This window comes from Sideroxydans lithotrophicus ES-1 (genome assembly GCF_000025705.1).
Taxonomy (GTDB): domain Bacteria; phylum Pseudomonadota; class Gammaproteobacteria; order Burkholderiales; family Gallionellaceae; genus Sideroxyarcus; species Sideroxyarcus lithotrophicus.
Genome location: NC_013959.1, coordinates 2,611,293 through 2,724,467 on the forward strand (window position 1 = coordinate 2,611,293; position 113,175 = coordinate 2,724,467).

At 56.0% G+C, this 113,175-nt stretch carries 120 protein-coding genes, 1 other RNA gene, 1 pseudogene and 1 riboswitch (2 of these 123 running past the window's edge); of the genes and pseudogenes, 26 read left to right on the forward strand and 96 right to left on the reverse strand.

Features of this window, described 5'->3' with window-relative positions:
* Positions 1-439: the 3' end of a membrane-bound lytic murein transglycosylase MltF gene (gene mltF / locus SLIT_RS12835; RefSeq protein WP_013030692.1), read on the forward strand. It extends 944 nt beyond the left edge of the window; only the last 439 of its 1,383 coding nucleotides appear in the window; its start codon lies beyond the left edge, outside the window; the stop codon is at positions 437-439.
* Here mltF and SLIT_RS12840 read toward each other — a convergent pair.
* From SLIT_RS12840 to bioB, 20 genes are all read right to left on the reverse strand, one after another.
* Complete coding sequence (locus SLIT_RS12840) at positions 436-1,224, reverse strand: SDR family NAD(P)-dependent oxidoreductase (protein ID WP_013030693.1); 789 nt, start codon at positions 1,222-1,224, stop codon at positions 436-438. The two genes, mltF and SLIT_RS12840, sit on opposite strands and share 4 nt — an antisense overlap.
* 16 nt (positions 1,225-1,240) lie before the next feature.
* Entirely contained in the window at positions 1,241-2,467 is a 1,227-nt protein-coding gene (locus SLIT_RS12845; protein WP_013030694.1) for a hypothetical protein, read from the reverse strand.
* The gene (locus tag SLIT_RS12850; protein WP_013030695.1) at positions 2,439-3,095 is read right to left on the reverse strand and encodes a metal-dependent hydrolase; all 657 of its coding nucleotides are present in this window, start codon (positions 3,093-3,095) and stop codon (positions 2,439-2,441) included. Before SLIT_RS12850 ends, SLIT_RS12845 begins: the two co-directional genes overlap by 29 nt.
* On the reverse strand, positions 3,095-3,832 hold the full coding sequence (locus tag SLIT_RS12855; protein ID WP_013030696.1) for an outer membrane lipoprotein-sorting protein: 738 nt from the start codon (positions 3,830-3,832) through the stop codon (positions 3,095-3,097). The genes SLIT_RS12850 and SLIT_RS12855 overlap by 1 nt, the downstream gene beginning before the upstream one ends.
* A 124-nt stretch (positions 3,833-3,956) precedes the next feature.
* The gene (locus tag SLIT_RS12860; protein ID WP_013030697.1) at positions 3,957-5,219 is read right to left on the reverse strand and encodes an ABC transporter permease; all 1,263 of its coding nucleotides are present in this window, start codon (positions 5,217-5,219) and stop codon (positions 3,957-3,959) included.
* Positions 5,216-5,923 (reverse strand): ABC transporter ATP-binding protein, encoded by a 708-nt coding sequence (locus tag SLIT_RS12865; RefSeq protein WP_013030698.1) that lies wholly within the window; start codon positions 5,921-5,923, stop codon positions 5,216-5,218. Before SLIT_RS12865 ends, SLIT_RS12860 begins: the two co-directional genes overlap by 4 nt.
* A 75-nt stretch (positions 5,924-5,998) precedes the next feature.
* Positions 5,999-7,336, reverse strand: a complete 1,338-nt coding sequence (serS, locus tag SLIT_RS12870) for a serine--tRNA ligase (protein ID WP_013030699.1) — start codon at positions 7,334-7,336, stop codon at positions 5,999-6,001.
* 46 nt (positions 7,337-7,382) lie between these two features.
* Positions 7,383-7,748, reverse strand: coding sequence for a GxxExxY protein (locus SLIT_RS12875; RefSeq protein WP_013030700.1), 366 nt, complete (start codon positions 7,746-7,748; stop codon positions 7,383-7,385).
* 32 nt (positions 7,749-7,780) lie between these two features.
* Positions 7,781-9,094 carry a replication-associated recombination protein A gene (locus tag SLIT_RS12880; protein WP_013030701.1) on the reverse strand — a complete coding sequence of 438 codons (1,314 nt, stop codon included), beginning with the start codon at positions 9,092-9,094 and terminating at the stop codon, positions 7,781-7,783.
* On the reverse strand, positions 9,094-9,708 hold the full coding sequence (gene lolA / locus SLIT_RS12885) for an outer membrane lipoprotein periplasmic chaperone LolA (protein ID WP_013030702.1): 615 nt from the start codon (positions 9,706-9,708) through the stop codon (positions 9,094-9,096). The genes SLIT_RS12880 and lolA overlap by 1 nt, the downstream gene beginning before the upstream one ends.
* 93 nt (positions 9,709-9,801) lie before the next feature.
* Complete coding sequence (locus tag SLIT_RS12890) at positions 9,802-12,075, reverse strand: DNA translocase FtsK (protein ID WP_013030703.1); 2,274 nt, start codon at positions 12,073-12,075, stop codon at positions 9,802-9,804.
* Positions 12,075-12,761: a response regulator gene (locus SLIT_RS12895; RefSeq protein WP_013030704.1), complete on the reverse strand. Its 687-nt coding sequence runs from the start codon at positions 12,759-12,761 to the stop codon at positions 12,075-12,077. The genes SLIT_RS12890 and SLIT_RS12895 overlap by 1 nt, the downstream gene beginning before the upstream one ends.
* A gap of 55 nt (positions 12,762-12,816) precedes the next feature.
* Positions 12,817-14,637, reverse strand: coding sequence for an ATP-binding response regulator (locus SLIT_RS12900; protein ID WP_013030705.1), 1,821 nt, complete (start codon positions 14,635-14,637; stop codon positions 12,817-12,819).
* Entirely contained in the window at positions 14,634-15,221 is a 588-nt protein-coding gene (locus SLIT_RS12905) for an SCO family protein (RefSeq protein WP_013030706.1), read from the reverse strand. Before SLIT_RS12905 ends, SLIT_RS12900 begins: the two co-directional genes overlap by 4 nt.
* Positions 15,208-15,918 carry a sulfite exporter TauE/SafE family protein gene (locus tag SLIT_RS12910; RefSeq protein WP_013030707.1) on the reverse strand — a complete coding sequence of 237 codons (711 nt, stop codon included), beginning with the start codon at positions 15,916-15,918 and terminating at the stop codon, positions 15,208-15,210. The genes SLIT_RS12905 and SLIT_RS12910 overlap by 14 nt, the downstream gene beginning before the upstream one ends.
* Positions 15,911-16,591 carry a dethiobiotin synthase gene (gene bioD, locus SLIT_RS12915; RefSeq protein ID WP_013030708.1) on the reverse strand — a complete coding sequence of 227 codons (681 nt, stop codon included), beginning with the start codon at positions 16,589-16,591 and terminating at the stop codon, positions 15,911-15,913. Before bioD ends, SLIT_RS12910 begins: the two co-directional genes overlap by 8 nt.
* A complete protein-coding gene (gene bioC, locus SLIT_RS12920; protein ID WP_013030709.1) occupies positions 16,588-17,457 on the reverse strand; it encodes a malonyl-ACP O-methyltransferase BioC in 870 nt (289 codons plus the stop codon). Before bioC ends, bioD begins: the two co-directional genes overlap by 4 nt.
* Positions 17,444-18,214, reverse strand: a complete 771-nt coding sequence (gene bioH / locus SLIT_RS12925; RefSeq protein ID WP_041420880.1) for a pimeloyl-ACP methyl ester esterase BioH — start codon at positions 18,212-18,214, stop codon at positions 17,444-17,446. The genes bioC and bioH overlap by 14 nt, the downstream gene beginning before the upstream one ends.
* The gene (bioF, locus tag SLIT_RS12930; protein WP_013030711.1) at positions 18,195-19,352 is read right to left on the reverse strand and encodes an 8-amino-7-oxononanoate synthase; all 1,158 of its coding nucleotides are present in this window, start codon (positions 19,350-19,352) and stop codon (positions 18,195-18,197) included. The genes bioH and bioF overlap by 20 nt, the downstream gene beginning before the upstream one ends.
* Positions 19,353-19,433: 81 nt before the next feature.
* Positions 19,434-20,432 carry a biotin synthase BioB gene (gene bioB, locus SLIT_RS12935; RefSeq protein ID WP_013030712.1) on the reverse strand — a complete coding sequence of 333 codons (999 nt, stop codon included), beginning with the start codon at positions 20,430-20,432 and terminating at the stop codon, positions 19,434-19,436.
* 72 nt (positions 20,433-20,504) lie between these two features.
* Between bioB and SLIT_RS12940 the strand changes: the two genes are divergently transcribed.
* The gene (locus SLIT_RS12940; protein ID WP_013030713.1) at positions 20,505-21,221 is read left to right on the forward strand and encodes a ComFC family protein; all 717 of its coding nucleotides are present in this window, start codon (positions 20,505-20,507) and stop codon (positions 21,219-21,221) included.
* 2 nt (positions 21,222-21,223) lie between these two features.
* On the opposite strand, the gene SLIT_RS15395 is transcribed toward SLIT_RS12940, so the two are convergent.
* The 18 genes from SLIT_RS15395 to SLIT_RS13030 form a co-directional block, all read right to left on the reverse strand.
* Positions 21,224-22,279 (reverse strand): tetratricopeptide repeat protein, encoded by a 1,056-nt coding sequence (locus SLIT_RS15395; protein ID WP_013030714.1) that lies wholly within the window; start codon positions 22,277-22,279, stop codon positions 21,224-21,226.
* On the reverse strand, positions 22,276-23,232 hold the full coding sequence (locus SLIT_RS12950) for an ExeA family protein (RefSeq protein ID WP_013030715.1): 957 nt from the start codon (positions 23,230-23,232) through the stop codon (positions 22,276-22,278). The genes SLIT_RS15395 and SLIT_RS12950 overlap by 4 nt, the downstream gene beginning before the upstream one ends.
* A 5-nt stretch (positions 23,233-23,237) precedes the next feature.
* Entirely contained in the window at positions 23,238-24,920 is a 1,683-nt protein-coding gene (locus SLIT_RS12955; RefSeq protein WP_013030716.1) for a secretin GspD/PilQ domain-containing protein, read from the reverse strand.
* Positions 24,917-25,330: a hypothetical protein gene (locus SLIT_RS15400; RefSeq protein ID WP_013030717.1), complete on the reverse strand. Its 414-nt coding sequence runs from the start codon at positions 25,328-25,330 to the stop codon at positions 24,917-24,919. Before SLIT_RS15400 ends, SLIT_RS12955 begins: the two co-directional genes overlap by 4 nt.
* 11 nt (positions 25,331-25,341) lie before the next feature.
* Positions 25,342-26,019 (reverse strand): type II secretion system protein GspM, encoded by a 678-nt coding sequence (locus SLIT_RS12965; RefSeq protein WP_013030718.1) that lies wholly within the window; start codon positions 26,017-26,019, stop codon positions 25,342-25,344.
* Entirely contained in the window at positions 26,016-26,645 is a 630-nt protein-coding gene (locus SLIT_RS12970; protein ID WP_013030719.1) for a PilN domain-containing protein, read from the reverse strand. The genes SLIT_RS12965 and SLIT_RS12970 overlap by 4 nt, the downstream gene beginning before the upstream one ends.
* Positions 26,642-27,580 carry a type IV pilus biogenesis protein PilM gene (locus SLIT_RS12975; RefSeq protein WP_223293802.1) on the reverse strand — a complete coding sequence of 313 codons (939 nt, stop codon included), beginning with the start codon at positions 27,578-27,580 and terminating at the stop codon, positions 26,642-26,644. Before SLIT_RS12975 ends, SLIT_RS12970 begins: the two co-directional genes overlap by 4 nt.
* Before the next feature lie 31 nt (positions 27,581-27,611).
* Positions 27,612-27,761 (reverse strand): hypothetical protein, encoded by a 150-nt coding sequence (locus SLIT_RS16140; RefSeq protein ID WP_013030721.1) that lies wholly within the window; start codon positions 27,759-27,761, stop codon positions 27,612-27,614.
* Positions 27,761-31,366 carry a DUF6701 domain-containing protein gene (locus SLIT_RS16145; protein WP_013030722.1) on the reverse strand — a complete coding sequence of 1,202 codons (3,606 nt, stop codon included), beginning with the start codon at positions 31,364-31,366 and terminating at the stop codon, positions 27,761-27,763. The genes SLIT_RS16140 and SLIT_RS16145 overlap by 1 nt, the downstream gene beginning before the upstream one ends.
* A 12-nt stretch (positions 31,367-31,378) precedes the next feature.
* Complete coding sequence (locus SLIT_RS12985; protein WP_013030723.1) at positions 31,379-31,822, reverse strand: hypothetical protein; 444 nt, start codon at positions 31,820-31,822, stop codon at positions 31,379-31,381.
* A gap of 7 nt (positions 31,823-31,829) precedes the next feature.
* Entirely contained in the window at positions 31,830-32,708 is an 879-nt protein-coding gene (locus tag SLIT_RS15405) for a PulJ/GspJ family protein (protein WP_013030724.1), read from the reverse strand.
* Positions 32,708-33,199 carry a type IV pilus modification PilV family protein gene (locus tag SLIT_RS13000; protein ID WP_013030725.1) on the reverse strand — a complete coding sequence of 164 codons (492 nt, stop codon included), beginning with the start codon at positions 33,197-33,199 and terminating at the stop codon, positions 32,708-32,710. The genes SLIT_RS15405 and SLIT_RS13000 overlap by 1 nt, the downstream gene beginning before the upstream one ends.
* Positions 33,189-33,680 carry a pilus assembly FimT family protein gene (locus SLIT_RS15410; protein ID WP_013030726.1) on the reverse strand — a complete coding sequence of 164 codons (492 nt, stop codon included), beginning with the start codon at positions 33,678-33,680 and terminating at the stop codon, positions 33,189-33,191. The genes SLIT_RS13000 and SLIT_RS15410 overlap by 11 nt, the downstream gene beginning before the upstream one ends.
* Before the next feature lie 218 nt (positions 33,681-33,898).
* On the reverse strand, positions 33,899-34,273 hold the full coding sequence (locus tag SLIT_RS16355) for a type II secretion system protein (protein ID WP_013030727.1): 375 nt from the start codon (positions 34,271-34,273) through the stop codon (positions 33,899-33,901).
* 195 nt (positions 34,274-34,468) lie between these two features.
* Entirely contained in the window at positions 34,469-35,086 is a 618-nt protein-coding gene (locus tag SLIT_RS13015; RefSeq protein ID WP_013030728.1) for a hypothetical protein, read from the reverse strand.
* Positions 35,087-35,177: 91 nt separating this feature from the next.
* Positions 35,178-35,771 (reverse strand): type II secretion system protein, encoded by a 594-nt coding sequence (locus SLIT_RS15420; RefSeq protein ID WP_013030729.1) that lies wholly within the window; start codon positions 35,769-35,771, stop codon positions 35,178-35,180.
* Positions 35,768-37,009 carry a type II secretion system F family protein gene (locus SLIT_RS13025; RefSeq protein WP_013030730.1) on the reverse strand — a complete coding sequence of 414 codons (1,242 nt, stop codon included), beginning with the start codon at positions 37,007-37,009 and terminating at the stop codon, positions 35,768-35,770. The genes SLIT_RS15420 and SLIT_RS13025 overlap by 4 nt, the downstream gene beginning before the upstream one ends.
* Positions 37,009-38,712 (reverse strand): GspE/PulE family protein, encoded by a 1,704-nt coding sequence (locus SLIT_RS13030; protein ID WP_013030731.1) that lies wholly within the window; start codon positions 38,710-38,712, stop codon positions 37,009-37,011. The genes SLIT_RS13025 and SLIT_RS13030 overlap by 1 nt, the downstream gene beginning before the upstream one ends.
* Before the next feature lie 92 nt (positions 38,713-38,804).
* On the opposite strand from SLIT_RS13030, the gene SLIT_RS13035 reads away from it, so the two are divergent.
* A complete protein-coding gene (locus tag SLIT_RS13035) occupies positions 38,805-39,365 on the forward strand; it encodes a tRNA (cytidine(34)-2'-O)-methyltransferase (protein ID WP_013030732.1) in 561 nt (186 codons plus the stop codon).
* Here the strand turns inward: SLIT_RS13035 and SLIT_RS13040 are convergent.
* From SLIT_RS13040 to SLIT_RS13085, 10 genes are all read right to left on the reverse strand, one after another.
* Positions 39,341-40,330: an NAD(P)H-dependent glycerol-3-phosphate dehydrogenase gene (locus tag SLIT_RS13040; protein ID WP_013030733.1), complete on the reverse strand. Its 990-nt coding sequence runs from the start codon at positions 40,328-40,330 to the stop codon at positions 39,341-39,343. The two genes, SLIT_RS13035 and SLIT_RS13040, sit on opposite strands and share 25 nt — an antisense overlap.
* Positions 40,330-40,764, reverse strand: coding sequence for an SH3 domain-containing protein (locus SLIT_RS13045; protein ID WP_013030734.1), 435 nt, complete (start codon positions 40,762-40,764; stop codon positions 40,330-40,332). The genes SLIT_RS13040 and SLIT_RS13045 overlap by 1 nt, the downstream gene beginning before the upstream one ends.
* A complete protein-coding gene (gene secB / locus SLIT_RS13050; protein ID WP_013030735.1) occupies positions 40,764-41,231 on the reverse strand; it encodes a protein-export chaperone SecB in 468 nt (155 codons plus the stop codon). The genes SLIT_RS13045 and secB overlap by 1 nt, the downstream gene beginning before the upstream one ends.
* Positions 41,232-41,240: 9 nt before the next feature.
* On the reverse strand, positions 41,241-41,504 hold the full coding sequence (grxC, locus tag SLIT_RS13055) for a glutaredoxin 3 (RefSeq protein ID WP_013030736.1): 264 nt from the start codon (positions 41,502-41,504) through the stop codon (positions 41,241-41,243).
* Positions 41,504-41,917, reverse strand: a complete 414-nt coding sequence (locus tag SLIT_RS13060) for a rhodanese-like domain-containing protein (RefSeq protein WP_013030737.1) — start codon at positions 41,915-41,917, stop codon at positions 41,504-41,506. The genes grxC and SLIT_RS13060 overlap by 1 nt, the downstream gene beginning before the upstream one ends.
* Positions 41,895-43,400, reverse strand: coding sequence for a PglL family O-oligosaccharyltransferase (locus SLIT_RS13065; protein ID WP_190272136.1), 1,506 nt, complete (start codon positions 43,398-43,400; stop codon positions 41,895-41,897). Before SLIT_RS13065 ends, SLIT_RS13060 begins: the two co-directional genes overlap by 23 nt.
* Positions 43,401-43,681: 281 nt before the next feature.
* Positions 43,682-43,891, reverse strand: a complete 210-nt coding sequence (locus SLIT_RS13070; RefSeq protein WP_013030739.1) for a YgaP family membrane protein — start codon at positions 43,889-43,891, stop codon at positions 43,682-43,684.
* Between the two features lie 27 nt (positions 43,892-43,918).
* Entirely contained in the window at positions 43,919-47,116 is a 3,198-nt protein-coding gene (locus SLIT_RS13075) for an efflux RND transporter permease subunit (RefSeq protein WP_041421371.1), read from the reverse strand.
* A 2-nt stretch (positions 47,117-47,118) separates the two neighbouring features.
* Positions 47,119-48,156: an efflux RND transporter periplasmic adaptor subunit gene (locus tag SLIT_RS13080; protein WP_013030741.1), complete on the reverse strand. Its 1,038-nt coding sequence runs from the start codon at positions 48,154-48,156 to the stop codon at positions 47,119-47,121.
* An 84-nt stretch (positions 48,157-48,240) separates the two neighbouring features.
* Positions 48,241-48,543: an ArsR/SmtB family transcription factor gene (locus SLIT_RS13085; protein WP_013030742.1), complete on the reverse strand. Its 303-nt coding sequence runs from the start codon at positions 48,541-48,543 to the stop codon at positions 48,241-48,243.
* A gap of 135 nt (positions 48,544-48,678) precedes the next feature.
* Here SLIT_RS13085 and gpmI point away from each other — a divergent pair, with 135 nt between their 5' ends.
* Genes gpmI through SLIT_RS13105 form a run of 4 tightly spaced genes read left to right on the forward strand, consistent with a single transcriptional unit; the run spans position 48,679 to position 53,164 of the window.
* The gene (gene gpmI / locus SLIT_RS13090) at positions 48,679-50,229 is read left to right on the forward strand and encodes a 2,3-bisphosphoglycerate-independent phosphoglycerate mutase (protein ID WP_013030743.1); all 1,551 of its coding nucleotides are present in this window, start codon (positions 48,679-48,681) and stop codon (positions 50,227-50,229) included.
* A complete protein-coding gene (locus SLIT_RS13095) occupies positions 50,226-51,350 on the forward strand; it encodes a murein hydrolase activator EnvC family protein (RefSeq protein ID WP_013030744.1) in 1,125 nt (374 codons plus the stop codon). Before gpmI ends, SLIT_RS13095 begins: the two co-directional genes overlap by 4 nt.
* 13 nt (positions 51,351-51,363) lie before the next feature.
* Entirely contained in the window at positions 51,364-52,758 is a 1,395-nt protein-coding gene (locus tag SLIT_RS13100; protein ID WP_013030745.1) for a S41 family peptidase, read from the forward strand.
* A 4-nt stretch (positions 52,759-52,762) separates the two neighbouring features.
* Positions 52,763-53,164 (forward strand): hypothetical protein, encoded by a 402-nt coding sequence (locus SLIT_RS13105; RefSeq protein ID WP_013030746.1) that lies wholly within the window; start codon positions 52,763-52,765, stop codon positions 53,162-53,164.
* A 35-nt stretch (positions 53,165-53,199) separates the two neighbouring features.
* Here SLIT_RS13105 and SLIT_RS15425 read toward each other — a convergent pair whose 3' ends face one another.
* The 3 genes from SLIT_RS15425 to SLIT_RS13120 form a co-directional block, all read right to left on the reverse strand.
* Positions 53,200-54,267 (reverse strand): GGDEF domain-containing protein, encoded by a 1,068-nt coding sequence (locus SLIT_RS15425; RefSeq protein ID WP_013030747.1) that lies wholly within the window; start codon positions 54,265-54,267, stop codon positions 53,200-53,202.
* A gap of 90 nt (positions 54,268-54,357) precedes the next feature.
* Positions 54,358-55,032, reverse strand: a complete 675-nt coding sequence (locus SLIT_RS13115) for a hypothetical protein (RefSeq protein ID WP_013030748.1) — start codon at positions 55,030-55,032, stop codon at positions 54,358-54,360.
* Positions 55,029-56,723: a serine hydrolase domain-containing protein gene (locus SLIT_RS13120; protein ID WP_049871013.1), complete on the reverse strand. Its 1,695-nt coding sequence runs from the start codon at positions 56,721-56,723 to the stop codon at positions 55,029-55,031. Before SLIT_RS13120 ends, SLIT_RS13115 begins: the two co-directional genes overlap by 4 nt.
* A gap of 163 nt (positions 56,724-56,886) precedes the next feature.
* On the opposite strand from SLIT_RS13120, the gene SLIT_RS13125 reads away from it, so the two are divergent.
* A complete protein-coding gene (locus tag SLIT_RS13125) occupies positions 56,887-57,696 on the forward strand; it encodes a polysaccharide deacetylase family protein (RefSeq protein ID WP_013030750.1) in 810 nt (269 codons plus the stop codon).
* Positions 57,693-58,403, forward strand: coding sequence for a class I SAM-dependent methyltransferase (locus tag SLIT_RS13130; RefSeq protein ID WP_013030751.1), 711 nt, complete (start codon positions 57,693-57,695; stop codon positions 58,401-58,403). The genes SLIT_RS13125 and SLIT_RS13130 overlap by 4 nt, the downstream gene beginning before the upstream one ends.
* A gap of 350 nt (positions 58,404-58,753) precedes the next feature.
* On the opposite strand, the gene SLIT_RS15695 is transcribed toward SLIT_RS13130, so the two are convergent.
* The 9 genes from SLIT_RS15695 to SLIT_RS13170 form a co-directional block, all read right to left on the reverse strand.
* The gene (locus SLIT_RS15695; protein WP_013030752.1) at positions 58,754-59,368 is read right to left on the reverse strand and encodes a histone H1-like DNA-binding protein; all 615 of its coding nucleotides are present in this window, start codon (positions 59,366-59,368) and stop codon (positions 58,754-58,756) included.
* A gap of 49 nt (positions 59,369-59,417) precedes the next feature.
* The gene (locus SLIT_RS15995; RefSeq protein ID WP_150103013.1) at positions 59,418-59,687 is read right to left on the reverse strand and encodes a hypothetical protein; all 270 of its coding nucleotides are present in this window, start codon (positions 59,685-59,687) and stop codon (positions 59,418-59,420) included.
* Between the two features lie 841 nt (positions 59,688-60,528).
* Positions 60,529-61,677, reverse strand: coding sequence for a ribonucleotide-diphosphate reductase subunit beta (locus SLIT_RS13140; protein ID WP_013030753.1), 1,149 nt, complete (start codon positions 61,675-61,677; stop codon positions 60,529-60,531).
* 132 nt (positions 61,678-61,809) lie between these two features.
* On the reverse strand, positions 61,810-64,650 hold the full coding sequence (locus tag SLIT_RS13145) for a ribonucleoside-diphosphate reductase subunit alpha (RefSeq protein ID WP_013030754.1): 2,841 nt from the start codon (positions 64,648-64,650) through the stop codon (positions 61,810-61,812).
* 259 nt (positions 64,651-64,909) lie between these two features.
* Positions 64,910-65,446, reverse strand: coding sequence for a 1,6-anhydro-N-acetylmuramyl-L-alanine amidase AmpD (ampD, locus tag SLIT_RS13150; protein ID WP_013030755.1), 537 nt, complete (start codon positions 65,444-65,446; stop codon positions 64,910-64,912).
* On the reverse strand, positions 65,443-66,804 hold the full coding sequence (locus SLIT_RS13155) for a sigma-54-dependent transcriptional regulator (protein ID WP_013030756.1): 1,362 nt from the start codon (positions 66,802-66,804) through the stop codon (positions 65,443-65,445). Before SLIT_RS13155 ends, ampD begins: the two co-directional genes overlap by 4 nt.
* Complete coding sequence (locus SLIT_RS13160) at positions 66,794-68,380, reverse strand: two-component system sensor histidine kinase NtrB (RefSeq protein ID WP_041421377.1); 1,587 nt, start codon at positions 68,378-68,380, stop codon at positions 66,794-66,796. Before SLIT_RS13160 ends, SLIT_RS13155 begins: the two co-directional genes overlap by 11 nt.
* Before the next feature lie 44 nt (positions 68,381-68,424).
* Positions 68,425-68,643 carry a PP0621 family protein gene (locus SLIT_RS13165; RefSeq protein ID WP_013030758.1) on the reverse strand — a complete coding sequence of 73 codons (219 nt, stop codon included), beginning with the start codon at positions 68,641-68,643 and terminating at the stop codon, positions 68,425-68,427.
* Between the two features lie 203 nt (positions 68,644-68,846).
* Positions 68,847-69,065: a hypothetical protein gene (locus SLIT_RS13170; protein WP_013030759.1), complete on the reverse strand. Its 219-nt coding sequence runs from the start codon at positions 69,063-69,065 to the stop codon at positions 68,847-68,849.
* Positions 69,066-69,414: 349 nt separating this feature from the next.
* On the opposite strand from SLIT_RS13170, the gene SLIT_RS13175 reads away from it, so the two are divergent.
* From SLIT_RS13175 to SLIT_RS13185, 3 genes are all read left to right on the forward strand, one after another.
* Positions 69,415-70,872 carry a hypothetical protein gene (locus SLIT_RS13175; RefSeq protein WP_013030760.1) on the forward strand — a complete coding sequence of 486 codons (1,458 nt, stop codon included), beginning with the start codon at positions 69,415-69,417 and terminating at the stop codon, positions 70,870-70,872.
* Positions 70,865-71,062, forward strand: coding sequence for a hypothetical protein (locus SLIT_RS13180; protein ID WP_013030761.1), 198 nt, complete (start codon positions 70,865-70,867; stop codon positions 71,060-71,062). The genes SLIT_RS13175 and SLIT_RS13180 overlap by 8 nt, the downstream gene beginning before the upstream one ends.
* Before the next feature lie 509 nt (positions 71,063-71,571).
* A complete protein-coding gene (locus SLIT_RS13185; RefSeq protein ID WP_013030763.1) occupies positions 71,572-72,099 on the forward strand; it encodes a cbb3-type cytochrome c oxidase subunit I in 528 nt (175 codons plus the stop codon).
* 422 nt (positions 72,100-72,521) lie between these two features.
* Here the strand turns inward: SLIT_RS13185 and SLIT_RS13195 are convergent, their stop codons facing one another.
* From SLIT_RS13195 to SLIT_RS13260, 13 genes are all read right to left on the reverse strand, one after another.
* Positions 72,522-72,950 (reverse strand): hypothetical protein, encoded by a 429-nt coding sequence (locus SLIT_RS13195; RefSeq protein WP_013030765.1) that lies wholly within the window; start codon positions 72,948-72,950, stop codon positions 72,522-72,524.
* Between the two features lie 9 nt (positions 72,951-72,959).
* Complete coding sequence (locus tag SLIT_RS13200) at positions 72,960-74,276, reverse strand: 4Fe-4S binding protein (RefSeq protein WP_013030766.1); 1,317 nt, start codon at positions 74,274-74,276, stop codon at positions 72,960-72,962.
* A 29-nt stretch (positions 74,277-74,305) separates the two neighbouring features.
* Entirely contained in the window at positions 74,306-76,822 is a 2,517-nt protein-coding gene (locus SLIT_RS13205) for a fused MFS/spermidine synthase (RefSeq protein ID WP_150103015.1), read from the reverse strand.
* Positions 76,823-77,043: 221 nt separating this feature from the next.
* A complete protein-coding gene (locus tag SLIT_RS13210; protein WP_013030768.1) occupies positions 77,044-77,424 on the reverse strand; it encodes a hypothetical protein in 381 nt (126 codons plus the stop codon).
* 286 nt (positions 77,425-77,710) lie between these two features.
* Positions 77,711-78,760, reverse strand: a complete 1,050-nt coding sequence (locus SLIT_RS13220; protein ID WP_041420889.1) for a formylglycine-generating enzyme family protein — start codon at positions 78,758-78,760, stop codon at positions 77,711-77,713.
* Between the two features lie 8 nt (positions 78,761-78,768).
* A complete protein-coding gene (locus SLIT_RS13225) occupies positions 78,769-79,215 on the reverse strand; it encodes a hypothetical protein (RefSeq protein WP_013030771.1) in 447 nt (148 codons plus the stop codon).
* On the reverse strand, positions 79,212-79,694 hold the full coding sequence (locus tag SLIT_RS13230; protein WP_013030772.1) for a c-type cytochrome: 483 nt from the start codon (positions 79,692-79,694) through the stop codon (positions 79,212-79,214). The genes SLIT_RS13225 and SLIT_RS13230 overlap by 4 nt, the downstream gene beginning before the upstream one ends.
* On the reverse strand, positions 79,691-79,969 hold the full coding sequence (locus SLIT_RS13235; RefSeq protein ID WP_013030773.1) for a hypothetical protein: 279 nt from the start codon (positions 79,967-79,969) through the stop codon (positions 79,691-79,693). Before SLIT_RS13235 ends, SLIT_RS13230 begins: the two co-directional genes overlap by 4 nt.
* Before the next feature lie 22 nt (positions 79,970-79,991).
* Positions 79,992-80,204, reverse strand: a complete 213-nt coding sequence (locus tag SLIT_RS13240; protein ID WP_013030774.1) for a hypothetical protein — start codon at positions 80,202-80,204, stop codon at positions 79,992-79,994.
* Between the two features lie 497 nt (positions 80,205-80,701).
* On the reverse strand, positions 80,702-81,316 hold the full coding sequence (locus tag SLIT_RS13245) for a hypothetical protein (RefSeq protein WP_013030776.1): 615 nt from the start codon (positions 81,314-81,316) through the stop codon (positions 80,702-80,704).
* A gap of 14 nt (positions 81,317-81,330) precedes the next feature.
* A complete protein-coding gene (locus SLIT_RS13250) occupies positions 81,331-82,287 on the reverse strand; it encodes a cbb3-type cytochrome c oxidase subunit II (RefSeq protein ID WP_013030777.1) in 957 nt (318 codons plus the stop codon).
* Positions 82,288-82,320: 33 nt separating this feature from the next.
* Positions 82,321-83,727: a cbb3-type cytochrome c oxidase subunit I gene (locus tag SLIT_RS13255; RefSeq protein WP_013030778.1), complete on the reverse strand. Its 1,407-nt coding sequence runs from the start codon at positions 83,725-83,727 to the stop codon at positions 82,321-82,323.
* A 205-nt stretch (positions 83,728-83,932) separates the two neighbouring features.
* Complete coding sequence (locus tag SLIT_RS13260) at positions 83,933-84,214, reverse strand: hypothetical protein (RefSeq protein ID WP_013030779.1); 282 nt, start codon at positions 84,212-84,214, stop codon at positions 83,933-83,935.
* Positions 84,215-84,813: 599 nt separating this feature from the next.
* Between SLIT_RS13260 and SLIT_RS13265 the strand changes: the two genes are divergently transcribed.
* The 5 genes from SLIT_RS13265 (at position 84,814) to SLIT_RS13285 (ending at position 87,822) form a co-directional block, all read left to right on the forward strand.
* Positions 84,814-85,593: a c-type cytochrome gene (locus SLIT_RS13265; protein WP_083775047.1), complete on the forward strand. Its 780-nt coding sequence runs from the start codon at positions 84,814-84,816 to the stop codon at positions 85,591-85,593.
* Between the two features lie 154 nt (positions 85,594-85,747).
* Positions 85,748-86,335, forward strand: a complete 588-nt coding sequence (locus SLIT_RS13270) for a c-type cytochrome (RefSeq protein ID WP_013030781.1) — start codon at positions 85,748-85,750, stop codon at positions 86,333-86,335.
* Complete coding sequence (locus tag SLIT_RS13275; RefSeq protein WP_013030782.1) at positions 86,319-86,837, forward strand: cbb3-type cytochrome c oxidase subunit I; 519 nt, start codon at positions 86,319-86,321, stop codon at positions 86,835-86,837. Before SLIT_RS13270 ends, SLIT_RS13275 begins: the two co-directional genes overlap by 17 nt.
* Positions 86,838-87,046: 209 nt before the next feature.
* Positions 87,047-87,322, forward strand: coding sequence for a TlpA family protein disulfide reductase (locus tag SLIT_RS16250; RefSeq protein ID WP_223293803.1), 276 nt, complete (start codon positions 87,047-87,049; stop codon positions 87,320-87,322).
* Between the two features lie 38 nt (positions 87,323-87,360).
* Positions 87,361-87,822, forward strand: coding sequence for a hypothetical protein (locus SLIT_RS13285; protein ID WP_013030784.1), 462 nt, complete (start codon positions 87,361-87,363; stop codon positions 87,820-87,822).
* A gap of 59 nt (positions 87,823-87,881) precedes the next feature.
* Here the strand turns inward: SLIT_RS13285 and mog are convergent, their stop codons facing one another.
* The 11 genes and pseudogenes from mog to apbC all read right to left on the reverse strand — a co-directional run.
* A complete protein-coding gene (mog, locus tag SLIT_RS13290; protein WP_013030785.1) occupies positions 87,882-88,424 on the reverse strand; it encodes a molybdopterin adenylyltransferase in 543 nt (180 codons plus the stop codon).
* Positions 88,424-89,662, reverse strand: coding sequence for a molybdopterin molybdotransferase MoeA (locus SLIT_RS13295; RefSeq protein ID WP_013030786.1), 1,239 nt, complete (start codon positions 89,660-89,662; stop codon positions 88,424-88,426). The genes mog and SLIT_RS13295 overlap by 1 nt, the downstream gene beginning before the upstream one ends.
* Before the next feature lie 178 nt (positions 89,663-89,840).
* Positions 89,841-90,416, reverse strand: a complete 576-nt coding sequence (gene mobA / locus SLIT_RS13300) for a molybdenum cofactor guanylyltransferase (protein ID WP_013030787.1) — start codon at positions 90,414-90,416, stop codon at positions 89,841-89,843.
* A complete protein-coding gene (mobB, locus tag SLIT_RS13305; RefSeq protein ID WP_013030788.1) occupies positions 90,413-90,928 on the reverse strand; it encodes a molybdopterin-guanine dinucleotide biosynthesis protein B in 516 nt (171 codons plus the stop codon). Before mobB ends, mobA begins: the two co-directional genes overlap by 4 nt.
* Entirely contained in the window at positions 90,925-91,350 is a 426-nt protein-coding gene (locus SLIT_RS13310) for a molybdenum cofactor biosynthesis protein MoaE (RefSeq protein WP_013030789.1), read from the reverse strand. The genes mobB and SLIT_RS13310 overlap by 4 nt, the downstream gene beginning before the upstream one ends.
* A gap of 3 nt (positions 91,351-91,353) precedes the next feature.
* The gene (locus SLIT_RS13315) at positions 91,354-91,593 is read right to left on the reverse strand and encodes a MoaD/ThiS family protein (RefSeq protein WP_013030790.1); all 240 of its coding nucleotides are present in this window, start codon (positions 91,591-91,593) and stop codon (positions 91,354-91,356) included.
* Positions 91,590-92,093, reverse strand: a complete 504-nt coding sequence (moaC, locus tag SLIT_RS13320) for a cyclic pyranopterin monophosphate synthase MoaC (RefSeq protein ID WP_013030791.1) — start codon at positions 92,091-92,093, stop codon at positions 91,590-91,592. Before moaC ends, SLIT_RS13315 begins: the two co-directional genes overlap by 4 nt.
* Positions 92,090-92,863, reverse strand: coding sequence for a HesA/MoeB/ThiF family protein (locus tag SLIT_RS13325; RefSeq protein WP_013030792.1), 774 nt, complete (start codon positions 92,861-92,863; stop codon positions 92,090-92,092). Before SLIT_RS13325 ends, moaC begins: the two co-directional genes overlap by 4 nt.
* 12 nt (positions 92,864-92,875) lie before the next feature.
* Entirely contained in the window at positions 92,876-93,985 is a 1,110-nt protein-coding gene (moaA, locus tag SLIT_RS13330; protein WP_013030793.1) for a GTP 3',8-cyclase MoaA, read from the reverse strand.
* A 67-nt stretch (positions 93,986-94,052) separates the two neighbouring features.
* A complete protein-coding gene (gene tatA / locus SLIT_RS13335; protein WP_013030794.1) occupies positions 94,053-94,220 on the reverse strand; it encodes a Sec-independent protein translocase subunit TatA in 168 nt (55 codons plus the stop codon).
* Between the two features lie 54 nt (positions 94,221-94,274).
* Positions 94,275-95,375, reverse strand: a pseudogene (gene apbC, locus SLIT_RS13340) (iron-sulfur cluster carrier protein ApbC); the annotation flags it as partial.
* Positions 95,376-95,565: 190 nt separating this feature from the next.
* On the opposite strand from apbC, the gene SLIT_RS13345 reads away from it, so the two are divergent.
* On the forward strand, positions 95,566-96,027 hold the full coding sequence (locus tag SLIT_RS13345; RefSeq protein WP_013030796.1) for a C40 family peptidase: 462 nt from the start codon (positions 95,566-95,568) through the stop codon (positions 96,025-96,027).
* Positions 96,028-96,036: 9 nt separating this feature from the next.
* Here SLIT_RS13345 and mltB read toward each other — a convergent pair whose 3' ends face one another.
* Entirely contained in the window at positions 96,037-96,987 is a 951-nt protein-coding gene (mltB, locus tag SLIT_RS13350) for a lytic murein transglycosylase B (RefSeq protein WP_013030797.1), read from the reverse strand.
* A 101-nt stretch (positions 96,988-97,088) separates the two neighbouring features.
* Between mltB and trxB the strand changes: the two genes are divergently transcribed.
* Entirely contained in the window at positions 97,089-98,045 is a 957-nt protein-coding gene (trxB, locus tag SLIT_RS13355; RefSeq protein WP_013030798.1) for a thioredoxin-disulfide reductase, read from the forward strand.
* Between the two features lie 3 nt (positions 98,046-98,048).
* Positions 98,049-98,564: a Smr/MutS family protein gene (locus SLIT_RS13360; RefSeq protein WP_013030799.1), complete on the forward strand. Its 516-nt coding sequence runs from the start codon at positions 98,049-98,051 to the stop codon at positions 98,562-98,564.
* Positions 98,565-98,632: 68 nt separating this feature from the next.
* Here the strand turns inward: SLIT_RS13360 and SLIT_RS13365 are convergent, their stop codons facing one another.
* Positions 98,633-99,235 (reverse strand): peroxiredoxin, encoded by a 603-nt coding sequence (locus SLIT_RS13365; RefSeq protein ID WP_013030800.1) that lies wholly within the window; start codon positions 99,233-99,235, stop codon positions 98,633-98,635.
* A 335-nt stretch (positions 99,236-99,570) separates the two neighbouring features.
* Here SLIT_RS13365 and SLIT_RS13370 point away from each other — a divergent pair, with 335 nt between their 5' ends.
* Positions 99,571-100,074 (forward strand): bacteriohemerythrin, encoded by a 504-nt coding sequence (locus SLIT_RS13370; protein ID WP_013030801.1) that lies wholly within the window; start codon positions 99,571-99,573, stop codon positions 100,072-100,074.
* On the opposite strand, the gene msbA is transcribed toward SLIT_RS13370, so the two are convergent.
* The 3 genes from msbA to SLIT_RS13385 all read right to left on the reverse strand — a co-directional run bounded on the left by msbA (position 100,075) and on the right by SLIT_RS13385 (position 104,580).
* A complete protein-coding gene (msbA, locus tag SLIT_RS13375; protein WP_013030802.1) occupies positions 100,075-101,826 on the reverse strand; it encodes a lipid A export permease/ATP-binding protein MsbA in 1,752 nt (583 codons plus the stop codon). It lies immediately after the preceding gene.
* Between the two features lie 37 nt (positions 101,827-101,863).
* Positions 101,864-102,448 carry a hypothetical protein gene (locus SLIT_RS13380; RefSeq protein ID WP_013030803.1) on the reverse strand — a complete coding sequence of 195 codons (585 nt, stop codon included), beginning with the start codon at positions 102,446-102,448 and terminating at the stop codon, positions 101,864-101,866.
* Positions 102,449-102,567: 119 nt separating this feature from the next.
* Positions 102,568-104,580, reverse strand: a complete 2,013-nt coding sequence (locus SLIT_RS13385; protein WP_013030804.1) for a TonB-dependent receptor — start codon at positions 104,578-104,580, stop codon at positions 102,568-102,570.
* 117 nt (positions 104,581-104,697) lie between these two features.
* A riboswitch (cobalamin riboswitch) is annotated at positions 104,698-104,902 on the reverse strand.
* 103 nt (positions 104,903-105,005) lie between these two features.
* Between SLIT_RS13385 and SLIT_RS13395 the strand changes: the two genes are divergently transcribed.
* From SLIT_RS13395 to SLIT_RS13410, 5 genes are all read left to right on the forward strand, one after another.
* Entirely contained in the window at positions 105,006-105,206 is a 201-nt protein-coding gene (locus tag SLIT_RS13395) for a hypothetical protein (protein ID WP_013030805.1), read from the forward strand.
* Complete coding sequence (locus SLIT_RS13400) at positions 105,203-105,511, forward strand: cell division protein ZapA (RefSeq protein WP_013030806.1); 309 nt, start codon at positions 105,203-105,205, stop codon at positions 105,509-105,511. Before SLIT_RS13395 ends, SLIT_RS13400 begins: the two co-directional genes overlap by 4 nt.
* A 2-nt stretch (positions 105,512-105,513) precedes the next feature.
* A non-coding RNA gene (gene ssrS / locus SLIT_RS15700) (6S RNA) lies at positions 105,514-105,692 on the forward strand.
* Positions 105,693-105,739: 47 nt separating this feature from the next.
* Positions 105,740-106,204 (forward strand): EVE domain-containing protein, encoded by a 465-nt coding sequence (locus tag SLIT_RS13405; RefSeq protein WP_041421388.1) that lies wholly within the window; start codon positions 105,740-105,742, stop codon positions 106,202-106,204.
* Entirely contained in the window at positions 106,204-107,001 is a 798-nt protein-coding gene (locus SLIT_RS13410) for a sulfite exporter TauE/SafE family protein (protein ID WP_013030808.1), read from the forward strand. The genes SLIT_RS13405 and SLIT_RS13410 overlap by 1 nt, the downstream gene beginning before the upstream one ends.
* Before the next feature lie 76 nt (positions 107,002-107,077).
* On the opposite strand, the gene SLIT_RS13415 is transcribed toward SLIT_RS13410, so the two are convergent.
* The 7 genes from SLIT_RS13415 to SLIT_RS13445 form a co-directional block, all read right to left on the reverse strand.
* Positions 107,078-108,289 (reverse strand): 4Fe-4S binding protein, encoded by a 1,212-nt coding sequence (locus SLIT_RS13415; RefSeq protein WP_013030809.1) that lies wholly within the window; start codon positions 108,287-108,289, stop codon positions 107,078-107,080.
* A gap of 51 nt (positions 108,290-108,340) precedes the next feature.
* Positions 108,341-109,051, reverse strand: a complete 711-nt coding sequence (locus SLIT_RS13420; RefSeq protein WP_013030810.1) for an ABC transporter ATP-binding protein — start codon at positions 109,049-109,051, stop codon at positions 108,341-108,343.
* A complete protein-coding gene (locus tag SLIT_RS16150; RefSeq protein ID WP_013030811.1) occupies positions 109,048-109,296 on the reverse strand; it encodes a hypothetical protein in 249 nt (82 codons plus the stop codon). The genes SLIT_RS13420 and SLIT_RS16150 overlap by 4 nt, the downstream gene beginning before the upstream one ends.
* Positions 109,293-110,075 carry an ABC transporter ATP-binding protein gene (locus SLIT_RS13430; RefSeq protein ID WP_013030812.1) on the reverse strand — a complete coding sequence of 261 codons (783 nt, stop codon included), beginning with the start codon at positions 110,073-110,075 and terminating at the stop codon, positions 109,293-109,295. The genes SLIT_RS16150 and SLIT_RS13430 overlap by 4 nt, the downstream gene beginning before the upstream one ends.
* Positions 110,059-111,156 carry an ABC transporter permease subunit gene (locus SLIT_RS13435; RefSeq protein WP_013030813.1) on the reverse strand — a complete coding sequence of 366 codons (1,098 nt, stop codon included), beginning with the start codon at positions 111,154-111,156 and terminating at the stop codon, positions 110,059-110,061. Before SLIT_RS13435 ends, SLIT_RS13430 begins: the two co-directional genes overlap by 17 nt.
* Positions 111,153-112,076: a branched-chain amino acid ABC transporter permease gene (locus SLIT_RS13440; RefSeq protein WP_041421390.1), complete on the reverse strand. Its 924-nt coding sequence runs from the start codon at positions 112,074-112,076 to the stop codon at positions 111,153-111,155. Before SLIT_RS13440 ends, SLIT_RS13435 begins: the two co-directional genes overlap by 4 nt.
* Positions 112,077-112,146: 70 nt before the next feature.
* Positions 112,147-113,175: the 3' portion of a branched-chain amino acid ABC transporter substrate-binding protein gene (locus SLIT_RS13445; protein ID WP_013030815.1), read on the reverse strand. 153 nt of this gene lie beyond the right edge of the window; the window shows 1,029 of its 1,182 coding nt (coding positions 154-1,182); the start codon falls outside the window, past its right edge — the gene reads right to left on this strand; it ends in the stop codon at positions 112,147-112,149.

The window sequence follows — 113,175 nt, forward strand, 5'->3', positions numbered from 1 at the left end:
CGAGGAGACCGCCGACCGCATGAATGTGGAGAATCGCCTCGATGCGCATTCCAGCATCCTGGCCGGGGCACGTTATCTGCAACTGCTCAAGGAACAATTGCCGCTGCGCATGAACGAGGATGACCGGCTATGGATGGCGCTTGCGGCCTACAACCAGGGCATGGGCCATCTGGAGGATGCGCGCATCCTGGCCAGCCAATCCGGACTGGATCCGGATGTATGGTCGGACGTCAAGCGCATGCTGCCGTTGCTCTCGCGCCCGTCTTTCTACAAAAAGGCCAAACGCGGCAAGGCGCGCGGAGGGGAAGCCGTAATCCTGGTCGAGACTGTGCGCCTGTACAGCGACATGCTGAGACGACTGGATGCGCAGGACTCGTTGTATCAGTTGCCGCCGATCATGAAGCACGGCATCCTGGACGGCCTGATCAAACTGCCTTAGCGTCGCTCCGACAGCAGAAAACGGTTGATCTCCAGTGCGATGAGCGACGGCGCAAAGCCGGGGCTGATCGCCAGGAGCTTGTTCAGCAGTCCCGGTACCACTACCCCGCTGCCCCGCTGCATCCCCCGATATCCCTTGCGAGCCACCACGCTCGCCGCCATCGGCCTTGTCCAATGGAACAGCAGTGTGTGCTGTGCCCTCGCGGTCTGCTCGAACCCGGTGCTTGTCGGACCCGGGCATAGCGCCGTCACACTCACGCCGGTTCCACGCAATTCGCGGCGGATAGCGCGCGAGAAAGACAGCACATAGCTCTTGCTTGCGTAGTACACCGCCATGCCGGGGCCGCCCGGCTGGAATCCGGCCAGCGAAGCGACGTTGAGTATCTTGCCGCACTTTCTTTCGATCATGCCGGGCAACGCATAGCGCGTCAGTGCAGTCAGCGTGGAGATGTTCAGATGGATCATGCGCTCGACGACTTCGGGCAGTTCTCCGGCGAAATCGCCGGCATCGCCAACGCCCGCATTGTTGACCAGCACGTCGATGTCGGGCGTGATATCGCTGATCGCCTGCCATAGCGTCTTGCCTGCATAAGGTTGGGCGATGTCCATCTGGATGATATGCATCGTCGTACCATGCGACCCGCCAAGTTCCTCGGCCAATTCCTGCAGGCGTTCTGCCCTGCGTGCCGCTACGATCAGATCGTATCCGTCTGCCGCGAACAATCGCGCCAGCTCCATTCCGATGCCGCTGGAAGCACCCGTGATGACTGCTGTCTTTTTGCCCATATCGATCTCCATGATTTCACGGCAGGGCGATCTTCAGCCCGACAGTGATGCTGCGCGTGTACAGCGCCGAGAATTCCTGGCGCGCATTGCCGACTGGCTGTACCGCCAATCCGTAAACGCTGAGGTGCGGGGTGATCGTCGTCTCGCCATAGGCCGCCAGTTCGTTGCCGTTGTCGGTGAAGTTGCGCGTATACATCAGCCGCCAGTAACCGGTCTCGCTCATCATGTTCGCCTGCCACACCACATGCAGATAGTCGCGCCCGAGCAGGCGCGGCATCAGGCCCAGCGGCAAGCCGAATTGCGTGATGGCGCGCTCGAAATAGGCGCGCTCCTCCGCTGCAGTGTAGCCGTGGCCATCATGCAGATATTCGGTGTTCAGCGACGTGCCGTTCTCGAAGGTGTAGGAGGAACCGAGCAGCAGCGCACTGGCACGCGAAGATGGCGATTGCACGGCATAGGGCTGCGTCGCATCGGCAGGCGACCCCAACGCCACCGGCAACACCGAAGAACCGAACTCCCCGTACAGCATCAAGGCGTCAGTGGCAGTGTACTGCCCGTGCGCGCCATAGAAGGCACCCAGATGTGGCGCCTTGACCGCAACCAGTCCCCAGGCGAGCGCGTCCTCGCGCCGGTCGATCTTGCCCAGCCAGCTGTCGCGCCAGGCATCCGGCTGCACCGCGCCATAACCGGATCGCACCACCCGCGCCAGCGTCATGCCGTTCTGCATGTCCGGCGTCCAGGAAAGTTTCACCACATCCATGCCGACCAGCTCGCGCATGGGATCGGTGCGCCCGTTGTCGAAATAGAACGGGCTGGACGGCGAGCGGAACTGCCCCGCGCCCCAGTTCAGCACATCGCGCCCGGCTGCGACGTTCCATCCTTCCGCCGCGCGCACGCGCACCTGCCACAGGCTGAAATAGCCCTCGCCATGCTGCTGCGTAGCGAAGGCGTTGCCCGTCTCGCGCACCAACCCGATGGGACGTGCAGTCACACGCACCGTATCGTTCTCGGCCTTGAGGTTGAGGCGCAGTTCCGCGGTATCGCTGCGCTGCGGCAACTGTGCGATCCGGTTGTAGGGGTTCAGCACGCTGTCGTCGCGCAACACGGTGCTGTTGGCGTAACCGTAGAGCGTCCCGTCCCACGAGGTGCGCCAATCAGCGTCGTCTGCGGAGGCGCATGTCGCGGCGGAAATGAGCGAGATGAACCACAGAAGCTTAACGCACGACCGCATGACGATGCCCATCTACCCAGTATCCCCACAGCACCAACAGCCACTGCGCCTGCCCCACCCACGCGATGGCTTGGGCGCCGGGAGGCGGCGCACCGAACAGGTTGCCGGCATAGATAAGCACGAGGAAAGCGACAAGCCCGCGAAATCCCCAGCGCCCGCTCGCATCGGCAGCCGTCGTGAATCGCGCATACAGCCACACGCCGGCAGCAAACAAGGAACCTTCCACCAGCAGAGTGAGTGGCAGCGACGACCATACATCCAGCCCGAGACGCATGGCACTCCCCGGATACAGAGACAGGTCGGGCTGATGCACGATTACGTCGAGCAGCCAGTGGCTGACCACCAGCGCGCCAAGGACCAGCGCGTTTTTCGTCTCGCGCTTCAACCAGAAGTGCAACCCGCCGATCAGCACGGCCCAACCCAGCACCGCCAGCAGGCTGTGCGAAATGGGGTAATGCACGAACAGCAAGGGCGTCACTGCTGTCGCACCCGGCACGATACGGACCTGTTCCAGACCGAGCAGCAACAGGGTCGGCCAGAGCAGGTCAAGGAACTGTGCCGCCAGGAACAAGGTCCCCAGCGAAACTTTGGGAGCGACGGATTTTGCGCCGAAGCCGACGCCGAAGTGCCCGATGAACATTATTGCATCTGCCCCAGATCGAATTCGGACGGCCTGATCTTCTTCACGGTTACCGTACCGAACGTCATCGTGGTCTCGGCATCGACCAGCGCATCGCGTATGGTCATCTTGCTGATGAACGGGATGCGCTTGCCGTCATGCTCGAAGGTGTTGCCGTATTCGAACAGCGCCGTCTTGAGCAGTTTGCCGCTCACCGAATAGAACTCCGCCTTGACGCCGACCACGCGCTTGACCGATACCCAGTAGCGGATCTTGTCGTAAGTGGTGCGTTTGTGTTTCGCGGTGAGATCCAGCACGTAACACGGCTCGCCTTCCACCGTCTCGGTTCCGCTCATCTCCGCATCGTAATCGCCCGCATAGTTGGTCGCGGCGATGTCACCGTTCGACGCCTGCCCGCTCATGCGCTGGCGCGGCGAGATGGGAATGGGCTTGGACAGGCCCGGGCGCGTCATCCACATGTTGCGCTCTACCTGCAGGATCTTCGATCCCCTGAAGCGTACCGGCTCCTCGGTTTCCGCCACGCTGGAATCGTCCACTGCCTTGACCAGGATGCGCTGCGGCTCGTCGCTGCGGTCGCCGTCGCGCGACAGCAATTTGATCTCCCATTCGATGCCGGGCAGACCGCCGCCGCGCGCCTGGTCGGATCTCGTCAGGATGGTGTGTGCATCGGGTGCAGCGAATGCCGCACCGCTCAGTAGCAGCAAACCAAACATACCTGCCTGAAATTTCGCTCTCATAGTAAATCCTTAAAAGACCTGATTGCCACAGAGAACACAGAGTTCACAGAGATATCCGGCGAGATGAACGACTTTCTCTGTGTGCTCTGTGATCTCTGTGGCTTGAATTGCTTTTGTCCTTAGTTCATACATGACCCAGTGCATCGATGATGTCCTTCTTCGCCGCACGGCGCGCGGGCATGTATGCCGCCAGCGTACCCACCACGCCCATCAGCACAAAGGTGAAGATGGTGCGCCCGACATCCAGGTCTACCAGTAGCGGCACAGGGCTTGCGCTGTTGGGCGGGATGTAGGAGATGTTCGCCGCATTGACGCCCCAGCGCACCAGCAGCGAGATCAGCAGCCCGGTGATGCAGCCGAACAACGTCAGCAGCATCGACTCCAGGGTGAACAGCCGTATCACGCCGCTGCGCTTGAGGCCGATGGCGCGCAGCGTGCCGATCTCGCGCGTGCGCTCGACCACGGTCATGCCCATGGAATTCGCCACGCTCATGATGACCACGGTGAGCACGATGGAGAAGATGAAGCCGAAGATCATGTCGAACATGCCGTGCACCTGATTGTAGAAATCCGACAGTTCCTGCCAGGTCAGTATCTCGACATCGAAGCCCGCCGCTTTCAGCTTCGCCTGCAAGCGGTCGCGCATCGCCGCGGTCTGGTTCACATCGTCGAGCAGGATGGTCAGGCGCTGCGCGCGCCCCGCCGCATCGAGCAGGTTGCGCGCCAGCGCCAGCGAGACGAAGGCGAACTTGTCGTTGCTGCCCGCATTGCCGGTGTTGAAGGACTTGCCCAGCGTGACATCTGCCGCATTGGCCTGACCGCTCAGCGTGTTCACCAGCACCTGCGCGACCTCGCCTTCCTTGAGGTGCAACATCTCGGCCAGCCCCTCGCTCAGGCTGACCACCTCGGGCCGATCCTTGTCGAGGCGCATCTTCATGTTGTCGAACATGCCGCTCTTGCGTTCGGCCTCGGTCAGCGAGCCCTCGCGCAGCTTCACCACCGCTTCCGGCTCGATGCCCTCGGCGATGAAAATGGTACTGGCGCGGCCATTGCTGATCAGCCCGCTCATCCCCAATCGCGGCGCGACCAGCCTGACGTGCGGCTCCTCCTGCACCAGCCTGGTGATATCGGCAACTTCCTGCGCGGTAAGCAGATAGCGCTCCGGATCGAGCTTGCCTTCCTGGCGCATGCCCTTCTTGTACAGCGTCAGGTGGCCCAGCATCTCGCCGTGTATGGACTGGCGACCGAGACCGTCGTAGACGTTGTGGGTGTAACCCGCGAACAGCGCGATGGCGGAGAAACCGAACGCGATGGCAAGCAGCGTCACCATCGAGCGGCGGCGGTTGCGCAAGAGGCCGCGCAGGGCGAGCTTGAACATGTTCTTCATGCCGTCACCTCGTCGCTGACGATGTTGCCGTCTCTTAGCAGAATCTTGCGATCCACGTGGTCCAGCAGGCGCTGGTCGTGCGTGGTGAACACGAAGGTCACCTTGCGCGCGCGGTTCATCTCGCGCATCAGTTCCACCACCATGCGGCTGTTCTCGGAATCCAGGTTCGCCGTCGGCTCGTCGGCGATGACCAATCTGGGATTGACCACCAGCGCGCGGGCGATGGCCACGCGCTGGCGCTGGCCGCCGGACAACTTGTCCGGCACGGAATCCCTGAACCGTTCCAGTCCCACATCCACCAGCGCGGCAGTAGCACGTTCGCGCGCCTCGTGTTCGGCCACACCCTGTATCTGCAACGGCAGCATCACGTTCTCCAGCGCGGAGAGCACCGGCACCAGATTGAAGTTCTGGAACACAAAACCGAGTTTCTGGCTGCGAAACTCGGTGAGCGCGTCGTCATCCAGCACGCGCGTATCCTGCTCGTCGAAATGCACCTCGCCTTCGGTCGGCGCATCGATCAGGCCGATGATGTTCATCAGGGTGGATTTGCCGCTGCCGGACGGTCCCCACACGGCGAGAAACTCGCCGGCATGTATGTCGAGCGAGATGCTGTTCAATGCATCGATGGTGGTCTCGCCCAGCTTGAAGCGGCGGCGGATGTTGCGCAGTTTGAGGATCGGCGGATGACTGCTGTTGTCGCTCATGCTCTGCCCCTGTGCAGGTGGATGGATCGAACGGTGGCCAACGGACCTCGGCGCGACCGCAGCCGCGCCGCCGGATCAGCTGGCGTTGATTGAGGTCAGCCCGCCCATGTACGGACGCAGCGCTTCCGGCACCTTCACGCTGCCATCGGCCTGCTGATAATTCTCAAGGATGGCGACCAGCGTGCGGCCGACCGCGAGGCCGGAGCCATTGAGGGTATGCACCAGCTCCGGCTTACCCGCCGCATTGCGGAAGCGCGCCTGCATGCGCCGTGCCTGGAACGCCTCGAAGTTGGAGCAGGACGATATCTCGCGGTAAGTGTTCTGCGCCGGCAGCCACACTTCGATGTCGTAGGTGGTGGCGGCTGAGAAGCCCATGTCGCCGGTGCACAGCTTGACCACGCGATACGGCAGGCCGAGCAGCTTGAGGATGGTCTCGGCGTGGCCGAGCAGACCTTCCAGCGCTTCATAGGATTTTTCGGGGTGGACGATCTGCACCAGTTCCACTTTGTCGAACTGGTGCTGGCGGATCATGCCGCGCGTGTCGCGGCCGTATGAACCGGCTTCGCTGCGGAAGCACGGCGTGTGCGCCACGAACTTCAGCGGCAGTTTTTCCAGCGGCACGATCTCGTCGCGCACCATGTTGGTGACAGGGACTTCGGCGGTGGGAATGAGGTAGAAATCCCCAACTTCTTCAAACTGAGTAGCTTCAGGATGAATCAGTGCAGTCAGTCGATTTGCAGATGGTCTCGCAGTCACTCGAAATAAATCGGCCTCAAATTTCGGCAATTGGCCAGTTCCTCGCATCGAATCGGCGTTCACCAAGTAGGGTACATAGGTCTCGGTATAGCCGTGTTGCTCGGTATGCGTATCCAGCATGAATTGGGCGAGTGCACGGTGCAGTCTGGCCAGCGGCCCTTTCAGCAAGGAGAAGCGCGCGCCGGCGATCTTGGTGGCCGTCTCGAAATCCAGTCCTCCCAATCCTTCGCCGATGCTCACGTGATCTTTTACTTCAAAGGCGAACTTAGGGATCTCGCCGACCTTCCGCACCTCGAGGTTATTGGCCTCGGACTTTCCCTCCGGCACGGTCGCATGCGGCACGTTCGGAATTTCTGCCAAGAACGCATCCATCTCCTGCAGCAGTTGCGGCAATACTGCTTCGTACCTCTTCAGTTCCTCGCCCAGCGCGCCGACCTCGGCCATGATTGCCGTGGTGTCTTCACCTTTGGCCTTGGCCTGGCCGATCAGCTTGGAACTCGCATTGCGCTTGGCTTGCAGCTCCTGCGTGCGCGTCTGGATGGTCTTGCGCTCGGCCTCCAGCTGCTCGAACTTCGCCGTGTCCAACGTGTAGCCGCGGGTCGCCAGGCGTGCAGCCACTCCAGCCAGATCGTTGCGTAATGTTTGTATGTCTAGCATGGGAACCTCAAAGTCAAAATCCAATTAGCCACAGAGTACACAGAGATCACAGAGAAATTCGCTTCACTCCGCCGACCATCTGCTTTTCTCCAAAATTCAGTAATAACCCTCGCTTCAAACCCGTCGCTTTCAGATATGAGAGCACTTGGGCCGTTGCCACTTCCGGCAACGTTCGCAGGGATTTGATTTCCACAACAACTTCTTTTGCAATCAGCAAATCAAGACGCTGGCCTTGAATCGCGCGGCCTTTGTACATCACATCGACTGCCAACTGTCTTTGAAAAGGCAGCCCCGCCAGCTCCAACTCGATACACAACGCCTCTTCATAGATCGACTCCAACAGCCCCGGCCCGAGTGTTTTGTGAACCTCTATTGCCGCAGCAATTATCTGCTCTGTCAGTTGGTCTGCCACGATCTTCTCTGTGACCTCTGTGTTCTCTGTGGCTAATTCTTGTTTTTCGCTTTTGCATCCAGCTCGCGCAGATGCGCCAGCTTCTCCGCAATCTTCGCTTCCAGCCCGCGCTCCGTCGGTTCGTAGAAACTCACCTGCGGCATACCGTCGGGGAAATAGTTCTCTCCCGCCGCGTAGCCCTCCGCTTCTTCATGCGCATAACGGTAGCCCTTGCCATAATCCAGCTGCTTCATCAATTTGGTCGGCGCATTGCGCAAGTGCAGCGGCACTTCACGCGAGCCGTCCTGGGCGATGAAGGCGCGGGCGGCATTATACGCGACGTACCCCGCGTTCGACTTGGCGGCGACGGCGAGGTACAGCACCGCCTGCGCCAGCGCCAGTTCGCCTTCGGGCGAGCCGAGGCGTTCGTAGGTGGCGGCGGCATCGTTGCACAACTGGATGGCGCGCGGATCGGCCAGGCCGATGTCCTCCCAGGCCATGCGCACGATGCGCCGCGCCAGGTAGCGCGGATCGGCACCGCCGTCCAGCATGCGCACCAGCCAGTACAGGGCGGCATCGGGATTGGAGCCGCGCACCGATTTGTGCAACGCGGAGATCTGGTCGTAGAAAGCCTCGCCGCCCTTGTCGAAGCGGCGCATCTTCTGCGCCAGCGTGGCATCGAGGAATTTGGCGTCGACCTTGTCCAGCTTCGCAGCTTGGGCGGCGGTCTGCAACTGCTCCAGCACGTTGAGCAGGCGGCGCGCATCGCCGTCGGCATAGCCGATCACGCGCTCTTTCGCCGCAGCGTCGAATTCCAGCCCCTGCAAGGCGACCTGCTGCGCGCGCTCGAACAATTGCCCCATCTCGGCTTCGGACAACGATTGCAGCACATACACCTGCGCCCGCGACAGCAACGCGTTGTTCAGCTCGAACGAGGGATTCTCGGTGGTCGCGCCGATGAAGGTGACCAGCCCCTGCTCGACGAACGGCAGGAAGGCATCCTGCTGCGATTTGTTGAAGCGGTGGACCTCATCCACGAACAGGATGGTATGGCGGCCGCTCTGCTGCAGGGTCGCCTCGGCCTGCGCGATGGCCTCGCGGATGTCCTTCACGCCGGACAGCACCGCCGACAACGGCACGAACTCGGCATCGAAGGCCGATGCCATCAGTCGCGCCAGCGTGGTCTTGCCCACGCCCGGCGGCCCCCACAGGATCATCGAATGCAGCTTGCCGGACTGGAACGCCAGGCGCAGCGGCTTGCCCTCGCCCAGCAGGTGCGATTGGCCGATGACTTCGTCGATGTGTTTTGGACGCAGCCGCTCGGCGAGCGGCGCGGCAGGCTGGTTAGGTGCGAACAGGTCGCTCATCACTCACCCAGCACATCGGCGTCTTTCGGCGGAACAAAATGAAACAGCTTCGCCGACAGCGATGGGTTGTTCTTCAGTTCCGTGAAGCGCAGGACCGTGTGGTGACCGAAGGCATCGTACAGCTCCATCACTGCCAGTTCCGATTTGCCATTGAACGCCATGAGTATCTTCTCGAACGTCGTTTCTTTCGACTTCGGCGTGGCTTGCAGCCATTCGAATCCATCGCGATCTTCGAGATCTTTCAGGGTGAAATCGCGCTCGATCTCGTTGTTGCCGGAGAGCAATGCCGCCGGACTGCTGCCCAGCGCGGCATCCAGTTTCTTCACCGTGACCTGGTTGAGATCGATGTCGTACATCCAGAACTTCTTGCCGTCGCCGACGATGAGCTGTTCATACGGTTTCTGGTAGACCCAGCGGAACTTGCCCGGCCGCACGAACTGCATGGTGCCCGAGGCGAACTGCATGCGTTTGCCGCTTTTTTCCAGCACCTCTTGCGTGAAGTTCGCCTGCGCAGAATGCGTGCCGGCGATGAAGGATTTCAGTTTGCCGGTGGCTGCGGCATGCGACGCCAAGGGAAGAACAAGCAGCGTCAGAAAGAGAAGTTTATGTTTCATAATTCCTGGTAAGGATTTTGGATTTTGGAATTAGGATTTAGAAGGATCGGCGTCATGCCCAAATCCCAAATCCAAATTCCTAAATCCTGTTTTTCATTCTTGCCTTGCAGGCGCAAGCACTTCGCGATTGCCGTTTGACTGCATCGGCGACACCAGCCCGGCTTTTTCCATCGCCTCGATCAGGCGCGCGGCGCGGTTGTAGCCGATGCGCAGGTGGCGCTGCACCAGCGAGATGGAGGGACGGCGCGTCTTCAGCACGATCTCCACGGCCTGGTCGTACAGTGCATCGGCTTCGGCATCTCCGCCGCCACCGTCGTATTCGCCTTCGGCCGGCTCATCCAGCGAGGTCAGCACACCCTCGACGTAGTTCGGCTGGCCCTGCGCCTTGAGGTGCTCGGCGACGCGATGTACCTCCTGGTCGGAGACGAAGGCGCCATGCACGCGCTGCGGATAGCCGCTGCCCGGCGGCAGGTAGAGCATGTCGCCCTGGCCCAGCAGCGCTTCCGCCCCCATCTGGTCCAGGATCGTGCGCGAGTCGATCTTGCTCGACACCTGGAATGCCACGCGCGTCGGCACATTGGCCTTGATCAGGCCGGTGATCACATCCACCGATGGCCGCTGCGTCGCCAGCACCAGGTGGATGCCTGCCGCGCGCGCCTTCTGCGCCAGGCGCGCGATGAGTTCTTCCACCTTCTTGCCCACCACCATCATCAGGTCGGCGAGCTCGTCGATGAAGATCACGATGAACGGCAGTTCCTCCAGCGCCTCCGGATTCTCCGGCGTGATGGTGAACGGGTTGGTCAGCGGCTCGCCCGCCTTGATGGCGTCGCGCACCTTCTGGTTGTAGCCGGCGATGTTGCGCACGCCCAGTGCCGACATCAGCTTGTAGCGCTTGTCCATCTCCTGCACGCCCCAGTTGAGCGCGGAGGCAGCCTGGCGCATGTCGGTGACCACCGGCGCCAGCAGGTGCGGGATGCCCTCGTACACCGACAGTTCCAGCATCTTGGGGTCGACCAGCAGCAGGCGCACCTGCTGCGGCGTGGACTTGTACAGCAGGCTCAGGATCATGGCGTTGATCGCCACCGATTTGCCGGAACCGGTGGTGCCGGCCACCAGCACATGCGGCATCTTGGCCAGGTCGGCCACCACCGGCTTGCCGGAGATGTCCTTGCCCATGGCCATGGTCAGCGGCGAATTCATCTCGGCATACACCTGCGAACCGAGGATCTCGGACAGGTGCACGATCTGCCGTTTCGGGTTGGGCAGTTCCAGTGCCATGTAGGTCTTGCCGGGGATGGTCTCGACCACGCGGATGCTCACCACCGACAGCGCACGCGCCAGGTCGCGCACCAGGTTGACGATCTGGCTGCCCTTCACGCCGACGGCGGGGTCGATCTCGTAGCGGGTGATGACGGGGCCGGGATAGGCGCCGACCACTTTGACCTCCACGCCGAAGTCCTTGAGCTTGCGCTCGATCAGGCGCGAGGTGAATTCCATGGTCTCGGCGGAGACCACCTCGACCTGCTGCTTCGCCTCATCCAGCAGATGCAATGGCGGTAGGTCCGAATCCGGCATGTCGGCGAACAGCGAGACCTGCTTTTCTTTCTGCACGCGGGTCGATCGCGGCACTTCATAGACCGGCATCTCGATGTGGATCGGCTCATGTTCCTCGACGCGCTTCTTCTCTTCTTCGACGACGATGTTGCGTTCCTGCATCGCCTGCGCGCCGATGCGTTTGTCCTGCCGGGTCTGCCAGGCGTTGCGCGCCCACAGGTAAGTGTCTTCCAGTCGTCCTCCCAGCCAGTCGGCCAGGCGCAGCCACGACAAGCCGGTATACAGGCTGAAGCTCACCACCATCAGCGCAAGCAGGAACAGTGTGGCGCCGATGAAGCCCAGCGTGTGCGACAACGCACCGCCCAGCACCTCACCCAGCATGCCGCCCGGAGCAAGCGGCAAGGAGACCTTCCAGGTATAGAGGCGCAACGCCTCCAGCGCGCTGCTGGAAAACAGCAGCACGAAAAAACCCAGCAAGGAGACCCACAGGGCGCGCTGATCGAACAGGCTGTCGGAGCGCATGCGGCGATAGCCGGCCCACACACGTTGCAACATCAATGTGACCCACCACCATGCCGAGAAACCGAACACGTAGAGCAGCACATCCGCCAACCATGCACCGAGCACGCCGCCGGGATTGTGCGTGACGGCATCGCTCGCACTGTGCGACCACGAAGGATCGGCACGGTCAAAACCGAACAGAATGAGAACCAGGTAGAGCGCCACCGCCACCAGCAGCAGCCAGCGCGATTCGCGCAACAGGCCGAGCAGTCTTTCCGGCAATGGCGGACGTGGGCTTGCGGGTAGCGCCATCAATTACCCTCGGTGTCGTTGGGAGCGGGCGGCAGGAATCCCAGCCGGCGCGCGGCGCTGACCGCTTCCAGCCGCGAGTTGGCATGCAGGGCCTGATAGACCGCCGCCGTGTGTATCTTCACCGTACCTTCGGCCAGATTCATCCTCTTGGATATCTCCTTGTTCGCCAACCCCGATGCAAGATAGGTCAGCACTTCGAGTTGCCTGGACGTGAGGCCGAACTTGGCTGCGCGCTGCGAGCGCTTGCTCGACAAGGATTCGCCCTGGTCGACGTTGTTCACTGCCTGCTGCAACAGTTGCGGCGGCAGGTAGACGCCGCCCTCGAGCACCATGCGCAATGCCGACAGCATGATCTTGCTCGACGACATCTTGGAGATGAATCCCATCGCCCCGGATTCCATCACGCTTTCGATGTCGTCGCGATGATCCGAACCGGAAACGACCACCAGCGGGATATCGGGGTGGCGCAGGTGGAAGAACTGGATGGAGGGCACGCCTTCGCTGCCAGGCATGTTCAGATCGAGCAGCGCCAGGTCGACATCGGGGTTGTCATGCACCAGCTGCAATGCATCCTGGAAATTCCCGGAATCCAGTATCTCGACTTCGTCGGCCAGTTGCTGCAAAACATAGCGCATGCCATCGCGAAACAAGGCGTGATCATCCGCCATCAGCACTTTTATTTTCATCTTTTACCTCTCGGTCCCTGAGCACCCGTAATCATACCACTCCAGGCAAGGGCTTCTAGCCTTCCCCGTGCAAGGCGGAATACATCATCGCCCGCAGCCGCATGGGCGCAATCGGCTTGTGCAGCAGGATCGCCCCGCTATCGTGTATCTCATGCAAGGTATCGCTGGCCGTATCGCCGGTCAGCACGACCGCCGGCAATTCACTGCCCCATTGCTCCCGCATCTGCCTGATGACCCGGATGGCGGTCGTGCCGCGGGGAAGCCGGTAATCGCATATCAGCAAGCCAGGCTGCAGTCCGGCGATATCCAGCTTGCGTATCACGTCCTCGAAAAACTCGCCCGCAACCACCCTGCACCCCCATTGCTCCAGGAGGTTGACCGTCATTTCGCGTATGTCCTGGTCGTCTTCCACCAGCGCCACCACACTGCCGCTCAGATCGTACTGGGAATGCGAGATGACAAAGGGCTGCGCCAGGTTTTCGGGATCGCCCATCGGCACCTCGAAACTGAACACCGAGCCGACCCCCGGCTCGGAGCTGACCCGGACCTTGCATTCCAGCAGTTGCTCGATCCGGCGCACGATGGCCAGACCCAGCCCCAGGCCTTTGCGGCGGTCGCGGTGCGGGTTGTCCGCCTGATAGTATTCCTCGAAGATATGCGGCAACGTTTCGGCCCGTATACCGATGCCGGTATCGGCGATGTCCAGACCGACCTTGCCCAGCATGCAGATGCAGCGCACGGTGACGCCGCCGCTGTCGCTATAACGTATGGCATTGGAAATGAGGTTGCGCAGCATGCGTTCGAGCAGGAATGGATCGCTACGGACCACCACATCGCAGATATTTTGCGGGCCGCATGTTCTCCCCGTGCATACGGGCAGTTCGAAGCTCAATCCTTTCGCCTGGGCGAGCGGCGCAAAATCGCCATACAGACGGTCGAACAGGTCGCCCAGCAGGAAATGCTGCATGCGCGGTTCCACGATGCCTGCATCCAGCCGCGAGACATCCAGCAGGTCGTCGAACATGTCGACCAGCGCATTGACCGATTTGCCGATCTGACCGGCCAGACGGACTGTCTCTTTCTCCCTGGCGGTATCCTGCAAGGCGTCGGAAAACAAGCGCAAGGCCTGCAAAGGCTGGCGCAGATCATGGCTGGCGGTGGCCAGGAATCTTGATTTGGCATGATTGGCCTGCTCTGCCGCCAGGCGCGACGCTTCCGCGTCCCGTTTCCGTTCCAGCAATGCGCCGACCAGAATCTCGTTCTCGAACCTGCGCCGTTGCGACTGCTCGAAGGTGCGGATCAGTTCCAGCGCCGATTTGAGTACGAAAGCGCAAAACATGCCCAGCATCACGAACAATATCCAGTGCGTCGTGTCGTTTTCCCATGCCAGCCTGCCCAGCAGGGGCAGGATCGTGCCGATCAGGTAGATGAACATCGAAGGAGGATGGAAGGGATTGCTGGTGGCTGCGCCCGCGGACAGTCCCATCACCACGCAAATCATCAGGGCCTGGTAAGCCAGATCACCCGGGACAAACATAAGCACACCGGCGCTGCCCCAGGCGAGCGCGATCATCGCCGTCAATCTCCTGAACATGCGATCCCAGTAGCGGTTCTGGACTACACTCTTGGTCAGTGCGCGATGCCGATGCCAGAAAAAGTATTCAATCCCATGTACGCAATAGACCGCTGCCAACCAGGCCTGCAAAACTTCATGCGATATCTTGCCCCACATCAGCATCACCAATAGCGGGGCCAGGGCGAGTTGCGACACGACCATCAACGGATAGCTGTCGAGGCGGGCGCGAATCTGCTCCGAACGGATCGGAAGATTTATTTCGTCTATCTCGAAGCGCAGCAGATCGGCCAGCGGATTCATTTGAACGAAAGCAGTATCCTGACGTCCTGCACCCATGAATCCGAATGTTGCCAGAAGGGCGACAACAGGATCGGCCGCCCTCTGGGGGAGATGAAATATGTCCCGGCGGAATGATCCAGATCGTAGCCGCCGTCCTTGTTCATGTGTTTCTCGTAGGTCACACCGAAGGCTTTCGCCGCTTGCGCAGTCTCTGCACTGTCTCCATACAGACCCTTGAAAGTGGGGTAGAACGCAGCCGGATATTTCGCCAGCAACTCGGGCGTATCGCGCTGCGGATCGAGCGTGACAAACAATACCTGTACCCTGTCGGCGTCCTTGCCCAGCAATTTCATCATGTGTGCCAGTTCGGCCAGCGTGGTCGGACATATCTGCGGACAGTGGGTATAGCCGAAGAACAGCGCCACCACCTTGCCGCGATAGTCGGCCAGGCTGACCGGCTTGCCGGTCGCATCCTTGAGGTGGAAATCCGCATGCGCGTATTTTGCAGTCACGTCGCCGGCCTGAAAAGGCGAAGGCAGCGATTGCTCGCCACAGGAGGCAAGCAACGGGAACAACAGGCACAGCAACAAGTTACGCAGGGACATGGCAGCTACCGCTCCATCCATTGATATAAAACGTGTACCCGACCTTGAACAGGCCATACACCCCGAACAACGCCACCAGCAGCCCTGCCGCCATTCTCACGCGCGGCGATTGCACCCAGCCCTTGATGCTTTCCCAGAACAGGCCGATCGCCAGCAGGTTGGGCAACGTGCCCAAACCGAATGCAAGCAGGATCAGCGCGCCCTTGACCGCGCTGGCGCTCGCCAATGCAGTAAGCAGCACGCTATATACTAACCCACACGGCAACCAGCCCCACAGGACACCCAACCCAAGCGCACGCGGCACCGTATTCACCGGCAGCAACCTGGTCGTAAATGGCTGCAGGCGCTTCCACAGCCCCCCGCCCAAGCGCTCCAACCGTCGCACCGCGCCCCATACGCCGGCGAGATACAAACCCAGCGCGATGAGCATCAGGCTCGACAGCGCAAACAACAGATGCTGCACAGGAACGGCATCGCGCATCAACAGACCGGCCTGGCCTATCGCCCCCACCAGTGCGCCCGCCACCGCATAGCTCGCGATGCGTCCGCTGCTGTATGCCAGATGGAACGGCCAGCGCGGTCTTGCTTTGGGTACCTGGGTGGTAAATATGCCGACGATGCTGCCGCACATGCCGAGGCAATGCACACCACCGAGCAGACCGACCAGGAACACCGCGATGAGACTGAATTCAACCATCCGCTTGTTTTTTCTCCAGCAAATCCAGATTCAAATTCGCAGCTGCCGCGCAAGCGTCGGGTTGCGATTGAAACGGGACGATACCCAGCAGCGGGGCAGCGACGCGTTCGCGCAATGCCTCGATATTCTCCTGCAACGCGGGCATGTCTGCATCCAGCACGTTGGCTATCCAGCCCGCGCATTCTAGTTGTAAATCCGCGATCGCGCGCAGAGTCAGCAACGCATGGTTGAGACAGCCGAGCCGCATGCCGACCACAAGGATGACCGGCAGCCCAAGCTGTTTTGCCAGGTCGGCGCTATCCTGCTTCTCGTTCAACGGCACGCAGAAACCTCCCGCACCTTCCACGATCACTTCATCGACCTGTCCCGCCAACTCCCGGTAGGACGTCAGAATACGCGAAAAATCGATGCGTACCCCGGCATGGCGAGCGGCAAGATGGGGGGCGATGGGGCGCACAAAACAGTAAGGATTCACCTGGCCGTAAGTAGCCTGGATGCTGCTCGCGGCACGCAGCCGTTTTGCGTCGCCATTGCGGTCGTCCTCATCGCAGCCTGCCGCCACCGGCTTGAACCCGGCCACTCGTTTGCCTCGTGCAGCAAATGCGTGCAGCAGTGCGCAGCTCAGCAGCGTCTTGCCCACGCCGGTGTCGGTACCGGTGACGAAGTAGCTCATAGCCTGAAGTCTGTCCTGATGATGGCTCGCCCATCCGCTGTCGTCTTCGGTGCCGGCTTCCAGGCATGGCCGTAGATGATCTCGAAGGTGGCGGGCAGTTTTCCGTCACGGCGCAGTCTTTCGTAGTTCTCCGTGACCCGCTGCCATGCCGCCTTGCCCATCATGCCGGGTGCGCGACCGGCGGTGGCGTTGTGTGCGCCGATGCTTTTCAGGTCTTGCATCACCGCACGCACGTCGTTGTAGGTCAGCGTGATCCGTTCCATCTCCATCACCGGATCGGCGAAACCGGCCGCCACCAGCATGTCGCCGATGTCATGCATGTCGGCGAAACGGCTGAGATGGTTGTAGCCATCGATGCCCTGAAAGGCAGTGCGCAATTCCTGCAAGGTATCCACGCCAAAACTGGAGAACATCAGCAGGCCGTTCAGCTTGAGCACGCGCTGCAACTCGGTGAAAGTGCCGGGCAGGTCGTTGCACCACTGCAGCGCAAGGTTCGACCACACCATTTCGACGCTATTTGACGCGACAGGCAAGGCCTCGACATCGGCGCAGAGATAGCTTTCGCGCTTCGCCGCGAACAATTTTGTCCACCAGCTCGAGGTGCCCCGCGCAACCTGAAGCATGCCGATGGCGATATCCAGCGCTATCACCTCAGCCTTCGGGTAGCGCTCGCCCAGCTGGCGCGTGCCCCAACCGGTGCCGCTGCCGATATCCAGCACGTGCGCCGGCTGGAGCTTGATGACGTCCAGTTTCTCCAGCATGCGTGTGCACACCTCGCGCTGCAGCACGGCGGCGGCATCGTAATCCCGCGCCGCGCGACTGAATGCTCGCCGTACTTGCCGCTTGTCTATTTCAAATTCGTTCATGCAGGAAACTCTTCATCTGTTCTACGAAAAAATCCGGGTGCGACAGGAACGGCGCATGGGCCGCACCCGCAACTTCGATATAGCGCGCCGCGGGCAAGGCATGAGCCAGATAACGCGATGCCTCCGGCGGCGTCAGCTTGTCGCGCTCGCCGCAGATGACCAGTGCCGGCTGGCGAATGTCCTTCAGTCCGCTGCGCTGATCAATATCGCGCAAGATCGCCAGCCCGGCACGCAACGCATCCTTGTCGGATTCGCCGCGGCTGAACAGGCGTTCGCGCAACACTGCCAGCAATTCGCGCTCGTTCTCGCTGCCGCGCAATTGCAGTGCAATGAAACGGCGCAGTGTGGCTGCATGATTCAGTTCCAGCTCCTCGGCGAACTTGCCCAGCGCTTCGCTTCCCATCCCGCAGGGCCAGTCTTCGCGCGCAGCGAAACATGGCGTACTTGCCACCAGAACCAGTCTGCGCACTTTATCAGGTTCGCGCGCCGCCCAGTGCATCGCGACCTGCCCGCCCAGCGACCATCCGCACACGGCGATCGGCTCTGCAAAACAGGCAGCCAGCACAGACACGATAGCATCCAGTGTCGGTGCGTTTTCGTCCCTGCTGAACCCGTAGCCCGGCAGGTCTATGCTATGCACCCTGTGACTCTCTGCCAGTTTCTGCGCAACCTCGCTCCACACGCCGCCGTGCATGCCCCAGCCATGCAGCAACAGCAGCGGTTCACCGCTGCCGATGCTATCGATGTGCAAGCTCATGCAATGCCCCGACAAGTCGTGAAACATCTGCCTCGCCATGCGCTGCCGACAGCGTGATGCGCAGCCGTGCGGTACCCTGCGGAACAGTCGGCGGACGGATCGCCGCGACCCAGATGCCGCGTTCGCGCAATGCTTCGCTCAACTGCAGCGCCTGAAGGTTATCCCCGATCAGCAGCGGCTGGATGGCGGTATCCGACGGCATCAACTGCCACGGCAGGCCGGACAGACCGCCACGCAACTGTGCCACCAGCTTTTGCAGGTGCGCACGCAAGGCATCGCCGCGGGCGATCAATTCCAGGCTCTGTGACAGTGCGACGGACAATGCGGGAGGCGTGGCGGTGGTATAGACGTAACTGTGCGCATGATTGACGAGCGTATCGATGACCACCTGCTCCGCCGCGACGAAAGCGCCGGATACGCCTGCCGCCTTGCCCAGCGTCGCCATATGGATGACGCGCGGCGATGCGATGCCGAATTGCGCCAGCGAGCCGCGTCCCTGCTCGCCCAGCACGCCAAAGCCGTGGGCGTCATCCACATACAGCCAGGCATCGTGCTGCTCGCACAATGCCAGCAGCTCTTGCAAAGGAGCGATGTCGCCATCCATGCTGAAGACAGCGTCGGTGATGACCAGCTTCCTGCCGCTCGGCGTCTGCGCCAGCAATTGAGACAGCTGCTGCATATCGCCATGCCGGTAACGCTTCGTTTCGGCACGCGACAACTGCATCGCATCGTTGAGCGAAGCGTGGTTGAGTTTGTCGGCGAACACGGTGTCGCCCTTGCCGACCAGCGCCTGCACCACGCCGAGATTCGCCATGTAACCGGTGGAGAACAGCAATGCAGCGGGTTTTCCGGCGAAGGCTGCAAGCTGCTGTTCCAGTCGATGATGCGCGCCGAAATGCCCGTTCACCAGATGTGCCGCACCCGCACCGACACCCCAATGCTGCGCACCCTGCTGCAAAGCGGCGATCAGCTGCGGGTGATTGGCAAGACCGAGGTAGTCGTTGCTGCAAAACGCCAGATACGGCTTGCCGTCCACGACGATATGCGGCGATTGCGGCGTATCCAGCGTACGGCGGCGGCGCAGCAGATCTTGTGCTACCCGCCGGTCCAGTTCGTTCTGTAATTCAGTGAAAGGCATTTTGGCCAAAGAAAGCACAGAGTACACAGGGCAAATCAGAACAGAGCGAGCGTCTCTCCGTGATCCCTGTGTGCTCTGTGGCTAATGATTTTTATCTGCAAGCGGGTACATGCCCAGTTTGCCCATCAGCACACGATCGCGTTCCACCTCGGGATTGCCGGTGGTCAGCAATTGATCGCCGTAGAAAATCGAGTTTGCGCCTGCCAGGAAGCATAGCGCCTGCACGGCATCGCTCATCTCGCCCCGCCCGGCAGACAGTCGCACAAATGCTTCCGGCATGGTGATGCGCGCCACGGCGATGGTGCGCACGAAATCCAGCGGATCGAGGTCTTCAGTGTCGGCCAGCGGCGTGCCCTCGACCTTGACCAGGTTGTTGATCGGCACGCTTTCGGGATAGGGATCCATGTTGGCCAGCTGCGCGATGAGCCCGGCACGCTGCGTCAGGCTCTCGCCCATGCCGATGATGCCGCCGCTGCACACATGCATGCCTGCCTTGCGCACGCGTTCCAGCGTATCGATGCGATCCTGGTAGTCGCGCGTGGTGATGATGTTGCCGTAGAACTCCGGCGCCGTATCGAGATTGTGGTTGTAGTAATCCAGCCCGGCGGCACGCAACTGTTCAGCCTGCTCATCGTTCAGCATGCCCAGCGTCGCGCATGTCTCCATCCCCAGCGCACGCACCTCCTTGACCATTTCCAGCACCGCATTCATATCTTCGCTGGAGGGCTCGCGCCAGGCCGCCCCCATGCAGAAACGCCCGGCACCGGCCTGTTTGGCCGCTTTGGCAGCCTTTACCACCTCCTCCACTTCCAGCATCTTTGTGTTTTCCACGCCTGCGGAATGGTAGGAGGACTGGGTGCAATAACCGCAGTCTTCGGCGCAACCGCCGGTCTTGATCGACAACAGGGTTGAGAGTTGCACCGCATGCGGGTCGAAATGCGCACGATGCGTTTGTTGTGCGCGGTACATGAGATCGGCAAAAGGCAGCCTGAACAAGGCCTCGACTGCGTCAACGCTCCAGCGCTGGGCGGAAACTTCAGGTTGAACGGGACGGACGAATTCGATGGTTTTGGTTTGCATAATAGTTTGAACAAGCAAGTAGAATAGCAATGGCACATACACGACCCGGAACAGCAACAGGATCGGACCAACATGTCTATTTTATCCCATCGCCAGTTTGACATCGGCACAAAATTCATGCGCCAGCTACCCGCCCAGCCTTGCCTGCTCTGCGGCGCAGCCAGCCATGTCGGTCTATGTTGTGCCGCCTGCGACACCGAGCTGCCGCGCCTGAACGCGGAACATTGCCCAATCTGCGCCCTGCCGACCCCGAGTGGCAGCGTATGCGGTGCCTGCCTGCAACAGCCGCCTGCGTTCGACCACACCGTGGCAGCATTCAGCTACGACTTTCCGGTCGACAAATTGATCCGGGCGTTGAAGTTCCACGAACATCTGGCATTGGTGAACCATCTTGCCGATGCCTTGGCACAGCGTGTAGACACCAGGCCCGATCGGCTGGTTGCCCTGCCGCTGCATCCGGCGCGCTTGCGCGAACGAGGTTTCAACCAATCCCTGTTGCTGGCGCGCCGAATCTCGCGCCGACTGCATATCCCCCTGCTGCCGGATGCCTGTGAACGGGTACGCAATACGCCGCCGCAATCTTCCCTGCCATGGAAGGAACGCGACAAGAACATGCGCCAGGCATTCGTCTGTTCCAGCACCGATGTGCGCGGCAAACACATCGCCATCGTGGATGACGTGATGACCACAGGTGCATCGACCGGCGAGCTGGCGCGCGCATTGAAACAGGCTGGCGCACGCGAGGTCAGCGTCTGGGTGGTGGCGCGGACATTGCCGCACACCCATTAGGCTCACAGCTCCTTGAGCTTGTTCTGCACGAATGCCTGCAACTGGGGAGTCAGACTGCTGGTGGCGAGTGCACGCTGATAGGCAACGCGAGCTTCATCGTTGCGTTGCAACGCCTGCAATGAGATCCCCATGCCCATCCACCAGATACCGCCATTGGGCACCAGCCTCAGGGCAACCCGGTAATGCGCAACTGCCTCTTCATGCTGATTCAGGCGCTGGAACAATGCAGCCACGAAGGCCTGGTAATCGGCTTGGCCTTCGGCATATGGCAAGGTTTTCTGCAATGTCTTCAGGGCCAACGGCACATCGTCGCGAGCCACCTGCAAGCGCGCCAGCTGCATGGCAAACAAGGCGTCGTGCGGATCATGCCTCAGGCCCTTTTTCAGTACACTCTCTGCCTCGTCGTTGCGTTTGAGGTTGATCAGCAGGGCGACCCATGCACGCCGGGCTTCTTTGTACGACGCGTCAATGAGCAGCACATTCCTGTAGCCCGCCAGCGCATCGTTCGTTCTTCCCTCCTGCAAAGCCAGATTGGCTTTGCCGAATTCGTTTGCCGCACGCTGCTGCGGACTGACCGTCTTGAGTTGCTGAATCTCCGGATCTTCTGTTGGCAAATCCCCGGCATTCCCGGCAAGCTGTTGCGCCTTCCGTTTGCGATTGTGGCGTTTGGGCTTCTCTACCTCGGGTGCCGGCTCCACTTGTTCTTCGTCCCCCACCTCCAGCAGGGGTTTGCCATGCAAGCCGTCCGAAGACTGAAGCACAGAGGGCTCGCCACCTGCCATGACTGGTGCTGGAGCGCTCGCCGGTACCGCATTGGGATCCGTCGCAACCGGATTCGATGGTGCAACTGCGATGACAGCGCGTTCAGGAACAGGTGCCGGGCGCTCCATAAACCACCTGACTCCCGCCAGCACCACCACCAGCGCCATTGCCAGGAACGCATAGAGTTTCACATACGACCGTTTGCGCGGCGGAACTGCCCGGATCGCGATCTCGCCCAATGGCGCGTTGGAGCCCCGATTCTCCAGCTCATTCAATACCTGATTGATGAGGCTCATCGCAGCCAGATTCCGAGCGCGGCCAGAGCAGACAGCGCGAGTGCGCCCATCCCCCACCAGACCCATACCATCCAGTCCTTGCGGGACTCCGGTGTGTCCGCGGCAGCCTTGCGAACGTGGCGCATTTGCACTTGCTGGCGGCCTTCTGCATAGGCCAGCATCAATGCCTTGTGCGCGATGATGTTGGCCAACCTGGGAGTCCCGCGTGTAACTCGCTGCATCAGATTGACGGCGGCCGAAGTGAACAAGGTCTCCCCCTTATAGCCCGCCACTGCCAGACGGTGGCGCAAGTACCTGTCCATCTCGTCGCGATGCAGCCCCTGAAGCTGGTATTGGAAACTGATGCGCTGGCGCAACTGGCGCACCGAGTCATGCTTGAGGCGCTCATCCAGTTCGGGCTGTCCGAACAGCACCACCTGCATCAGTTTGCGCTTTTCGGTTTCCAGGTTAGTGAGCAGGCGCAGCACTTCCATGCTTTCCAGCGGCATCGCCTGTGCCTCATCCAGGCAGACCAGCACGCGCTTCCCTTCGCGGGCAAAATTAAGCAACGTGATCTTCAACTCTTTCAGCAACTGGTGCTGATCGATTTCGCTGCTTACGTCAATGCGAAATTCCTCTGCCAGCGCCAGCAACAGGCTGCGCGGTTCAAGATAGGGATTGGGGATGTAGGCGGTGATGAATTTTGCCGCATGGCGTCCGCTGACACCGCCGTCCTGGGTGCCTATCGCGGTGGTGGTTTCACGATCGCTGCTCAGTGTCGCAAGGAATTTTCGGCATAACAGAGTCTTGCCATTGCCGACCTCGCCGACGATCTTGATGAAGCCTTCGCCGGTGCGCGCCGCCACCAGCAAGGTATTCAAACCTTCCTGATAGTTGGTGCAGGCAAAGAAGAAACTGGTGTCGGGCGTAAGCGAGAATGGCGGTTCGCGCAAGCCGAAATGCGCCAGATACATGGTGCTTATCTGGCGAAGCCGTTTATCCGGTCGCGGCTGCCCGCGATGTCGGCCGACCAGTCCTTGTCGCTGTCCACCACGGTCGGCTTCAACAGAATGACCAGCTCGCGTTTCTCGGTATGTTTGCTGGTCTGCCCAAAAATAGATTTCGGCAGCCCCGGCAAACCGGAATCGTCGTTGACCTCGGCCTGGCGCATCAACCCGCCGATCGCAACGATCTGTCCATCGCGCGCGCGCACGATGCTGTCAGTTTCCGAGACAGAACTGGATGCCAGCGGCAGATTGAAGATATTGGACACCCCATTGGAAGTCCCCAGATCGACCGTCTTGTTCACGGTCGTGACCGTGCTGACCGAGGGATGCACATGCAGGATGATCTCGTTGTTCTCGTCGATGACTGGCGTCACATCCAGTGCGATACCGGAAAAGAACGGTTGCACCTTCACCGTTGGCGAAGTACCGGCAATCGCTGTCGTTGCTTGCGTACCGCCAGTTACTTCAGTCACGAAAAACTCGTCCGTGCCCACTTTCAGAACCGCTTTCTGGTTGTTCAATGTGGCGATGCGCGGGCTGGACAACACATGGACATTCCCTTGCGTCTCCAGGAAATTAAGCAGCGCGGCAAAGTTGCTGGTCTGGAAAGCCAGGCCAAACAATGAACCCGCCACCGCACTGGAGGGCAATAACGATGTTGCCGTTGGCAATAACGATGCGCCCGGCGTCGAAGTCAGTGCCGTATTCGCCAAAGTGGATGCAACTGCCCCGCCCGGTGACAATGTGCTTCCCGGACTGCCTATCCCCGCGGTCACATGGCTATTCGGGCCATTCTTGAACACCCCCCAGTTCACACCGGACTGGAACGAATCGTTCAATTGCACCTCGACGATCTTGGCTTCAAGTATGACCTGCCGGTCTATGGAAATTTGCGAGGCCTTGAGGTAAGCGGCCACATTCTTCAACTCGTCCGGCATGGCCCGAATCACGATCACGCCCGACATCGGGCTGATGACCACACTGCGGCCTTTCTCGTCACCCACGATCGCTTTCAGCGCCGCAGACAGTTCGCCCCAGAAATCGGTGCTGGTTGTCATGGTCACTTTGCTGCTGTCGCGGTTGCTGTTTGTACCGGTCGCTGCCGTAGCCGGCATGCCCTGCGTAACCGCGCTATCCGCAACCGAACCTGAAGCCACGCGCAAGGAAGACCTGCCGTCACGCTGGCCGGTCAAATAACTCACCTGAAAGATCCTCGTCTGCAGGGTCAAAGGCTGGATGTAAATGCGCGTGCCATCCACCTTGTAGTCATATCCATACATGTCGCGTATCGCTTCAAGCGCGTCGAACACGGTCACATCCTTCAGGTTGAGCGAGATGTTCCCGCTGACGTCGGGATGAACCAGCACGCTGTAACGCGTACCCGAGACGATCGCCATGAAAACCTGCTTGGCCGGCGTATTGTTGACTGCCAGATCGAATTTGGTTTCCAGAGGCTTGCTGTCGAGTTGTGCCGGCGGCAACGCCAGCGGGGGCAAGAGCGCCTGATCCACGGCTTCCGGCTTCGCAGCCTCATGCGACTTGACGGCAGCATCCATCTCCTGGTTGATCTTTTGTGCTGCCAGGTTCTTGGTGTTGCCGCCCGTCGCACAGGCCGACAACAGCAACACCGCCAGCATTACCGATACTCGTTTCATTTGACTCCTCCTACAGCTTGCTCGGGCGGATTCGTCTGCCCTGATGCTTTCACCGGTGCGCCACTCATTTGCTGCACCGTCTCGTTTTTCTTGATACTCACTTTTGGAAACAGCTCCATCACGCGTCGGCCATGCGCGTTCTGCAATACCACGCTGCTCTCTCTCACCTCGACCAGTCTTGAATCGCCCAACTTGCCGCCCAGGCTCACCGTCTCACCGTTGATGATGGCCGCGCGATAATGCGGCGCAATGATGATGGACTGCAACCCCTGCGGTGCAGGCTCGACTGGCACAGTGTCCGCGGTGCTGTCCGCGCCACCTGTGCCGTAATTCAAGTCGATAGAAGGGCGCGTCGGGTCCGGCAATGACTCTGCCGCCGCGACTTGCAACGCGCACATTAACAATGCCATCAAGGGCAACCTCAGACCTGGAGCCATGTCTTATCCAAACTCAGGGTGTACAGGGTCAAGCTCAACTCCACGGTAGGATGGTGGATCACGTCCATTTTTGCCACCCCCCAGTACATCTGTGTAGGCAACTTCTCCAGCGCAGTCAGGTACTGCAACAGGTCGGCATAGCTGCCGCGCACGGTGATCGTCACGCCGTGCTTGTATATCTGCTTTTCCGGCCCCGTTGCCTGGGCATGGACGGCATCACCCGATGGTTCTATCAGCAAACTTACCGGCAGGGTATTGAGCGCAACCAGCTTCAGGCGGTCGTTCCTGTTCAGCACCTGTTCCAGCAATTGCGCCATTTTTTCCGGCGGCACCAGCTTGTCGCGACGCCCTTTCAGATAGGCGTCCCCGTCGGCGATCTGCTGGCGCAACACGCGGATGCGCTCGCGTTGCGGCGAATTGGCATCGGCCTGTTTGGCCTGCAGCAGTGCAGCTATCTGCGCCTCGGTTTCCTTCATTTTCTCCTGTTGCTGGATGACCTGGGCGGAAAGTTTTTTCTGCTTGTCCAGCAACGGCTCAAGAAACAAGGAGTCGATCAGAGACACCGCCAGGAATGCAGCAGCCGCGAAGATCAGGGCGCGCTCGCGCAAGGACATGCCATCCACCTTGACGATGATCTTGCCGATTTTCTCCTGCAGCATCATTTCCTTGCCTCGTCGGGTATCGCAGTCGAGCGAAGATTGAATTCGACATAGCGCGGTACGGCCCGATCGCCGTCTTTCTTGGGCTGCTGCATCTGCAGAGTCGAAAACGTCTTGCCTTGCATGACTCTTTCCTTGCCCAGGCGCTGGATAAATGACGGCACCAGTTGCGGATTCACCACTGCCCCGCTCAAGCTTATCTGCGTGCCATCGCCGATGATATCGAACCCAGTGAGCCACAACCCGTTTATCGACTGCCGGGCAAAAGCGCGCATGTATTCCGAATAACCCTGGGTATTGCCGATGGCGCCACTCTTGAGCATCGCCAGCACGGCCTCTTGCGATTTCGCCTGCGCTTCGAGTTGTTTCAGTTGCTCATCCAGCATCTGTGCCGAGCGTTGCAACGAGAACTCATTGGTGAAATTGGCAAGTCTCGCCTGCTCGGAAGCATAGCGCTTGCTCATTTCTTCTGCCTGTTTCGACAATTGGGAAACCTGGTATACCGCGTAAGCATAGAACACCGTCGAACCCAGCACGATCAAGCCCAATGCCTGCAGCATCGTGGCCACAGAAAAATACTTCTTCTGTTTCATGAAGATCGGGTTGAACAGGTTGATCTGCTGGCTCATAGCGTCTTCTTCTCCTGACGCAATGCCGCACCCAGCGCAGGCAAGGCATAACTGGCGAACTCACTGTCCGCCAGCTCGGGTACGGCAAAGATGTCCATCCCCTGGGCAAGATCGAGCATTTCGACCGACATGCCCAGACTGTTCGTCAATAACTTGTCCAGCCCGACCGAAGCCGGTGCCGACAGCAATATGCGATTCACCGGGATGTGGTGGAATTGGCGATCGAAGTAATCCAGCGAGCGCTGCACTTCCAGTTCCACACGATCCTGATATTGCTGACACAGATTCTCGTCGGCATCCTGTAACTGCCCGAATGTGACCTCGATCCGGCGTGCCAGGAACAACTCGCCATCGCACGTGATGGTGAGCAAACCCCCGTCATCACCGAACGTCAGCATGGCAAGCCCGCGCCCCTCCATCTCGAACAGCATGGCGATATTTCGCTGCGCCGTTTCGGGAATGTCGATCACGTTCAGTTCGATCCTGGCCTTTTCGAACAACTCGATGCGTTTGCGTATCGTCTCGTTCGATGCGGCCACTGCATAAAGTGATTGCGGTCGATCGCTGCCGTATTTGCTGCTCGGGATCTGCAACACGTCGATGGTCGCATCGTCAACGTGATAGTTGAGCGAATCCTTGATCTTCCAGCGTATCGCAGTCTTCAGTTCATTGACCGGCACATTGGGCGCATCCACCATCATCAGCTGATATTCGCTGGCGGACAGCAGCGTAGTGAATCTGGCGTCGCCAAGCTGGACGTCTTTGCGTACTTTCTCCAGGGCGGTCGCGGACATCTCGGCGAGCGGATAGAACGCACATTTCGTCACCTGCGGGCGCGAACCCATGAACTTGATCTGGGCAACATGGACACCCCGCTTGCCGGTCGTGAGGGCTACCCACCCACCATCGCGGCTGTTTCGCTTAAAAAGCTTCAAAAATTGGGGTATTTCCATAATTAACGCGAACTTAGTTCACTAACTCATTGCTGTCAAGGGGTTTTTTTGCCGCCACGCCGTCAGCAGGCAGACACTCGCCGTCCTGATTCCGACGATCCTCGGTCAGACTGGCAGAATAAGCAGCTTCCTTCAGTCCGATCAATTGTCCATAACCGGACATCAATAGTTTTCCCGGCGATAGATATAGCTATCCTTGGTCTTGTACACCCCGAAAGTCGCAGTACCGGGAATGATCGTGCCCGTACCGGCCGCAAAAGGAGGGTTACCGGGCGAGGCCGGATCGATCGTTGGGGAAATGGTCACTTTGCCTGCCGCATTCGGTGCGCCCAAGTTGATGGTCAGACTCCCCAGGGACAAAACCTTGCTCACCGGGCTCACGGTCACATTGCTCGTACCCGTACCGACGCTGTAACTCGAATTGATTGATGCCAGCCTGGTCACGCTGTCCGTGCTGCTGTTGAGCCAGCCTGTTACGGTGTAGTACTGTGCCGTCGCCATCAATGTCAGCGGCAGCAGCTCCGAGCCATAGGCATTGGATAACTTGATACGTCCGCTTGCGACCTTGACGCCGCCTTCGACCGAGGTCGTCGTCGGATTGACCGCCCGCAACGAAGTCACGTTATCGGTATCCACGGCACGCAGGTAGATGTTGGTCGGCACAGTGGCCACTGCAGCAAAGGTATAGTTCGATGTATTGGTCGTCGCGCTACCGGCAGCGAAGGATGCTGCAGCAACGGTTGGATTGTTCAGCGTTCCACCCGCGGGATTCTGGGTGGTGGTGCTACCCAGCGCATCCCACGCACTCAGGGTCACATCCTTGGCATAGCCTCCCGCATAATTCTGCGTCGTGACGCCGGCTTGGTTCCTGGCGATGACTTGAGTTGTGAACGTCTGGCCCGCGTAGACGAAGCCGTTATACAGAGACGGGCATGTCTGGCCGGTCGGGCATGGCATCGGCACACCAGAGACGGGCAGCACGGCGGTATCGAAATGGTCCGGCACAAAACGCCCGAAGACCGGGGTATTTGCGGTGATGCCGAAATTGCAGCCGTATTTGCCATTGGCATCCTTGGTATTGGAATATGCCGCTGCAGTCGTGCCGCTATTGCAGTCGTTCCTGGTCGGATCGCTGTCGGTGGCGGTCCAGCTATCGTCGTATACGCCGGGGACACGCGGCACCGTGAAATCGGGCGCCTGCAGAGAGAAGCCACCCGCTTCGCTATAGGTAAAACTCGTGCCGGTGGCAATGGACGAAGGCGTTCCGGATACGGCGGCAGAAAATGCGCCGGCCAGCATCCCGGCCACGGTCGCCGGGCTGGCCGGCTGCACGGATGCACTGTTGATCTTCGGTGTGCCGGTATAGCCGCTGGCAAAACCCGCCACGCCCGTCGTCGTCGTCGTCAGGTCGAACAGTCCACTGCCTGCCGTAAAAATCGGTGCGCCTGAAGTGCCCGTATTGGTCGCCATGGTGGAAGTTACCGAGGCAAAGCCGGTCGGACGCACCGAGAACGAATCCGCCGAGCATGCTGCTGCGGTCGAGGTGAAGGCACTGCAGGATGAACTAGTGCATTCTTTTATCACTGCGATCAGGTTCTTCCAGGACGAGTCAAGGGTGAACGAAGGAGACAACTCCGCACCGGGACCGCCTTTGGTGAAGGTCACGATTTGCGTGGCACCAGCCTCCACCGCTGCCGAATTGGTACAGGCACTGTTGCAGGTGCGCGCAGAATCCAGGCCGCACACCGCGGCGCTGTTATCAACCAGTTTGACCTGCGCATACTTGGCTGACACAGCGGAATAGCCGCTGGATATTCCCGTGCCGCTCAACGCCGCCACCCAGAGTTTGAATGGCGTGGCCGGCAGCTTCATGTAGATGTGACCGGTCTGGAAATTCTGGTAGGACGGGACCGTGGAACCGGCCGCCGCAGGATATGCCTCATCAATGGCGGAATAACCGCTCGCTACTCCCCCCGTGACTGGCAGCACGGATTGCGCACAAATGCGCAGGCCACCGATCTCGTGAATGTTGGTGGAACCGCCGGTGGAACCGGTAAAGGATATCTGCCAGTTGTTCGGAACCGGCGCCTGGGTGAAGCCCAGCGCATTCGCCGCAGAATAGATGTTCGGGATGCTGACCAGCGAGGTATAGCCAGCCCCGGTATCGCGGTTGACTGCAACTGCCGTCGCAGCTGCATCGCGCGCATCGACGATGACTTGATAGGAATAACCGGGCTTCGGCGTAGTCGAACCACGATTGTCCACGATCGGGTTCAGCGCAGCAGTCCCCCCCAGCCAGTTATAGCCTGTCAATCCCGAACCCGAACCGCGCACCCCGACGGATTCCGCGATGAAGCCAGAACCGCCGACGCGGCCTTCGGTCGGATTCTGGTAGTTACCGTATTCGTCCAGCGCGACACCGATCCAGCCGCCGGCGAATCCGCTGACATTGGATCCGCCGCCGCCGGCGATGGTCCGCTGCGCATAACCCAGAGAACCGCCGAACGCTCCCGGTGTAGCCGGTACCGAGTAATCGGACAGCGTGACTGCGACGCCGTCAGCCCCGCTGCCGTTGTAGGCGTAATGTTTGAATTCGACCGAGATATAGTTGCCAGCCGCCGGGAAGATGCCCGGCACAGTGGCGGCCTTGGCATTGTTGTTGGTGTTCTCGGTCAAGCGCAGGAAGGTGGATGTGGCATTGATATAGGGCAAGATGCCAAGACCATCGCTGCTTGAAACGATCCAGTTCGAATTGAATATGGGTGAAGGATTCAGGTTGGCGCGACCGAAGTTGTCGCACACGCACGACACCACCACACCGGGCGGAATATTGGCAGGCGGCGTGCAGGCCGAAACGGTATAAACCTGTCCGGTGAAGTTGCCGTTGCCCAAGCCCACGCCGCCCAACGGCGTGCCGCTCGCGTTCATGATCGTATCGTTGTCCATCAGGTTCAGCCCCAGATTGCCGCTACCGCTGCCGGTGCTGGCTGTGACCGTATAAGTCGTGCCGCTACCGGTGACTGCAGTGATGCCCGCTCCGCCCACGCCGCCGGCCTGAACCAGCACGAAATCGGCGACATCCACACCCGTCACGCTCTGGTTGAACACCACCGTCCACGAAACGGCGGTGTTACCCGCAGTAGGATTGGGGCTGGCCATGTTGATGGAAGTGACCGATGGCGCCGAGCAGAATCCTGCACCATAGATGCCGCTGCACGGACCTGTATAAACCACGCCATTGATCGTCAGGGTGGAGCCTGCCGTGATGTCGATCGGCGTCGAGCCCGGATTGAACGTGCCGGTCACCGTGACGTTGCCCGAGATGGTGACACCGGATGGGTTGTTCAAGGTCAAGTTGGCAAAAGTGGTTGTGCCGCTGATGGTTTGCATGGTCGTACCGACCAGCGCTACCGTGCCGTTCGATGCGGTAAAGGTGCCGTTGTTGGTAAAGTTGCCGGTCAGGCTGATCGTGCGATTGTTCTGCCCCACCAGCGTTCCGCCGGCGTTGATCGTGATGTCCGCCACGATATTGGTGTTCGAATCGGCGGTGATGGTAGTGCCACTCGCGATGATCACGGTGGCGCCGGCGGGGGGCTGGCCGTTGTTGCATCCGCTCCAGGAATTCCTGTTGTTCCAGTCCCGGCTGGCGATGCTGGTACAAGTCACCGCACTCGCCGCACCCGCAAAAAGCGACAGCGCCAGGAACAATGAAACAACCCTCAGCACTCCAGGAATGGAAGAAAAACCACGATTCGCAATACAGTTCATTTATCTCTCCAGTTACATCTTTGCACTAACGACGCGTTCCACGTAACCCGGTGTGCCCGGCGTACCATACACCGCAGAAGCGGTGATGTCGTGCGACCAGAACGTCTGCGTCACGCCGGTCGACGGATAGGCCGTATCGTCCACTTGCGAGGCGGCGGTATAGCCGACCGATACGGTGAACGGCGCCAGGCTCCCGCCCAGCGCAGTACCGGTGCCGGGAACGAATACCGGCGCAGCCGTCTTGGCCACGCTGGAATTGACGGCGATGTTGTAGGCCGCCCACTCGATTCCCGCATTGGCCGCCTGATAGGCGCGCGAACCCATTACGTCCATCGCCAGATCCTGGTTCTGGGCGGTCGAAAATGACACCATCGCTGCCCCCAATACCGCCAGCACCACCAGCAGGAAAATGGCGGAGACCAGGCTAAAACCACGATGATATTTGTTCCCTCTCACTTTTCCCTCATGGAATGTTGTTCATGTGTATTTCTTGATACAGGCTCACGCTTTCCCCGCCGCGGGTGATGGTGAGCGAGACCGCCACCAGACTGTTGCGGGCATTGCTGGTGTTATAGACGAAATTGCAGGCACTCACCTTGTCGGCAAGGATCGCGCTCGTGCCGGCCAGCGGAGGCGACGCCTGGTTCGAATTGAAGCCATATGCCCAATAGCGGGTGAGCGTGCCGGTACCGTCGCCATTGGCATCGGCACCCGGATTAAGGCATGCATAGGTCACCGCCTGCTGGTCAAACGGCACTACCTCGAAGCGCCGGCCATCCAGTTCGGAGGAAGCCGGGAACGGCATGGTTGAAGTGATCTTCACAAAGCCATTCGTTCCGACACCCGCAGCAGCGATCATGCGCCGCACACTGTTCGCCGCGGTCACTGCCTGGTAAGGCAGACTACCATCGGACTGCGTGCTGCCGATGACGATCGCATCGCCGTTATTGAAAGTGATGGGCGAACCGATGATCTCGAAGCAGGTGTCCGCCACCGTGAAGTCGAGATCGTCCCCCGCCGCACCGCAACTGCCGCTGCCACCGGCCGGATTCACCCGGTAGCGCCCACCATCCCGGCTCGGCATGAACTCGACATATGACGAACCGGCCGGAGCAGGCAAGCGCACACTGTTGGGCACTGCCGTGTGCAGATCGCGCGCCAGCCTGCGCAAAGCGGTATCCGCAATGTCGGTCATCTCGGCACGGCGCGAGCTGTCCATATAGCCCTGCACCGGCGAGCGCAGGAATATCGCCACCATGCCGCCGATGATGCCGGTGATGACGATCACGATGATCATCTCGACCAGCGTAAAACCGCGATGTAATCCTGGATATGAGCTCATCAGTTCCCTGCTCTGTAGCCTGTCACGTCTATCGTGGCCCCGGTCGGGTCGGCGACAGTAACGGTAACCATCACTCCACTGCCAGCAGTGATCGCCGTTCCGCCCAATGTGGAGATTGGCGTCACAGCGACGCCGGCGATGTTGTAGCTGCCCAGCCCTGCCACAGTCGCATTGGTAGAAAAGTCCTTGATGCCCGTCGTAGTGCTATAGCCGTTATAGTCACATACGGAACTTGCGCCGGTACGTGCCGCATTCGCTCCCAGCGTTCCGGCACATGCAACACCGGACAAATCCTGCAATTTGATCTCTTCCAGCATCGACTCGCCAATCGCCAACGCCTGTTTTTGAATGAGCGGGTCTGCGCTGTGCCTTGTCACCTGATTCATCACCAGCAAGATGCCCACCAGCGCCACACTGATGATGACGATGAACATGATAAGTTCGACGAGGCTGATGCCGCGCTGAAGCAGGGTCGATGTCTTAGTGTACATAGCCGGTCTCTGCTTCGATATGTATTGTAGTCCCGCCTGCAACCACTGACACAGCTGCATTGGGAACCGGCTGGCCAAGCGCATTGAAAGTGACCGTCACCGGTGAAACAGATACGCTGTTCGAGACTGCGCAATTGACATTGCCCCCCGTCAACTCGGCGCCGCAATTTGAGTCTGCCGCTGAAGAGATATTCACACTGACGTTGCGATGCTGAGCAATGGCGGTCTTTTGTCCAAAACGCAATGCTGCCGCGACTTGATCGGCCGCACCGCGCGCCTGAAATGCATTGCTATCGAACAAACGAGGCACTGCGACCGCAGCGAGGATGCCCATGATGACCAGGGTGGTGATCAACTCCGTCAGCGTAAAGCCGAATTGGACTTTCATGCGCGGGCAAAATGGCCGCACGCCTGCGCTGGCGCCGAACAAGTATTCGGCACTCAGTTTGATCACTTCGATTTGACCTGCACTTGAACGCATGTCTCAATGTTTTATTAAAAATTGGGTTTATGCAGATGCAAATTGCAACAGCACCTTAAACCGAAAAAACAGAGGGGGCCGAAGCCCCCATTCTGTTAATTGCCAAGCTCGATTATCACTCTCTACGAGGGGTCCGAGGATGGCAATTCAAGCCAAGTACCTGTTACTACTCTAAAGGGGGCAGATTCGAGCACCCCTTTTAGCTTGGCTCAACATATTCAAATCGCAGGAACATATGCAACTGCAGATGCTGAAGCAAGAGAAGTGTCAGTTACAGTACAGTTCGGAACTGTTCCAGTTACAGTATAGCCAGATGGGAAAGCACCACCCTGCATCAAGGGGCCAAGGGTGGAACAGGCCACACCCGAAGTCGCCATCGATGAGGCATAAGATGTGCTGGATGCGCCCATTGAACGAGCGGCATAATTCACTGAACCCGCAGAAGACAAACCGCCAGCCACACCTTTAACTGCTGCCAATTTTGCATCTGAACTCAAGTCCACAAACTTAGGCAGCGCTGTCGCAGCCAGAATGCCCAGAATCACGATCACCACGATCAGCTCGATCAGCGTAAAACCTTGTTGTTTCTTCATATCAATCTCTCCTAATTGTTTGAGGCCGCAGCCCCGTTTCGCTTGCTCCAAACACCTTGCTCGGTGCCGCAGCACCCAGCCGTGAACAAGCTCATGCACAATGTAGCTAGAATCGTGCCAGAATGCAACCAGAAATTCTCCTTACAGCAATGGGTTAGCGCTGAATTTTAATAAAACAATGACGATTGCCCGACATTAATGTCCAAACCAGAACAACAGGATCACCAAAACGTAAAGGCTTCCGAATACCAGCAGGATGCCTGCTTGCTGGCTATATTTGAAAACGTATTCATCCATGCCCGAGCGCTGCATTTCCATGGGCTTCAGGGCGCGGCGCATCGATACCCAGCGGTTCGCCCCCTGTTCGAAATTGCGCAACAAACTGGGACGCAATAACAGGAACAGACTGATCGCCACCGCGAACATTGCGCCCGTCAAGGCACTCAATGTCAGCGCATCCAGCAATCCGCTCACCAGCTGAACTGGCATTTTGAATGAGCGCGCCAACCCGCCGATCATCTCCGGCCTGTCCATACGCACCGCAAAGAAGTAAAGAATGTAGAGTGCGCCCAGCAACATGAGCGCGCCGCTGGCGCGGCGATGGCGGTAAAAGAAGGGATCAAGCGCGACCGTGCGTTCCAGCGATTGGTCCAGGTGGCGGGTAGACACCCAGCGGTTGAGCAGGCTGTTCGTTCGTTGCAGGCTCTGCGGCCGCAACAGCAGCAACGCGCCAGCAACCATACCGGCAAGACTGCCAACGATCAGGAAGATGACGAAACATTGCAGCAACCAGGATTGGATAAACTGGTTCATATCAAGATCCTTTTCCAAGAGCGGCTGGCCCAAAGCATATCGAAAGATGTGCACACTTCGATTTGTTCAACACAAACCTGTTCCACTTGCATCAGTCCAGCCAATGATAGGGCTCGGTCGGCTCGAACAGCGTCGTAGTGATTTCCTTGCCAGCTCCCGGGCGCCCGAGGATTTGATCATACCCCAGTCGAACATGGAAACGAATCCACCTCCTGCCGTCCTTACCTGGTATGAAATTGTCGGCAATATTTACAGTGTAGATTAATTCATGCGATTTCAGGTCGAACATCCAATGTCCCGGCGAGACCATCTGCGGGGTGGGATCGAAGAACTCTCCCGCGTAATTGCGCGGCTTTTTTTGCAACCAATTGATCGGGTTGTCGGTGGCAAGGGCAGACAGCTCCTTTTCATTGGCCGCACCGCGCGTTTGCAGCGCACTGTAGCGCAATACCAATGCACTTTGCACCGCACTTGCCACTTGCTCCATGGCCGTCTTCTCGGCCTGCTCCTGATAATAGGGAATGCGGCTGAGAAATACCGCCGCCATGATCGCCACGATGGAAATGACGACGATGAGTTCAAGCAAGGTGAAACCCCTACAGCGCGAAGTACCGAGTACAGAGTGCCGAGGCTTACGCTCCCCACTCAGCACTCCGAACTCAGCGTTCAGCACCGGCTTTATCATCGGTGCAACGCCGCCTTGCCCAGATCCCACATCGGCAGGAAGATGCCAAGCGCAAGGATCAGCACCAGAACACCAAGCAGCACGATCATGATGGGTTCGATATTGGAGCTCAGGGTCTTGATCTCGTATTCCACTTCGCGTTCGTACATGCCGGCGATCTCGAACATGAGGCCGTCCATATCGCCCGTCTCTTCGCCCACGGCGATCATTTGCAGCACGGTTGGGTTGAACACACCGGTTGCCGTCGCTGTGCGCAAGATGCTTTCGCCGCGCTCCACGCCATCGCGCATCTGTTCGACACGGCTGCGCATGAATTCGTTATCCACCACCAGCGCCACCGAATTAAGCCCCTGCACGATGGGAATGCCACTCTTGAATGATAGCGCCAAGCTGCGGGCAAAACGTGCCAGCGTCGCTTTCATGATGATTCGCCCGGCGATCGGGATATGGAACTTGTAGCGGTCCCATTTGTAACGTCCATCCACGCTACTGATCCATGACCGGAATGCGACCACTGCACCGACCAGCACCGCCAGCAAGATCGGCCAATAATGCACCATGAAGCCGGAGAAACCCATCAGAATCCTGGTCATCAACGGCAACTGGGCATGAAAGCCCTCAAACACCTTGGCAAACGCAGGAATGACGAAGATATTGACAATGACGATGGCGACAGCCATGGCAACCAGCACAAACATCGGATAACGCACCGCAGACTTGATGCGCTCTTTCATGTCTTTCTCGAACTCGAGATGCTCATATAAGCGCAGGAAAGTGACGTCCAGCATACCCGTCATCTCCCCGACCTGCACCATGCTCAGATAGAAGGGGGAGAATATCTTGGGATGGCGGCGCAACGCAGTGGAAAGCTCGCGCCCGCTATCCAGACTCTCGCGCAGATCCTGCAGCATGGCCGAAAAAACCGGGTTGCGGGATGACTCCTGCAAGCCTGCCAGCGCGCGCATGATAGGCACGCCGGCTTTGAGCAAGGTATACATCTGGCGGCTGAACAGCATCAGCTCCAGTACATCGACCTTATTCTCCTTGGTGAGCCGCTGCCACAGGCCGATCTCGGGATTGCTGCCGCTCCGCACCGCCTGCGTGGTGATCTTGATTTCTGTCGGTGTGATTCCGGTATTCAGCAACTGGTCGGCAACTACGCCGCTATCCGCCCCTTCCAGCGACCCCTGCACCAGTTCACCGCGAGCACTTCTTCCCTTGTAGGTAAATACCGGCATCAGTCTTCCACTTGATTGCTGATGCGCATCACCTCAGCGACAGAGGTATGCCCCTGTTTCATTTCACGCAAAGCTGCGTCGAGCAGGGTTCTACCTTTCAGATGGGCACGCGCGACCTGCATGAAATACGAATTTTCCTCATGCGACGCAGCATCCACCAGTTCCTGCCCCATCTCCAGCATCTCGTACACCCCCATGCGACCGTGGTAACCGGTGCCATTACAGTGCGAACAACCACGGCCATGCCGCAGCGTACCGATATCGCTGGGAGCCACCCCTTCAGCCTGCAACCATTCAGCTTCCTGTGGCGTGGGGATATGCACCTCACTGCAGCTTTCACAGACGCGGCGCAGCAAACGCTGCGCCAGCACTGCCTGTACCGAAGAAGCAACCATATATTTCGGCACCCCCATATCGACCAAGCGGAACAACGTACCCGCCGTATCGCGCGTGTGCAACGTGGAGAATACGAGGTGTCCCGTCATCGCTGCGCGCAATCCGATCTGCGCGGTTTCTGCATCGCGCATTTCGCCGACCAGTATGATGTCGGGATCCTGGCGCAATGCGGAACGCAGCACGCGCGAAAAGGTCAGTTCGATCTTCTCGTTCACCTGCACCTGGTTGATGCCGGGGAGGCGATACTCCACGGGATCCTCCACGGTGATGATCTTCTGGTCGACGGTGTTGATCTCGGCCAGTCCGGCATACAGCGTGGTGGTCTTGCCGCTACCGGTAGGGCCGGTGACCAGCACCATTCCGTTGCTGCGCTGGATGATCTCGCGGAAGCGCTTGAGCATGTCGGGCGGCATGCCGAGTTTGTCCAGCGTGAGGAAGCTGCCGCTCTGGTTGAGCAGACGCATCACCACCGATTCGCCGTATTGCGTCGGCATGGTGGAGATACGCACATCGATCGCTTGGTCGCGCACGCGCATGTTGAATCGGCCGTCTTGAGGCAGTCGCTTCTCGGAGATGTCGAGGCCCGACATCAGTTTCAGGCGCAACGCGAGGGCAGATGCGATCTTGCTGTCGGTCTCGGTTTGCAGGTGCAGGGCACCGTCGATGCGGAAACGTATCTGCAAACGCGATTCCTGCGGCTCGATGTGGATGTCCGAAGCCCGTATCTGGGTCGCATCATCGAACATGGTCTGCAGCAATTTCACCACCGGCGCTTCTTCGAGCCCGACCGAATCGCTCAATGAGCCGAAATCGATGTAGCTGTCACCCAGCTCTTCCGAAACTTCGCGCGCAAGACCGGTGATCTCCTCGGTGCGGCGGTAGACCCGATCAATGGTTTCCAGCAACTGGCCTTCCGTGACGACGGCGACATCGATATCGCGTTTTAACAGGCGCGCAATCTCGTCAAAGGAAAACAGATCGGTCGGGTCGGCCATGCCGACCAGCAGCGCCCCGTTGCGCTCTTCCAGCGCCACAGCGCGGAAACGCCGCGCCTGGTTCTCCGGCAGACGGCGGACGATCTCGAGATTGACGTTATAGTATTTAAGGTTGATATAGGGAATATTGAGCTGCTTGGCGATAGCTTCGGATATCTGGTCTTCCGAGACGAAAGCGTTATCGACCAGCACGCGGCCCAGCTTGCGGCCGCTACGTTTCTGCTGCTCCAGCGCGAACTGGAGCTGATCCAGCGAAATGAGTTTCTGCTGCACCAGCAGATCGCCTAAGCGGATTTTCTCCGGACGCGCCATAATTCCCCCTTGTGACTTTCCATACCCTGGTTGACAGGGACGGAAGTTAGCCGTTTTTCCCTGTACTGACAAGCCTTCTGAGTGTTTTCTTCATGTTCAACGTGATCCTATACCAGCCCGAAATCCCGCCCAATACCGGCAACGTCATCCGCCTGTGCGCAAACACCGGGGCACATCTCCATCTGATCCGACCTCTCGGGTTCGATCTTGACGACAAAAATCTGCGCCGTGCCGGACTGGACTATCACGAGTACGCAAGTGTTCGGGTATACGACACTCTTGTCGAATGTCTGGACACCTTGCCCCTCGCTACCGCCCTCCCCCACCCTAACCCTCCCCCCGGGGGAGAGGGGACAAGCGTCTCGCTACGCGAACTGGCCGATACCCGGCGCGCGTTCGCCTTCACCACCAAGGGCTCGCATCCGTTCAATGAAGTGCGCTACCAGCCGGGCGATGCATTCCTGTTCGGACCGGAAAGCCGCGGACTACCCGCTGAAGTATTAGCAGCATTCGTGCCTGAGCGGCGGTTGCGCTTGCCGATGCTGCCGGACAACCGCAGCCTGAACCTGTCGAACACGGTGGCGGTCACCGTGTATGAGGCCTGGCGGCAATGCGGCTATGGGGGGAGTCAGTCGAATTCGTTGCCGGGCTGACGGCTGAGCAGCGCTTCCACCGCCTTGTCAGCTGCGAGATTCTCGTACAGCACGCGATACACCGCTTCGCAGATCGGCATGTCAACGCCGAGACGCTGGGCAGTGAGATGCACCTCGCGCGCCGTGTAGACGCCCTCGGCGACGTGTCCGAGTTCGTTGAGGATGTTGGAGAGCGATTTGTGCTGCGCAAGCAACATGCCGACCTGACGGTTGCGCGAGAGATCGCCGGTACAGGTGAGGATCAGGTCGCCGACACCGGACAGTCCGCCCAGCGTCTCTGCGCGTCCACCCATCTGCAACCCCAACCGCGTCATTTCGGCCAAACCGCGCGTGAGCATGGCTGCGCGAGCATTGAACCCCATCTGCATGCCGTCGCAGATTCCGGCAGCGATAGCCAGCACATTCTTGACTGCACCGCCAATTTCTACTCCTACTACATCGGTACTGGAGTAGATACGTAAACGGGAATGATGCAGGTTTTTTGCAGTGTGTTGCGCAAACTCTCCATCACTGGAGGCCAGCGTCAATGCAGTGGGCAGGTGGCGCGCCACCTCCTGAGCGAAACTGGGGCCTGACAGCACGCCTCGCGGAAAGGAAGGCGGCAAGATATCAGTGACTATCTGGTGTGGAAGCTGCGATGTTTCGCTCTCGAATCCCTTGCATACCCATATCACAGCGACCGGAGATGGCAACCTGGCGATCTGCCGCAGCGTACTGCGCAAAGCCGCAACCGGAACTGCAACAAGGACCAGCTCGACGCCGGTTAGCGCTTCATCGAGATCGGCAGAAAGCTTGAGCTCAACAGGAAGATCGATACCCGGCAGATAGCGCTGATTGCGTCGGGAACCTCGCATCGCTTCGATCTGCCGGGTATCGCGTGCCCACAGCGTCACTTGGTGACGCGGGGCAAAACTGACTGCCAATGCAGTCCCCCATGCACCGGAACCCAATATTGCGACTTTCATCAGTCGCCCCACACGTCGGTGGACTTCAGGTAACCGACACTCCCGTCCGCATGGCGCACCTTGATCCAGCCGGTACCAGTATTAGCCAGCCATTCCAGGCCGAGTTGCTGGGCAGCCTTGAATACCACCTGAGAGTTTTCGGTCGGGTCACTCCGTACGACAGCAAGCGGTACAGTGACCATGACATAGCGTTTGTTGCTCAAATTTCGTTTCTCGATCCAGTACAATTTGCCCGAACTGTCTCGTACTTTGACCCAGTTGGCCAGATCCACCACTTCCTCCAGCGGCAGGTAGCGCGTGGCGACGAACAACTTTTTCGCCTTGAGTGAATTGGCATCGTACAGGATGGCAGGTTCTGCAACGGAGACGAAATCGAAGGCGAGGGAAGACTGGCTCGCACCCAACAGCATCAGCGCTGTTGCCAAGCGCTTCATCAGTGTTTGACCGCCTCAGCAGCCTGCGCCTGTTTTTGCTGTTGGTACATCGCCTCGAAATTGATCGGATTGAGCAGCACAGGCGCAAACCCGCCACGCACTGCCACATCCGATACGACTTCGCGCAAATATGGATAGAGGATGTTCGGACAGGCGACCGCCAGCACCGTCTCCATGTCTTCCGCCGGCAGATTGCGTATCTGGAATATGCCCGATTGCCTGGCTTCGATCAGGAACATCACCTTGTCCTTTTCTGCCAGCTTGGCTGTGACCGTAACGGTGACAGTGACATCGAACACCCCCTCTTCCAGCGGGGTGGCTTGCGTATGCAATTGCAGGTCGATTTGCGGATTTTCGCGCTCCAGAAAGATCCCGGGTGCGTTGGGAATCTCCAGGGACAGGTCTTTTACATACAGCTTCTCGATATTGAAGATGGGTTGCGCATTCGGTTGTGCCGCCTCAGTCATAGCTCTTCCTTAAAGATTGTTTGCCAACATGGTATCCAGTTTCCCGGCCCGATCCAGCGCAGCCATGTCATCATAGCCACCGACATGTTGGCCATTGATGAAAATCTGCGGGACGGTGCGGCGTCCGGTCTTTTCGATCATCAGATCACGCATCTCGGGTTGCAGATCGATGCGTATCTTCTCTATGTCTTTTATTCCCTTACGCTGCAACAGATGCTCTGCGCGCACGCAGTACGGGCAGATTTCCGTGCAATACATGACGATCTTTGCCATCACTTCTCCAGAGGCAGGCCGGCCTTTTGCCAGGCCATTACGCCGCCATTCAGATTGTAAACCTGGGCAAATCCCTGCTTGCCAAGCAAAGTGCATGCGGAAGCAGAACGTTGACCGCTGCGGCAAACTGCAACGATAGGCCGGTCGCGGTATTTTTCCAGCTCGCCGATGCGCTCCAGCAGTTTGCCCACAGGGATGAGTTTGCTGTTAAGGATATGCCCGGCGTCATATTCGCTCTGTTCGCGCACGTCCAGAACCAGCGCATTTTTGTGATTGATTAGCTGCGTTGCAGCAATCGAATTGACTTCTTGTATCCCGCGCAAGCGGTTACCGAAGAACGACCAGAACAGCATTGCACCGCTGGTCAACGCGATCAATACCATCCAGATGTTATTTTGCAGGAACTGCAGCACGTCGATACTCCTCGTATTTTTGGGTGGCGAATTCTAACAGAGCGGAATAGCGTGAGGAATCACTGCGGACCATTGCCTCCAATTCAGAGCGGGCAGCCACGTAGTCCGAAGGATAAGCCCAGATTGCACGCTCCATCTGCGCCTTGGCTTCATCCATCCGGCCCGACAATGCCAACAACAATGCCTGATGGTAGACCACAGGTGCGACCGGAATGAAGCTCAGCGCCCGCTCGTTCAATTCGAGCTTTTCCTTCAGGTGATCGGCACTGGGCTCCATCATATTGGCAATGAATAACTCGGCATAAGAGCTCAACAACATGTACTGATCCGCGGCCATCAATTCATCGCGCGTGCGCTGTACGTAACTGCGATCTTTGGCTGCCATTCCGCGCAATGCCAGTGCACTCTCGAGATGCTTATACCCCTGGATCGCCTGTATCAAGGACAACGCACCCAATACGAGCATCATGGCGACAGATACGCGCCCAAGATTGCGCAGTTCCAAACGATAAGACGTCGTATCAAAGATACCCAGCATGACAGCAGCCACGCCGATGAAGTACAGATACCACAAAGGATATTCCAGCAAGCTGTGGATTCCCAGCACTGCCAAAATGGCGTAGCCCCACCAATGGTAGAGAGTAAATTGCGTTTCACGAACGACGGATTGCCAGAACCACAACCCCAGCGACGAGAACAGAATGGCGACACCCGCCAGCCCTGCTTCAGCCGCGATCTGCATCACCAGATTGTGCGCATTGTTATATAGGCCATTGATGGCCGGATTGTGCATACTGACCGCAAGCTGCAGATGCTGGAATGCGAACTGCCCGAAGCCGGCTCCCAGCAGTGGGAATTCGGCAAAAATCAGTGCCGCCTCGCGCCATAGATGCACCCGGATGCTACCGCTGGCATTATCCCCAAACAGTCGCTCTGCTGTCGTCACGGTCCCGGTGGAACCTTCCAGCCAAGGTATTTGCACCACCAACTGCATCAAGCCGAAACCCAGCAATATCGCCAGACAGTATTGCAATATTGGCCGCAATGTCTGGTCTCGCCGTTGCAAAAGGAAGGACAGTCCGGTGGCGAACAACAGGTACAACCAGGAACTGCGCGAGCCGGATAACGCCATGACGAACAGCATCGGCACAGCCAGCAGCACCGTTTGCCACATGCGCATCGACAGCTTCAACTGCAATAACCCCAGGGAGATCAAGCCCAATGCAATGTAGTTGGCATAATGATTGGGCTGTGCCAGGTTACCGTAGACCGCACTGGAGGTCTTGACGGTGACAACTGAATTCAGGAATGTGTTCCAGCGATATTGCTGCAGGATTCCAACTAACGTATTCAATTCTGCGCCAACCAGCAAAAACAACGCTAGGACTGTTACCAGAACCGGCAGGCCAATTTCCACTCGCAAGCGCTGCCCCAACATGATGAGCAATGCCGCAAATAAAAAATACAGCGACAGCAGCAGCAAGTGATCGAAGTGGGTGATGCGTCCCACTGCAAACTGGACCATCAACAGCAACATCAACCCGATGGGCAGCATCACGATGCGCGGCACTTCCGGCGCCTGCCAGTAACGCGCAGTCAACAGTAGCGGCATCGCGCATAACCCCAGCAAACCGGCACCCCATTCCTGGTAGAAGGTTGTGATGGGATAAGCGTGGTAGTAGTACAGAAAAGGCAAAACCCACATCAGGCCAACGAAGGCCAGACTGATGTGGGCGAGTCCAAACGGAGAGGAGGGAGTTTTGTTTAGCAACTGCCTTTGACGCCGAATCTGGCGAGGATGTTATTCAATGGGCATATCTGCGTAAAGCCGCTCTGAAACAGGTTCAGCCCCACAAAGGCAGTAAAAAACAGGAAGTACTTGCTGACGAACAGCGGACTGGCTTCGGCACCCAGCGCTAACGACAACATGATGAAACTGCCTGCAACAATCCGGACGATACGTTCTGCGTTCATGCTTAAGCTCCTTAACAATTGACAATTTTACTGGAATTTCTTGTACAGCGTTGCGTAATACAAAACCGGGATGACAATCAGCGTCAGCAAGGTGGACACCAGGATACCGAAGATCAGTGACAGTGCCAGGCCGTTGAAGATCGGGTCGTCGAGGATGAACAGCGCACCAAGCATGGCTGCCAGCCCGGTCAGGATGATCGGTTTTGCCCTTGCTGCAGCCGCATTGATGACTGCATGCTGAAGATCCACCCCGTCGCGCAACTGCAGGTTGACGAAGTCCACCAGCAGGATCGAATTGCGCACGATGATGCCTGCCAGCGCGATCATGCCGATCATCGAAGTGGCGGTGAACTGCGCACCGAACAACGCATGGCCCGGCATCACGCCGATGATGGTCAGCGGAATCGGCGCCATGATGACCAGCGGCACCACGTAACTCTTGAACTGCGCCACCACCAGCAGATAGATCAATACCAGACCGACCGCATAAGCGATGCCCATGTCACGGAAAGTTTCAAAAGTGACCTGCCATTCACCGTCCCATTTCAGCGAAAAGCCGGCATAAGGATCGGAAGGCTGCTTGAAGAAATAAGACTGCAGCTTGCCACCCTGTTTCAGATCCATGCCGCCGGTCTTGCCGTTGATGCTGAACATGCCGTACAGCGGGCTGTCCAGTTTGCCCGCCATATCGCCTGTCACGTACACCACTGGCAGCAAGTCCTTGTGATAGATCGGATAATCCCGCTGCATCCGAACTACCTGCACCACTTCCGACAGCGGCACCAGCGTGCCATCGCGGGCGCGGACCTTGAGCTTCAGTACATCGTCGATGCGGCTGCGCTTCTCTGCCGGCAAACCCAGGCGTATCGGAGGCGCATATTTTGCATCGTCGGCGTGCAGCGCCGTCACATCCTGTCCGGACAACGCTATCTGTACCGCATCCACGATATCGCGCTGGGATACGCCCAGCAATGCAGCCTTGCTTTGCATCACCCGCAGAACCAGCTTGGAAGCTACTTCGCTCACCGTATCGTCGATGCCGACGATGTCCTTGGTCGCCACGAACTGTTCGCGGACCTTGGTCGCCACCTTGCGCGCATCGTTATAGTCCGGCCCGTATACCTCAGCCACGATAGGCGACATCACTGGCGGCCCCGGCGGCACTTCGACGACCTTGACCTTGGCACCCCATACCTTGGCGATCTTCTCGATCGGTTCACGCACCGACGTAGCGATCTCATGGCTGCTGCGTGAACGATGGTGTTTGTCCTGCAGATTGACCTGGATGTCGCCTTGTTCCGCCGCGCTGCGCAGATAGTACTGGCGCACCAAACCGTTGAAGTTGATCGGGGAAGCCGTTCCCGCGTAAGCCTCGTAATCCGTCACTTCCGGCACGGTGGCAAGATAGGCGCCGATCTCATGCATCACCCCGGCGGTCTGCTCCAGAGCAGTTCCGCTCGGCATGTCGACGACAATCTGAAACTCGGATTTGTTGTCGAATGGCAGCATCTTCAGCACCACCAGCTTGACCACTGCCAGCGACACCGCGATCAGTAACGCTCCCAGTATGCCCAGCCACAACTTGCGTCGAGCCGGTTTACCGTGCACGCCATTCAGGAACGGCGACAGGCGATCACGGAAGAAACGGGCGATCCTGGTATCGCGCTCATCCTTGATCACCGCGTGATGTGGCGCGGCAAGCTTATGCGCCAGCCAGGGGGTAATGATGAATGCGATGGCCAGCGAGATCAGCATGCCCATGCTGGCGTTGATCGGGATCGGGCTCATGTACGGCCCCATCAGACCGCTGACGAATGCCATCGGCAGCAAAGCTGCGATCACGGTGAAGGTCGCCAGGATGGTCGGACTGCCGACCTCGTCCACCGCCTCGGGAATGATCTCGGATAGCGGCTGGTGTTGGGCCAGTTCGCGGCGCCGGTGGATGTTCTCGACGACGACGATGGCATCGTCCACCAGAATCCCGATGGAGAAGATCAGCGCGAACAGGGAGACGCGGTTGAGCGTAAAACCGTACGCCCACGAAGCGAACAGCGTCACCGCCAAAGTTAGCAATACTGCCACGCCAACGATGACCGCCTCGCGCCGACCTAGCGCAAACCAGACCAGCGCGACCACTGCAAATGTGGCAAAGAACAGCTTCTTGATCAGCTTCATCGCCTTGTCGTTGGCGGTTTCGCCGTAGTTGCGCGTGACGGTTACCCGCACATCGTCCGGGATCACGCTGCCTTTCAACTCCTCAACACGATGCAATAGTTTGTCGGCGACATCCACCGCGTTCTCGCCCGGTTTCTTGGTCACCGCAATAGTGACTGCGCCGAACTCCCCTTGCGCCTTGATCGCCTTGTCGCCTGCCGCAGCCCCTGCACCCAGCCATACGTAGCTGCTGGGCTGATCGGCACTGTCCTGAACCTCCGCCACGTCGCGCAGGAACACCGGCTTGCCATCGGTCACTCCCACTACCAGCTGGCTGACTTCTTGCGCATTGTTGAGGAATGTACCTGTCTGCACCAGTACTTCACGATTGTTTTGCACCAGATTGCCTGAACTTTGCGAAACATTGGATGCCTGCAGCGCAGCTCGCACTTCCTGTACCGAGAGTTGGTGCGCGTTCAAGGCCTCCGGGTCCAGTAATACCCTCACCACCCGCGGTGTAGCACCCAATGTCGCAACTTCGCGGGTTCCTTTGACGCGCTTCAATTCGGCCTCGATCGCATGTGCAACCTGGGTCAGCGCCACACCTCCACCGCTCTTTTCACGCCACAAGGTGACTGCCAGTATTGGCACATCATCGATCCCCTTGGCCTTGATGATCGGCTGCGACACACCTAACGTGGGGGGAAGCCAGTCGGCATGGGATAGTATGACGTCGTAGAGCTTCACCAGCGAGGGAACGTGCTGTTCCCCTACTTTGAATTGCACTGTCAAAACCGCCATCCCCGGTTGGGAAACGGAATAGACATGATCGACACCGGCGATCTGCGACAGCACCTGCTCCGCCGGGGTGGCCACCGTATTTGCCACATCCTGCGCCGATGCGCCGGGATAGGCGATCAGCACATTGGCCATGGTAACGTTGATCTGGGGCTCTTCTTCGCGCGGCGTCACCATCACCGCGAACAGCCCGAGCAGAACCGCCACCAACGCCAGCAACGGCGTCATTTGCGAATGCAGGAAGATCCTGGCTACACGACCGGATATCCCCATGCTCATTGCCTGTTCCCCGCCGCAACCATGCCTGCCTTGATCGCATCGCGCGCGACACGCTCGCCCACATTCAATCCTGCCAGCACTTCGATCTCGTTCTGCTCGTTCGTTTCGCCCAGTCGCACCTGGCGCAAATGCGGCATATTCTTTTCATCGACCACGTACACCGCGACCACTTCGCTGCGATGGACGACCGCACTGTTCGGAACAAGCATCTTTTTCTCTTTGCCCACGACGAAGTGGGTTCGCACGAACATGCCGGGATATACATTGGCTTGATTGGAAGGCAGCTCGACACGCACTTGCGTGCTGTGAGTGCGTATGTCTGCCGACGGCTGCACTGTGACGGATGCAGCCTTGATCCAGCGACTCAGCGAAGGAATCTCCACTGTAACGCTGGGACGGCTGCCAATCTCTTTCAGCTTGTCTTGCGGTACATTGGCAATCACCCGTAATTGCGACGGGTCGAACCCGGTCATCAATGGTTTGCCCACCGTCACCATCTCACCCAGTTCGACCATGCGTGCCGCCACTACGCCTGCGTAAGGGGCAATCACGGATGTATAACTTTGCGCCAGCGCCGACTGCTCTGCGCCGGCCTCGCTCGCAGCAGCTTGCGCCCGGGCCACGTCATAATCCGACTTGGCTTTGTCCAAAGCAGCCTGGCTGATGAATTTCTGCTCGAACAACTGCTTTGAGCGCTCATAGTTCAGGCGCGCGTTCTGCAGCGCCGCTTCCGCCTGCGACAGCTGTGCCTTACTGCCCGCCAAGGCCTGATTCGCTTCGCGCTCGTCGATCTTGAGTATGACCTGCCCCTTGCTCACGCGGTCACCCACATCAAAGAAGATCGCCTTCACACGCCCGGAAATCTGCGCCGACACAGTCGATTGCCGCGTCGCCTCCACCACTCCGTCTATGCTGTAAGTTTGCTCGACTTCACGTAATTGCACCGGAGTAGTTTCCAATGCTTCAGCAGCATGGACAGGCATTCCCAGCAGACTGGCCAGCAGGCCGAATATCAATCCCAAATTCAGTTTCATAGCCTTACCTCGAGAGATAATATATTTGCATATTAGCATATTCTAATATTGATGCCTAGCTCCCCCTGCGAAGAACAGTCCCGCTCAAACCGAACAGAACACATCGCGCATCATCCCAACCAGCTTGAGGGTACGCGAGTCGCCGACGCGGTAATACACGCGGTTGGCATCTTTACGGGTAGATAGCACCCCTTTGTCGCGCAGGATGGCAAGGTGCTGGGAAATATTGCTTTGCGAAGTCCCCACACTATCCACGATCTCTTGCACGCTCAACTCATCGCCTGCCAGTACGCAAAGAATCTTGAGTCGCAACGGGTGAGCGATGGCTTTCATCGCCAGCGAGGCCTGGAAGATGTGTTCATCCTTATCGATCAATTTATTCGTCATATTTGCCTGTCATCATGGGAAGCAGGGCATATTGCACCCCGAAATCAGCTAAAATCGCGTACTGACAAACCACCCTGCAGTACAGTAAATTAGCAACTGCTTATATTATGATGTTTTAGCAAAAAAAAAGCCAACATGACCAACCTCCCTGCTCAAGCAATCACTCCCGTCCTTCTACTTATCCTCGATGGTTTCGGTTACCGTGAAGATGCCGATTCAAATGCTGTTGCCCATGCCCGCAAGCCCAACTGGGACAAACTATGGAGTGAGTATCCGCATACCTTGATCAATGCATCCGAACTGCGTGTCGGCTTGCCCAAAGGACAAATGGGCAATTCAGAGGTCGGACACCTGAACATCGGGGCCGGACGCGTGGTGTACCAGGATCTGACCAAGGTCGACCTGTCCATTGAGAATGGCAGCTTTTACAGCAACCCTGCGCTCTTGCAGGCCGTAGATGCCGCCAAGCAACGTGGCACGGCACTACATATATTGGGGCTGCTCTCCCCCGGGGGGGTGCATAGTCACGAAGCCCACATGACCGCCATGCTGGAATTGGCGGTACGCGCCGGACTGAAAAAGATATTCATCCATGCCTTCCTTGACGGGCGCGACACTCCGCCCCGCAGCGCATCCAACTCTCTGCAATCGCTACAAGACAAATGTGCGCAACTCGGCGCAGGACGTATCGCCAGTATCATAGGGCGATACTTTGCCATGGACAGGGACAACCGCTGGGATCGCGTGCAAATCGCTTACGATATGCTCACACAGGGTGTCGCGCAGTTCAGCGCTCCATCCCCGCAAGCAGCACTGGATGCTGCCTATGCGCGCGGCGAGAACGACGAATTCGTGCAAGCCACTGTCATAGGCGAATCTGCGGCGATACAGGATGGCGACGCGGCCGTGTTCATGAACTTCCGTGCCGACCGTGCACGCGAGATCACCCGCGCCCTGACCGACGAAAGATTCGACGGCTTCGCGCGCGCACGTTTGCCAAAGTTTTCGAATTTCACAACGCTGAGCAGCTACGGCGAAGACTTCCACTTGCCCTGTGCTTACACCGCCGATGCCGTCCACAACGGTATCGGCGAGTATCTTTCCAACTTAGGGTTAAAGCAGCTGCGCATCGCCGAGACGGAAAAATATGCCCACGTCACTTACTTTATGAATGGCGGCAAGGAGCAACCATTTCCGGGCGAAGATCGTATCCTTGTGCCCTCACCCAAGGTCGCCACTTACGACCTGAAACCCGAGATGAGCGCATACGAGGTCACCGACAAGCTGGAGGCCGCCATTCGCAGCAAACAATATCAGGCCATTCTGTGCAATTACGCCAATGGCGACATGGTAGGCCACAGTGGCATCATGGAGGCGGCAGTAAAAGCAGTGGAAACCCTGGATGTGTGCATCGGACGTGTAGTGAAAGCCATGCTGGAATGCGGCGGCGAGGTACTCATAACCGCCGACCACGGCAACGCCGAACAAATGTCAGATCGAACCACGCATCAAGCCCATACTGCACACACCCTCAATCTGGTCCCATTCCTTTACATCGGACGCAAAGCGGGGATCGCCACGGAGGGAATCGGAGCGTTGCAGGATATCGCGCCGACCTTGCTGACGATGATGGGATTGCCGCAGCCTCCGGAAATGACCGGCAAGCCACTCATTCATTTTCTGTGATCGTATTACTGCGTTCCGCCCTGCTGTCGACCCTGCTTCTCGCAGGAGCAGCACATGCCTCGCAGCAAGACGATCTGGACAAATTGCGCAAGCGCATCTCTGCGCTACAACAGGATTTCGAGAAGAACAATGAATCCAGGTCAGAGGTGGTGGACAGCTTGCGCGAATCAGAACGCGCCATCAGCGACAGCAATCGGGAGCTGCATGAACTCTCGCTGCAACAACAAGCCGCAAACCACGAGCTGTTATTGCTGCAGCAACGCGCGGCGACCATGGGGAGAGAATTGCAGGGACAGCAGGCCATACTGGGACGCCTGCTCTACCAGCAATACCTGGACGGTGGCGAGCAGGAATTTCTCAAGCTGCTGCTCAACAACAACGACCCGAACCAGGTCGCTCGAGAGTTCCGCTATTACGAATACATCACGCGCGACCGTGCCGACACACTGAGTTCACTCCGAAATGGCCTAGCCAAACTTAAAATCGTTACTGATCAGGCGAACCAAAAGAGGAATGAGATATCCAATTTGCGCTCCGAAGAGCAGGCTCAACGGCAACACCTGGAACAGGACAAGCGCGCGCGCCAACAGATGCTGAACAAGATTTCGCAGCAATTGAAACAACAACAGCGCGAGATCGGGCGTTTGCAGCGCAATGCGAACCGCCTGTCGCAACTGGTCGAAAAACTTGCACATGTCTTGCCTGAGGCGCAATCGGACAGCATCCCGTTCAAGCTGCTCAAAGGCAGGCTGGCGCTGCCGGTCAAAGGCAAGTTGCGCAACAAATTCGGTGCAAGGCGCCCCGAAAGCTCGATGACCTGGACCGGCTGGTTCCTGCGTGCGACTCCTAACCAGCCGGTCAAAGCGGTCGCGGCTGGACGCGTGGTATATGCCGACTGGCTACGCGGCTTTGGCAACCTGCTCATCATCGATCACGGGCAAGGTTACATGAGCCTGTATGGGAACAACGAGACGTTGTATAAGCAAGTGGGAGACAGCCTCCATGGCGGCGATGTCATCGCCACCGTAGGCAATAGCGGCGGCAATGAAGATTCCGGTTTATACTTCGAGCTACGTTTTGAGGGTAAGCCCTTCGACCCCGGCAAGTGGGTCAAGCATTGACAAGGAAAATCAAATGAGTCGTCGATTCAAGGAATATGGTCTTATCGGTATCGGTTTGGTAGCAGGCATCCTGGTCAGCCTGCAATTTTCCGCTGTTGCAGACAAGGATACCGAACTGAACCTGCCAGTCGAGGAGTTACGCGCCTTTACGGAAGTATTCGGGCGCATCAAGAGCGATTACGTAGAGCCGGTAAGCGACAAGACCCTCATCACATCTGCGATCAATGGCATGGTGAGTGGCCTCGACCCGCACTCAGCCTATCTTGACGCTGATGCCTTCAAGGATCTGCAAGTCGGCACACAAGGTGAATTTGGCGGATTGGGGATCGAAGTCGGCATGGAAGATGGCCTGGTCAAGGTCATTTCTCCGATCGAGGACACTCCCGCCTTCAACGCCGGGGTCAAAAGCGGCGACCTCATCATTAAACTCGACGACACTCTGGTGAAGGGACTTTCCCTGAACGATGCAGTGAAGCGCATGCGCGGGAAACCCGGCAGCTCCATCAATCTCACCATCCTGCGCAAGGGTGAATCCAAACCTTTGGTGATCAGTGTGACGCGCGCCGTCATCAAGGTGCAGAGCGTCAAATCCAAACTGCCCGAGCCTGGGTTCGGTTTCGTACGCATCACCCAGTTTCAGGAACACACTGGCGAAAATCTCGCCACTGCATTGAAGAACCTGCAGAAGGAAAACAACGGCCCCCTGAAGGGCCTGGTTCTGGACTTGCGCAACGATCCGGGCGGCCTGTTGACCGGCGCTGTTGCTGTCGCTTCCGCCTTCTTGCCCAAAGATGCGCTTGTCGTCTACACAGAGGGCCGCACCGAGGATGCCAAGATGCACCTTACCGCCAGCCCGGACAATTACTTGCGCGGAACAGGCAAGAGTGACTACCTGAAAGATCTGCCGGATTCATTCAAGAGTGTGCCGATGGTGGTTTTGGTTAACGGTGGATCGGCTTCCGCTTCCGAGATCGTGGCCGGTGCGTTGCAAGACCAGAAACGCGCCGTCATCATGGGCACGCAGTCATTCGGCAAGGGTTCGGTGCAGACCATTCTGCCATTGGGCAACAACACCGCCCTCAAGCTCACCACAGCGCGCTATTTCACGCCTAGCGGGCGCTCCATACAAGCCAAGGGGATCGAGCCTGACATCGTAGTGGAAGATCCTGCTACCGCCAGTTTCGACAATGCCTTCCGCTTGCGCGAAGTTGATCTGGACAAGCACCTGACCAACGGCCAGGGTGAAGACAAGAGCGAGGCACCCGCCAAGCCGGCAAAGAGCCAGACCAAGGTCAAGGAGAACGACAGCAGCAAACCTGTGATTACCGAATTCGGCGCGAAGAACGACTACCAGTTGAACCAGGCCCTGAATCTGCTCAAAGGAATAAGCATATTGCACAGGAAGTGATGCGGTGAACCCGTTCGAACTACAAAAACAACGGCTGTTGTTCTTCAGTAAAGAGCCAGCCAACCAGCTCTTCGCGGCATATATGCTGCTGGTTGGCCTGGACAACTTTCACGTCGAAATGGGACCGTTGCCGAACAGCCTGCTGATTCGCTACAGCATCCAGCATTATTCACTTGAAGGATTGGAAAAGGCGCTCACCAGCGAGGGCTTCCGCCTTGAATATAGCGCTCTCGGCAAGATCAAAAAGCATCTGATCCATTATTGCGAAGACGTGCAATACCACAACCTGAAGACCCCCGAACCGCGCACCAAGAACAACTCGCAAGAGATCTTCGTAAAAGCCTATGAACTTCACCCGCACGGCAATCACGACGATACGCCAAAGGAACTCCGAGAGTTCAAATAAAGCACGCGTTCTGGATTATCACCTGTCGCCTGCGCTCATATAACCACTCCCTGAGGCTGGGCCATTTCAGCGTCTGTTGTAGTCATTTCATCGAAATCCACGACCAAATCTCGACCGGCAGCCTTTGCACGGTAAAGCGCATTGTCTGCATTCAGCAACATGGCGCTCGGTGTAACTTCGCCCAAGTCGGATGCACACCAAAAACCTGCGGATGCCGTCAGACGACGGTGCGGCGATCGCTGGTTCTCGATGTTCAATTCCAAGATGCAACACCGCAACTTCTCTGTGAACTGCATGGATTCATCGCGATTCAATCCGGAAGTGATGATGCAAAACTCTTCGCCGCCGTAGCGAAATACATAATCCCCTGCCCGTTGCGCTGAGCGCTTGAGCGCATCCGCCACTTGCTCCAGCACACTATCGCCATACAAGTGTCCGTATGCATCGTTGAACATTTTGAAATAGTCGATATCCAGCATGATCGCCGTCAACGCCTGTCCGCTGCGCCTGCAACGATTGATCTCGCTGACCATCACATCTTTGAGATAACCACGGTTATATGCCCTGGTAAGAGGATCGATGATGGACAAGTGCGCCAGGCGCTCGATGTTCTGCTCATTGTGTCGCACCAGCATCATGGTGATGAACCCCAATGTCAAATATGCAATGACAAAAACAAAAGTGGAAATGGTAGTGAGAGGCTCTGGACGCAACATCATCACCGAAGTTAAACCCACCGCCCCGATCACAATCCAGATCAAGCGTTCTCGTGTTGCGACGATGGGCGCAAAAGCAATGGGGAATATCATCATCCACACTTCTTGATGGAGACTTTCATTGCTGGTGTATGCACCATAAAGCATCAGGCACATAATCATCAGCACGAACCAGCCTGCATAACGCAAAGATTCTTCGCTGCTGTGCCGCGTACGCCACTTTAGCCAGAGCACAAACAGGGCGAATGCAAATGGCACCACCCCTCTGTCAGGTGTTGCAGCCAGCAGAAAATACAGTGCCGACAAGGGAATCGTAATCATTGCAGCAATGTGCAGATACATATGCAGCACTGCAGCTCTGAAGCGTTGGACGGAATATCTGGTCATACCTGAACTCACATGACTGGCACCTGACTGCGCCAGCGTACTCCTAACTCTTTCGTCACGAAAGCATAATCTGTGCAGTACAAATGCAGATCATTCGGCAAAAGGCTGCTTGTCCAATAGCTTGCCCCAAAGCGCCAGCCACGTCTCCCAATCGTGCCCGCCTGGCACCACCGCCACTCGATGTGCTGCTATTAGTTTCGACAACATGGTGCTCGCACCACGATATTTGTCTTCGCTGCCATAGCCCAGGTAAGTAGCCGGCAGCCTGCGCGGCTCCGATGTATAGCTCTGCAGTTGTGACAGTAATCTGCGTTCGTAGTCACGACTGCCGATCTCTCCAGCCTGCCAACAGCGTAGCCCACCTGCAGCTTCCACTTCGGCAATGATGCCGCGTGTTCCCAAAAATGGCGCCAGCAAAAACACCCCATTGATCTCCTTTGTTCGCTGTGTGACGCAAATCATTGCCCCCGATCCCCCAAGAGAGATGCCGAGCAACCAGATGCGATGGTAACCGTGGCTGCGCACCTCATTCAGCGTGTGGTGCAGTACGCGTTCAATATCGGCAGGCTCCAGATATAGATCTGCATGCACATCCAGCACCAGCACATCTACCGGCAACTTTCTCGTACGCAATTCGCGGATAAAACCCTTTTCTACCAGCTGCTGCGGCGTATTCTTCGCACCCGGCAACACCAGCAGCAAAGAGCGTTCGCCCTCGATTTCGAGCGCAATATCGTGGATGAAATCCGTTTGTAGTTGCATCATTGACTTCGTGCAGCGGGTCTCTTTTTCAAGTCGAAACCGGAATAGTAGATATGCTCCTCGCCGCCAATCTTGGCCAGGCGCACGGTGTCCCCCTTTCCGCTGCCCAGACCGGCCATGACCAGTTCGTCCTGTGCAACCGGCAGGAATGCAGTGCGAAACAAAAAACCCGGTTTCTCTGCAAAAGTGAATTCGCCAACCAGCAAATCGCCTTCGCGCAGCACCCGAATATTCTCCGGCATGGGGCCGTCATGCTTGTTGACGATGTCGTACTTGCCAACGTATTCATTGAGATATTCCGGCAACGGCTTCGGTTGCAGCTTCTCGCCTATGAGCATGGCCTCTCCGTTCCGATCAAGCGCCAGCACCTCATGCCCGTCGATGTGATGTAAAGACATGCTCATCTCTTTCATCTGACTGTTCGCTACCGGAATGAATCCAAGCAGCTTGAGACGTACCCCGAACCGGCCGTCATCGTGTTTCACCAGCTGGAACTTCCAGCCCATGAGATCGGCGGTCAACTCGCCTGATGCCCCTTCTACTTTAACCAAGCCGATCAATGTCTCAAAGTAGCCGGAATAGGCACGGATATCCTCTTCATCTAGCGGCACGCTCTTCATCTCGACCACCTTTCTTTCCGGTTGGTCGATACCGCGTTTGGCTTCCAGAGCCAATTTCAGCATCTCGGCTGTCACATCGGCCACCAGCGTTTGCGAGGTCGTTGAGTTGGACATCACTACCACCCCGAGTTTATGTTCTGGCAGTATCGCTACCATGGTATGGTAATTGAGCGTGGTACCGCCGTGGCTGGCTACAGTACCGGCATGCGGCACGTCCACACCGCTCAGCATCCAGCCCAACCCCATCTTGAAATCGAAATCCAGCGGCACATTTGCATTCTGTACCTTGAACATCTCGCGCAGCGATTCCGGCTGTACGATCTGTTTCCCGTCATATCTTCCATCGGCAAATATCATCTGCATGAAATGCGTCATGTCGTCCACACTGGAATTCAGTCCGCCGGAAGGAAGGTCGCGAAGTGGAATGGCTTCGACTTCCTTGCCTTTGTTGTAGCTTTTGCCGGGAATACGCGGGGCAAACTCGGAATGATTCATGCCCAGCGGTTGCAAAAGATGATCATGCATATAGCTGGCATAGCTCACTCCGCTCACATTACCGATGGCCGCACCAAGCAGCGTCACCCCAAGATTGGAATAGGCAAATACATAATTCGGCGGGAAAGCCATGTATTCGTTTTTCACTGCCGTCACCAGATCCGTGAATGGTTTGGGATGGCGCTCACTCATACCACGGACCCAGTTTCCGGGCAGGCCGGAATGATGATCCATGATGTTACGCGGAGTGATTCCGCCTACACCTCCAAAACGGCTCTTGATGGAGAACTCCGGTAGTATCTTTTGCAAGGGCTGATCAATATCCAGCTTGCCCTGTTCGGCGAGTTGCATTGTCGCTGTAGCGGTAAACACCTTGGCAATGGAACCAAGGTGATACACCGTGTCTGGTGTGGCCTTGATGCCGGCCTGTTTGTCGGCATAGCCAAAACCCTGCGCCCACACGACTCTTTGATCATCAACCAGTGCGATGCTCAATCCGGTGACATCGTCGCTCGACATCCGCTGTTGGATCAGCCAAGTGATGTATTGCTCAGTGTAGGTGTAATCTCCCCGCACCATGGCTATTGGTTTTTGCGGCGGAGTACTGCAAGCACCCAGGACGGTCAGGAAAAGAGAGATAACGATTCTATGCAGCAACACAGCAACTCCTTTGTACGGATACGGGCATTCTCCGAATCCTGCATTGTATAATGCCGCGCAAAATTCAATACGTGACGTAACGATGCTTTTTCCCTGCCGCAACTGGAAACCGACACTCGCCATAAAACTTTCCCTGCTGATACTCGCCGGATGCATCGGCGCCACCCTTTGCTATCCATTACTTTGGAAGTGGATGCTGGGTGTCATATTCGTCAACCATTCCATCCTCACCATCGCCGGACTGGTTCCGCGCAGCACTTTACTGGGACCGAACATCACCCGTTTGCCACTGGTCGCCTGTCAAAATGGCGCGGTGGCCATCACCATCGACGACGGCCCCGACCCGGAAGTGACACCCCAGGTACTGGACATCCTCGACCGCTATCAAGCCAAAGCAACCTTCTTTTGCATCGGCAGAATCGCGGTACAACACCCGGAATTGTGCCGTGAGATCATCCGGCGCGGTCACGCCATAGAAAATCACAGCATGTCACATCAGTGGTACTTTTCCCTGCTCGATCCCTGGAGCATCTACCGCGAGGTGCAAAAGGCGCAACAGATGCTGACCGAGATCGGGGGGCAAGAACCGCGCTTCTTCCGTGCCACCGCCGGGCTACGCAACCCAGAACTTGAACCTGTCCTGGCCCATTGCGGATTGCGACTGTGCAGTTGGAGCAGGCGAGGTTTCGACACACAGATAAACAACGCCGATACCGTATTCAATAGCCTGGTGCACAATTTGAAGAGCGGCGACATCCTGTTGTTGCATGATGGGAGCGCCGCGCGCACCGCTCAAGGCCAGCCGGTCATTCTCAACGTACTGCCGCGCCTGCTGGACAATCTTGCGCAATCCGGCCTTCATTCCGTTACCTTACGTTCCGCAATTCCATGACCGCAGACTTTCGCCGCATCCTGATCGACCGCGCCACTCAGCCATACTATGCTGCTGGAAGTTTTGCCTGGCATTTCGCCCGAGGAAAATTGAGGGGAGATCCTGCTTTCTTCGGCTTGCTCGAGCATGGTCTGATTCCTGATGCCGGGCGCTTGATCGATCTCGGCTGCGGTCAAGGCCTGCTCGCGTCGTGGCTACTTGAGGCTCGCGCGTTGCACGAGTCCGGGAATTGGCCGCCACACTGGCCGGCGGCACCGAAGATAAAGGAAATCTGGGGGCTGGAACTGATGCCAAAAGACGTGGATCGCGCCCGAGCTGCACTTGGCAATCGTGCACAGTTCGACCTTGGCAACATCTGCACGGCAGAATTCGGCAAAACCGAGGTCGCCATCATTCTCGATGTATTGCATTACATCGACCACGATGCTCAGGAAGGTGTGCTGCGTCGAATCCACGCATCGTTGCCTGCTGGCGGCACTTTTATCACCCGCATTGGTGATGCTGCTGGTGGCCTGCCTTTCCATTACAGCAATTGGGTAGATCGTACTGTATTTTATCTGCGTGGACATCGCATCAGCAGGCTTTATTGCCGCACACTGAACGAATGGCTGGCCGTATTGGAACGCAATGGATTTAGGGTAAAACCGCTTCCAATGCACAAAGGAACGCCATTTTGCAACGTAATGTTGGTTGCGCAGGCCGTGTGATCTTAATTGATGTTTTTTCTGCAGAACTTCAAGATACCATCTTTGAAATAGACAAACTTCGCCTGAAGTTTAAGTGTATACCAGCCACCCGATTCGAGCGGCGCACACAACACCTCCACAAAACCGTGGAAAATTTCCATTTCCATCGTCAAGATAGCGGCGCGAGCCTTTGCATATGCAGACCTACTACAATACGCCTGACAATTAGGCGTTTCGCAGAGGGGACCTACCCCGCGTACTTTCACTGGTACGAAAATACCGCCGAGCCTGTCCGGCCCGCCATCCGACAACCGTGAATCAGCCCCTACCTTGCAGCATGATCGGGGCTGCCTTCACAGCCTTCCACCACATTAATTCGGCTTGCTTATGCCTGGTGTGGGAAAAGGCCAAGTCGCAGCCGGACGCACAGGAGCTGGCGCAGATGGAGCCAATGTAGTTGCGGCCGGAGCTGCAACAGGCTTGGCAACCGATGCCGGCTTCTTCGCTACAGCTTTCTTAGCGGCTGGCTTTTTTGCTGCCACTTTTTTTGCTGCCACTTTTTTGGCTGCGGGCTTCTTCGCTACAGCTTTCTTAGCGGCTGGCTTTTTTGCTGCCACTTTTTTGGCTGCGGGCTTCTTCGCTACAGCTTTCTTAGCGGCTGGCTTTTTTGCTGCCACTTTTTTGGCTGCGGGCTTCTTCGCTACAGCTTTCTTAGCGGCTGGCTTTTTTGCTGCCACTTTTTTGGCTGCGGGCTTCTTCGCTACAGCTTTCTTAGCGGCCGGCTTTTTTGCTGCCACTTTTTTGGCTGCGGGCTTCTTCGCTACAGCTTTCTTAGCGGCTGGCTTTTTTGCTGCCACTTTTTTGGCTGCGGGCTTCTTCGCTACAGCTTTCTTAGCGGCCGGCTTTTTTGCTGCCACTTTTTTGGCTGCGGGCTTCTTCGCAGCCGCCTTTTTTGCTGCTGGTTTAGCTTTCTTTGCTGCTACCATTTCAACCTCCTCAAGTAATGAAAGTTAACAATATACAACTAGACAACCACTACACCTCCAACACACCGCAAAGCGGTATGACTGAAGCCCTTGAAGCAAAGGCCACAATACTGCCTTTACCTACGCTCACAGAAAAACAGGTCTGCCCCGCAGGCCTGCCTGAAACAACGAGCAATGCAATTCTTTGACTTATATTTCCGGCATAGCCGGCATAAGACCTACCCCATAAAGCGAGTTGCCGCACGAATCTCCGCCAGATCAAAAAACCAAATTGAACTGGCCCAACTCCAGCAACCAGTAAGCGGATTTTTTTCATCATAGCCATCTGTTGGAATCAAGCTGCGGGAAGATAAGTCGCATAGCCAAATCAATATTGACCACCGACTCAAAATATTGAAGGGAGAAACACCCCTGAGAAGACTTCTCGGTATTCAATTGCGCCATGAGCACAAAAGGCAACATTAAGTTTTAGTTCCTTTTTGAATATAGAGTAATCGCAAAACAAATCCTTTTTAGGCAACTTCCATCACTACAATTAGTGGATATTGATGTTTTTCTTACTATATCTTGCGGTTGCAACTTTATCTGAATTGTGCTCCATGTCAACAATTAATTGTTGTTTTTTGCAATTTTTTGTGCCTGTTTCAATTTAATCAGTCAGCGATGGCTCGCAAATCAACCGATTCATCCAACCATCACGACTCAAGCCACTTTGTTTCGCAGATTGGCAAATACAATGGTCCGCAGAAAGCAGTTACCCTGTTCCAGGTAAAGTCGCCCGCCATTCCGGGGACGACCACTACTCTTCCAGATATCAGGAATTTCGCCTTTCCCATTAGCACGCTCAGATTAGCCGCTTGGAGCCGTACTTTGTTCACTGTAGCGAAAATCACCAGTTGCGCCGAAAGCTAGTCCCTTCTGCATGCCTTTCCAACTGCTGACTCGAATTTTAGGGCTATGTACCAACGCCCAGTTTGTAGAATTTCAGGTCAGCAGCACTCCAAGCCCTCCCCGAAAAATCCAATAAAAACGCCCCCAAAGGGAGCGCTTAAGTTTTACCGCCAGATTTAGTGAAGGGATGATTATTCAAATTTCGTCCCCATCCATTCCGGGCTCTATTGGCCACCCAGACAAATAGAGTCCTTATGAGCCATAAATTGCTAATCCCATGACAGTGCACCGCCTGTCTGATACTCGGTAACTCGCGTTTCAAAGAAATTCTTTTCTTTCTTGAGATCGATCATCTCTGCCATCCACGGGAACGGATTTGTAGCGCCTTGGTATAACATGTCCACACCAATCTGTTGGCAACGACGATTCGCAATAAAACGCAGATATTCCTTGAACATGCCTGCATTAAGACCAAGCACTCCGCGCGGCATCGTGTCTTCGGCGTAACGATATTCCAGCTCCACACCCTTCTGGATCAAGCCGCGCACTTCTTCGCGGAAGGCAGGCGTCCACAGGTGCGGATTTTCCAATTTGATCTGGTTGATTACATCCACGCCAAAATTCAAATGCATGGATTCGTCCCGCAAGATATATTGGTATTGCTCGGCAGCACCTGTCATCTTGTTTTGTCGCCCCAAGGCCAGGATTTGCACAAATCCAACGTAGAAAAACAGGCCCTCCATGATGCAGGCAAACACGATCAAACTGCGCAATAGCTTCTGATCGTTCTCCGGCGTACCGGTTTTGAAATCAGGGTTAGTCAGCACATCAATAAATGGCAGCAGAAACTCGTCTTTGTCACGGATACTTTGCACTTCGTGGTACATGTTGAAAACTTCGCCTTCGTCCAACCCCAGGCTCTCCACGATATATTGGTATGCATGGGTATGGATTGCCTCCTCAAAAGCCTGGCGCAACAGGAATTGGCGGCATTCCGGATTGGTAATATGACGATACGTGCCTAGTGCAATGTTGTTTGCCGCCAGGCTATCAGCCGTGGTAAAAAACCCGAGGTTGCGCTTAACCAACCGCCTCTCGTCATCGGTCAGACCATTGGGATTCTTCCATAGGGCGATGTCAGCAGACATGTTAACTTCCTGCGGCATCCAATGATTCGCGCAGCCAGCCAGATATTTCTCCCAAGCCCACTTGTACTTGAAGGGCACCAGTTGATTTACGTCGGCACTGCTATTGATAATGCGCTTGTCTTCCACGCGAATGCGCCCCGTAGAAGTCGATGCAATCGTGTATGAACAATCGCTCAGGACAGCTTGCTTGGTAGCACCAACTTCCATAGTCGCCATACGAGCACCCACCGGCATTGCTGTAGGGGTAATATCATCTTCAAAATTTAACATTACAATTCCTCTGCCACTTGGTGTTCACGCCCATTGCGCAGAACAAATTATTAATAAAATACATACCTTATGGAATAATTGCTTTGGCATCCGCATTATTCGAACCTCGCCGAGGCAAGAACTCAAGCCAGCTTACTGGCAGGCTTCGCACTCAGGATTGTCAATTGAGCAGAACTTCGCCTCTTCCACCACTGGGGACGCCGACATTTCACCCGCCCCACCACCGCTCGACACCGCATTCAGCGAGCCGGCACGAGAAGTTGATTTTTCCGCCGAAGTGGCACCCAAAGCACGCAGATAGTAGGTGGTCTTCAAACCACGCAGCCATGCCAACTTGTATGTCTCATCAAGTTTGCGGCCCGATACGCCAGACATGTAAATATTGAGGGATTGTGCCTGATCTATCCATTTCTGGCGACGCGATGCGGCCTCAATCAGCCATTTCGGCTCGACTTCAAAGGCTGTGGCATATAGCTCGCGCAACTCTGCTGGAATTCGATCGATCTTTGCAAGGCTACCGTCAAAATACTTAAGATCGGCGATCATCACCTCATCCCACAAGCCCAGCGCTTTCAAATCGTTTACCAGATGGTCGTTGATGACTGTGAACTCGCCGGAGAGGTTCGATTTCACAAAAATATTCTGATATGTCGGCTCAATGCATGCCGATACGCCAATGATGTTGGAAATGGTTGCCGTCGGCGCAATGGCCACGCAGTTGGAATTGCGCATGCCGTTTTGCTGAATACGGGCACGCAGCGCATCCCAATCCAGGTTGGACGACATATCCACCTCGACATATCCTCCACGTTGCTCCAGCAACAGGTTCAGGCTGTCTTGCGGCAGGATGCCTTTGTCCCACAGGCTACCGCGATAACTGGCATAACGGCCGCGCTCTGCAGCCAAGTCAGTGGAAGCCCAATAAGCGTAGTAGCACACGGCCTCCATCGAGCGGTCAGCGAACTCAATCGCGGCATCCGAAGAATATGGAATGCGTAAATCGTGCAAACAATCCTGGAAGCCCATGATGCCGAGACCAACCGGACGATGCTTGAGATTGGAATTGCGCGCCTTTGCCACTGCGTAGTAGTTGATGTCGATCACGTTATCCAGCATGCGCATGGCGGTACTCACCGTACGCTTCAGTTTGTCATGATCTATCTGCCCGGCCTTTGCGTGCCCCTTAGGAAACAAGTGCGCCGCAAGATTGACTGAGCCGAGATTACAAACCGCGATTTCGCTGTCGGATGTGTTCAGCGTGATCTCGGTGCACAGATTGGAGCTATGCACCACTCCCACATGCTGTTGCGGACTACGGATATTGCAAGGATCCTTGAATGTAATCCAGGGGTGGCCGGTCTCGAACAGCATGGTCAACATCTTGCGCCAGAGCGATTGTGCCGGCACTTTTTTAAACAGTTTAAGCTCGCCGCTGGCAACCTTTGCCTCATAGGCGGTATAGGCCTTTTCGAATTCGGCACCGAACTTGTCATGCAGATCAGGGCATGTTGAAGGCGAGAACAATGTCCATTCACCACCTTCCATCACACGCTTCATGAACAGATCGGGAATCCAGTTCGAGGTATTCATATCATGAGTACGACGACGGTCATCGCCGGTGTTCTTGCGCAGCTCCAGGAATTCCTCGATATCGAGGTGCCAAGTCTCCAGATAGGCGCAAACCGCTCCCTTGCGCTTGCCCCCCTGATTCACCGCGACGGCGGTGTCGTTGACCACTTTCAGGAACGGAACCACACCCTGCGATTTGCCGTTGGTACCCTTGATGTGGCTACCTAGCGCACGCACATTGGTCCAGTCGTTGCCCAGACCGCCCGCAAACTTGGACAGCAAGGCGTTCTCTTTAAGCGCTTCGTAAATACCGTCCAGATCATCCGCCACGGTGGTCAGATAGCAGGAAGAAAGCTGCGAGCGACGCGTTCCCGAATTGAACAGTGTCGGCGTAGAGCTCATGAAATCGAAACTGGATAACAGACGATAGAACTCGATGGCACGCTCTTCGCGATTGATCTCATTCAGGCTCAAGCCCATCGCCACGCGCATGAAAAATGCCTGCGGCAATTCGATGCGCTGGCCGTCAACATGCAGAAAGTAACGGTCATACAGCGTCTGCAGGCCCAGATAATTGAACTGCAAATCCCGACTGCTATCCAGCGCCCCGGCAAGCCGATCCAGATCAAAGTGCCCCAATTCTTCGTTCAACAACTCGGCCTCGATGCCACGCTTGATGAATTTCGGGAAATATTCAGCGTAACGTTCCGCCATATCGGCCTGGCTTACTTGCCCCCCAAGAATCTCGCAGCAAATGTTGTTCAGCAACAAGCGGGCCGTGACAAAACTGTAGGCAGGATCTTGCTCAATCAATGTACGCGCAGAAAGAATGGCACACTTGCGCACTTCTTCGACGGCAACGCCGTCATACAGATCCTTCAATGTCAGCTTAAGAATCTTGTCTGCGTCTACGGCCCCGCCCAAGCCCACGCAGGCAGACTGGATTTGCGCAGACAGCTGCACCACATCCAGCGGGCGAGTCACATCACCATCCTTGATATTCAGCGCGGGAGCCGCGTCAATCTCCTTCTTGCCTTTGCTCCGTTCACGAGTACGCTGCTCACGGTAAAGCACATAGGAACGTGCAACATCATGTTCGCCGGAACGCATCAGGGACAATTCGACCTGATCCTGGATATCCTCGATATGCAGAGTTCCACCATGCGGCTGGCGGCGAATCAGCGCACTCACCACATTGGCAGTCAACTGCTCGACCAGCTCGCGAACGCGGGCCGACGCGGCACCCTGGCCGCCATTGACGGCAATGAACGCCTTGGTTACGGCGATGGAAATTTTGCTTGGCTCGAATGACACCACTGAGCCATTACGGCGGATCACTTTATATTGATCCAACGGCAGGTTATTGGATGAAGTTACAGACTCAGGATTTTGTTGTACCAGCATTGGCGAAACAGAAGAAGAAACACTATCAGAAGCAAGCAACATACGACTCCCCTTTAATTGCTTGAGGCGGGAACAATAAAACCACCAAGTCCCGCCAGAAAAACAGAAACCACTATATCTAGTGGTGCGCCAGCGAATTTTCACTAATTCTAGTGCATCACTGAATTTATGCAAGCAGAATTTTGGCCTATATCTTTTCTTTTTTAACCTATGACTAAATTTATTTACTGGCTAGCAAGCTTGATCCGGGGGAATCGGATTATTCCAGTCTAGCCAAGTAGAGATTCCAGTCAAAAAAAGGGCCTGGATCGGTCTTTCGCCCTGGCGCGATATCGCAGTGCCCCACGATGTCCATAATCGGGTATGTTCGTTTGAGATGCCTGGTCAGTCGTACCAGCGTGTCATATTGGCATTCGACAAAAGGCTCGAAATCGCTGCCTTCCATTTCTATTCCGATAGAGAAGTCATTGCAGCGCGAACGACCATGCCAGTTCGAGACACCCGCATGCCATGCTCTTTTATTGCACGGAACGAACTGCACAATTTGCCCATTGCGCCGAATCAGGAAATGTGAGGAGACTTTCAAATCCTTGAGCTGCTCAAAGTAAGCATGCTCGGTATGGTCCAACGTATTGGTAAAAAATCTTTTGATCGCATCTCCGCCATACTCGTTAGGCGGCAGGCTGATATTATGAATAACCAACAGATTGATAGTTGCGCGTGGCGGACGAGCATCACAATTGGGGGAAACTATTTTGAGCACACCGCTCATCCAGCCCAGCGAGTCCGGCTTCAATCGACTTTATCCTTGTCGGTAATGGATAGCCGTTCCATGCGGTAACGCAATGCACGAAACGTCACTCCCAGTATTTTGGCTGCAGATGTACGGTTAAAATGGGTCTGATGCAGCGCTTCCAGAATGATTTCGCGTTCGATTCGATCCAGATAGTCGGTAAGCGGATACTTGCCAGCCCCCTCACTCCTATCCTCCACTTGCGCCGACTGCACTGGCATCAACTGCAAGTCTGCGGGTGTAATGACATCGTTCTGGCACAACGCCAATGCTCGTTCGATAACATTCTCCAACTCGCGCACATTTCCGGGGAAATCGTATCGCGCAAGCTCATTCAATGCCTGCGCTGAAAATTTGGCATTCGAGCTTCCTCGCAACCGCTCCAATATTCGGCATGCAATCTCCGGTATATCCTCGCGCATCTCCCGCAAAGACGGCATCTGCAATGAAATGACATTCAAGCGATAGTACAGATCTTGCCTGAACTCACCTTGCTGGACGCATTTAGCCAAATCATGGTGGGTGGCACTGAGAATTCGAACATCCACCGGCTCTTCCTGAGTTGCACCGATGCGGCGCACTTTCTTTTCCTGGATTGCTCGTAATAATTTGACCTGCATCATCATCGGCAGATCTGCCACTTCGTCCAGAAACAACGTGCCCTGATTCGCAGCCTGAAAGAACCCCTCCTTGTCCTTGTCCGCACCGGTAAACGCCCCTTTGCGATAGCCAAAAAACTCGCTTTCCATCAAATTCTCGGGAATCGCCCCGCAGTTCACTGCAATAAACGGCTGATCGCGACGCGCACTCTTCTCAACAATCAAACATGCGGCCAATTCCTTGCCGCTGCCGGATTCACCGCTAATATGAACCGGCGCCTGACTGCGCGCCACGCGCCCAATCAGCTCGCGTGCCTGCACCATGGCTGGAGAACTCCCCAGCAAAGTGTTTTCCCCCTCCTTTATCGCGACATTGGACGCAGGCAATCTGAGCGCAGATGTGACCAGCGTGCGCAACTGATCCAATGCTACCGGCTTGGAAAGATAATCAAATGCCCCCGCCTTGAGAACAGCTACTGCATTTTCGAGATTGCCATGGGCAGTGATCACGGCCACCGGCACATCCAAACCACGCTCGGAGATATAACGAACAACCTCCAGCCCTTCTCCGTCTGGCATCCGCATATCAGTGAGACAAAGATCGAAACTTCCGCTGTCCAAGCATTCTTTGGCTTGCCTTACATTGCTTGCACGCACAACCTCCAGACCCATACGCACCAGAGCCAACTCCAGCAATTCCAATATATCCGCCTCATCATCCACAACCAGTACGCGAGGGACATTTACTATTCTAAGAGTCATCATTGCTCCCAAACGTGATTCGAAAACATGCGCCGCCGTCAAGGGCTCGCCTGTATTCAATCATCGCACCGTTCGCATCACAGAGTTCCCGCGCAATGTATAGCCCCAAACCCGTACCACCGGCATCCGTAGTGAAAAAGGGCTCGAATAACTTCTGTGATGCCTCGCCCGACACGCCCCCCCCATCATCTGACACCTCCAATACCGCATTCCCATCTTCAGCTGTGAATGCGCGCAGGCGAACACTGCCCACTCGTTTTTGACTATAACGCAAAGCATTGCGGCACAGATTCCATAATACTTGCTCAAAATGTCCGCGATCGAAACGAACTCTGCATGATGGATCAACCTGCAACTCAAACACCGATCGTGAAACCTTTTCGGCCTGACATACGCTCTCGATCAATTCCTCAAGTCGTGTTGCCAGCTCGAGGCTCTCCGCCTGCACACGGTCCCGGCGATTAACCAGCATCACATCTTGCACTATCCGGTTCAAGCGAGAAGTATTGTCCAGAATGATCTGAAACAATCTTGCTTGCGCGGGATCATGCCTCTGCTCTTTAAGCAATTCGGTTGCATAGCTGATGGACGATAGCGGATTGCGCACCTCATGTGCAATATTTGCGGTCAATCTTCCCAGTGCTGCTAGCTTAACCTGTTGCGCCTGCTCTTGCGCCCGCTGCATATCTTCAAGTACCACCACCACCCCCCAGAATCCCTCCCGCTGAACCGGCAAAAAACGCACTCGCACCGTTTTGTTAGTCCCCGGCAAACGCAATACTTCATGCCCCAGCGCCTTGTTCTGGCGCCAAGCGGCGAACATCGCCTCCAGCAAAGGCGAACACTCTGCCAATTGTGTCTTGCCTCCCGATGGAAACACATAGCCTAGCAGCCGTTCCGCACCAGGATTGGATTGACGCACCACACCACGCTCATCGACGACCAGCACTCCATCCGGCATGTCCTGAATCATCAGACGGTTGGCTTCGGCCATGTTGGACAGATCTACGCCCCGCCGGAATGCCAGCCTCTCGCTGGCAACTGCATATTTTGAAAGCGTATGCGCCAACCAGGCCACTGCAAAATATGACGTACTCAGGATACCGACCTGAAAGAACTGCGCCCCAACCCCATCTTTGACTAGCACTGCATACCCATGCTCCAGCAGCATTGCGATGCTGGCAAGCGCGGCAAAAAGCAGGGTAATGCGGCCACGCCCGATCATCCCGGCCAACGCCAGCGATACCAGTAACAGCATACCGAGATTACTCTGAATCCCGCCGCCAAAATAAGTGAGACTCGCTATCGCGGCGATATCGGTGCATATTTGGAACGCCAACTGTAAATTGGCACTCAGCCTCCTAAATGCTATTGTCAGAACCGAAACCAATACCAGTAACGTATATGCGGTAGCAACCCAATAAAACTCTGTCTGGCTGAGTGCATTCAACAAGAACAACTCGCCGAATATTGTCGGGACGAGCAATAACACACCACCAAGTATCAGGCGGTAGAGGTTGAACAGACTTAAGGATCGCCACAGATTCTCTTGCGATAACGGCGCAGCCGTTTGCAAGGATGGGAATATTCCGGTGAGGGATTGGCTATCCCGCATCGAATCTATTTGGAGCTATGTTTGCGGCGATGCTCATCGCTGCAATAATAATCACCGCCAGCCATAATGCTTTCACTTTTGGGCAGGTGCACCCCGCACTGAGCGCAACGCACCATTTCTTCTGGCGGAAAGGTTAAGTCATTCTTGGCAGCCCGCCCGCGCAGAGACTTTAGCAGCAGGTAAACAACTATGATGATGGCCAGAAAGAATAACAAACGGCTCATAAGCCAGTCTCCGCAAATTGAGGTACTTCGACAGTTCTAAATATTAGCTATATATGGATTCCATGCCGGTATAAATGAAAGCATCTACGCATAGGATGTCCGCTTATAATCATACCAGTCCAAGTAAAAAGGCCAGCATCTCTGCCGGCCTTTTTACCAACTTAGCAATTCACTACTTTTTTGCGTATCTCAAAAAGCGTCAATCAAAGACTGGCGGCTATACTTGCTATTGTTACCGACAACGCAGTGAGCCAGCCAAGATCGCCAATGAACTTAGTGTCATCCACTGAAAGCTTCTCATTGTTTTTGATTTTAGTGTTTATTCGTTCCAATTCGGCTTGCAACTCTTTCAGTTTAGCCTGTTGAGCCTGCAACTCTTTCAGTTTAGCCTGTTGATTTTCTTTTAAGTTTTTTGTTTCCATGTCTGCTACCCCATAACGATATGTTTGATAACGATGAAATGGCAATATTGTTCAAGCCACATTTTTGAGATGCTTTTTCATACTATGCGTAGAGCTGCCAATTGTCAATTGATTATGCACCCTTGAAAATCGCGCTTAATTGCTCATTGCTCGCTTTCTGACATTATTTTCTGGATAGCAATAGATTGCGTTCCACCAATTCAAACTGCCAGTTTCAAACCATACCTGCGCGAAGGCTTTACCCCTAATGCTCTCAAGGAAAGAATCAATTGATATTTGATTCAATAGTAGTACTGCGGTGCAATATTGTAGTATTCGTATTATTTCTCCGACGGGCCTCCGCTTAATAATGAATAATTTGTTAACTCGAATTCCCAATAGGTATTGGGCATATCTCGCCTTTGCACTTTGGGGCGTCATAAGTTTCACACTATTGCACAAAACATCTTATGGGCTTGATGAAGGTGCCGCACATGCCTTGTTGTTGGTGTGGTCTGTTTCAGACAATGTCGTCAGCCCGATCCTGACATTGGGATTTCCAGATCTTCGCACTGTGTTTCTGGCGCCTGCCGGTATTTTATGGACCGGGAATGTGCTTGCCGCAAAGATAACGACAATTCTGGCAATGTCTATCACAGCCTGGGCTCTTCATGCATGGAAAAGTCGCGAAGGGGACACTGAAGGCGCATTACTGGCCACAGGTTTGCTGCTGCTTTCACCACTGTTTCTGGATCAAATCGACACTATTTCCGTCTCACCATATCTTCTCCTGGTATTTGTGCTTGGGGCGTGGTCAAACCAAATCTATCGAGAATCAAAACGAGCCTTCGGCGGAATGTATTTTGCTCAGATTTTTTTATGTTTAGCGAGCGTTACCCTCCACCCGGCCGGGTTCGCTTACCCGTTAGCGCTTCTCTGGACCTGGCACAAAAAACCCATTGACCAGAATCATCGCAACTACATTTTTAGCGGAATCATCTCGGCAACCTTGGTTGCTTTAGTTTTAACGTCAGGATGGAGCCATATTGAATGGTTCTCCAATCCAATCCGGAGTTTGTCCAGCATATTGTTGGGGCCGGCAACAGGCGAAGATTTCGGCACCTTCCATTGGCTGTGCGGAATCGGCACCTTATTCATCCTGATACTGGTGCTCTGGAAACAAGCAAAGAATTTATTTGCGGATTTTCTTGGGCTCGCTCTCTTGTTCGCCCTCATGATCAGCGCATTTACTGGAGATGATTTTTTTGCCCTGGCTGCACTTGCAACTTGCCTGTACTGGGGCATACCGTTGATGCTGCGTAAAACAGCAAGCCCACATAGCGGCTTTTGGGAACAACGCGGAATGGTTTTATTACTTATCTTCGTTGTAGCAACAACTTTCATGGTGGCCAACAAAGCGCGTTTTGAGATGCTACAGTCGGGCAATCTGTCTCCGCGAGACAGTATTATTAAGGTCATGGCAGAAGATAGCGGCCTATTTTTAAATGATGAGAACAGCCAGAATGCCACTGAGAAGAAGACGATACGAATTGCAAGCCAATGGCCCGCTCTTACGATGTTAGCCTGTCGATGCGATGCACTCCCACTCCCCCCCAATGCGAAGGACAGCGCGGCATTATTTGCAATGTTGCACGGAATTGACTATCTGGTATTTGATCCGCACGACCCTATGAATGATTCACTTTCTCACAATCTTGCCAATATGGATGCTGGCAAAGTCGAAACAGTGACTTTGCAGCGTGGCGGGGTGATTGTCGCGGTAAAGAAGTCCATCCCACCAGACCTCCCGGCAAAAAAACATGATTGAGATATTGATTTATATACTTGCCGCAATCAGTGGCTTGGTCATAGCAGGGTTTGCGGTACACATGTTTATCGGGGGGCTGGTTGCTCCAAATACCGAATATCAGCTTATCGCATTGGTTTGCTTCCTGATTGCCTGCGCTATTGGGTATATGGTTTGGGATGTAGTCGAAAGGCGCAAAGGAACAAAATAAGCAGTCCGGCAGCTTCACTATGCCGAGCCAACAATCATTCGAAAATCGCTTATTTCGTTTGTCCCAAAACCAGTCAACGTGAAAGATTATTCATTCAATTTAAGTTAAATTTAGGTTAAAGTTTGCCTGTATCAACTTGAGTTGCGTGAGTGGTTTGTTTCCGCTAGACTGGCAATGAGAGGTGAGCAGGGTTAATTGTTTTCCTTTTACGATACTATTTTAACGGGTTAACGGGAGAGTACGAGCTATGCCAATTGAACTATTAGTGCCGATTACAATTTTCCTTTTGGGTGTCGTGGTAGCAGTTTATCTCGGCGGGATGGGGATTGAGCGCATCGTTGAAGTAAACAAGAAGTAAAAACACCTGTTTCGACTTACACTAAACATCAGAAAATTCTGGAAATTTCTGGATTTTTTCTGATGTTTTATTTTGCTAATTCGCGGTCAGACACCTAATCACTCAGATCTATGTCGTCCAAGGGCCCGTTTATGTACTTTAACATCCTACGATGACCACCAACATACTGCATAAGCATCTTCTGAAATTCCTGCTGCTTTCTGCCCTTTCGTTCTTTATTGGCACTATTCATGGCATGTTTCAGGTAATGCCCCCCGTTCGAGCATGGCTGGATTCTATTGGCAGTCCATATGGCGGACCTGGTCACATGATTGACCCTTTGGCTCATGCACACATGAATCTGGTTGGAGGCGTAGTGTTATTGGCTATGTGCGTGACTTATTATCTATTGCCGATATTTACGGGAAAAAATATATATTCCATAAAATTGGTGCAACACACCTTTTGGTGGGTCAGCATAGGCGTATATAGTTTTTACATAATACAAATGGTCTTTGGCATCTGGGAAGGCATCTTAATCAGCTCCCCTGTTGAAATGTCGGCGGTACATCGGTTTTATGGTCCTGTCATGGCACTTTCAGGCACCACGATGGCGATTGGCTTTTGTACTTATCTAGCCAACGTCATTTTGACCATTAAGTCCCCAGCAAGTGACTCAACCAATACTTCTGGCCATTAATCCGCCGTCAGCTTAAGTGGGAAGCGCAGTATCGTTTCATCCGTACCGCGCTGAAGACGAACTTGTAGTACTGCAGTTTCGCCATCTCCCAAGTCTATAGCGCGGCGATACACTCCAATCAGCCCATCCTGGATTGCTTGCACCCAAGGCATTGCGGAGCTACCTCTTAGTGACACTATTAAGTCCTGAACGGGCCTGCCATGCACTCCTGTCGCGATCACCACTATCTCCGACATCCCGGCAACCGGCGGACTGGGGTGAGTTTCAATTCGCACATTCGTCTCTCCCCAATGCTGAGAAGGAATCAAAGCCTGTTCATTATCTTTGCCACAACCAGCAAGGCTAGTTAAAACTATCAATAGTGCCAAGGACGGGAATGTTTTCATTATTTAGATATATCTGGTGCAATCGGCTGGTTTAAATTAATGCTGCCTATCATCTTCTGGTTCGTCTTGTTTCTCTTTATCGGAATCTAATCTGCCACCCGCAGAAGAGCCATACAAATGCACCATGTAATATACGAACGCCGCTGCTGCCGCGATATACAGCAAAGAGCCCAGGAAACCCGGGTCCTTTATCCAGTCTGTCCACTTCACCACGACCCCGGGTCGCAATCCCCAGAATGGAAAACTGAGGCCAACACCTACCAGCAATACGATCACAACCACTGCCGTGAACCAATAAGGCACTTTCAGTTGCGATTCCGGTATCTTCTCTACCAACTCCCAATCTTCCATCCCGCGTTTGTCCAGGCGCTCCTGGTCAGATGCATAGCCAAAATGATCTTCGCGAACCTCACCCCACTTAGATGCATCTTTTGTCAATTCCAATTTTTTATCCGGCTGTTCCATTGCATCCTCCTATTCAACAAAATGCTGAAATTTAAAGCGCCCCGTCCATCCATCACTCGAGTGAACCACAACTGCCAATGGATAGAGGCCTCGCTGCAATTTCGGTGATACGGAAAGGAAAATTGATGTTCGGCCGACGGATTCCATGTTTACCTTTCGTCCGCTCAGAGTGAAATCATCCTGTGGCAAGCCCTCTACCGCAACATCCAATTCAGTTGGGCGATATCGTTTGCTCGAAATTTCAATACGATAATCCCGTTCCGATTGACTGTGTTTCGCTTCAGAAAATCCTACAGATATGTGGTAAGGCTGGTATGACCAGACGCCCCATGCAAACATTGCCATTCCCAATATGGCAAATGGGATGATCCAGCGGAACCTGGACAGCAAGAGCATCGAATTGTCGCGCAACCTGCGGATTTTTCCATTTGTGCGTTGACCCAACTCGAATTTCAATAGCCCTACGCCACCTTTCTTTGCGTGCAATGTATTGCATGCATCAATGCAGTCACCGCAATTTATGCAGCTGTCATACATCTCGGTCTTGCGGGGATCCAGCTCAATAAAGCAGGTTGTCACGCAGTAATTACATTTTTCACACTCATCAGCCCGGCTTGAATCATAAAGTACATGCAGGGTTTCTTTGGTTTTGAACGAATGCTGCCAGACCTTGTACACGCAAGCAAAGCGGCACCAGAAATGCCGGAGCACTGCGATATCCAGAAGGATAATCAGCACCCATACGAAATATATCCAGTACAAAGACCCGGCCAATCTTGTGTCATCTTTGAAACTCAGGAATGACCAGACCACGTCAGGCGGATAGAAATACAACAAAGGCAGCAACGCAAAAAACATCGCCGCAACCAGAAACGACAGACCGAGCATCGTCCAGTTCAGCGCCTTGTTCTTCGCCGCCGCCACCTTGGGCGCCTCACCGGTCAGGCTGACTTCAGCACGCTTGCCCAGCAGCTTGTGCGTCATGTAATTAGCCCATTCCGCAAGGCTATTCTGCGGACACGCCCATCCGCAGAATACCGTTCCGGCAATTGAATAAAGTGCCACCAATGAGGTGGCTATCATTATCCACAAGCCGGTAACCAGGAAAAAGTCTGCGAACCATATTTGCCAGCCCAGCACCACCAGTGCCCCATTTTCCGGATCGATCCTGAAGAGTCCGGAAACCGGAATCAGCACCAGCAATATCAGGATTACGATTTGCAGGGCACGCCTTCTCCAGCGGTAGCTGCTAGCTCCTTTTTTCATCCCCAGATCGACAATCTTGATCGGTATGCTGGATAGAGTTTTGTTAATGCCGGAAGACATGAGGTCCTTTTAATACAGTACTTGTTGGATCAGGGAGCTGTACTTGTTTCCGCATCCAGAGGCGATATTCCATGCAGGCGCAAACGATACGATTCAGCCAGCTTTACATTGCCTGCTGATTCCTCTAGATGCCAGAGTGAGCGTAGCGCATTCACATGATTCGGAAATATTTTCAGAACCCGCTGCAATGCATCTCCTTCGCTCAATCCCTGCTGGGTAGCCTGCATACGTGACTGCATCATGCTATCAGCTAGCGCACTGGCAATCCAGTGGTCCTGGGGATTCGCCTGATAGGCCAACCAGATCAGATTGGTCGCCTTTTCCACGTCACCCTGAACGGATGTCGCCCATGCGCGTACCGTAAGTTCGGTTGAAACATAGGCACGACCGAATTTCCCCTTGTCACTCTCGCTTATTCCCAATATCTTCATCGCCTCTTCGGGGGCGGGGTGACGCTGCAACAGCCACAGCATCAATGAAGCCAAATTCACGCTTCCATCGTAGCGCGCTCGCGGCAATTTGAATTCGACATACGGAACCCACTCGTCTTGCAGCGGTCCTTTTGTTTCAACAATCGGGCCCCAATAACGTCCAAGCCATGTCCATGCACCTTCGCCACCAGTGCTCTGGCTTTGCAATTCTGCAGGCATCCTGCTCAAATTTTCCAGCAATGCTGATGCTCCGGCAAACTGCCCATTTGGACCAACCAATGCCAGGTGCATACCGTCCATGAATATCTGCGCATTGGGAAACACGCGCTGAAAACTGCGCATGACAACATTTAGTGATTGAATATCGAACTGGTTAAGCGCCAACCACTGGACAAATATGCCATCTGGATTAAGGTGGTCCCGAGCTCTTTTGAATTGCTGAACTGACAATAAAGAACCCATACCCGCCAAATCCGGGTGGAAAAGATCTCCCACTATGACGTCATACTGGCGCTGCGTTGTGTTTAGGTAATGCCGGGCATCGTCCCTCTGGACCTGGAGTTGATCCATGATGTTGTCATTTACTGGCGCAAACCAATGTTTCGCAGCGTAAATCGAGCCTCTGGATAATTCAACCGCACTGCGAACAAGTCCAGGAAATGGCTTTGATCCTGCCGCCGATATTCCGGTGCCCAAGCCGAGAAATAATATGCTGCGCGGATTCCGATGCAGCAACAATGCCAGTCTGGCTTGATCCATCTGGATCTCAACTGCAGCTGGATCGCTGGAGGCATCCATCCGCTGCAAATCGCTTAGCAATACGCGCTGCCCATCCTGCTGTTGCACCACGTGCGTTTGGGCTATCGCATCTTCATAATGGTAAATATCCTGGCTGCCGGCTTCGATTTTAGGCATCAGCTCATGCACCGGCGGCATGCTGCGCAAATACCAGGCCGCTATCAGCATGCATGGGAATATCAACCAGGGCCAGCGTGGCTTGACCCAGATTAGCCCCAGGCAGGCTATGGCAAGCCCTGCCAATGCAACCATGCCAAAACTGCCCACCACAGGTATCAAGACCAGACATCCGACGACAGCCCCGAAAGCCCCTCCCAGACAGTTTGCACCATAGAACCAGACTCCGCTTGGTTCAGCACTGCCGTAGCGATTTGCCAATATTGGCAGCCATGCTCCCAATGCCAAAGTGATGGGCAAGGTGAATACCCCGAGTATCAGTGCTTGTGAGGTGAGTGCACCAAAAAACGATTGGTAGTCGCTACGTTCCACCCATGCGGAAGTCGCTGGAAGTAGCCATAGGCCTATCAGAACGCCGATCCCGATGACTAGCGGTATCAGTTCTGTCATCGAGTGTTTCTTCAGACTTGGTAATAGCAGGCTGCCTAGCGCAATTCCGAGCAGGAATACAGCCAGAATCACCCCAAGGACATATTCGGTGCGAAGCATGACCATACCGTACAAACGAATCCAGCCGATCTCCAGCATTATGCTTCCGGCTCCAATGCCGGCATATATCAGCAATGCTTGCAGCGGGGGCCGTTGCAATCTGATTTCCGACTTGCTTGTCGCACCGGCAGTGAGTCGTGCACGTTTTGATATGACAAGCGCTGCACTGCCTGCAATCAATCCCAAAGCGGCTACAATTCTTATTGAGTCAGTCCAACCTAACGCAGGCAAGCTCCACAGGGGAAACAGCGCGCCGAAAACACCGCCTATCGTGTTGAAGCCATAGATTTTTGCTAGCGATATGGGCGTTTCTTCGACGAATTTGAGTATTAAAGCAAAGCCAACTCCCATTGCAAATGCGGGAATTACCAACAGACATAGCGCCTCAATTCCCTGCAACAGATACCATTGAACCAGCGATAGCTGAGCTGCCCAGCCCTCCATCCACCCGCTGGTAACATGCATCAGACCAGGCAACAGCAAAGCATATAGTGCAATTGCCATTTCCAGAATGGCGAAGATGTACAGCGGTTTCCCCCATCGTGGCGCCCACCGTGCGCCAGCCAGGCTTCCTGAACCCAGTCCGATCATATATGCCGTAACTGTCAGAACCACGCCGAATATGCTAACTCCAAACTGCATGGACAACATGCGGGACCATAGCACCTCGAGTGCCAGACTCGTTGCACCCGATAGGCAATACACGATCACCACCGACCAGCAAGCACCGAAAGAATTTCGGTGATTCTCACTAGGCAGGCTGACATGTGACATAAGTTAATTTGGTTATTTGAGTGCCAGATAATTTCAGGGCCTAGATGAACCGGCCCGGCACTTATAGTTTGTGCTCAGTTGAAATCAGAAAGGCCAGACTAGAATGGAAAGAACCATACGATTCCAACAACTGCATGAACTACTGCCAGTGTCATGCTGAGGCCAGCAAATATCATGTGCGCAGCAAATACCTGTTTTCCATACAGCCCCATTGCGATTCCCAGGCCGCCAGTGATCATTACCAAAGTAATCAGCACCACACCCAGCAAGAACATGATTCGCTGCTTGTCCTTGTCGGTGATCGCTTTTGCGCGCTCCGTATCCCTGTGCTGCTTGTTGAATTCCTGCAAGATCTGCGCTCCCTCGCCAGATTGGGAGCTTTCATCTGCTTGTGCAGCAGGTATGGTGCAAAACAACAGCATTGATATTGACAGAGCCGCTGCAAATAAGCGAAGAAAGGAAATATTGGAAATTGTCATTGTAGTTTGCTGCTTTGAATTTGATTTAATGATTGCGATCCGTCTCTGAACTATCGGAAGCATTCTCTCGACCCGCATTGCGCCATGCCAAGATAACCATTAGCACGAATGGCGCGAACACACCCATCAGCAGAAATATAAATATATACCATGGCGTTGAAATAGTGACATGCGCGAATCTGTAACTATCCACTTGCGCCTGCACGGATGATGTTCCAGCCATACCAAGAAACATCAATATTGCCCTTGCCCACATTTGATTCATCATAATTCCCCGATGCGTCGTTTATTTTTCCGCGCTTGATGCACAGCGAAATCCGTAGAAATCCGAAGCATAGTTAGGCCACGAATAATCTCGATGGTAAGTGGCCGTAGAGAATGGGTCTCCTTTCCAGGAGCCCCCCCTTAATACTTTATAGTTTCTGTTGACCGCTATCTGCTCTGATAGTTTCATTGCTCGATCTTGCTCGTTCTCTACCCGCGCAATCTTCCCCTTGAAGACTTCTTTCTCTGCGTCAGTGCCTTTGTATGGCAGGAAATCATCCTCCACCCATTCATCGACATTGCCAGCCATGTCATAGACGCCGTACGGACTGACGCCTTTGTTATAGGTGTTTACATTCGTTGCCGAACCGACATTGTAGTAAGTGTTCAATCGAGCCGGATCCATTTCATTTCCCCACGGCCAACGTCTGCCATCAGTCCCTCGTGCCGCCTTTTCCCATTCAGCCTCAGTTGGCAACCGCTTACCTGCCCATTTTGCATAGGCCGATGCGTCATACCAGTTGACCATGGTCACTGGATATTGCAAAGCATCTGTCGGTATCTTCCCGTCTTTCCAGTCCAGGGGTGGCCGATGACCTGTTGCAGCGATAAATCTTGCATACTGTGCATTGGTCACCAGATATTTGTCGATACGGAATGCTGGCAGTTCGACTACGTGCTGCGGATGCGAGGCTGCGTCGGCATTCTTGAGATTGGTACCCATCAGGAATTTGCCTGCCGGAATGGTCACCATGCTATCCAGCTCTTGCCACTGCTCTTTGGTCAGCAATGACTCAGCCTCTGCCGCTGAATATCCGACTGCTTCGTTTTTCCTTTTCTCATTTTCCTCATGCAAGGCTATATCTTCCCCTGCTGCGCGGATACGGGCAGATTCTTCCTTCAGATCATAAGTTGCCAAGGCGCGCATCTCGCCCATGCGTATCGAACCCAGTTTGACAACGTGCAAACTTCCGCCCACCACCACCAGCGTTATGCATGTGACGATGGTAGCTGTTAGATATCTCTTCTTTCGTTGCAAGTCCGCCGGATTTTGTTCGGCTTGTTTCTTCATAAAGGGCATTACGATTCCCTTTCAGTTGCAGGCCGCCTGTCTTCTTGCGAGACTTTTGCTGAGCGACCGTACACTCCCTTGATCATCACTTCGCCGAGAATGCCGCCCATAGCCGCAGATTCGATTGCAAGGATTACATACAAACCCCACCAACCTACAGGGTTCAAAATGCTGCCATGCGGGATACCGGTGACATACGCTATTTCTGCGTAACTTATGCTTCGCACTATCAATGGCGGGAGATAGCACAGCCATTTCCCACCCATACCGAAGATTCTGGTTACCAACAGGCCGGAAAGGAATGGGACCACAAACAGATCCACACCCCATGCAAAACTGAATGTGGACAATCCAGAAAATAATTCTATTTTTACGCCAAGCAGCTTATCGGCAATATGAATAAATGCCACTCCCGCCAGTAGCGCCACCATGCCAGTAAGGTATTTGTGCCTCATTTTCCCGGTTCCTTGCCTGTCAGCTTTTCGTACTCCATTTTCCTGGTTTGCTCAAGATACCAATCTTTGACTTTCAAACTAGCCAAATATTTGGCCAGCACACGTCGCTCCTCGTCAGGCAAAGCGGCATAGGATGGCATTTGATATTCTTTTTTCAGTCGTGAAGGTATGACTGACTGAGGATTGCGAGATGACAGGTAATCATATAGCCAAGACTCGGTGCGCAGCGTACCAATGCCATCCAGTATGGGAGCCGGCACGGACTCCATCATGTTTTTTAAAGTCCAGAGGCTGTGGCAGTTTTTGCAATCCTGGCTGCGATATATATCCATCGCCTTTTCTGCGACTTCCTGCGTTGCCGTACTGTAATATGGAATTTCCCGATCATGCGGGCCTTCCACATGCAGGATCGAGTGCAACATTCCGCCAGCGACGACCAGGCCGATCAGGGCCAGAACGGCTTTTTCTCCCCGCCTCATGCCTTTAACTTATGGTCTTGCGCTTCTTGCGCCAGGAAACGATTGCGGCTCTCAATTTGAGCTTTAATCACTGTACGGCTCTTTGCAAATTCTTCAGGCGTCATTTTGTCCTGGTCTTTTTCATCAAAGAGAACGTATTTGATATCCTCATCGAATTGCTCGTTATTCATGCCCCAGCGTATCCAGTACACCACTGCCATGATAATCACCGCTCCGATGATCAGCCACAGGTAGATGGTCCAGCCATCCGGAAGATTTTCAATGAAGTTCGCCATAATATACTCCCACCATAATTAATCAGAAAAGGTAACCGCCCAGCATTTGTACCGCGCCCATCACTATCGCGGCGACCACGCCTACGATAATAGCTGAAAACATAAAACGCTCTCCCGTTCTCATTTTTTGTGGGCGGTTCTTGCTAAACATAAATGCTATGACAATCGCAGAGAACACCACTATGCCAATCAGCAAAAAAACGAATATCCACTCACTGAATTGCTGGCTACGCATCCCCTCGATGCTGAGATCGAGCTTTGGGGAGATTTCAGAGCTTACTTGGGATGTTTGCAGGTGTGAGACCTGAAAATTAGAGATTGAAATCGCTGACTCCTAAACTAATTGAATTTTAGCTTAACAGTATACCCCGGCCAAGACCGGGGCGCTTACTGTTACGAATTCAAAAGGAGTTATTTCTTCTATGGCAAACGGCAACGGTTAGCAAGCTAGTACGCACCTACACCATGGTCCAAATGCTGCCTTCTTGAAGTAGTCGAGATTCCTTTAGCGCAGCAAATCTTATTGCAGCCGCTTTTGACCAGTTATTGCTATTACTTCTTTATCTTGTCAATAAAGAAACTGTAAAAAGTCGGGGCCAAAAGAGCCACGAGAATTATTCCAAAAAGCACGCCTGGGCCGTAGTCGATTTCTATCATTCTTTTCTCCGAAATTTGGGTTAACAAAACCGGATTGGCGAATACGTACGCCAATCCGATACTAGTTAATCATCATTAGTGATGCTTGGGCTGCCAAGTTGATGGAGGCAATCTCTTGATCAGGATGATCACCATCGTGAAGAAATATATTACATAGAATATATCGATGGTGTAACCCTTGTCCCACCAAGGCTGCTTTCTTTCCGGCGTTCCGTCGGCTTTTAAATTGCCTTCAAAGTTTGCCATAACAACATGATCACCCACCACGTTGTACTCTTCCAAGTCAGCGCCTTTGGCTTCCAGAGCTTCGATTTCCGGCTTGATGAGGCGCAGGTCGTTCATTGTCAAAGGGTGACGCTCTAGCAGAGCATCATATTTACCCCCAACATTCATCTGAACGATCTTCTTCATCGCAGCTTCGTCATCCTGAATAGCCATGACTTCAGGCGTATTCATTGCCTTGACATAACCCGCATAGATAGCCGCTGTCGGGCGCTGTCCCCACAATGGGAATGTGATCGCAAATGCGGTCAACACGGTCAGCGCAACCAGCAATACCACCGGCATGGGCATACGATGATTATCTTCCGTTATTCCGCCGAGGTCCTCTTTCTCCCACAGCGCTTTGTCTGCCTCATTCGTCGCCGCATCAACCATCGTGACTAAGGGACTATTAAAATTCCATGACATTTGGTATCTCCTCGTTACTTAAGACTCAACATGAAGTCGATCAGGCTGCGGATATCGGAATCGCTCGCATAGCTAGGAACCTCCGGCGGATTCACACTCTTGCCTTCACGGTAATCGTTGTAATCAGCACGCCATTTGTCATAGTCGATCTTCTTGCCCGAAGCATCCTTCTCGCCCCACAGGTAGTCAAAACGCGGCATGATGGAATGCGGCTGAACCAGGCGCGGATTGAAGAAGTGCATCATCATCCACTCTTTGGAAGAGTTGCGCGATCCTACATGCAGCAAGTCCGGAGCCTTGCGGTCAGAACCGAATGCAGTTGGCGATTCACCGTTGAAGTCACCCAGCATCGGTGGTGCGCCAAAGACTTGCCAGTCCTGCGTTTCTTCTGGAAGCAGTGTATGACACCACCAGCAGCCTTCACGCACGAACATCGTCTTGCCCTTACCAGCCTCAGAGATGTCTTCATCCTTGGATACACGCATCACATCAGCAGGAGTCCAGCCCTTGGTTGTAGTCAGGTCTTCAATGTAATCCAGTTCCTTCCCATTGAAAGATCCCTTGTTCAAGGCAAAGACCGCGCCCTGATCCTTCTTGGCATCTGTGATATGCCCCTGCTCGACGCTCAACTCCTGTACGCCTTCACCCAGAATGCGAGGATGCAGGATACCCGCCGGGAACGGCGTTCCCGGTTGGTACACGTACACAGACATTGCTGCCGGCAAAGGCTTGCCCGATTTCGGATCGACTCTCAGAGTGATCTCATCCGGCTTGTTTTTCCCCTGCAGAAACGGGTCGTCCAGGTTGAAGCCGGTCTCATGTCCAACGGACAATTGCTTGGCAAGTGCGATTTGCGTCGATGCCACGCTGGCGATATTGATACTTGGCCACAACAATGTAATACACATCGAGCCGGCCAGCGCACCAGCGAATAGCCTCGATCCGATCTTATACTCCCTAAATCCAGCCATGCTTAATCTCCCTAAATTTTACACAGGCTAATATTAGCGCTCGTATCCCAGTTCATGAGGCATACGACCCTCAGGAACAACGGTTCCTTTACGCGCTGTCATCCACATGTTGTACAGCCACAGTATGTTGCCCACGAACACCAAGGTACCGCCGATCCAGCGGGCGATCATGTATGGGTGCTCAGCAATTACCACGTCGATGTACGGAACTTCGTAGATCTTGCCTGCGCCTTGAATCAGGCCGGCAATGGTCATGGAAACCCAGTAGATGGTGAAGCCGATCAACAGCAGCCAGAAATGCATATTGGCCAGTGTCAGGGAGTAAAGTTTGCGCTTCATGATGGTCTGCAGACCCAGATAAACCGCAGCAGACTCCAGGAATGTCGAGAAACCAAGCAATGCGAGGTGCGCGTGAGCCACGATCCAGCCCGTACCATGGATATACCAGTTAATCGCACGGGTTTGCTGGAAGCCGCCTTGCATGTTCAATGGAATAGCCATCAAGCAGCCCGTAATGGTGAAGCGAACTTCGATGTTCTCGACGAACATGTACCATTTACCCTTCATCGTCAGCATGATGTTCGAAACGAATGCGATGGCAGGCACCAGAATCAGCACACCTTCAACCGAGGCAAACGATTTCAACCACTCAGGCAGCGGAGCGGACATCAGATGGTGAGCAGCAGGTGTCGAATAGAACACAACCACGGACCAGAAGTGCAAGTGGCCGATACGGTGTGAGTACAGCGGATTGCCGGTAACTTTCGGAATGGTGTAGTAAGCGATCGCAGCAGCCACCGGAGTGATCCAGAGACCCAGAACGTTGTGCGCGAACCACCAAGTCAGATATGCCTCGGTCAGACCAGTCAAGTGGAAGAACTCGGGAGAGTTACCCACCAGGAACACGATGATCACCATGAAAACCGCTGCCGCAAAGAACCAGTTGGTTGTGTAGATACCCTGCGTGCGGCGATTCAGGATCGTCATCCAGACGTTGGTTGCAAGAGGAATAAACACAAAGAAGGCCAGATACAAGTCAACCGGCCACGGGAAGTCAGAGTATTCGCGACCGGATGTGATCCCCGCCCACAAAACCGTCAGACCAAGCGTCAGCCCCAGGTTCCAGAACAGGCAATTCCACAAACCGAGCTTCTCAGACCACAGCTTGGTATTTCCGAGCGCTGGCGTGATGTACATCATGGCCATCGCGAACGCCATTGAGATCCAACCGAAAATAACGGCCATCACGTGCACCTGACGCATATGACCGAAGGCGAAATAGATATTTCCAGTCACAAAGTCCGGGAACGCAAGCTTGGCAGCATTGAACGAACCCAGTCCGGTACCGATGACGAACCAGATAATTGAAGAAAATCCGAAGAACACCGCCGCCGAACCGGCCGGTATGTCTTCGTTCTTGGCAAACAGATATTTCAACATGCTTCTCCCCCTCAACTCAAATGAACACTATAAATTAGTGACGATCACCACCATCGCTGTCTTCATGTGGGACAAGTATGTACCACGATAGCAACATGCTCGAAAACGCCAACAGCACCCCCAGTGATCCCGCAATCAAAGCCATAGCCAACCCCCTATTAATTAATGTCTATACCGAAAGTATCTTGACGGACCGCGCTTCAGCTCAGGCAGCGCCAGTCTCAAGCTTGTAATGACGATTCAAGCCTACGTAGAGAATTCCACAGAAAGCAATTCCGAATACGATCATCGCCCAATCAATAAACCCGGTAAAAGTCGACGGATCATAAGCAGTCCAAGCCGCACCGCCCCAGTTTGCAAAACCCCCACGCCCCATCAGACACATCAAAGCCGCACCAAACACGCTGCCATTCCCCATTCCCGTCAACATCCCGCTTACGAGAATTAGCCAGATGGATAGAGATTTCGTCTCGTTCTTTGTACTCATGACCCCCCCTAAGTTTATGAAAAACAACACTTCGATTCACAAAACAAATTCAATACTTCTTTCGCAACACAATTTGGACGCCATCACCTAGCGCCCTTAACAATTCACAAGCAAACTAATCTATAAAAACAATGGCTTAGTTTAAATCGGCCAGCAACGGTTCTTACATGCATAGTTACTTTTGCCGGATGTTAAATAGCATTCCCTCTACTTGTCAAGGGAATTGTAGCCACACCAAGCCTTTTAGTGAGATTTACTCGAAATTGACGATAATTTAACGTAAATTTAACGTAAATTAGGACTAATAACACTATTGCCTCAGGGATTTCTTGGTGCTACTATCGCGCCGTCCTGAAAGGTTGTTTTTGCAGACGGATTGGATCTATAACCATAATTGACCAAGGAGAAACAAATGCTTGAACCAGATACAACAACTGCCGAAGTTATTTATATGTACGTTGGCATATTCGTGTTTTTATTCGGCTTGGCTTTTATCGTTTTGAAAAAACATTCCTGAAATGTAACTTGCGGTACAGGGGATGAATTGGTTTTGGCCTGCAGCAAGTGTGGGTATTTAATAATCTAGGGGGGAGGAGCACATGCGTATGTTATCGAAATTGGCAATGGCGTGCTGGGGTGCGGTCGCCATGCTGGCTTTTTCAGGAGCGAGTTTTGCTGAAGCTGGTGGAGTCACCGTTAATGTAACAAATGGTAAGAACATTTACGAAAATGGCAAACCAGGTGTCAATGGCCAGCCGGACGTTCCTGCATGTGCCGTATGTCATGGCGACAAGGCAATGGGCAATGACGGGATGGGCGCCCCAAGATTGGCCAATATCGGATACGTATATATCGTCAAGCAGCTGACGAACTTCGCTGAAGACAAGCGCATGGACGTAACAATGATGCAGATGAACGGCATCGCAAAATCATTGACCGAACAGGATCGTCGCGACCTGGCTGCATATGAGAACAGCTTCCCGCATCAAACCGAACTTTCCGACCTCAAACAACTTAAGGCCGATGGCACAAAAGTTGGTGAGATATACAAGGGCGAGAAGCTGGTTCAATATGGCGAAGAAGGCAGAATTTCCGCATGCGTAACCTGCCATGGTTATAATGGTCGTGGTGCCGATCCCGTTTATCCCAAGATCGGTGAGCAGAAATATGTATACTTGGTCAATCAGCTGACGCACTGGCGCGATGCTTCCAGAACAAATGATCCAATGGGTCAAATGCGCGCAATTGCAAAGAACCTGACTGACGACGACATACAAAACGTTGCAGCCTACTTGTCGCAAGCACCCGACAGCTCTGCAGGGGACGGCATGCAAATTGGCAACCAGACAGTTTTGAAAAATATTAAAGTCGTAAAGTAAGCATTCTGTTGTAATTTGATTCTTTCAGCGTCAGAAATCCTGGCGCTGAAAACCAAAGGGGTACTGATCGTCATTGATCAGTACTTTTTATTTTGAATTTTCGTAAAGCATTGCGTCGCATATTCATTTCATACAGCGGTAGGATTGGAGATAAATGAAAAATGGCATGAAAAAAGGAGAAAAGATCCTTTTTGGCTTCATTGGATTTCTTGTGGTCGTTACCGTCATCAACTTTACCGTGCTCGAGTCGATCAGGCGGCATTCTGCCAGACCGATGTTTCCAATCCTGACGCATTTCGAATTCACCCAGGAAGGCAAACAGGGTTACGAGATATATCAGCACAGTGAATGCTACACCTGTCACCGGGCCGTCGGCAGCGGTACCAGCATGGGCGTGAGCCTGGACGGGCTTGGCTCCAAGCATGATGTCAATTACTTTTACAATTTCCTGAAAACGCCGGAAGCGGTGTATGGCGCCAAAACCATGGATCACGGCGCTCCACCCAAGGATGCCGCATATGTATCTGCTCTTCCGGATTCGGACTTGCGTGCGATGGCAGTATTCTTGTCTGAGCTGAAGGCTGATCAAGGATCGTCTTCGTCTTTCGAGCCGCCCCAGGGTGATTCGAGTTTTATTGATTCTATGGTTGATATGTGGACGCCAGACGGCTGGAGGACACAGTTCAAGGATATTCGCGATTGGATGAAATCAAAAGAGGAGCAACATGAAGGAAAGCATTGAACACAGCGCAGCTGAGCGCGAAGATTTTACCCGCTACGTTTTATGGTTCGTCTATGCCTGCATCATATACAGCATCATCGGCTTTTCCTGGGGCGCGATCATGGGTGGGGTTCCGGCTTTCCGGTATTTTGTGGATTACAGCGCGCACGGTCGTTTGATCACTCTGGCACATGGACACATCAACCTGCTGGGATGGGTCGAGATGGCGATCTTCGCCGCTTTGTACTACGTCGTGCCAACGGTTTCCCGCCGTCAGATATACAGCCTGCGCCTGGTGAAGATCCATTTCTGGATGCATAACTTCGGCCTGATCGGCATGGTAGTCTTTTTCCTTGCAGCCGGTCTGATCGGCGGCCTCAGCACAGGCGACAATACGGAAAGCGTAGTCAAGCATTTGATGGCCTTCGTCGGCATATTCGGGATGCTGGTGCTCACGGCCAATATCATCTGGGGCTACAACCTCTACAAGACGACCAAGGCCGGGTGGCAAAAGAAGGCATGAAGATGCGGAAGTTCCTGTCGATATGCTTCGGGATAGCGCTGTTAAGCGGTTGCGAACAGCATCTGTCAGCCGGCTTTGAAGTTGGCATGAAGGCACCGAGTCTGCCTACCAAAACCTTGGCCGACGGAGATGGGAACTTCAGCAAAGTCACAACATACCGCCAGCCCGATTCCCGCATGTACCAATATTCCGTTGACAAGGCACTGTTGATGGGAAAACCGATCGTGCTGGAGTTCGCCACGCCCGGTCATTGCACCAATTGCGACCAGCAGCTGCAAATGCTGAAAGGTGTCATGGATGAATATCAGGACCGGATGATATTCATCCACATTGACCAATATGCCAATCCCCAGGCATATAAAGCCTACAGGGTCATGGGTGACCCGTGGACCTTCATCATCGACAAACACGGTGTCGTTCAATTCGAACAGGCCGGAAGGATGTTGCTTGGCGAGATGAACAGTGCGATACAGCATGTCTTGTAGGGCGGGCAGCAAATCGACAAGAATATGGCAGGAAAGTTATGACAGATAAGATGCAATTCGATCTGGTACAGGATCGTAAAGGGATGTTGTGGGATCTGATGCTTTATGTTCCAACGGTGGTTGCGCTTGCATCGATAGCAGCAAGTTTCTGGTATGGCGATGACCACAATATGGGTTATTTGTTTTTCTTCCTGACCTGCTTCTTCTTTATCGCCGGATTCAATCGGATATTCAAGACCAGATTGATGCTTTTGCCTTCCGCACCGGTAACTCTCAAGATAGGCGACCAAACTCTCGGTTTGATCCAGAAGAACGGGGAGCAAGTGAATCTGGTAAAGGAGCTGCGCTACTACGCCGATTACTCGGGGAAATCCTTTGGTATTACCGGCCTGGATGGCGGCGGCAAACGTTTGCAGTTCGTATTCCACAAAGGGCAGTTTCCGACAGCCGAAAAATTCGACTCCGTGCAAAAGATATTCAAGACCCAGCTCGGCAATTAAGCACCGCTGTCGGCTTTCTCAACGACAGCAAGGGCTGTCGACCCACTCTCTACCTGCTGTTATTTCCGGCTTTTTGCGTGCGCCGGACGGAATGCCTTGCACTGTTCCGGATCGGATTCCAGATATGCACCTTCGATCAGGTCGATGCAATAGGGAATGGCCGGAAACACCGCATTCAGGCAATCGTCGATGGCGGACGGCTTGCCGGGCAGATTCACGATCAGGCTTTTGCCGCGTATGCCTGCGGTCTGCCGCGACAGGATCGCGGTGGGCACGAACTTCAGCGAAGCGGTCCGCATCAGCTCGCCGAATCCCGGCATCATCTTCTCGCACACTGCCTCGGTCGCTTCCGGCGTGACGTCGCGCAATGCCGGACCGGTGCCGCCGGTGGTGACGATGAGGCTGCAGCCTTCCTCGTCGCTTAACCGACATAACGCCGCTTCGATTTCTGCCTGTTCGTCAGGGATCACCAACGGCACCGCCTCCCACGGACTGCTCAGCACGCGCGTGAACCATGCCTGGATCGCCGGGCCGCCCTTGTCTTCGTATTCCCCGCGACTGGCGCGGTCGGAAACCGTCACGATACCGATGCGTGCTTTCATCACCATTCTCCGCCTGCTTCCTGTTGATATGCCGTACCGTCCAGCAACTGCACCGTCACCAAACTGCCCGCAGCCAGCCCCTTGCTCTGCGGCGGAACGACCAGCAGACCTTCCGCTTTGGACATGGACGCCAATATGCCGCTTCCCTGTGCACCCGTTGAAGTCGCCGTATAGCCCCCCTCTTCCCGGCTCAACATCACCCGGACGAATTCGGTGCGACTATGCTTGTGCTTCACCTCATGCGTCAGCCGCGCCTCGACAGTGCGACGATAGATCGATGCATGCCCCATCATGCGGCGCAGCGCGGGCAATACGAATTGCTCGAAGCACACCATGCTCGAAACCGGATTGCCCGGCAAGCCAAAAACAAATGACTCAGCCGTGGCGCCGAACGCCATCGGGTGCCCCGGCTTCATCTCCACTCGCCAGAATCTCATCTGCACACCCAGCGCCTCCAGCGTCGGGCGCACATAGTCATGCACGCCGACCGAGGTGCCGCCGGAGACCAACAACGCATCGAACTGCAAGCCTTCCTGCAGGTAGAGGCGCAATTCTTCCGGCTTGTCGCGTGCGATGCCGAGCAGCGTGGGCTGCACGCCCAGCGCCTGCACTTGCGCCATCAGCGCGTAGCTGTTTGCGTCGGGAATCTTGTTGGCGTCAAACGGATCGTTCAGCCCTTCCAGTTCGTCACCGGTGGAAAGGATCGCCACGCGCGGCTGGCGATACACCTGTACCGAACTGCGTTTCACCATCGCCAGCATGCCAACGGCACCCGGCGTGAGTTCCGTTCCCTTCACCAGCACCACCTCGCCATTGCGCATGCCTTCGCCTTTAGGACGGATGTCATTGTCGGGCTTGACCGGTACATTGATCTGCACCCGCGCATCCGACACTGACTGTGTATCCTCGACACGTATCACCGCATCCGCTCCCGGTGGCACCGGCGCGCCGGTCATGATGCGCGTGCACTGCCCTGCCTGGACAGTCTTGCGCGGCATATCGCCCGCCTTGATATCCTCGATGATCTCCAGTGTGGCTGGAGCTTTCGCCACATCCGCACTGCGCAAGGCAAAACCATCCATCGCCGACACGTCATAAGGTGGCTGGTCGCGGTTGGCCCGCACGTCTTCCGCAAGCACCCGCCCCAGACATTGCTCCAGAGCGACATTTTCCGTGCCCAATTGTCCTACCGCTTCGATGACGCATCGCTGCGCTGCTGTCACTGTCAGATGCTCCACCTGCACTCCTGTACCGTTCGTCGAAAAATCAATGATCAGAATACAACCTTGCCTGCAAGCCAACAGATACGGACACCTTCAAATACATACATTGCAGATCGGCGATATTCGGCCTTCTTCATGCATACACCTTGAAGATCGCCTATCGACGGCAATTGTAAGGTATGCATCTTGAAAGTCATTTCTGCGCCGCCTGAAAATCCTCCGGCGTATCCAGGTCGAAGAAACTGCGCAGCTGCGGATCGGCACCACGCAATTCCGCCTCGCTCACATAACGCACATCCAGCTTCTCCAACGAGCCACGCAGACTCCTGTCTCCTGCCGCAAGATTTGCGCGCATCGTCTGCAACGTATTCGTCGCATAAAATGCAGCCAGCGGCTGGGGATGGCCAGCGACCATCGGCACGACCGCCTGATGCCCGGCACGATGACCCGCAAGCTGCAAAACCACTGCCGGCGTCACGAACGGCATGTCGCATGCCACCGCAAATATCCACTGCGTCTGGGCCTGCGCCAGCCCAGCGATCAACCCGGCCAGCGGCCCGCCCGCCTCTTGTTCGTCGCAGACCTGCTGCACTGCCACACCGGTGCGCGGCTGGCGCACGCTGAGAATCACCTTGGGAAATACCTGCTGCATGGTTGCAGTCACGCGATCCAGCAGTGTCTTGCCATCCAGTTGCAGCGCCGCCTTGTCCTGCCCCATGCGGCGCGAATCGCCGCCGGCGAGGATCAGCGCGGTGCAATCCTCGATCATTGTGCCGCCCGGCGCAGGATGAAATCGACGATGCCGCCCACATCCTCCAACCCAAAATGCGGCAGTTGCGGATACACCTCGTCCATATCGGTGACCATGGCGATCAGCCCGTCCTCGATGGCGCAACGCGGCGGCTGGTCGCAAGCACGACGCAGCACTTCGATCTTCGCACCCGGTGCATGCGAAAAACCTTCCGCCAGTACCAGGTCAGCCTCACCCAGAAAGCGTTGTGCCAACTGTTCCGGTTCGCGCCGTACCTTGGCATCCGCCACCAGTTGCAGCGCATCGCGTGTGAGCAGCATGCTCATCACCGCCCCGGCCTCCTTGTAACGGAAACTGTCCTTGCCCGGCGTATCCAGCTCGACCTTGTGATGCGCATGCTTGATGGTGGCGACCTTGACGCCGCGCAAACACAGCTCGCGGATGAGTTTTTCCAGCAGAGTGGTTTTGCCGGAGCCGGAATGACCGACGATGCTGAACACCTTTGGCGCTGGTTTCGATACGGCACTCATGGATGCGGCGTCACCCAGGAATCGCCCTGCGGCGTGATCTCTTTCTTCCAGATCGGCACGCGCTGCTTCAGTTCGTCTATCATCCAGCGGCAACCATCGAATGCGGCAGCACGATGTTCTGCTCCCGCAGCAATGAACACGATGTTGTCACCGCCTTTTACCGTGCCGATGCGATGCACGATGCGCGCATCGAGCAGCTTGAATCTTTCAATGGCCTCACTGCGCAACTTGTTCATCTCGGCCAGTGCCATGCTGCCGTAGGCGTCGAAGCTGATCTCACTGACGCTGCGGCCTTCGGAGAAATCGCGCGCGCAGCCGAGGAAGGTGGCGATGCCGCCCATGCGTTTCGAGCTGGCTTTCAAAGCCCTGATCTCTTCGTCCTGCGAGAAGTCGGCTGCCTGGATACGGACCGGTTCGGTCATCGCTTAACCCCCGGAGAATTTCGCCATGAAGGCGATCTCGTCGTTGTCTTGCAGTGCCATCTGTTTGTCGTGAACCTGGTTCTGGTTCACGGCAATGAAGCTGACGATGCTGAATGCACCCGGATTCTGGGCACCGAGGTGAGCGATGACGTCATGCAAGGTCATGCCCTGGGTGAATTCGACTTGCGTCTCGCGAGTCTGCATGCGGTCCGCGACCGGGCCGAAGAACAGCACCGTGATCATTTGGTATCTCCGCGTTTCCATACGCCGCTTTTGCCGCCGCGCTTCTCTTCCAGTTGCACGCACTCGATGCGCATGCCACGGTCGATGGCCTTGCACATGTCATAGATGGTGAGCAGCGCCACATTGGCAGCGGTCAGCGCTTCCATCTCGACACCGGTCTGGCCGACGCAACTGGTGGTGGCAAGCACCTTGATGCCGACGCAACCCTGCGCATCCGGCTCGTTGATCTCGCCGAACTCGATCTCCACGCCGGACAGCGCGATGGAGTGGCACATCGGGATGATGTCCGGCGTGCGCTTGGCCGCCATCACCGCGCCGACATCGGCCACCGTCAATACATCGCCCTTGGCGATCTGGCCACTGCGGATGCGCTGCAGTGTGGCAGCCTGCATGCGCAGCACGCCGCTGGCGATGGCGACGCGCCGGGTGTCGGATTTGGCCGACACATCCACCATGCGCGCGCGGCCTGAGTCGGAGAAGTGGGTCAGTTTGTCTGTCATGAGTTCACCCGCCTTTCCGCAGTTATATCACCACAAGTCCGGCAGGCCGGATCTTTGCTCAGCGAGCTGCGCAGGATGTTCATGTCCAGTGCGTTGATGGACAGCAGCTTGCCGCTCAGGCCACGATCGATTCCCATCAGCAGCTTTAGTGCCTCTGCGGCCTGCAGCGTACCGATGATGCCGACCAGCGGCGCGAAAACGCCAGTGGTGGCGCAGCGCAGCTCTTCCGCTTCGCTGTCTTCGGGAAACAGGCAGTTGTAACAAGGTGCGTCGTCATTCCGGTAGTCGAACACGGCGACCTGGCCGTGGAACTGGATGGCCGCGCCCGATACCAGCGGCTTGCGCTGCGCCAGGCACGCGCGGTTGACCGCGTACCTTGTTTCAAAGTTGTCGCTGCAATCCAGCACCACGTCGGCCTGTGCAATCAATTCGCCCAACTGCGCTTCGTCGGCGCGGATCGCCAGCGCGACGCACTCCACCTCGGGATTGATCTCGTGCAGTGCGCTTTGCGCCGAAACGACCTTGGGCTGGCCGACCGTGCCGGTGCGGTGGATGATCTGGCGCTGCAGGTTGCTGAAGTCCACGCTGTCGTGGTCGCACAGGGTGAGCTTGCCGACACCGCTGGACGCCAGATACAGCGCGGCAGGCGAACCCAGCCCGCCGACTCCGATGATCAGCGCGCAGCTGCCGAGCAGGCGCTGTTGCCCTTCGATGCCGATCTCCTGCAGCAGGATGTGGCGGCTGTAGCGGAGGAGTTGTTGGTCGTCCATATGAGTTGGTTGTTATCCGCCGATATACGACATTTCGACTTTTCCGACATGCCCGGTCGCCTCGTGGCGCAGCAGCGAATAGCGGTCGGTGCGCCGGCCCCAGCGGTCCGCGATCAGATCGGCAAGAACCCGGTCTCCGGCTCCCCGGCGCAGCGGAGTGCGCAAATCGAGTCCTTCATTGGCGAACAGGCAGGTATACAGCTTGCCGTCGGTGGATAGCCGGGCGCGGGTGCATTCCTGGCAAAATGCCTGTGTGACCGAAGCGATCACGCCGATCTCGCCGCCGCCATCCGCATAGCGCCAGCGTTCCGCCACTTCACCGCTGTAAGCGGGATCGATCTGCTCCAGCGGATACGCCTGCACCAGACGGTCGAGTATCTCCTGCGCGGGAACGACATCGTCCATGCGCCAGCCGTTGGTGCAGCCGACATCCATGAATTCGATGTAGCGCAACACGATGCCGGCATGACGAAAATGTGCGGCCATCGGCACGATCTCATGCTCGTTCACGCCGCGCTTGACCACCATGTTGATCTTGAGCTGGCCCAGACCGGCAGCCTGTGCCGCTTCGATCCCCTCCAGCACGACGCCCACGGCGACATCCGTGTCGCTCATGCGGCGGAAGGTGGCATCGCTCAAACTGTCGAGGCTGACCGTCACGCGGCTCAGTCCGGCTGTTTTCAGGTCCTTTGCCTTGCGCGCCAGCAGAACGGCATTGGTGGTCAGCGCGATCTCCAGCGGCTCGCCCGTTAGGGTTTGCAGACCGGCGAGCTTCTCGATGAGTCGTTCGATGCCGCGCCGCAGCAGAGGTTCGCCGCCGGTCAGGCGGATCTTTTTCACACCCAGCTTGATGAACTGGCGCACGACGCGTTCGATCTCTTCGAAAGTCAGCAATTCCGCTCGCGGCAGGAACGTGTGGCTCTCGTCGAATATCTCGCGCGGCATGCAGTAGGTGCAGCGGAGATTGCAACGGTCCGTCACGGAGATGCGCAAGTCGCGCAACGGGCGCTGCAGGCTGTCCAGCGATGTGGACGAATGATCGCGGGCATCGTTCATGGCGCGGTCATCCAGCAGCGCCGGTTGCCGCCCCACAGTGACGATGCGAATGATGCGATTGCTCATGGTGATCTGGATACGGCTGGCCAGACTGTCAGACGTGCGGATCTGGCCGTTACTTGAATGCCGTTCTCTATCCTCTATCGTTCAACTGCCCGGGAGGATCTGACTTCATCCCGTCCTTGAAGCCCTTGACCGCCCCGCCCAGATCGCTGCCGACGCTGCGCAGTTTCTTGGTCCCGAAGATCAGCACCACTGCCAACAATACGATCAACCAATGCCAAATGCTGAATGAACCCATCTCTCTCTCCTGGCAAACCACTCTGTAACCAACTTGACCGCAACTTTCCCTGAATCAGGTGTTCTGCACCACGATCTTGGGGAAAGCCGCACTATGATCCTGCGCCATTTCGGCGACCTTGACCGCGACGCGCCGTGCGATCTGCTTATAAGACTTGGCGAGGTTGCCCTCGGGATCGGCCACCACTGTCGGCCTGCCGGAATCGGCCTGTTCGCGGATGCGGATATCCAGCGGCAAGCCGCCGAGGAACTCCACGTTGTAATCGGCACACATCTTCTCGCCGCCGCCCGCGCCGAAGATGTGTTCTTCGTGTCCGCACTTGGAGCAGATATGCGTGCTCATGTTCTCCACGATGCCGATGATCTTCACGTCCACCTTCTCGAACATCTTCAGGCCTTTTTTCGCATCCAGCAAAGCGATGTCCTGCGGCGTAGTGACGATCACCGCGCCCGTGACCGGCACTTTTTGCGCCAAGGTGAGCTGGATGTCGCCCGTGCCCGGCGGCAGGTCGATCACCAGATAATCCAGATTGTCCCAGCGGGTCTGGCGCAGCAACTGTTCCAGTGCCTGTGTCACCATGGGACCGCGCCAGACCATCGGCGCATCGTCGCCTTCGATCATGAAGCCGATGGACATGGCCTGTATCCCATGTCCTTCCATGGCCTCCATCGACTTGCCATCCTTGGAGACCGGACGGCCGCTGATTCCCAGCATGGTTGGCTGTGACGGCCCATAGATGTCGGCATCCAGGATACCCACACGGGCACCTTCGGCCGCCAGCGCCAATGCCAGATTCACTGCAGTGGTGCTCTTGCCCACGCCGCCCTTGCCGCTCGCCACGGCGATGATGTTCTTGACGCCATCGACCAGCTTGACTCCGCGCTGCACGGCATGCGGCACCACCTTGCTGCTCACGTTGACGCTGATCTTGCCGCTCCCTGGCAGGACAGACCTGAGATGCGTCTCCACCATGCCCCTGATGTCTTCCCACACACTTTTCGCCGGATAGCCGAGCAATATGTCCAGCGATACGTCGGAGCCGTTGATCTTGATATTCTTCACAGACTTGCTGCTGACGAAGTCCCTTTTCGTGTTGGGATCGGTCAGACTCTTCAATGCGCCCTGCACGTCGGCCTCAGTAAAACTCATTGTCTGCTCCTGCGAATATTGAAAGCGATAATTCTATACCAGAGTGGTTAACCATAGCCCCGACTTGGGGTGCGGTCAATTCTCCCCCATAAGGGGTATCGACATCCCGGACACGCTGCTTCCGTACCATCTCAAGCGTCGATTCTCAATCAGCCTCCACTTTACAGTCCATAGCGGACTGACTTACATTGCGCCCATGAAAAGATTGCTGCTCCTCTCCATTTCGTTCCTGCTCGCCGCCTGCGCCACGACGCCATCCCGGCAATACACGGCCTCCGATGGCCAGGTGAACGATCTGGTGATGTATGCGATCAGTCTGGCTGACACCCCCTATCGCTATGGCGGCAACTCCGCCAGCACCGGCTTCGATTGCAGCGGCTTCGTCGACCATGTCTATCGTCATTCGCTGGGCATCAGATTGCCGCGCACCAGCCATGACATCAGCCGGGTTGGCAAACCGGTAAACCAGAGTGACCTGAGTCCCGGCGATCTGGTCTTCTACAACACGCAACATGCATCTTTCTCGCATGTCGGCATATATATCGGCGACGGGAAATTCGTGCACTCACCCAGAAGCGGAGAAAGCGTGCGCACGGAGAATATGCAGATGCGCTATTGGCTGACGCGCTACGACGGTGCGCGCCGCATCCTGCAGTAGCAGACCGCCTCAGTAACGCGCGTCATGGAGCGCTTCGGCCAGCTGAAAGACCGACATCGCATAGAAGTTGCTGTTGTTGTAACGCATGATGACGTTGAAGTTGCTGAACACCAGCCAATACTCCTTGCCCGACTCGACCGTAAAATCCAGCAACCACGCCGGCGGCAGGTAACCTGAGGCCTTTTTCAGCGGCGTCACCCCCGCATCGCGCCAAGCGATGACCGGACGCGCATCTCCGACGACGCCAAGACGCTTTTCATCATCGACCTTGCAGGGCAGCGCAACCGGCTCACCGTTGCGCCAGCCGAATTGCTTGAGATAATTGGCTACGCTGCCGATGGCGTCTTCAGGCTCATTCAGCAGGTCGATCTTGCCGTTACGGTTGAAATCCACGGCATAACGGCGATAGCTGCTGGGCATGAACTGGGGTATACCCAGCGCACCTGCATAGGAAGCCTGAATGGACAGCAGATCGAACCGCTGTTCACGCGCCAGCAGCAGGTATTGTTCCAGTTCGTCGCGGAAGAAGTCGGCTCGGCGCGGGTAATTGAAAGCCAGCGTCGTCAATGCATCCAGCGCCCGAAAATGCCCGGTGTTGCGACCATACGCCGTCTCGACTCCGATGATACCGAGTATGATCTCCTGCGGCACGCCATACTGTTTCTCTGCGCGCTTCAGGGCTCTCGAATATTTCAACCAGAACTGCAACCCGCTATCGATGCGCTGCTGATTGATGAAGTTCGGGCGGTACTCGATCCAGGGCTTGAGGATGGCGGGCTGGTTGATGGAGTCGATGACGTCCTGGCGGTATTCGGCATGAACGAACGCCTGTTCCAGCTCTTCGCGCTTGAACTGATGTTTGACCACCATCTCGTCTATGAAAGCCGGAATGCCCGGCAGATCGGCCGCTTGTGCGGTGCATTGAACGAACAAAAGAAACAGGAATAATTGTTTTTTCATGGTGCATCGAGCTTAATGGTTGGCGCATTTTACTCGACAGTACGCCGTGTCACTGTTAAATTTGACCCAATATTCACTCATGGAAAAGCGTTCACATCAATATGGAAAAACCTGCACAACATCATCGGCTCATCATTCTCGGTTCCGGCCCCGCCGGCTACACCGCCGCCATCTACGCTGCCCGAGCCAACCTTAAACCGACGCTCATCACCGGCATGGCGCAGGGTGGCCAACTGATGACCACCACCGAAGTGGATAATTGGCCCGCCGATGTGAATGGCGTTCAGGGCCCCGAACTGATGCAACGTTTCCAGCAGCATGCGGAGCGTTTCAACACCGAGATCCTGTTCGACCACATCCATACCGCCAGACTGCAGCAGAAGCCCTTCCTGTTGATCGGCGACGCTGGCAGCTACACCTGCGATGCCCTCATCATCAGCACTGGCGCATCTGCGCAATATCTGGGCCTCCCCTCCGAAGAAGCCTTCATGGGCAAGGGAGTATCCGGCTGCGCAACCTGCGACGGTTTTTTCTATCGCAACCAGGATGTCGCCGTGATCGGCGGCGGCAATACCGCCGTGGAAGAAGCGCTGTATCTGGCCAACATCGCCAGACATGTCACGCTGGTACACAGGCGCGACAGTTTCCGCGCTGAGCGCATCATGGTCGACCACCTGATGGAAAAAGTGAAGGAAGGCAAGATCACGCTGCAGCTGAACCAGACGCTGGACGAAGTGCTGGGCGACGACAGCGGCGTGACCGGCATGCGCATCAAGCAGGTGCAAGGAAGTGCGACGCAGGAGATCAAAGTCGCGGGCGTGTTCATCGCCATCGGGCATAAACCCAACACCGACATCTTCGCCGGACAACTGGAGATGGACAATGGCTACATCGTCACCAGGGGCGGACGCCTTGGCAATGCCACGGCAACCAGCATCGACGGGGTGTTCGCGGCAGGCGATGTGCAGGATTACATCTATCGCCAGGCCTGCACCAGTGCGGCAACCGGATGCATGGCGGCACTCGATGCAGACAAGTATCTCTCCGAATTGAGGTAGGCCTTGAAAGAAAAACCGGAACAGGATGCTGACTTGTTCCGGCAAGCGCTGAAAGATGTGACGCCGCTGCCTCCCGGCAACCGCATCGCACCGGCTGCCAAGCCCCGCAAACCTGTCTCATCTGCGGCTCTTAACTCATCCGTCATTGACAACCTGTCCGATCATGGCGCAGGTGATATCGCAGCCTCGGAGTTCCTGCGTCCGGACCTGAATCGCATGACGCTACGCAAGTTGCGCCGGGGTGAATGGCCCCCGCAGGATGAGATCGATTTGCATGGCCTCAGCACAGACGGAGCAAGAAAGTCACTTGTAGAGTTTCTGCATGCGGCCACATTACGCAAGCTACGTTGTGTCAACGTGATACACGGCAAAGGCTGGCGCAGCGAAGGACGCGACGGAACACTGAAAGTCCACACCCGCCACTGGTTGACCCAACATGCGCAGGTACTGGCATTCTGCGAAGCTCCACCCAATGCTGGCGGCGGCGGCGCGGTATGGGTGCTGCTGAAAAGCAGTTAGCTCGATATTGCAGCAATACAAACAACAAAGGCTCCATTGGGAGCCTTTGTTGATATGTGGCGAACCTCTTACAGTTCTTTTGCGTGTGAAGCCAGATACTTCGCCACGCCATCCGGCGAAGCATTCATGCCGGCCTTACCTTTGCTCCAGCCGGCAGGACAGACTTCGCCGTGCTCTTCGGTAAATTGCAGTGCATCCACCATGCGCAGCATTTCGTCGATGTTGCGGCCCAGCGGCAGGTTGTTCACCACCTGGTGCTGCACCACGCCGGCACGGTCGATCAGGAAAGAGCCACGGTATGCCACGCCGCCTTCGGCTTCGACGTCATAGGCTTTGCAGATCTCATGTTTGATGTCTGCAACCAGTGTGTAGCGCACCTGGCCGATACCGCCCTTATCCACCGGAGTGTTCTTCCAGGCAAGGTGGGTGAAGTGCGAGTCGATGGAAACGCCGATCACTTCCACATTGCGCTTCTTGAATTCTTCCAGACGGTGATCGAAGGCGATGATCTCGGATGGACAAACAAAGGTGAAATCCAGCGGATAGAAATACACCACGGCGTATTTGCCGGCGATCTGCTTCTTCAAATTGAAAGTTTCATTGATTTCGTTGTTGCCCATGACGGCAACGGCGTTGAAATCGGGAGCTTGCTTGCCTACGAGTACTGCCATGATGTTCTCCTAAAGGGTGGTTGGAATAGCGGGCGCGTTATCTTGAGTGAATCGCTGGGATTTGAAATTTACCAGATACGTTAACAGTGTCAACCTGCGAATGATAAATCTATTCTTCGATTGTGCTGATTTATTCAAACGTTCAACGTCAACCCGCCTGATGTTCTATTCCTTACAACCAAGCAGCGAAAAAGCATCAAACGCATGACTTTCGAAAATCGCAATTATGCCAACCGCATAATTTTGTTAAAGAATCCATATCAAACAATTTGGCATGCTGTTTGCTGAACGTTATTCACGAACCAAATGGCTGAATTATTTTTGGAGGTACCAGAGTGTCAAATAATGAGGTTTTCTTCAAATGGTCTGGCGACTACAGCGTCAATATCAAAACCATCGACGATCAACATCGTGAACTGGTCAACATCCTCAACCGCCTGTTCGTCGCGGTATCCAGACGCGAAGGCGACAAGGTCATCGCAGGAATTCTTGATGCGCTGATGAGCTACACCCAGACTCACTTTGCCCTGGAAGAGCGCCTGATGCGTCAGGCAAAGTACAAAGACATAGAACCACACATGGAAGAACACGGGAAACTGCTCGATCAGCTCGACCAGTTATGCAAAAAACATCTGCTTGAGGAAAAGCCGATCTACTTCGAGATGCTGAGCTTCCTGAAAACCTGGCTCAAGGAACACATCCAGGGTGTGGACACGAGATACAGCGCGGCGCTGCAACAAGCCGGCTTTTCCGTTGCGGCATGGGAACGCGAAGCCACTGCAGAGTTCGCCCTGATGTCCAACTCGAAAAAATGGTGGGAGGTGTGGAAGGCTGCCTGATCAGGCGTCTTCCAGCATCGCTGTCGACGCAAACTGGATGCGGTGCAGTTGCGCATACGCGCCGCCCTTCGCCAGCAGCTCGGCATGGGTCCCGCTTTCGACGATTCGGCCCTTTTGCAGCACCACGATGCGATCCGCTTTCTCGATGGTGGAGAGGCGGTGAGCGATGACCAGTGTAGTGCGCCCCTGCATCAACGTTTCCAGCGCAGCTTGTACATGGCGCTCGGACTCGCTGTCCAGCGCGGAAGTGGCCTCGTCAAGAATCAGGATCGGCGCGTTCTTGAGAATGGCTCGCGCGATCGCGATGCGCTGGCGCTGCCCGCCGGACAGGCGCACGCCCTTCTCGCCCACCAGTGTCTCCAGCCCCTGCGGCATCTCGCGGATGAACTCCATGGCATGCGCAGCCGTTGCCGCCGCCACGATCTCGTCCTCCGGGACTTCCCTCATCTGGCCGTAGCCGATGTTGGCAGCGACGGTGTCGTTGAACAGCACCACCTCCTGGCTGACCAGGGCGATATTGGAACGCAAGCTGGCCAGCGACAGGTCATGGATATCGTACCCGTCCAGCGTGATGCGCCCGCCAGTCGGGGTGTAAAAGCGCGGCACCAGATTGGCCAGGGTACTCTTGCCGCTGCCAGATGCTCCGACCAGCGCTACCGATTGCCCGGCTGGAATATCCAGATCGATATCGTGCAATGCCAGGCGTCCGTCAGCGTGATAGGAAAAATCCAGATGCTCGAAGGCAAGATGCCCGGTAGCACGTCCTATATGAGTCTTGCCGTCATCCACTTCGCTTGGACTATCGAGCAACTCGAATATGCTTTCTGCCGCTGCCAGGCCGCGTTGCGTGAATTCGCTCACACTGGTGATCCGCTTCAGCGGCGCAGTCAGCATCAGCATGGCTGCGACAAAGGAAAGAAAGCCGCCTACCGTATTGGCATCGCTCTTGGCCTGCATGGTTGCAAGATAGATGATGACCGCCAGGGCGATCGCGGCGACCATCTGTACGATGGGCACGTTGGCTAGCGCTGCAGCAGCCTGCCGCATCATATGTCGGCGCACACCGTTGATCTCTTCGGCGAACCGTTCGGATTCGTAGCGCTGGCCGCCGAACAGCTTGACCACCTTGTGCGCGGTCACGCTCTCCTCGATCACCTGGGTGATGCTGCCCATCGCTCGCTGCGAGTCGCGGCTGGACGAACGCAGGCGACGATTGATGGTGCTGATCACCCAGGCCACCACGGGCGCCACCAGCAGCGACAGCAGCGTGAGCTTCCAGTCCAGATAGAACAGCCAGCCGAGCAAGCCGACGATGATGATGGAATCGCGCACGGTGATCGTCACCACACTGGTCGCCGCACCTGTCACCTGCGTCACATCGTAGGTGAGCTTGGAGATCAGCGAGCCTGTGGCATGATCGTCGTAGAAGCGCGTTGGCAACGCGAGCAGCTTGCCGAACATCTCCGCCCGCAGGTCCATCACCAGTTTGTTGCCAACCCAGTGGATGGCATAGGAGCCAAAAAAACCGGCAACGCCGCGCACGAAGAAGATCACCAGGATCAGCACCGGCGCCCAGCGCATCACCATATCGTCCTTGTGCACGAAAGTGCCATCGAGAAACGGCTTGAGCAATGCCGGCAACAGCGGCTCGGTCGCGGCTGCGACCACCATGCCGAGTATCGAGACCGCGAATGCGCGCCAGTAGGGGCGCACATATCCCATCAGGCGCAGATAGAGTTGAGTGGTGGTCATTTACTGACAGCTGCGCACTGCGTGTTCAATTTTGGTTTCAAAACGCCTTTGCGCCGTGCTGCTTGCCCGTCAGGATCGCGTACATCATTTGCAGGATGATGGCGCCGCCGATGTACATCACCGCCACTGCGATGTACGGAACAAAGTATTGAGCCACGCGCGCGGAATATTCCATGGCGCTCATGTTGCCGAAATAGCCCGCCAGCAAATAGAAACTCACGTTAGCGATGACAAAGGCCAGGCTTGCTGCCGCCACTGCCGTCACCGACAATCCGAGCAGGCCTTTGCCGGTCAGATCGTGACGAGGCGCATACCAGCGGCCGATGAACCACAGACCGGCGTAGGCAAGCAGAAGGAAGCCATAAGCCGAAGTCACGCACCATCCGCTGACGTCGCGGAAATTGATCACATAGTAGTCCACCAGTGCTGCTTCGATCATCAGGAACGCCAGCAACGCCATCGCAAAGCGGGTCCGGCCAAGGTACACCCCCCCCAGGAAGAACACGGCATAGGATGCATCAGGCAACATCGTCGCCGAACCAAAGTGGTTGAAGCGCGTCACGCCCATCAGCAGCGCCAAAGCGGTGGCGATCCATATCGATTTGTTTTGCATGATATTCATGATGACTCCTTGTTTGTTCACGCCAATCCGGAATTGACGTGAACTTTAACAGAAAAGGCAGGGGCAAGCGACAGCCGCCTGCCCCTGCTTCCGGAAGCCGAACTACCGCAGCACAGTGACTAGAACTGGTAGTTCGCGTTCACCGAGACACTGCGGCCCTGCATCGGATAGGCGTTATATTTTCCCGGCGTGAAATTGCTGGCCACGCCATAAGTGAAATATTGCCGATCGAACAGATTGTTGACTGCTGCCGCCAGCAGCCATGGGCCTTCGCGGTGCGCGAGCTTCATGTCCACCGTGGTATAGGCAGGCATCTGCTGATTGAAGGTATTCGCCTGGTCATTGTCGAAATACTGCTTCCCGACGTAATCGGCATTGCCACTCAAAGTGGTCTGCTCGGACACCTTCCAGGAAGAAGCAAGCGTGAGTCGATGCCGCGGCACCAGCGGGATATTGTTTCCCGCCACATTGATGCCGCCATAGACGCCCTCGCGGAATTTCGCCACTGTATAGCTGTAGGAGACAGAGACTTCGAACGCCTCGCTGTAGTCATGCGAACCTTCCAGCTCCAGTCCGTAGCGGCGTGTCGGCGACAGATTCATGTTGGTGAAGGTGATCGCGTTGTAATGGATCTCGTTGTTCAGATTCATCTGGAACAGTGCCACATGCACCTTGCTGCCCGTGCTCTTGTAGTCGACCCCCACTTCGCTGTCCTGAGACGTCTGCGGCTCCAGCAGGGTGATCATCGAATCGAACAACGGGCCTCCATACTGGGCGAATATCTCATCGACAGTCGCGATCCTGAAACTGCGACCGAGGCGGCCGTACACCGCCCAGTCCTGATCCAGGCCCTGGCGCAGCCCGACCTCGTATGCATTTGCAGTGCGGCCCTGGCTGGCTGCCGCGTAGGCGGCGGGATTGACCGTATCCCTGGCCTGGTAATTGACATGTTGCGAACGGGCACCCAGGGTCAGTTTCGTATTTGTGCCGAGCTGTGCAGTGTCTTGTACATACAGCGCGCGGTCAGACTGCTTCGCGATCAGGTGCACAGCCGGGGTGCCAACGGTAGCCGGGCTGCTTGAGCGGCGCGAGTCGTAATCCCAATTGGCAAGGTCAGCCCCCACGACCAGCTCATTGTCCGCACCGCCAAGCTGGTAGGGCACCCTCATGCGCGGGGTAAAAGAAAGCAGATTGAGCCCGGTGTCCAGATAGCTGCCCCCGAACGCCGCAAAATAAGCCTGCTGATTCTTGTTTCGATATGAAAGCTCACCGGCCAGCTGGCCAAAATCGAACTGCTGCGTAGTGCCCAGGCTGACATGACTCCCATCGCGGTTGCCATAATCCAGCGGGGTCGCAGTGCCTCTTGGATCTGTTGCCAGCTGATTCAAGCCGATCGTCGGGTCGACCGTTCGCGTACCGGGGTAACGAAGATTCTGGGTATCCGCGCCGAATTTCAGGATGGCTTCGCCTTGCCCCGCATCGGCACGCAGATCCGCTTCCAGATTCTTTTGCGAGATGTTGTTATTGGCGCGATAGTTGTCCGAGTCCAGGCCACTGGCCGTCACGCGCATTCCGGCATGATCACCTGCATTGGCAAGGGCCAGTTGCCACTCCCTGCTGTTATAGCTGCCGTACCCCGCATCAATGTTGCCTCCCGCCTTCTTGCCGGGACGTTTGGTGACGATATTGATCGTACCACCCGTGGCTCCGCCGCCGTACAACACAGCGCCACTGCCATTCATGATCTCGATGCGCTCGATCGAAGCAAGCGGGATCGCCGACCAGCGGATCGACGTCAGGTCGATATCGTTAAGCGGCTGCCCATCCAGCAACACCAGCGTGTTCTGGTTGCCGGTCATGCCAAAGCCGCGCATGTCGATCGCCATGTCCGGGGTACCGTCACTGCTGCGCACCTGTATCCCGGCATGCTGTGCCAATAATGCAGGTAATGTCTTGGCCGCACTTTTTTCAATATCCGCTGCGGTGATCACGGTGACATTCACCGGGGAGGTTTCCGGAGCAGCCGAGAACCTCGTCGCAGTGACCACCACCTCGTCCAGCGAGTCAGTAGCAGCATAGGCAAAAGGAGTGGCCGCGCAGAGCAATGCGGCGAGAAGTCTATTCAATTTCATTTGATTTTCCTGAGTTGCGTTCCAAGCGTCCCCGTTGGAACATTGAACAAAATCAGGAGTTGCGGCGAGAAGTAGGAATGATCATTGCGACGAGCACCCATGCGCCTCCCGCGCACTTCCTGAACCTCGCTCAAGGCCGGTATCCGGGCTCACAAGTTTTGATTCGCCGCCTTCCCATGCTTGCGCACAGTGGCATTTCGACGGACCCACACTTGCTTACCGTTGCGGGGGCAGCACAGGCTTTGGAGTTAATGCTTCCTTACCTGTTTCCCGTTTAACTGAAAGGCTTACGCCCTTCTGCACCTTGAAGCAGACCGGATTCTACCAGAGCTTTACACAAAGTTAACTCATGAAAATTCCAAAGCACTTGCAAAACACCTTGTTACCGATTGACTTAACAGGCTTTTTAAATTTATAGTTCGCTAATGCATAGCGAACTCGACGCCCTCGACCAAAAACTGGCCCAACTGGTGCAGCTCACCCAGCGCCTGCGCGCCGAGAATTTGCAACTGCGCCAGGAAGTCGCTGCTGCCGTCAGCCAGCAACGCAAAAGTCAGGACAAAGTGAACGAAGCGGCACAACGGCTGGAAAAACTCCTCTCCCAACTTCCCGAGGATGCGCAATGAGCAAGATCAGCTCTCTTGATGTGACCATCCTCGACCGCGAATTGCGCGTCGCCTGCCCGGAAGACGAACGCGCCGAACTGCTCGACGCCGTTGCCTATCTGGACAAGAAGATGCGCGAGATACGCGATGCCGGCAAGATCGCCTCGATCGAACGCATCGCCATCATGGCCGCCCTCAACATCACCCACGAACTGCTCACCACGCGTATCGGCGGCGGGTTTGACCTCGCCGAATTCAAGCGTAGAATGGAAGCCATGCAGGCAACCATCGATGAGACCTTAGCGGAACAGGATGAGTTGTTCTAGTTTGTCCCCTGCGGTGTTCGTCAGATTCATAATTCTTTGAACCAATGAGCTAATGCTTAGGTTGCGCCCCATCAAAGTTACTGTTGTGAGCGTCCCCTGCGGACGCACCTGATGTAACCGGGAACCGACCCTCTTGAACCCCGGTTCAAGATATTGAGTCAACGGCACAGGCGGGGGACTCCATTCAAAATGCGGCGCAAGCCGCATTTTCTTTTCAGCGAGATCGACATGAGATACTGGTTGATGAAATCCGAGCCCTCCGACTGCAGCATCGACGATCTTGCAAAATTGCCGAACCAGACCGTGGCCTGGTACGGCGTGCGCAACTACCAGGCGCGCAACTTCATGCGCGACCAGATGCAGGTCGGTGACGGCGTGCTGTTCTACCACTCCAACTGCAAGGAGCCGGGCATCGCCGGGATCGCCGAGGTAAGCAGCACGGCTTATCCCGACACCACGCAGTTCGACAAGAAGAGCAAGTATTTCGACCCCAAAGCCACCCCTGAGCAGCCGCGCTGGATGAACGTGGATGTGAAACTGGTGAGGAAGATCGCGCTCATCTCGATTGAGGAACTGAAGCGCCATCCCGAGCTTGAGAACATGCGCACCCTGCAGCGCGGCAATCGCCTGTCCATCACCCCGCTCGATCCGGCGGAGTGGCGTTTCATCACCACCAGGTTAGTGCACCACTGATGGAGTGGTACGCGGCCTATCTGGCGTCCGGCGTGGTCGCCGGATTCCTTGCCGGACTGTTCGGTGTCGGCGGCGGACTGGTGTTGGTGCCCGTGCTGTTGCTGATGTTCGATGCGCAACATTTCTCCGCTGAGCATTCCATGCATCTCGCCCTCGGCACCGCCATGGCGACCATCGTATTCACCTCGATCTCCAGCATGCGCAAACACCACCAGCACGACGCCGTGAACTGGCAAGTCGTGCGCCGCATCACCCCGGGCATACTGCTTGGCACTGCACTGGGCGCACTGTCCGCCTCGCACATCCCGGCACGCGAATTGGGGATATTCTTCACACTGTTCGTCTATTTTGCGGCAGCGCAGATCCTGGTCGACAAACGTCCGCACGCCTCGCGCCAATTGCCCGGAGCTGCCGGCATGACGTTCACCGGCACACTCACCGGATGGCTCAGCAGCATGGTCTCCATCGGCGGCGGCACCATCGTTGTGCCTTTTCTCATCTGGTGCAATGTGCCGATACGCAATGCCATCGGTACTGCATCCGCCATCGGCTTCCCCATCGCTGTCGGCGGCACACTGGGATACATCGCCGTCGGTTCGCACATCGATGCCTTACCGGAGCCACACCTGGGTTATGTCTACCTGCCCGCCCTGTTCTGGATCGCATCCGCCAGCGTGCTCACCGCACCGTTCGGCGCAAAGGCCGCGCATCGCATGAAAGTGGAATTGCTGCGCAAACTGTTTGCAGTTCTGCTGATCGTGCTGGCGACGAAATTGCTGTGGAAGGTATTGAGCTGACCCAAGGCAGATGGCAAACAGCGTCCGCTTTCGCCTGCAATTGCCGCCCCCGGCCGCTCCCCATCGCAATCAAGCCTTAATGCAAGTCCCCACTCAACGCTTGCGCATGGGCTGAACTGTTCTGGACGCATTGCCGCAGTGCATCACCGGACGGACTGGTTGGGTCCTGCTGCAGCTTGCATGTGCACACACATGCAGAGGCTCGGTAACATCCTGCCATGTTCTTGCTGCTGCAGGTAGCTTGCAGCTCGGCGCATTGCCGGTTGCAAACGTCGGCGATTCGCTGAATCTTCCGATCCTCCTGCTGCAACTTTTCCTTGTCTGATATCTTTTGCGAGGCGACTTCCCCTCCCCATACCATCAGGGCGCATCCCAGCAGGAAAAATGCGCCCACCAGCCATCTGGATCGTGCGAAGACCCTGCCAAGCATCTTGCTCCAGGTCATCCGGCTCTCGCTCTCTCCGACCTTGAACCGCAGCAACCCGATCGTCCCGGATTTCGCATGCAAGCGGTCGCATGCATCGATGCATTCACCGCAATCGACACAGGTATCGGTGATCCGGATGTTGGTGGGTTCGATATCGGTGATGCAGGTGGTCGCGCAGTAATTGCATTTTTCGCATTCCGCTGCACGCGAAGCATCGTAGGACACATGCAGCGCATCCCGGCTCCTGAACAGCCGGAGGCCGACACGATACAGGCATGGATAATCGCAATACAGGTAACGCACCGTGGCAATATCGATGAAGATGAAAAATGTCGTCATCCAGTACATCACGATCATGCTCGGCTGTCGGCTCGACGCGCCGGTGACGAAATCCCACATGTCGCTGCGCGTATAGAAGAACATCAGGAAGAAAAATGCCAGAACCGCAGAGGCCAGGAGAAAAGCCAACCCCAGGGTCAGCCAGTTGACTGCCTTGTTCTTGGAGGCCGCCACGATCAGGCCCGGGCCGTCCACACGGACATCGGCCCGTTTTCCCAGCAGTTTATGGGTCAGCCCGTTTGCGAATTCCGAGAACAGGTTCTGCGGGCATGCCCATCCGCAAAAAACGGAACCGACTGTCATATAAGTGATTATGGGAGCCGTGACAAACACGATGGTCAATCCGAACAGAAAGGGATAATTCGTCCACTCCACCTGAAGGTTCCTGATGTAGAAACTTGCGGAAGCAAAATCGATCCGGAACAGTCCAAGGGTGGGCACCAGGACGACCAGCAGCAACATGCCAAGTTGCGTACTTCTTCTTATCCAGTGGTATCGAGGTTGAAATTGCGGCGCGTCCATCTGCTTTTCCTTTTATGCCATTCCTATCAAGGGGAGTTTTGAATTTGCCCGCTAAGCGCCAAGATATGCGCGTTGCACCGCATCGCTTCCCAGCAATTCGCTTGCCGTACCGGACAGCGTGATCGCACCGCTCTCCAGCACATAGCCGCGTTGTGCAGCCTCCAGAGCGAGTTTGGCGTTCTGTTCGACCAGCAGGATGGTGACGCCCTGGGCCGAGATGCCGAGTATGGTTTCGAATATCTTTGCCACCATCAACGGAGCGAGGCCCATGCTGGGCTCGTCCAGCATCAGCAGGGTCGGGCGGCTCATCAACGCTCGCGCCATGGCGACCATCTGCTGCTCGCCGCCGGAGAGGGTGCCTGCCAGTTGCGTACGGCGTTCGGCCAGTCTTGGAAATAGAGCGTACTGACTTTCGAGGTCCACTGCGGTTTCGGTTTTGTCGTTGCGCGCATACGCACCCATCAGCAGGTTCTCTTCCACGGTCAACCGTGCAAAAATACCGCGACCTTCCGGCACCAGCGCGATGCCATGTTCAACGCGTCGATGTGCCGGGACATGCAGCAGCGGTTGTTCCCGATAATGAAGTTTGCCGGCGGCCGGTTGCAGCAGTCCTGCCAGTGTTTTCAGGGTGGTGGTTTTGCCGGCGCCGTTACTGCCGATCAGTGTGACCAGTTCACCTTGGGCGATGTTGAGGCTGATGCCCTTGAGCGCCTGAATGCCGCCATAGGAAACTTTGAGGTTTTCGACTTCGAGCAAATTCATTTAAAACCCCAATTCAAGCCACAGAGATCACAGAGCACGCAGAGAAAGGCCTGAGAATCTGTAGGTTCGGCGAAAATTGGATTCGCACCTCCGTACTTCTCTGTGGCCTCTGTGGCCTCTGTGGCCTCTGTGGCCTCTGTGGCCTCTGTGGCCTCTGTGGCCTCTGTGGCCTCTGTGGCCTCTGTGGCCTCTGTGTACTCTGTGTACTCTGTGTACTCTGTGGCAAATTGGTTCTGATTGCTCACGTGGACTCTCCCCCACCGAGATAAGCCGCGATCACTGCCGGATCGCGACGCACCTCCTCCGGCACGCCTTCGGCGATCTTCTTGCCGTAATCCAGCACCGCGACACGGTCACACAGGCCCATGATAAGTTTGACATCGTGTTCGATAAGCAGCACGGTGATGCCGCTGGCGCGGATCTTTTGCAGCAGCGCCTTCAGCGCGACGGTCTCGGTCGCATTCATGCCTGCGGCAGGTTCATCCAGCGCAAGCAGCTTCGGCTCGGTAGCGAGTGCGCGCGCGATCTCCAGGCGGCGCTGTTCGCCGTAAGAAAGATGCTTCGCCAGGGTCTGATGCGGACATTCGATGCCGACATAGTCCAGCAATTCGCGCGCACGCTGCACGGTGTCGCGTTCTTCGGCACGGGCGGCGGCATGCCGCGTCAGCGCCCCCCAGATACCGGTACGAGTGCGCGGATGGCGACCGACCATGATGTTTTCCAGCGCACTCATGTTGGCAAACAGGCGGATGTTCTGGAAGGTACGCGCGATGCCGGCTTGCGCCAGCAAGTGCGGCTTGCAGCGCATGTAGCGCTGGCCAGCGAAATCGAAGGACCCGCTGTCCAGTTGATACAGCCCGGTGACGACGTTGAACAGCGTGGTCTTGCCGGCACCGTTGGGGCCGATCAGGCCATAGATCTCGCCTTGCCTGATGTGCAGCGAAACGTCGGCCAGCGCGGTCACTCCGCCGAAATGTTTGCCGACGCTTGTGAGTTCCAACAAGTGGTCACTTGGAGGCGTCATACACCGTCTCCTGTTCCTGATGCAATATGCTTTCATCGGCGGCAAATTCGCGACGGCGCTGAGTCGAGGGCCACAATCCGGCAGGCCGCCACAGCATCACCAGGATCAGCGCCAGGCCGAACATCAGCATGCGCAGACTTTCCGGATCGAGCACAACCTTCCCCAGCAGTGCCTGTTGCACCGGTCCGGCTGCATTGCGGAACAGTTCCGGCAACGCCACCAGCAATACTCCGCCCAGCACCACGCCACCGACATTGCCCATACCGCCCAGCACCACCATGCACAGCACCATGATGGATTCCATCAGGCTGAAACTTTCCGGGCTGACGAAACCCTGAAAGCCCGCGAACAGCCCCCCCGAGATGCCGCCAAAGGTCGCCCCCATGGCAAAGGCGAGCAACTTGATGTTGCGCGTGTTGATGCCCATCGCCGAGGCGGCGACTTCGTCCTCTCGTATCGCCACCCAGGCGCGGCCGATGCGCGAATTTTCCAGGCGGCGCGAGACGAAGATAACCAGCAGGGTAAAGGCAAGGAACAGGTAGTAATGCAGATGCACATCGTCCACACGGATGCCCATCCACTCGTATGAACTGCCGAACGAAAAACCGCCGACCTGCAACGGATCAATGCCGGTGATGCCTTGCGGTCCGTTGGTGATATTGACTGGCGCATTCAGGTTGTTGAGGAAGATGCGGATGATCTCGCCGAACCCGAGCGTGACGATGGCGAGATAATCTCCACGCAACTTGAGCGTAGGTGCGCCGAGCAGCACGCCGAACACACAGGCGATCAGCGCACCCAGCGGCAGCACTACATATATCGGCCAGTGCAGGCCAAACTGCGGCGAGCCAAGCAAGGCATAGGTGTAGGCTCCCACTGCATAGAACGCGATGTACCCCAGATCGAGCAGGCCCGCGTAGCCGACCACGATGTTCAGCCCCAGCGCGAGCATGATGTAGAGCAGGGCAAAGTCGGTGATGCGTACCCAGCCGTGGCCGAACAATGCATCGATGATGAACGGCAAGGCCAGCAAAGCAACGGCAAGCGCAAAGTGCCGCGTCAAAAACCGATTCAATCTCATGCGCGCTCCGCCAACTTCTCGCCGAGCAATCCGGACGGACGGAAGATCAGCACCGCGATCAGCACGAAGAACGCGAACACGTCCTGGTAGTTGCTGCCGAGAAAGCCGCCGGTGAGGTCGCCGATGTAACCAGCTCCCAGGCTTTCGATCAGGCCCAGCAGTACGCCGCCCACCATCGCGCCGCGCAGATTGCCGATACCGCCGAGCACAGCAGCAGTAAACGCCTTGAGGCCGAGCATGAAGCCCATGTAGTAATGCACGATACCGTAGTTGGCGCTGACCATGAAGCCCGCAATGGCGGCGAGTGCCGAACCGAGCATGAAGGTAAAGGAGATGACGCTGTTGATGTCAACACCCATCAGGGTGGCCGCGGCAGGATTCTCGGCCACGGCGCGCATCGCCCTGCCCATGCGCGTTTGATGCACCAGCCACATCAAGCCTGCCATGATGACGAGCGCAATGACGACGATACCGATCTGCACGTCGTTCACAATCGCTCCGCCGAGCTGATGCGAGGCGTTGTCGAATGGCAGGGGGAAGGAATGATATTCGCGCCCCCAGATCATCATCGCCAGATTCTGCAGCACGATGGAGACGCCGATGGCTGTGATGAGCGGCGCCAGGCGCGGCGCATTGCGCAGCGGCCGATAGGCGACCCGCTCAATGGTGTAGCCCAGCGCCATGCACACCGCCATCGCCGCCAGCAGACTGACCAGCACCGCCAGCACGGGCGCCACTGCCGTAGCCAGCAAAGACTGCAACACGGTGAGCGCGATCATCGCGCCTATCATCACCACTTCGCCATGCGCGAAGTTGATGAGGCCGAGGATGCCGTACACCATGGTGTAGCCGAGTGCCACCAAGGCATAGACGCTGCCCTGCACCAGACCGTTGATGATTTGCTGAAAAAGAATATCCACGTTTATCTGATCGATCTCGACAAAGAAAAAGCGACACATGCAGTGTCGCTTTCCATGACTTTGAACCGTATCACAATTTGGCTGCGGGCTCGCCGCCCATCGTCTGCACGGCGTGCCATTGATCCTTGTGCACCTGGTAAACGGTGACCGCGCCACCCTTGATGTCGCCTTTCTCGTCGAATGCGATCTTGGCGGTGACGCCATTCAACTCCACCTTGCCGATCTCCGGCAAATATTTGGCCGGCTCGGCAGAACCCGCTTTCTGCATCGCGGCAATCATCACGTTGACCGCATCATAGCAATATGGCGCATAGAGCTGGATGGGTTGATGGAAGCGCTCTTCATAACGTTTGGCGAAATCGCGTCCGCTCGGCATGCTGTCCAGCGGCACGCCAGGCAAGGAAGCATAGGTACCTTCCGCTGCGCCGCCGGCCAGTTCGATCAGCTTCGGGGTATAGCCACCGTCGCCCATCATGAATTGCGTCTTCATGTCCAGCGCACGCAATTGCTTGACCATCGGTACACCTTGAGGATCCATGCCGCCGAAGAACAGCAGGTCGGGCTGTTTGCCCTTGATCGAGGTCAGCACCGCGGTGAAATCCACCGAATGGTCGGTGGTGTATTCGCGCGCGATGATCTGCGCGCCATTCGCTTCGGCCGATTTGACGAACTCATCTGCCAACCCCTGCCCGTATGCTGTGCGGTCGTCTATCACTGCGATCTTCTTCGCTTTTACCACTTTGGCGGCAAACTCGCCCAGCGCCTTGCCTTGCTGCGCATCGTTGGTCATCACACGAAACGCGGTGTTGTAGCCTTGCGCGGTGAATTTGACTGCAGTGGCAGATGGGGAGATTTGCGGAATTCCATTTTTGAAATAAATCGCAGATGCCGGGATGCTGGTACCGGAATTCAGGTGGCCGATCACGCCGTTCACTTTGTCGTCGACCAGTTTTTGCGCCACGATGGTCGCCGTCTTCGGGTCGGTCTGGTCGTCCTCGCTGAGCAATTCAAAATGCGCCTTCTTGCCGCCAATCATGACGCCTCTGGCATTGGCATCATCAATCGCCATGCGCGTGCCGTTCTCGTTGTCCTTGCCGAT

What these genes read in the sequence shown, in the direction of transcription:
- SLIT_RS12840 (WP_013030693.1), bottom strand. Translation starts at nt 1,224, where the DNA reads ATGGGCAAAAAGACAGCAGTCATCACGGGTGCTTCCAGCGGCATCGGA.
- SLIT_RS12845 (WP_013030694.1), bottom strand. Translation starts at nt 2,467, where the DNA reads ATGGGCATCGTCATGCGGTCGTGCGTTAAGCTTCTGTGGTTCATCTCG.
- SLIT_RS12850 (WP_013030695.1), bottom strand. Translation starts at nt 3,095, where the DNA reads ATGTTCATCGGGCACTTCGGCGTCGGCTTCGGCGCAAAATCCGTCGCT.
- SLIT_RS12855 (WP_013030696.1), bottom strand. Translation starts at nt 3,832, where the DNA reads ATGAGAGCGAAATTTCAGGCAGGTATGTTTGGTTTGCTGCTACTGAGC.
- SLIT_RS12860 (WP_013030697.1), bottom strand. Translation starts at nt 5,219, where the DNA reads ATGAAGAACATGTTCAAGCTCGCCCTGCGCGGCCTCTTGCGCAACCGC.
- SLIT_RS12865 (WP_013030698.1), bottom strand. Translation starts at nt 5,923, where the DNA reads ATGAGCGACAACAGCAGTCATCCGCCGATCCTCAAACTGCGCAACATC.
- serS (WP_013030699.1), bottom strand. Translation starts at nt 7,336, where the DNA reads ATGCTAGACATACAAACATTACGCAACGATCTGGCTGGAGTGGCTGCA.
- SLIT_RS12880 (WP_013030701.1), bottom strand. Translation starts at nt 9,094, where the DNA reads ATGAGCGACCTGTTCGCACCTAACCAGCCTGCCGCGCCGCTCGCCGAG.
- lolA (WP_013030702.1), bottom strand. Translation starts at nt 9,708, where the DNA reads ATGAAACATAAACTTCTCTTTCTGACGCTGCTTGTTCTTCCCTTGGCG.
- SLIT_RS12890 (WP_013030703.1), bottom strand. Translation starts at nt 12,075, where the DNA reads ATGGCGCTACCCGCAAGCCCACGTCCGCCATTGCCGGAAAGACTGCTC.
- SLIT_RS12895 (WP_013030704.1), bottom strand. Translation starts at nt 12,761, where the DNA reads ATGAAAATAAAAGTGCTGATGGCGGATGATCACGCCTTGTTTCGCGAT.
- SLIT_RS12900 (WP_013030705.1), bottom strand. Translation starts at nt 14,637, where the DNA reads ATGAATCCGCTGGCCGATCTGCTGCGCTTCGAGATAGACGAAATAAAT.
- SLIT_RS12905 (WP_013030706.1), bottom strand. Translation starts at nt 15,221, where the DNA reads ATGTCCCTGCGTAACTTGTTGCTGTGCCTGTTGTTCCCGTTGCTTGCC.
- SLIT_RS12910 (WP_013030707.1), bottom strand. Translation starts at nt 15,918, where the DNA reads ATGGTTGAATTCAGTCTCATCGCGGTGTTCCTGGTCGGTCTGCTCGGT.
- bioD (WP_013030708.1), bottom strand. Translation starts at nt 16,591, where the DNA reads ATGAGCTACTTCGTCACCGGTACCGACACCGGCGTGGGCAAGACGCTG.
- bioC (WP_013030709.1), bottom strand. Translation starts at nt 17,457, where the DNA reads ATGAACGAATTTGAAATAGACAAGCGGCAAGTACGGCGAGCATTCAGT.
- bioH (WP_041420880.1), bottom strand. Translation starts at nt 18,214, where the DNA reads ATGAGCTTGCACATCGATAGCATCGGCAGCGGTGAACCGCTGCTGTTG.
- bioF (WP_013030711.1), bottom strand. Translation starts at nt 19,352, where the DNA reads ATGCCTTTCACTGAATTACAGAACGAACTGGACCGGCGGGTAGCACAA.
- bioB (WP_013030712.1), bottom strand. Translation starts at nt 20,432, where the DNA reads ATGCAAACCAAAACCATCGAATTCGTCCGTCCCGTTCAACCTGAAGTT.
- SLIT_RS12940 (WP_013030713.1), top strand. Translation starts at nt 20,505, where the DNA reads ATGTCTATTTTATCCCATCGCCAGTTTGACATCGGCACAAAATTCATG.
- SLIT_RS15395 (WP_013030714.1), bottom strand. Translation starts at nt 22,279, where the DNA reads ATGAGCCTCATCAATCAGGTATTGAATGAGCTGGAGAATCGGGGCTCC.
- SLIT_RS12950 (WP_013030715.1), bottom strand. Translation starts at nt 23,232, where the DNA reads ATGTATCTGGCGCATTTCGGCTTGCGCGAACCGCCATTCTCGCTTACG.
- SLIT_RS12955 (WP_013030716.1), bottom strand. Translation starts at nt 24,920, where the DNA reads ATGAAACGAGTATCGGTAATGCTGGCGGTGTTGCTGTTGTCGGCCTGT.
- SLIT_RS15400 (WP_013030717.1), bottom strand. Translation starts at nt 25,330, where the DNA reads ATGGCATTGTTAATGTGCGCGTTGCAAGTCGCGGCGGCAGAGTCATTG.
- SLIT_RS12965 (WP_013030718.1), bottom strand. Translation starts at nt 26,019, where the DNA reads ATGATGCTGCAGGAGAAAATCGGCAAGATCATCGTCAAGGTGGATGGC.
- SLIT_RS12970 (WP_013030719.1), bottom strand. Translation starts at nt 26,645, where the DNA reads ATGAGCCAGCAGATCAACCTGTTCAACCCGATCTTCATGAAACAGAAG.
- SLIT_RS16140 (WP_013030721.1), bottom strand. Translation starts at nt 27,761, where the DNA reads ATGTCCGGTTATGGACAATTGATCGGACTGAAGGAAGCTGCTTATTCT.
- SLIT_RS16145 (WP_013030722.1), bottom strand. Translation starts at nt 31,366, where the DNA reads ATGAACTGTATTGCGAATCGTGGTTTTTCTTCCATTCCTGGAGTGCTG.
- SLIT_RS15405 (WP_013030724.1), bottom strand. Translation starts at nt 32,708, where the DNA reads ATGAGCTCATATCCAGGATTACATCGCGGTTTTACGCTGGTCGAGATG.
- SLIT_RS13000 (WP_013030725.1), bottom strand. Translation starts at nt 33,199, where the DNA reads ATGTACACTAAGACATCGACCCTGCTTCAGCGCGGCATCAGCCTCGTC.
- SLIT_RS15410 (WP_013030726.1), bottom strand. Translation starts at nt 33,680, where the DNA reads ATGCGTTCAAGTGCAGGTCAAATCGAAGTGATCAAACTGAGTGCCGAA.
- SLIT_RS16355 (WP_013030727.1), bottom strand. Translation starts at nt 34,273, where the DNA reads ATGAAGAAACAACAAGGTTTTACGCTGATCGAGCTGATCGTGGTGATC.
- SLIT_RS13015 (WP_013030728.1), bottom strand. Translation starts at nt 35,086, where the DNA reads ATGAACCAGTTTATCCAATCCTGGTTGCTGCAATGTTTCGTCATCTTC.
- SLIT_RS15420 (WP_013030729.1), bottom strand. Translation starts at nt 35,771, where the DNA reads ATGATAAAGCCGGTGCTGAACGCTGAGTTCGGAGTGCTGAGTGGGGAG.
- SLIT_RS13025 (WP_013030730.1), bottom strand. Translation starts at nt 37,009, where the DNA reads ATGCCGGTATTTACCTACAAGGGAAGAAGTGCTCGCGGTGAACTGGTG.
- SLIT_RS13030 (WP_013030731.1), bottom strand. Translation starts at nt 38,712, where the DNA reads ATGGCGCGTCCGGAGAAAATCCGCTTAGGCGATCTGCTGGTGCAGCAG.
- SLIT_RS13035 (WP_013030732.1), top strand. Translation starts at nt 38,805, where the DNA reads ATGTTCAACGTGATCCTATACCAGCCCGAAATCCCGCCCAATACCGGC.
- SLIT_RS13040 (WP_013030733.1), bottom strand. Translation starts at nt 40,330, where the DNA reads ATGAAAGTCGCAATATTGGGTTCCGGTGCATGGGGGACTGCATTGGCA.
- SLIT_RS13045 (WP_013030734.1), bottom strand. Translation starts at nt 40,764, where the DNA reads ATGAAGCGCTTGGCAACAGCGCTGATGCTGTTGGGTGCGAGCCAGTCT.
- secB (WP_013030735.1), bottom strand. Translation starts at nt 41,231, where the DNA reads ATGACTGAGGCGGCACAACCGAATGCGCAACCCATCTTCAATATCGAG.
- grxC (WP_013030736.1), bottom strand. Translation starts at nt 41,504, where the DNA reads ATGGCAAAGATCGTCATGTATTGCACGGAAATCTGCCCGTACTGCGTG.
- SLIT_RS13070 (WP_013030739.1), bottom strand. Translation starts at nt 43,891, where the DNA reads ATGAACGCAGAACGTATCGTCCGGATTGTTGCAGGCAGTTTCATCATG.
- SLIT_RS13075 (WP_041421371.1), bottom strand. Translation starts at nt 47,116, where the DNA reads ATGGGGATATCCGGTCGTGTAGCCAGGATCTTCCTGCATTCGCAAATG.
- SLIT_RS13080 (WP_013030741.1), bottom strand. Translation starts at nt 48,156, where the DNA reads ATGAAACTGAATTTGGGATTGATATTCGGCCTGCTGGCCAGTCTGCTG.
- SLIT_RS13085 (WP_013030742.1), bottom strand. Translation starts at nt 48,543, where the DNA reads ATGACGAATAAATTGATCGATAAGGATGAACACATCTTCCAGGCCTCG.
- gpmI (WP_013030743.1), top strand. Translation starts at nt 48,679, where the DNA reads ATGACCAACCTCCCTGCTCAAGCAATCACTCCCGTCCTTCTACTTATC.
- SLIT_RS13100 (WP_013030745.1), top strand. Translation starts at nt 51,364, where the DNA reads ATGAGTCGTCGATTCAAGGAATATGGTCTTATCGGTATCGGTTTGGTA.
- SLIT_RS15425 (WP_013030747.1), bottom strand. Translation starts at nt 54,267, where the DNA reads ATGACCAGATATTCCGTCCAACGCTTCAGAGCTGCAGTGCTGCATATG.
- SLIT_RS13115 (WP_013030748.1), bottom strand. Translation starts at nt 55,032, where the DNA reads ATGATGCAACTACAAACGGATTTCATCCACGATATTGCGCTCGAAATC.
- SLIT_RS13120 (WP_049871013.1), bottom strand. Translation starts at nt 56,723, where the DNA reads ATGGTGCGGGGAGATTACACCTACACTGAGCAATACATCACTTGGCTG.
- SLIT_RS13125 (WP_013030750.1), top strand. Translation starts at nt 56,887, where the DNA reads ATGCTTTTTCCCTGCCGCAACTGGAAACCGACACTCGCCATAAAACTT.
- SLIT_RS13130 (WP_013030751.1), top strand. Translation starts at nt 57,693, where the DNA reads ATGACCGCAGACTTTCGCCGCATCCTGATCGACCGCGCCACTCAGCCA.
- SLIT_RS15695 (WP_013030752.1), bottom strand. Translation starts at nt 59,368, where the DNA reads ATGGTAGCAGCAAAGAAAGCTAAACCAGCAGCAAAAAAGGCGGCTGCG.
- SLIT_RS15995 (WP_150103013.1), bottom strand. Translation starts at nt 59,687, where the DNA reads ATGATGAAAAAAATCCGCTTACTGGTTGCTGGAGTTGGGCCAGTTCAA.
- SLIT_RS13140 (WP_013030753.1), bottom strand. Translation starts at nt 61,677, where the DNA reads ATGTTAAATTTTGAAGATGATATTACCCCTACAGCAATGCCGGTGGGT.
- SLIT_RS13145 (WP_013030754.1), bottom strand. Translation starts at nt 64,650, where the DNA reads ATGCTGGTACAACAAAATCCTGAGTCTGTAACTTCATCCAATAACCTG.
- SLIT_RS13155 (WP_013030756.1), bottom strand. Translation starts at nt 66,804, where the DNA reads ATGACTCTTAGAATAGTAAATGTCCCTCGCGTACTGGTTGTGGATGAT.
- SLIT_RS13165 (WP_013030758.1), bottom strand. Translation starts at nt 68,643, where the DNA reads ATGAGCCGTTTGTTATTCTTTCTGGCCATCATCATAGTTGTTTACCTG.
- SLIT_RS13170 (WP_013030759.1), bottom strand. Translation starts at nt 69,065, where the DNA reads ATGGAAACAAAAAACTTAAAAGAAAATCAACAGGCTAAACTGAAAGAG.
- SLIT_RS13175 (WP_013030760.1), top strand. Translation starts at nt 69,415, where the DNA reads ATGAATAATTTGTTAACTCGAATTCCCAATAGGTATTGGGCATATCTC.
- SLIT_RS13180 (WP_013030761.1), top strand. Translation starts at nt 70,865, where the DNA reads ATGATTGAGATATTGATTTATATACTTGCCGCAATCAGTGGCTTGGTC.
- SLIT_RS13185 (WP_013030763.1), top strand. Translation starts at nt 71,572, where the DNA reads ATGACCACCAACATACTGCATAAGCATCTTCTGAAATTCCTGCTGCTT.
- SLIT_RS13195 (WP_013030765.1), bottom strand. Translation starts at nt 72,950, where the DNA reads ATGGAACAGCCGGATAAAAAATTGGAATTGACAAAAGATGCATCTAAG.
- SLIT_RS13200 (WP_013030766.1), bottom strand. Translation starts at nt 74,276, where the DNA reads ATGTCTTCCGGCATTAACAAAACTCTATCCAGCATACCGATCAAGATT.
- SLIT_RS13205 (WP_150103015.1), bottom strand. Translation starts at nt 76,822, where the DNA reads ATGTTGTCCATGCAGTTTGGAGTTAGCATATTCGGCGTGGTTCTGACA.
- SLIT_RS13210 (WP_013030768.1), bottom strand. Translation starts at nt 77,424, where the DNA reads ATGACAATTTCCAATATTTCCTTTCTTCGCTTATTTGCAGCGGCTCTG.
- SLIT_RS13220 (WP_041420889.1), bottom strand. Translation starts at nt 78,760, where the DNA reads ATGAAGAAACAAGCCGAACAAAATCCGGCGGACTTGCAACGAAAGAAG.
- SLIT_RS13225 (WP_013030771.1), bottom strand. Translation starts at nt 79,215, where the DNA reads ATGAGGCACAAATACCTTACTGGCATGGTGGCGCTACTGGCGGGAGTG.
- SLIT_RS13230 (WP_013030772.1), bottom strand. Translation starts at nt 79,694, where the DNA reads ATGAGGCGGGGAGAAAAAGCCGTTCTGGCCCTGATCGGCCTGGTCGTC.
- SLIT_RS13235 (WP_013030773.1), bottom strand. Translation starts at nt 79,969, where the DNA reads ATGGCGAACTTCATTGAAAATCTTCCGGATGGCTGGACCATCTACCTG.
- SLIT_RS13240 (WP_013030774.1), bottom strand. Translation starts at nt 80,204, where the DNA reads ATGCGTAGCCAGCAATTCAGTGAGTGGATATTCGTTTTTTTGCTGATT.
- SLIT_RS13245 (WP_013030776.1), bottom strand. Translation starts at nt 81,316, where the DNA reads ATGTCATGGAATTTTAATAGTCCCTTAGTCACGATGGTTGATGCGGCG.
- SLIT_RS13250 (WP_013030777.1), bottom strand. Translation starts at nt 82,287, where the DNA reads ATGGCTGGATTTAGGGAGTATAAGATCGGATCGAGGCTATTCGCTGGT.
- SLIT_RS13255 (WP_013030778.1), bottom strand. Translation starts at nt 83,727, where the DNA reads ATGTTGAAATATCTGTTTGCCAAGAACGAAGACATACCGGCCGGTTCG.
- SLIT_RS13260 (WP_013030779.1), bottom strand. Translation starts at nt 84,214, where the DNA reads ATGAGTACAAAGAACGAGACGAAATCTCTATCCATCTGGCTAATTCTC.
- SLIT_RS13265 (WP_083775047.1), top strand. Translation starts at nt 84,814, where the DNA reads ATGCGTATGTTATCGAAATTGGCAATGGCGTGCTGGGGTGCGGTCGCC.
- SLIT_RS13270 (WP_013030781.1), top strand. Translation starts at nt 85,748, where the DNA reads ATGAAAAATGGCATGAAAAAAGGAGAAAAGATCCTTTTTGGCTTCATT.
- SLIT_RS13275 (WP_013030782.1), top strand. Translation starts at nt 86,319, where the DNA reads ATGAAGGAAAGCATTGAACACAGCGCAGCTGAGCGCGAAGATTTTACC.
- SLIT_RS16250 (WP_223293803.1), top strand. Translation starts at nt 87,047, where the DNA reads ATGGGAAAACCGATCGTGCTGGAGTTCGCCACGCCCGGTCATTGCACC.
- SLIT_RS13285 (WP_013030784.1), top strand. Translation starts at nt 87,361, where the DNA reads ATGACAGATAAGATGCAATTCGATCTGGTACAGGATCGTAAAGGGATG.
- mog (WP_013030785.1), bottom strand. Translation starts at nt 88,424, where the DNA reads ATGAAAGCACGCATCGGTATCGTGACGGTTTCCGACCGCGCCAGTCGC.
- mobA (WP_013030787.1), bottom strand. Translation starts at nt 90,416, where the DNA reads ATGATCGAGGATTGCACCGCGCTGATCCTCGCCGGCGGCGATTCGCGC.
- mobB (WP_013030788.1), bottom strand. Translation starts at nt 90,928, where the DNA reads ATGAGTGCCGTATCGAAACCAGCGCCAAAGGTGTTCAGCATCGTCGGT.
- SLIT_RS13310 (WP_013030789.1), bottom strand. Translation starts at nt 91,350, where the DNA reads ATGACCGAACCGGTCCGTATCCAGGCAGCCGACTTCTCGCAGGACGAA.
- SLIT_RS13315 (WP_013030790.1), bottom strand. Translation starts at nt 91,593, where the DNA reads ATGATCACGGTGCTGTTCTTCGGCCCGGTCGCGGACCGCATGCAGACT.
- moaC (WP_013030791.1), bottom strand. Translation starts at nt 92,093, where the DNA reads ATGACAGACAAACTGACCCACTTCTCCGACTCAGGCCGCGCGCGCATG.
- SLIT_RS13325 (WP_013030792.1), bottom strand. Translation starts at nt 92,863, where the DNA reads ATGGACGACCAACAACTCCTCCGCTACAGCCGCCACATCCTGCTGCAG.
- moaA (WP_013030793.1), bottom strand. Translation starts at nt 93,985, where the DNA reads ATGAGCAATCGCATCATTCGCATCGTCACTGTGGGGCGGCAACCGGCG.
- tatA (WP_013030794.1), bottom strand. Translation starts at nt 94,220, where the DNA reads ATGGGTTCATTCAGCATTTGGCATTGGTTGATCGTATTGTTGGCAGTG.
- SLIT_RS13345 (WP_013030796.1), top strand. Translation starts at nt 95,566, where the DNA reads ATGAAAAGATTGCTGCTCCTCTCCATTTCGTTCCTGCTCGCCGCCTGC.
- mltB (WP_013030797.1), bottom strand. Translation starts at nt 96,987, where the DNA reads ATGAAAAAACAATTATTCCTGTTTCTTTTGTTCGTTCAATGCACCGCA.
- trxB (WP_013030798.1), top strand. Translation starts at nt 97,089, where the DNA reads ATGGAAAAACCTGCACAACATCATCGGCTCATCATTCTCGGTTCCGGC.
- SLIT_RS13365 (WP_013030800.1), bottom strand. Translation starts at nt 99,235, where the DNA reads ATGGCAGTACTCGTAGGCAAGCAAGCTCCCGATTTCAACGCCGTTGCC.
- msbA (WP_013030802.1), bottom strand. Translation starts at nt 101,826, where the DNA reads ATGACCACCACTCAACTCTATCTGCGCCTGATGGGATATGTGCGCCCC.
- SLIT_RS13380 (WP_013030803.1), bottom strand. Translation starts at nt 102,448, where the DNA reads ATGAATATCATGCAAAACAAATCGATATGGATCGCCACCGCTTTGGCG.
- SLIT_RS13385 (WP_013030804.1), bottom strand. Translation starts at nt 104,580, where the DNA reads ATGAAATTGAATAGACTTCTCGCCGCATTGCTCTGCGCGGCCACTCCT.
- SLIT_RS13395 (WP_013030805.1), top strand. Translation starts at nt 105,006, where the DNA reads ATGCATAGCGAACTCGACGCCCTCGACCAAAAACTGGCCCAACTGGTG.
- SLIT_RS13400 (WP_013030806.1), top strand. Translation starts at nt 105,203, where the DNA reads ATGAGCAAGATCAGCTCTCTTGATGTGACCATCCTCGACCGCGAATTG.
- SLIT_RS13405 (WP_041421388.1), top strand. Translation starts at nt 105,740, where the DNA reads ATGAGATACTGGTTGATGAAATCCGAGCCCTCCGACTGCAGCATCGAC.
- SLIT_RS13410 (WP_013030808.1), top strand. Translation starts at nt 106,204, where the DNA reads ATGGAGTGGTACGCGGCCTATCTGGCGTCCGGCGTGGTCGCCGGATTC.
- SLIT_RS13415 (WP_013030809.1), bottom strand. Translation starts at nt 108,289, where the DNA reads ATGGACGCGCCGCAATTTCAACCTCGATACCACTGGATAAGAAGAAGT.
- SLIT_RS13420 (WP_013030810.1), bottom strand. Translation starts at nt 109,051, where the DNA reads ATGAATTTGCTCGAAGTCGAAAACCTCAAAGTTTCCTATGGCGGCATT.
- SLIT_RS13430 (WP_013030812.1), bottom strand. Translation starts at nt 110,075, where the DNA reads ATGACGCCTCCAAGTGACCACTTGTTGGAACTCACAAGCGTCGGCAAA.
- SLIT_RS13435 (WP_013030813.1), bottom strand. Translation starts at nt 111,156, where the DNA reads ATGAGATTGAATCGGTTTTTGACGCGGCACTTTGCGCTTGCCGTTGCT.